This is a genomic window from Ramlibacter sp. GS1-15 (assembly GCF_057785015.1).
The window spans coordinates 731,886-843,893 of record NZ_JBYNTU010000001.1 but is presented as its reverse complement, the minus strand read 5'-3'; the positions used below and the strand labels follow the sequence as shown (position 1 = coordinate 843,893).

General features: G+C 68.4%; 106 protein-coding genes, 3 tRNA genes and 1 pseudogene (1 of these 110 cut by a window edge). 58 read left to right on the top strand and 52 right to left on the bottom strand.

Going from position 1 to position 112,008, the window contains the following annotated elements; all coding sequences use genetic code 11:
* The first annotated feature begins 39 nt into the window (after window positions 1–39).
* The gene (locus AC3EF3_RS04150; protein ID WP_488530887.1) at window positions 40–1,008 is read left to right on the top strand and encodes a LysR family transcriptional regulator; all 969 of its coding nucleotides are present in this window, start codon (window positions 40–42) and stop codon (window positions 1,006–1,008) included.
* On the opposite strand, the gene AC3EF3_RS04145 is transcribed toward AC3EF3_RS04150, so the two are convergent.
* Together AC3EF3_RS04145 and AC3EF3_RS04140 are read right to left on the bottom strand one after the other, a co-directional pair.
* The gene (locus AC3EF3_RS04145) at window positions 959–1,627 is read right to left on the bottom strand and encodes a gamma-glutamylcyclotransferase (RefSeq protein ID WP_488530886.1); all 669 of its coding nucleotides are present in this window, start codon (window positions 1,625–1,627) and stop codon (window positions 959–961) included. The genes AC3EF3_RS04150 and AC3EF3_RS04145 overlap by 50 nt on opposite strands.
* A 10-nt stretch (window positions 1,628–1,637) precedes the next feature.
* Window positions 1,638–3,035, bottom strand: a complete 1,398-nt coding sequence (locus tag AC3EF3_RS04140) for an MATE family efflux transporter (RefSeq protein WP_488530885.1) — start codon at window positions 3,033–3,035, stop codon at window positions 1,638–1,640.
* 239 nt (window positions 3,036–3,274) lie between these two features.
* On the opposite strand from AC3EF3_RS04140, the gene AC3EF3_RS04135 reads away from it, so the two are divergent.
* Window positions 3,275–4,210, top strand: a complete 936-nt coding sequence (locus AC3EF3_RS04135; protein ID WP_488530884.1) for an alpha/beta fold hydrolase — start codon at window positions 3,275–3,277, stop codon at window positions 4,208–4,210.
* Window positions 4,211–4,308: 98 nt separating this feature from the next.
* Here the strand turns inward: AC3EF3_RS04135 and AC3EF3_RS04130 are convergent.
* The 10 genes and pseudogenes from AC3EF3_RS04130 to AC3EF3_RS04085 form a co-directional block, all read right to left on the bottom strand.
* A pseudogene (locus AC3EF3_RS04130) lies at window positions 4,309–5,374 on the bottom strand (IS630 family transposase).
* Window positions 5,375–5,445: 71 nt separating this feature from the next.
* Window positions 5,446–6,867 carry a pyruvate kinase gene (gene pyk, locus AC3EF3_RS04125; RefSeq protein WP_488530883.1) on the bottom strand — a complete coding sequence of 474 codons (1,422 nt, stop codon included), beginning with the start codon at window positions 6,865–6,867 and terminating at the stop codon, window positions 5,446–5,448.
* Window positions 6,868–6,869: 2 nt separating this feature from the next.
* Complete coding sequence (locus AC3EF3_RS04120) at window positions 6,870–8,135, bottom strand: glycerate kinase type-2 family protein (protein ID WP_488530882.1); 1,266 nt, start codon at window positions 8,133–8,135, stop codon at window positions 6,870–6,872.
* Window positions 8,132–9,034 (bottom strand): 2-hydroxy-3-oxopropionate reductase, encoded by a 903-nt coding sequence (gene glxR, locus AC3EF3_RS04115; protein WP_488530881.1) that lies wholly within the window; start codon window positions 9,032–9,034, stop codon window positions 8,132–8,134. Before glxR ends, AC3EF3_RS04120 begins: the two co-directional genes overlap by 4 nt.
* Before the next feature lies 1 nt (window position 9,035).
* Entirely contained in the window at window positions 9,036–9,842 is an 807-nt protein-coding gene (gene hyi / locus AC3EF3_RS04110; RefSeq protein WP_488530880.1) for a hydroxypyruvate isomerase, read from the bottom strand.
* 14 nt (window positions 9,843–9,856) lie between these two features.
* Entirely contained in the window at window positions 9,857–11,626 is a 1,770-nt protein-coding gene (gene gcl, locus AC3EF3_RS04105; RefSeq protein WP_488530879.1) for a glyoxylate carboligase, read from the bottom strand.
* A gap of 76 nt (window positions 11,627–11,702) precedes the next feature.
* A complete protein-coding gene (locus AC3EF3_RS04100; RefSeq protein WP_488530878.1) occupies window positions 11,703–12,617 on the bottom strand; it encodes a LysR family transcriptional regulator in 915 nt (304 codons plus the stop codon).
* A gap of 4 nt (window positions 12,618–12,621) precedes the next feature.
* Window positions 12,622–13,845 (bottom strand): pyridoxal-phosphate-dependent aminotransferase family protein, encoded by a 1,224-nt coding sequence (locus tag AC3EF3_RS04095; RefSeq protein ID WP_488530877.1) that lies wholly within the window; start codon window positions 13,843–13,845, stop codon window positions 12,622–12,624.
* Window positions 13,846–13,923: 78 nt separating this feature from the next.
* The gene (locus AC3EF3_RS04090) at window positions 13,924–14,631 is read right to left on the bottom strand and encodes a GntR family transcriptional regulator (protein ID WP_488533733.1); all 708 of its coding nucleotides are present in this window, start codon (window positions 14,629–14,631) and stop codon (window positions 13,924–13,926) included.
* A 77-nt stretch (window positions 14,632–14,708) separates the two neighbouring features.
* Entirely contained in the window at window positions 14,709–15,443 is a 735-nt protein-coding gene (locus AC3EF3_RS04085; protein ID WP_488530876.1) for a maleate cis-trans isomerase family protein, read from the bottom strand.
* A 278-nt stretch (window positions 15,444–15,721) separates the two neighbouring features.
* On the opposite strand from AC3EF3_RS04085, the gene hydA reads away from it, so the two are divergent.
* The 11 genes from hydA to AC3EF3_RS04030 all read left to right on the top strand — a co-directional run bounded on the left by hydA (window position 15,722) and on the right by AC3EF3_RS04030 (window position 27,591).
* The gene (gene hydA, locus AC3EF3_RS04080; protein ID WP_488530875.1) at window positions 15,722–17,155 is read left to right on the top strand and encodes a dihydropyrimidinase; all 1,434 of its coding nucleotides are present in this window, start codon (window positions 15,722–15,724) and stop codon (window positions 17,153–17,155) included.
* Window positions 17,152–17,907 (top strand): aspartate/glutamate racemase family protein, encoded by a 756-nt coding sequence (locus tag AC3EF3_RS04075; protein WP_488530874.1) that lies wholly within the window; start codon window positions 17,152–17,154, stop codon window positions 17,905–17,907. The genes hydA and AC3EF3_RS04075 overlap by 4 nt, the downstream gene beginning before the upstream one ends.
* Window positions 17,908–18,010: 103 nt before the next feature.
* A complete protein-coding gene (locus tag AC3EF3_RS04070; RefSeq protein WP_488533732.1) occupies window positions 18,011–19,243 on the top strand; it encodes an MFS transporter in 1,233 nt (410 codons plus the stop codon).
* A 44-nt stretch (window positions 19,244–19,287) separates the two neighbouring features.
* The gene (locus AC3EF3_RS04065) at window positions 19,288–20,334 is read left to right on the top strand and encodes a TRAP transporter substrate-binding protein (protein ID WP_488530873.1); all 1,047 of its coding nucleotides are present in this window, start codon (window positions 19,288–19,290) and stop codon (window positions 20,332–20,334) included.
* Entirely contained in the window at window positions 20,331–20,981 is a 651-nt protein-coding gene (locus AC3EF3_RS04060; RefSeq protein ID WP_488530872.1) for a TRAP transporter small permease subunit, read from the top strand. The genes AC3EF3_RS04065 and AC3EF3_RS04060 overlap by 4 nt, the downstream gene beginning before the upstream one ends.
* Window positions 20,978–22,270, top strand: coding sequence for a TRAP transporter large permease (locus tag AC3EF3_RS04055; protein WP_488530871.1), 1,293 nt, complete (start codon window positions 20,978–20,980; stop codon window positions 22,268–22,270). The genes AC3EF3_RS04060 and AC3EF3_RS04055 overlap by 4 nt, the downstream gene beginning before the upstream one ends.
* A complete protein-coding gene (locus AC3EF3_RS04050) occupies window positions 22,270–23,682 on the top strand; it encodes an amidase (RefSeq protein ID WP_488530870.1) in 1,413 nt (470 codons plus the stop codon). The genes AC3EF3_RS04055 and AC3EF3_RS04050 overlap by 1 nt, the downstream gene beginning before the upstream one ends.
* Window positions 23,679–24,875 (top strand): citrate transporter, encoded by a 1,197-nt coding sequence (locus tag AC3EF3_RS04045; protein WP_488530869.1) that lies wholly within the window; start codon window positions 23,679–23,681, stop codon window positions 24,873–24,875. The genes AC3EF3_RS04050 and AC3EF3_RS04045 overlap by 4 nt, the downstream gene beginning before the upstream one ends.
* A gap of 11 nt (window positions 24,876–24,886) precedes the next feature.
* Window positions 24,887–25,867, top strand: coding sequence for a TRAP transporter substrate-binding protein (locus AC3EF3_RS04040; RefSeq protein ID WP_488530868.1), 981 nt, complete (start codon window positions 24,887–24,889; stop codon window positions 25,865–25,867).
* 27 nt (window positions 25,868–25,894) lie between these two features.
* Window positions 25,895–26,665, top strand: coding sequence for a fumarylacetoacetate hydrolase family protein (locus tag AC3EF3_RS04035; protein WP_488530867.1), 771 nt, complete (start codon window positions 25,895–25,897; stop codon window positions 26,663–26,665).
* Window positions 26,666–26,685: 20 nt separating this feature from the next.
* A complete protein-coding gene (locus AC3EF3_RS04030; protein ID WP_488530866.1) occupies window positions 26,686–27,591 on the top strand; it encodes a DUF5996 family protein in 906 nt (301 codons plus the stop codon).
* A gap of 4 nt (window positions 27,592–27,595) precedes the next feature.
* On the opposite strand, the gene AC3EF3_RS04025 is transcribed toward AC3EF3_RS04030, so the two are convergent.
* The 3 genes from AC3EF3_RS04025 to AC3EF3_RS04015 all read right to left on the bottom strand — a co-directional run bounded on the left by AC3EF3_RS04025 (window position 27,596) and on the right by AC3EF3_RS04015 (window position 30,147).
* A complete protein-coding gene (locus AC3EF3_RS04025; RefSeq protein ID WP_488530865.1) occupies window positions 27,596–28,030 on the bottom strand; it encodes a hypothetical protein in 435 nt (144 codons plus the stop codon).
* Between the two features lie 28 nt (window positions 28,031–28,058).
* Window positions 28,059–29,135, bottom strand: a complete 1,077-nt coding sequence (locus AC3EF3_RS04020) for an acyltransferase family protein (RefSeq protein WP_488530864.1) — start codon at window positions 29,133–29,135, stop codon at window positions 28,059–28,061.
* Between the two features lie 115 nt (window positions 29,136–29,250).
* Window positions 29,251–30,147, bottom strand: coding sequence for a LysR substrate-binding domain-containing protein (locus tag AC3EF3_RS04015; protein ID WP_488530863.1), 897 nt, complete (start codon window positions 30,145–30,147; stop codon window positions 29,251–29,253).
* Window positions 30,148–30,233: 86 nt separating this feature from the next.
* Between AC3EF3_RS04015 and AC3EF3_RS04010 the strand changes: the two genes are divergently transcribed.
* The 23 genes from AC3EF3_RS04010 (at window position 30,234) to AC3EF3_RS03900 (ending at window position 53,632) form a co-directional block, all read left to right on the top strand.
* A complete protein-coding gene (locus tag AC3EF3_RS04010; protein WP_488530862.1) occupies window positions 30,234–31,091 on the top strand; it encodes an HTD2 family dehydratase in 858 nt (285 codons plus the stop codon).
* On the top strand, window positions 31,088–32,248 hold the full coding sequence (locus tag AC3EF3_RS04005) for an acyl-CoA dehydrogenase family protein (RefSeq protein WP_488530861.1): 1,161 nt from the start codon (window positions 31,088–31,090) through the stop codon (window positions 32,246–32,248). Before AC3EF3_RS04010 ends, AC3EF3_RS04005 begins: the two co-directional genes overlap by 4 nt.
* Before the next feature lie 2 nt (window positions 32,249–32,250).
* Window positions 32,251–33,384, top strand: coding sequence for a CaiB/BaiF CoA transferase family protein (locus AC3EF3_RS04000; RefSeq protein WP_488530860.1), 1,134 nt, complete (start codon window positions 32,251–32,253; stop codon window positions 33,382–33,384).
* The gene (locus AC3EF3_RS03995) at window positions 33,381–34,733 is read left to right on the top strand and encodes an MmgE/PrpD family protein (RefSeq protein WP_488530859.1); all 1,353 of its coding nucleotides are present in this window, start codon (window positions 33,381–33,383) and stop codon (window positions 34,731–34,733) included. Before AC3EF3_RS04000 ends, AC3EF3_RS03995 begins: the two co-directional genes overlap by 4 nt.
* The gene (locus AC3EF3_RS03990) at window positions 34,730–35,545 is read left to right on the top strand and encodes an HpcH/HpaI aldolase/citrate lyase family protein (RefSeq protein ID WP_488530858.1); all 816 of its coding nucleotides are present in this window, start codon (window positions 34,730–34,732) and stop codon (window positions 35,543–35,545) included. Before AC3EF3_RS03995 ends, AC3EF3_RS03990 begins: the two co-directional genes overlap by 4 nt.
* Window positions 35,542–36,630: a CaiB/BaiF CoA transferase family protein gene (locus AC3EF3_RS03985; RefSeq protein ID WP_488530857.1), complete on the top strand. Its 1,089-nt coding sequence runs from the start codon at window positions 35,542–35,544 to the stop codon at window positions 36,628–36,630. The genes AC3EF3_RS03990 and AC3EF3_RS03985 overlap by 4 nt, the downstream gene beginning before the upstream one ends.
* A 4-nt stretch (window positions 36,631–36,634) precedes the next feature.
* Window positions 36,635–37,657 (top strand): AraC family transcriptional regulator, encoded by a 1,023-nt coding sequence (locus tag AC3EF3_RS03980; RefSeq protein ID WP_488530856.1) that lies wholly within the window; start codon window positions 36,635–36,637, stop codon window positions 37,655–37,657.
* 48 nt (window positions 37,658–37,705) lie between these two features.
* Window positions 37,706–39,229 (top strand): class I adenylate-forming enzyme family protein, encoded by a 1,524-nt coding sequence (locus AC3EF3_RS03975; RefSeq protein WP_488530855.1) that lies wholly within the window; start codon window positions 37,706–37,708, stop codon window positions 39,227–39,229.
* 5 nt (window positions 39,230–39,234) lie between these two features.
* Window positions 39,235–40,050, top strand: coding sequence for an SDR family oxidoreductase (locus tag AC3EF3_RS03970; RefSeq protein WP_488530854.1), 816 nt, complete (start codon window positions 39,235–39,237; stop codon window positions 40,048–40,050).
* A 109-nt stretch (window positions 40,051–40,159) separates the two neighbouring features.
* Window positions 40,160–41,347, top strand: a complete 1,188-nt coding sequence (locus AC3EF3_RS03965; protein WP_488533731.1) for a lipid-transfer protein — start codon at window positions 40,160–40,162, stop codon at window positions 41,345–41,347.
* Window positions 41,344–41,745, top strand: coding sequence for a MaoC family dehydratase N-terminal domain-containing protein (locus tag AC3EF3_RS03960; protein ID WP_488530853.1), 402 nt, complete (start codon window positions 41,344–41,346; stop codon window positions 41,743–41,745). The genes AC3EF3_RS03965 and AC3EF3_RS03960 overlap by 4 nt, the downstream gene beginning before the upstream one ends.
* On the top strand, window positions 41,738–42,157 hold the full coding sequence (locus AC3EF3_RS03955; protein WP_488530852.1) for a MaoC family dehydratase: 420 nt from the start codon (window positions 41,738–41,740) through the stop codon (window positions 42,155–42,157). Before AC3EF3_RS03960 ends, AC3EF3_RS03955 begins: the two co-directional genes overlap by 8 nt.
* The gene (locus tag AC3EF3_RS03950; protein ID WP_488530851.1) at window positions 42,154–42,975 is read left to right on the top strand and encodes an SDR family NAD(P)-dependent oxidoreductase; all 822 of its coding nucleotides are present in this window, start codon (window positions 42,154–42,156) and stop codon (window positions 42,973–42,975) included. Before AC3EF3_RS03955 ends, AC3EF3_RS03950 begins: the two co-directional genes overlap by 4 nt.
* Window positions 42,972–44,102 carry an acyl-CoA dehydrogenase family protein gene (locus AC3EF3_RS03945; protein WP_488530850.1) on the top strand — a complete coding sequence of 377 codons (1,131 nt, stop codon included), beginning with the start codon at window positions 42,972–42,974 and terminating at the stop codon, window positions 44,100–44,102. Before AC3EF3_RS03950 ends, AC3EF3_RS03945 begins: the two co-directional genes overlap by 4 nt.
* The gene (locus AC3EF3_RS03940; protein ID WP_488530849.1) at window positions 44,099–45,751 is read left to right on the top strand and encodes a long-chain-fatty-acid--CoA ligase; all 1,653 of its coding nucleotides are present in this window, start codon (window positions 44,099–44,101) and stop codon (window positions 45,749–45,751) included. The genes AC3EF3_RS03945 and AC3EF3_RS03940 overlap by 4 nt, the downstream gene beginning before the upstream one ends.
* Window positions 45,744–46,541, top strand: a complete 798-nt coding sequence (locus tag AC3EF3_RS03935; protein ID WP_488530848.1) for an enoyl-CoA hydratase/isomerase family protein — start codon at window positions 45,744–45,746, stop codon at window positions 46,539–46,541. Before AC3EF3_RS03940 ends, AC3EF3_RS03935 begins: the two co-directional genes overlap by 8 nt.
* 8 nt (window positions 46,542–46,549) lie before the next feature.
* Complete coding sequence (locus AC3EF3_RS03930; protein WP_488533730.1) at window positions 46,550–47,455, top strand: SDR family NAD(P)-dependent oxidoreductase; 906 nt, start codon at window positions 46,550–46,552, stop codon at window positions 47,453–47,455.
* Window positions 47,455–47,847: a Zn-ribbon domain-containing OB-fold protein gene (locus AC3EF3_RS03925; RefSeq protein ID WP_488530847.1), complete on the top strand. Its 393-nt coding sequence runs from the start codon at window positions 47,455–47,457 to the stop codon at window positions 47,845–47,847. The genes AC3EF3_RS03930 and AC3EF3_RS03925 overlap by 1 nt, the downstream gene beginning before the upstream one ends.
* Complete coding sequence (locus AC3EF3_RS03920; protein ID WP_488530846.1) at window positions 47,844–49,019, top strand: thiolase; 1,176 nt, start codon at window positions 47,844–47,846, stop codon at window positions 49,017–49,019. The genes AC3EF3_RS03925 and AC3EF3_RS03920 overlap by 4 nt, the downstream gene beginning before the upstream one ends.
* Window positions 49,016–50,170 carry an acyl-CoA dehydrogenase family protein gene (locus tag AC3EF3_RS03915; RefSeq protein WP_488530845.1) on the top strand — a complete coding sequence of 385 codons (1,155 nt, stop codon included), beginning with the start codon at window positions 49,016–49,018 and terminating at the stop codon, window positions 50,168–50,170. The genes AC3EF3_RS03920 and AC3EF3_RS03915 overlap by 4 nt, the downstream gene beginning before the upstream one ends.
* Window positions 50,171–50,172: 2 nt before the next feature.
* Window positions 50,173–51,696, top strand: coding sequence for a class I adenylate-forming enzyme family protein (locus AC3EF3_RS03910; RefSeq protein ID WP_488530844.1), 1,524 nt, complete (start codon window positions 50,173–50,175; stop codon window positions 51,694–51,696).
* Window positions 51,693–52,673 carry a Bug family tripartite tricarboxylate transporter substrate binding protein gene (locus AC3EF3_RS03905; protein WP_488530843.1) on the top strand — a complete coding sequence of 327 codons (981 nt, stop codon included), beginning with the start codon at window positions 51,693–51,695 and terminating at the stop codon, window positions 52,671–52,673. The genes AC3EF3_RS03910 and AC3EF3_RS03905 overlap by 4 nt, the downstream gene beginning before the upstream one ends.
* Window positions 52,670–53,632 carry a Bug family tripartite tricarboxylate transporter substrate binding protein gene (locus AC3EF3_RS03900; protein ID WP_488530842.1) on the top strand — a complete coding sequence of 321 codons (963 nt, stop codon included), beginning with the start codon at window positions 52,670–52,672 and terminating at the stop codon, window positions 53,630–53,632. Before AC3EF3_RS03905 ends, AC3EF3_RS03900 begins: the two co-directional genes overlap by 4 nt.
* Before the next feature lie 411 nt (window positions 53,633–54,043).
* Here the strand turns inward: AC3EF3_RS03900 and AC3EF3_RS03895 are convergent, their stop codons facing one another.
* The 3 genes from AC3EF3_RS03895 to AC3EF3_RS03885 form a co-directional block, all read right to left on the bottom strand.
* On the bottom strand, window positions 54,044–55,231 hold the full coding sequence (locus tag AC3EF3_RS03895; protein WP_488530841.1) for a TIR domain-containing protein: 1,188 nt from the start codon (window positions 55,229–55,231) through the stop codon (window positions 54,044–54,046).
* A gap of 114 nt (window positions 55,232–55,345) precedes the next feature.
* Complete coding sequence (locus tag AC3EF3_RS03890; protein ID WP_488530840.1) at window positions 55,346–55,708, bottom strand: hypothetical protein; 363 nt, start codon at window positions 55,706–55,708, stop codon at window positions 55,346–55,348.
* A 668-nt stretch (window positions 55,709–56,376) separates the two neighbouring features.
* Entirely contained in the window at window positions 56,377–57,357 is a 981-nt protein-coding gene (locus tag AC3EF3_RS03885) for a Bug family tripartite tricarboxylate transporter substrate binding protein (protein WP_488530839.1), read from the bottom strand.
* 142 nt (window positions 57,358–57,499) lie between these two features.
* Between AC3EF3_RS03885 and AC3EF3_RS03880 the strand changes: the two genes are divergently transcribed.
* The 3 genes from AC3EF3_RS03880 to AC3EF3_RS03870 are packed head-to-tail and all read left to right on the top strand — an operon-like array spanning window position 57,500 to window position 61,214.
* Window positions 57,500–58,372 carry an SDR family oxidoreductase gene (locus AC3EF3_RS03880; protein ID WP_488530838.1) on the top strand — a complete coding sequence of 291 codons (873 nt, stop codon included), beginning with the start codon at window positions 57,500–57,502 and terminating at the stop codon, window positions 58,370–58,372.
* Window positions 58,369–59,835: a class I adenylate-forming enzyme family protein gene (locus AC3EF3_RS03875; RefSeq protein ID WP_488530837.1), complete on the top strand. Its 1,467-nt coding sequence runs from the start codon at window positions 58,369–58,371 to the stop codon at window positions 59,833–59,835. Before AC3EF3_RS03880 ends, AC3EF3_RS03875 begins: the two co-directional genes overlap by 4 nt.
* A complete protein-coding gene (locus AC3EF3_RS03870; protein ID WP_488530836.1) occupies window positions 59,832–61,214 on the top strand; it encodes a CoA-binding protein in 1,383 nt (460 codons plus the stop codon). The genes AC3EF3_RS03875 and AC3EF3_RS03870 overlap by 4 nt, the downstream gene beginning before the upstream one ends.
* A 1-nt stretch (window position 61,215) precedes the next feature.
* Here AC3EF3_RS03870 and AC3EF3_RS03865 read toward each other — a convergent pair whose 3' ends face one another.
* The 5 genes from AC3EF3_RS03865 to AC3EF3_RS03845 form a co-directional block, all read right to left on the bottom strand.
* Complete coding sequence (locus tag AC3EF3_RS03865; protein ID WP_488530835.1) at window positions 61,216–61,839, bottom strand: TetR/AcrR family transcriptional regulator; 624 nt, start codon at window positions 61,837–61,839, stop codon at window positions 61,216–61,218.
* 68 nt (window positions 61,840–61,907) lie between these two features.
* Window positions 61,908–63,308 carry an efflux transporter outer membrane subunit gene (locus AC3EF3_RS03860; RefSeq protein WP_488530834.1) on the bottom strand — a complete coding sequence of 467 codons (1,401 nt, stop codon included), beginning with the start codon at window positions 63,306–63,308 and terminating at the stop codon, window positions 61,908–61,910.
* A complete protein-coding gene (locus AC3EF3_RS03855) occupies window positions 63,305–66,547 on the bottom strand; it encodes an efflux RND transporter permease subunit (protein ID WP_488530833.1) in 3,243 nt (1,080 codons plus the stop codon). The genes AC3EF3_RS03860 and AC3EF3_RS03855 overlap by 4 nt, the downstream gene beginning before the upstream one ends.
* Window positions 66,544–67,767 carry an efflux RND transporter periplasmic adaptor subunit gene (locus tag AC3EF3_RS03850; RefSeq protein WP_488530832.1) on the bottom strand — a complete coding sequence of 408 codons (1,224 nt, stop codon included), beginning with the start codon at window positions 67,765–67,767 and terminating at the stop codon, window positions 66,544–66,546. The genes AC3EF3_RS03855 and AC3EF3_RS03850 overlap by 4 nt, the downstream gene beginning before the upstream one ends.
* Before the next feature lie 125 nt (window positions 67,768–67,892).
* Window positions 67,893–68,717: an alpha/beta hydrolase gene (locus tag AC3EF3_RS03845; protein WP_488530831.1), complete on the bottom strand. Its 825-nt coding sequence runs from the start codon at window positions 68,715–68,717 to the stop codon at window positions 67,893–67,895.
* A gap of 83 nt (window positions 68,718–68,800) precedes the next feature.
* Between AC3EF3_RS03845 and AC3EF3_RS03840 the strand changes: the two genes are divergently transcribed.
* From AC3EF3_RS03840 to panC, 7 genes are all read left to right on the top strand, one after another.
* The gene (locus AC3EF3_RS03840) at window positions 68,801–69,706 is read left to right on the top strand and encodes a LysR family transcriptional regulator (protein ID WP_488530830.1); all 906 of its coding nucleotides are present in this window, start codon (window positions 68,801–68,803) and stop codon (window positions 69,704–69,706) included.
* Between the two features lie 125 nt (window positions 69,707–69,831).
* Window positions 69,832–70,260: a DoxX family protein gene (locus AC3EF3_RS03835; protein WP_488530829.1), complete on the top strand. Its 429-nt coding sequence runs from the start codon at window positions 69,832–69,834 to the stop codon at window positions 70,258–70,260.
* Window positions 70,261–70,273: 13 nt separating this feature from the next.
* Entirely contained in the window at window positions 70,274–71,134 is an 861-nt protein-coding gene (locus AC3EF3_RS03830) for a pirin family protein (RefSeq protein WP_488530828.1), read from the top strand.
* 145 nt (window positions 71,135–71,279) lie between these two features.
* Complete coding sequence (locus AC3EF3_RS03825; protein ID WP_488530827.1) at window positions 71,280–73,646, top strand: hypothetical protein; 2,367 nt, start codon at window positions 71,280–71,282, stop codon at window positions 73,644–73,646.
* 145 nt (window positions 73,647–73,791) lie between these two features.
* On the top strand, window positions 73,792–74,178 hold the full coding sequence (gene panD / locus AC3EF3_RS03820) for an aspartate 1-decarboxylase (RefSeq protein WP_488530826.1): 387 nt from the start codon (window positions 73,792–73,794) through the stop codon (window positions 74,176–74,178).
* The gene (gene panB, locus AC3EF3_RS03815) at window positions 74,175–74,978 is read left to right on the top strand and encodes a 3-methyl-2-oxobutanoate hydroxymethyltransferase (RefSeq protein ID WP_488530825.1); all 804 of its coding nucleotides are present in this window, start codon (window positions 74,175–74,177) and stop codon (window positions 74,976–74,978) included. Before panD ends, panB begins: the two co-directional genes overlap by 4 nt.
* Window positions 74,979–74,981: 3 nt before the next feature.
* Window positions 74,982–75,803, top strand: coding sequence for a pantoate--beta-alanine ligase (panC, locus tag AC3EF3_RS03810; RefSeq protein ID WP_488530824.1), 822 nt, complete (start codon window positions 74,982–74,984; stop codon window positions 75,801–75,803).
* A gap of 7 nt (window positions 75,804–75,810) precedes the next feature.
* Here panC and AC3EF3_RS03805 read toward each other — a convergent pair whose 3' ends face one another.
* From AC3EF3_RS03805 to gltX, 5 genes are all read right to left on the bottom strand, one after another.
* Window positions 75,811–76,260, bottom strand: coding sequence for an HAD domain-containing protein (locus AC3EF3_RS03805; protein ID WP_488530823.1), 450 nt, complete (start codon window positions 76,258–76,260; stop codon window positions 75,811–75,813).
* A 58-nt stretch (window positions 76,261–76,318) separates the two neighbouring features.
* A tRNA-Asp gene (locus AC3EF3_RS03800) sits at window positions 76,319–76,395 on the bottom strand.
* A 46-nt stretch (window positions 76,396–76,441) separates the two neighbouring features.
* Window positions 76,442–76,517 (bottom strand) — tRNA-Glu (locus AC3EF3_RS03795).
* A 40-nt stretch (window positions 76,518–76,557) separates the two neighbouring features.
* Window positions 76,558–76,633 (bottom strand) — tRNA-Ala (locus AC3EF3_RS03790).
* Window positions 76,634–76,670: 37 nt separating this feature from the next.
* Window positions 76,671–78,059 (bottom strand): glutamate--tRNA ligase, encoded by a 1,389-nt coding sequence (gene gltX / locus AC3EF3_RS03785; RefSeq protein ID WP_488530822.1) that lies wholly within the window; start codon window positions 78,057–78,059, stop codon window positions 76,671–76,673.
* Between the two features lie 105 nt (window positions 78,060–78,164).
* Here gltX and AC3EF3_RS03780 point away from each other — a divergent pair, with 105 nt between their 5' ends.
* The 3 genes from AC3EF3_RS03780 to AC3EF3_RS03770 all read left to right on the top strand — a co-directional run bounded on the left by AC3EF3_RS03780 (window position 78,165) and on the right by AC3EF3_RS03770 (window position 80,951).
* Window positions 78,165–78,776, top strand: coding sequence for a TetR/AcrR family transcriptional regulator (locus AC3EF3_RS03780; protein ID WP_488530821.1), 612 nt, complete (start codon window positions 78,165–78,167; stop codon window positions 78,774–78,776).
* A gap of 76 nt (window positions 78,777–78,852) precedes the next feature.
* On the top strand, window positions 78,853–79,554 hold the full coding sequence (locus tag AC3EF3_RS03775; protein WP_488530820.1) for an SDR family oxidoreductase: 702 nt from the start codon (window positions 78,853–78,855) through the stop codon (window positions 79,552–79,554).
* Entirely contained in the window at window positions 79,551–80,951 is a 1,401-nt protein-coding gene (locus tag AC3EF3_RS03770; protein WP_488530819.1) for an MATE family efflux transporter, read from the top strand. Before AC3EF3_RS03775 ends, AC3EF3_RS03770 begins: the two co-directional genes overlap by 4 nt.
* A gap of 4 nt (window positions 80,952–80,955) precedes the next feature.
* On the opposite strand, the gene AC3EF3_RS03765 is transcribed toward AC3EF3_RS03770, so the two are convergent.
* The 3 genes from AC3EF3_RS03765 to AC3EF3_RS03755 are packed head-to-tail and all read right to left on the bottom strand — an operon-like array spanning window position 80,956 to window position 83,560.
* Window positions 80,956–81,909 carry a Bug family tripartite tricarboxylate transporter substrate binding protein gene (locus AC3EF3_RS03765; RefSeq protein ID WP_488530818.1) on the bottom strand — a complete coding sequence of 318 codons (954 nt, stop codon included), beginning with the start codon at window positions 81,907–81,909 and terminating at the stop codon, window positions 80,956–80,958.
* Complete coding sequence (locus AC3EF3_RS03760) at window positions 81,906–82,232, bottom strand: AtuA-related protein (protein WP_488530817.1); 327 nt, start codon at window positions 82,230–82,232, stop codon at window positions 81,906–81,908. The genes AC3EF3_RS03765 and AC3EF3_RS03760 overlap by 4 nt, the downstream gene beginning before the upstream one ends.
* Window positions 82,229–83,560 carry an acyclic terpene utilization AtuA family protein gene (locus AC3EF3_RS03755; protein ID WP_488530816.1) on the bottom strand — a complete coding sequence of 444 codons (1,332 nt, stop codon included), beginning with the start codon at window positions 83,558–83,560 and terminating at the stop codon, window positions 82,229–82,231. The genes AC3EF3_RS03760 and AC3EF3_RS03755 overlap by 4 nt, the downstream gene beginning before the upstream one ends.
* 62 nt (window positions 83,561–83,622) lie before the next feature.
* Here AC3EF3_RS03755 and AC3EF3_RS03750 point away from each other — a divergent pair, with 62 nt between their 5' ends.
* Window positions 83,623–84,513 (top strand): LysR family transcriptional regulator, encoded by an 891-nt coding sequence (locus AC3EF3_RS03750; RefSeq protein ID WP_488530815.1) that lies wholly within the window; start codon window positions 83,623–83,625, stop codon window positions 84,511–84,513.
* Here the strand turns inward: AC3EF3_RS03750 and AC3EF3_RS03745 are convergent.
* Window positions 84,488–86,311, bottom strand: a complete 1,824-nt coding sequence (locus tag AC3EF3_RS03745; RefSeq protein WP_488530814.1) for a CocE/NonD family hydrolase — start codon at window positions 86,309–86,311, stop codon at window positions 84,488–84,490. The two genes, AC3EF3_RS03750 and AC3EF3_RS03745, sit on opposite strands and share 26 nt — an antisense overlap.
* A gap of 79 nt (window positions 86,312–86,390) precedes the next feature.
* On the opposite strand from AC3EF3_RS03745, the gene AC3EF3_RS03740 reads away from it, so the two are divergent.
* A complete protein-coding gene (locus AC3EF3_RS03740) occupies window positions 86,391–87,380 on the top strand; it encodes a Bug family tripartite tricarboxylate transporter substrate binding protein (RefSeq protein WP_488530813.1) in 990 nt (329 codons plus the stop codon).
* 18 nt (window positions 87,381–87,398) lie between these two features.
* Here AC3EF3_RS03740 and AC3EF3_RS03735 read toward each other — a convergent pair whose 3' ends face one another.
* From AC3EF3_RS03735 to folC, 5 genes are read right to left on the bottom strand one after another with little or no spacing between them, the layout of a single operon-like run.
* Window positions 87,399–88,610 (bottom strand): O-succinylhomoserine sulfhydrylase, encoded by a 1,212-nt coding sequence (locus AC3EF3_RS03735; RefSeq protein WP_488530812.1) that lies wholly within the window; start codon window positions 88,608–88,610, stop codon window positions 87,399–87,401.
* Complete coding sequence (gene purF, locus AC3EF3_RS03730) at window positions 88,607–90,115, bottom strand: amidophosphoribosyltransferase (RefSeq protein ID WP_488530811.1); 1,509 nt, start codon at window positions 90,113–90,115, stop codon at window positions 88,607–88,609. The genes AC3EF3_RS03735 and purF overlap by 4 nt, the downstream gene beginning before the upstream one ends.
* A gap of 10 nt (window positions 90,116–90,125) precedes the next feature.
* Window positions 90,126–90,614: a CvpA family protein gene (locus AC3EF3_RS03725; protein WP_488530810.1), complete on the bottom strand. Its 489-nt coding sequence runs from the start codon at window positions 90,612–90,614 to the stop codon at window positions 90,126–90,128.
* A gap of 5 nt (window positions 90,615–90,619) precedes the next feature.
* Window positions 90,620–91,297, bottom strand: coding sequence for an SPOR domain-containing protein (locus tag AC3EF3_RS03720; protein WP_488530809.1), 678 nt, complete (start codon window positions 91,295–91,297; stop codon window positions 90,620–90,622).
* 17 nt (window positions 91,298–91,314) lie between these two features.
* On the bottom strand, window positions 91,315–92,598 hold the full coding sequence (folC, locus tag AC3EF3_RS03715; RefSeq protein ID WP_488530808.1) for a bifunctional tetrahydrofolate synthase/dihydrofolate synthase: 1,284 nt from the start codon (window positions 92,596–92,598) through the stop codon (window positions 91,315–91,317).
* 24 nt (window positions 92,599–92,622) lie between these two features.
* On the opposite strand from folC, the gene AC3EF3_RS03710 reads away from it, so the two are divergent.
* The 3 genes from AC3EF3_RS03710 (at window position 92,623) to argG (ending at window position 95,164) form a co-directional block, all read left to right on the top strand.
* Window positions 92,623–92,979, top strand: coding sequence for an ArsC family reductase (locus AC3EF3_RS03710; protein WP_488530807.1), 357 nt, complete (start codon window positions 92,623–92,625; stop codon window positions 92,977–92,979).
* A 92-nt stretch (window positions 92,980–93,071) separates the two neighbouring features.
* On the top strand, window positions 93,072–93,737 hold the full coding sequence (locus AC3EF3_RS03705) for a glycine zipper 2TM domain-containing protein (protein WP_488530806.1): 666 nt from the start codon (window positions 93,072–93,074) through the stop codon (window positions 93,735–93,737).
* An 89-nt stretch (window positions 93,738–93,826) separates the two neighbouring features.
* Window positions 93,827–95,164: an argininosuccinate synthase gene (argG, locus tag AC3EF3_RS03700; protein ID WP_488530805.1), complete on the top strand. Its 1,338-nt coding sequence runs from the start codon at window positions 93,827–93,829 to the stop codon at window positions 95,162–95,164.
* 3 nt (window positions 95,165–95,167) lie between these two features.
* On the opposite strand, the gene AC3EF3_RS03695 is transcribed toward argG, so the two are convergent.
* Complete coding sequence (locus AC3EF3_RS03695; RefSeq protein WP_488530804.1) at window positions 95,168–95,998, bottom strand: class I SAM-dependent methyltransferase; 831 nt, start codon at window positions 95,996–95,998, stop codon at window positions 95,168–95,170.
* A 340-nt stretch (window positions 95,999–96,338) separates the two neighbouring features.
* Between AC3EF3_RS03695 and rsgA the strand changes: the two genes are divergently transcribed.
* The gene (gene rsgA / locus AC3EF3_RS03690; RefSeq protein ID WP_488530803.1) at window positions 96,339–97,415 is read left to right on the top strand and encodes a ribosome small subunit-dependent GTPase A; all 1,077 of its coding nucleotides are present in this window, start codon (window positions 96,339–96,341) and stop codon (window positions 97,413–97,415) included.
* On the opposite strand, the gene AC3EF3_RS03685 is transcribed toward rsgA, so the two are convergent.
* The 14 genes from AC3EF3_RS03685 to murB form a co-directional block, all read right to left on the bottom strand.
* Window positions 97,412–97,873, bottom strand: a complete 462-nt coding sequence (locus AC3EF3_RS03685; protein WP_488530802.1) for a metallophosphoesterase family protein — start codon at window positions 97,871–97,873, stop codon at window positions 97,412–97,414. The genes rsgA and AC3EF3_RS03685 overlap by 4 nt on opposite strands.
* Before the next feature lie 8 nt (window positions 97,874–97,881).
* Entirely contained in the window at window positions 97,882–98,145 is a 264-nt protein-coding gene (locus tag AC3EF3_RS03680; protein WP_488530801.1) for a DUF3297 family protein, read from the bottom strand.
* Between the two features lie 22 nt (window positions 98,146–98,167).
* The gene (locus AC3EF3_RS03675) at window positions 98,168–98,563 is read right to left on the bottom strand and encodes a nuclear transport factor 2 family protein (RefSeq protein ID WP_488530800.1); all 396 of its coding nucleotides are present in this window, start codon (window positions 98,561–98,563) and stop codon (window positions 98,168–98,170) included.
* 9 nt (window positions 98,564–98,572) lie between these two features.
* Window positions 98,573–99,250 carry a hypothetical protein gene (locus AC3EF3_RS03670; RefSeq protein WP_488530799.1) on the bottom strand — a complete coding sequence of 226 codons (678 nt, stop codon included), beginning with the start codon at window positions 99,248–99,250 and terminating at the stop codon, window positions 98,573–98,575.
* Between the two features lie 607 nt (window positions 99,251–99,857).
* Window positions 99,858–100,238: a GFA family protein gene (locus AC3EF3_RS03665; RefSeq protein ID WP_488530798.1), complete on the bottom strand. Its 381-nt coding sequence runs from the start codon at window positions 100,236–100,238 to the stop codon at window positions 99,858–99,860.
* A 129-nt stretch (window positions 100,239–100,367) separates the two neighbouring features.
* Window positions 100,368–100,724: a DUF1304 domain-containing protein gene (locus tag AC3EF3_RS03660; protein WP_488530797.1), complete on the bottom strand. Its 357-nt coding sequence runs from the start codon at window positions 100,722–100,724 to the stop codon at window positions 100,368–100,370.
* Between the two features lie 39 nt (window positions 100,725–100,763).
* Complete coding sequence (locus AC3EF3_RS03655; protein ID WP_488530796.1) at window positions 100,764–101,147, bottom strand: 2OG-Fe(II) oxygenase family protein; 384 nt, start codon at window positions 101,145–101,147, stop codon at window positions 100,764–100,766.
* Between the two features lie 87 nt (window positions 101,148–101,234).
* A complete protein-coding gene (locus AC3EF3_RS03650; protein ID WP_488533722.1) occupies window positions 101,235–102,092 on the bottom strand; it encodes an IS3 family transposase in 858 nt (285 codons plus the stop codon).
* Window positions 102,056–102,421 (bottom strand): transposase, encoded by a 366-nt coding sequence (locus AC3EF3_RS03645; RefSeq protein ID WP_488530630.1) that lies wholly within the window; start codon window positions 102,419–102,421, stop codon window positions 102,056–102,058. The genes AC3EF3_RS03650 and AC3EF3_RS03645 overlap by 37 nt, the downstream gene beginning before the upstream one ends.
* Window positions 102,422–102,493: 72 nt before the next feature.
* Complete coding sequence (locus tag AC3EF3_RS03640) at window positions 102,494–103,018, bottom strand: hypothetical protein (protein ID WP_488530795.1); 525 nt, start codon at window positions 103,016–103,018, stop codon at window positions 102,494–102,496.
* A 275-nt stretch (window positions 103,019–103,293) separates the two neighbouring features.
* Complete coding sequence (locus AC3EF3_RS03635) at window positions 103,294–103,833, bottom strand: hypothetical protein (protein ID WP_488530794.1); 540 nt, start codon at window positions 103,831–103,833, stop codon at window positions 103,294–103,296.
* A gap of 21 nt (window positions 103,834–103,854) precedes the next feature.
* On the bottom strand, window positions 103,855–107,541 hold the full coding sequence (locus AC3EF3_RS03630; protein ID WP_488530793.1) for a translocation/assembly module TamB domain-containing protein: 3,687 nt from the start codon (window positions 107,539–107,541) through the stop codon (window positions 103,855–103,857).
* Window positions 107,541–109,328 carry an autotransporter assembly complex protein TamA gene (locus tag AC3EF3_RS03625; RefSeq protein ID WP_488530792.1) on the bottom strand — a complete coding sequence of 596 codons (1,788 nt, stop codon included), beginning with the start codon at window positions 109,326–109,328 and terminating at the stop codon, window positions 107,541–107,543. The genes AC3EF3_RS03630 and AC3EF3_RS03625 overlap by 1 nt, the downstream gene beginning before the upstream one ends.
* 155 nt (window positions 109,329–109,483) lie before the next feature.
* A complete protein-coding gene (gene murB / locus AC3EF3_RS03620; protein WP_488530791.1) occupies window positions 109,484–110,524 on the bottom strand; it encodes a UDP-N-acetylmuramate dehydrogenase in 1,041 nt (346 codons plus the stop codon).
* Window positions 110,525–110,567: 43 nt separating this feature from the next.
* Between murB and AC3EF3_RS03615 the strand changes: the two genes are divergently transcribed.
* The 3 genes in view from AC3EF3_RS03615 to AC3EF3_RS03605 are tightly spaced (each overlapping or abutting the next) and all read left to right on the top strand, a layout consistent with a single transcriptional unit that may run on beyond the window.
* The gene (locus AC3EF3_RS03615) at window positions 110,568–111,053 is read left to right on the top strand and encodes a YajQ family cyclic di-GMP-binding protein (protein WP_488530790.1); all 486 of its coding nucleotides are present in this window, start codon (window positions 110,568–110,570) and stop codon (window positions 111,051–111,053) included.
* Entirely contained in the window at window positions 111,053–111,694 is a 642-nt protein-coding gene (locus tag AC3EF3_RS03610; protein ID WP_488530789.1) for a retropepsin-like aspartic protease family protein, read from the top strand. Before AC3EF3_RS03615 ends, AC3EF3_RS03610 begins: the two co-directional genes overlap by 1 nt.
* Window positions 111,694–112,008, top strand: the beginning of a protein-coding gene (locus AC3EF3_RS03605) for an MFS transporter (RefSeq protein WP_488530788.1). Its footprint extends 1,248 nt past the window's final position; only the first 315 of its 1,563 coding nucleotides appear in the window; it begins with the start codon at window positions 111,694–111,696; its stop codon lies off the right edge, out of view. Before AC3EF3_RS03610 ends, AC3EF3_RS03605 begins: the two co-directional genes overlap by 1 nt.

The following is a 112,008-nucleotide window of genomic DNA, read 5'->3' as shown; positions in this document are numbered from 1 at the left end:
TCCGGCGGCTGGGAAGGACCTCACGATCTCGGCTATCGCATGGACCGCTTTGCCGCAATGAACGCCTTTGTCCGCGTTGTGGAGGCGGGAAGCTTCACCAAGGCGGCGGACACCCTCAATTCGACGAAGGCGTCCGTCACGCGCTTGGTCCAGGGGCTGGAAACCCAGCTCAGGGTCCGCCTCCTTCATCGTTCCACGCGCGCGGTCACCATGACCGCCGAGGGAGCGGCGTACTACGAACGTGCGGTGCGTCTGCTGGCAGAACTCGCCGACATCGAATCGAGCGCCGCGGGTTCGTCCAGCAAGCCAACGGGCCGGCTCCGGGTGGATGCGGGCGTATCGATCGGCACGATGATCCTGGTTCCTGCGCTGCCCGACTTCCACGCGAAATATCCCGAAATCCACCTCGAGCTGAGTCTGGCCAACCGCGACATCGACCTCGTGAAGGAAAACGTCGACTGCGCCATCCGCATCGGGGAGGTCGCCGAGCAGGACCTGATTGCGCGCCAAATCGGGGAGTTCGCGTTCGTGGCTTGTGCTTCGCCCTCCTATCTCAGGCAGTTCGGCAAGCCTGCCGCTCCTGAGGATCTCAAGAACGGCCATCGGACGGTCGGCATGATCTCGGCGCGCTCGGGGCGTGCGATCCCGTTCGGGTTCTCCAGGGAAGTCCACGCGCCGCCTCACACCGGGCCGCACGTGCTGGTACTGGATGACACGAACGCCTATGTGGCGGCGGGTCTCGCCGGTCTGGGCATCATCCAGGCTCCAGCATTCACCGTGCAGGAGGCGCTGAATGCCGGAACACTGGTGCAAGTCCTGGAGGAGTGGCGAACGGCCGTGATCCCGGTTCAGATCGTCTATCCGCCCAACCGTTACCTCAGCTCGAAGGTGAGGGCCTTCATCGAGTGGACGTCGGAACTTTTCGCGCGCACGCCTGGACTAGGCCGGCAGGCGCAGGTCAGTCCCGCTGCATCAAACGACGGATCCGGTCGAGCCCGGCGTCAGTGACCCGCAGCTGCTTGAGCGCATCGCACGTTGCGTCGAAGTAGACCCGACAGGTTCCCAATTCGCCCACGCCGGTCGTCACGAAATCGGCTACCTGTCTGTCGGTCAGCGTGCCGGCATATCGCGGGTGCTTTCGATTTGCGACGAACGTCAAGGCGCGTCGGGGGCCGTCGGAGGTGTGCGCCATGACCCACCGGGCATCGTAGGCGCCGGTCAGCATCTCGCGCTGCCACAGCACCTTCAGTTCCGTCATCGCCGAAGCTGCCGGAATGTGCAGGACGCCGCCACTGCATGCGCCGCCTCGGTCGAGTGCCAGCATCAGTCCGGGCCGCTCGGCACTCCCGCGACCGAAGCACAGTCGCAGACAAAGTCGACGATGCCATCCATGCACGACGGCTGCGCTCATCCTGCTGTGCTCGATGGCGGGGTTCCACATCAGCGACCCATAGGCGAATACCAGGACCTCGTCGTGCGCCGGATGCTTCGCCATCGTTTCGCGCAGCGACTGTTCGAGCTCGTCGTCGCTGCGCACCGCGCCTGCGGCGGGCGAGAGGCGCCGAACGTGGGCCGCGAACGACCCATCCCTGAAGACATGGCGCCCGGCGCCTGACGAGGCTTTCATCGAAGTGCCTTCAGGCGATGGCTGCAGAATGAGCTGGCCGCTGCACGCGCCAGGACAGGCCTGTGCTGAAAGCCACGAGGTTGATCGCGCCGAACGCGAGATAACTGCTGCCGAGCAGCAGAAACAGCCCATCGATGGAGCCATGCACGTGCGTCACCCACCAGGAGCCGGCGACGAACACGATGACGAGCCGGACGATACTCGCGATGATCGGCCAACGCATCTGCGCGGCGCCCTGGCTGGCGAAGTAAAGCGCCATGCCCACGCCGAACAGCACATAAAAGGGTGCCACGCGGAGCAGGTATTCGCCGGCGATCTGCTGGACCTCCGCTTCATGCGTGAAGAGGTTGGTCCACAGCGAAGGGGCGATCGTTACCACGGCGCCGATGACGCCTGTCGCGAGTGCCGATGCAAGGACGGCGAGCCAGGCTGCGCGGCGCGCGCGCTCGATCTGCCCGGCGCCGAAATTGGCTCCCACCATCGTCACGGAGGCCGTGCCGATCGAGAAGAGCAGCGGAATGAGCACGTAGTCCAATCGCGAGCCGATGCCGTACGACGCGATCGCCGCTGAGCCAAACGTGCCCACCAGCCCCGCAGTCATCAGTACCGTCAGGTTCGCCGTCAGCGCTCCGAACGATGACTGCAGGCCGACGCCCAGAATTTGCCTGAACAGGCGCCATTCGAGGCGCACCCACGCCAGGCGCAAGGGGCTGCGGGCGGAGCGCAGATAGACGATGAAGACGGCAACCGCGGCGGTGTAGTAGATCACCACGGCCCAGCCGGCCCCGGCCACGCCGAAACTTGGAATCGGTCCCCAGCCGAAGATGAGCAGGGGCGACAGCGCCAGGGTCAGCAGTGCGCCGCTTGCCGTCAGCGTTGCCGGAAACCTGACATTGTTCGCCCCCCGCAGCGCGGCGGCGAACAGGTTGACGATCCAGGTCGGTACCGCTGCAAGAAACACCAGGTCGGAGAACGCCAGCGCATTGCGCAGCACGTCGCCTTCCGCCCCGAGCTTGCCGTAGATGATCGTCCCGGCGCCAACCACGACCGTGCTGAACACGATCCCGCCCGCGATCGCGATCACAAGTGCGTGCGTCAGCAGCGAATCGGCATCCTCCATCCGCCCCGCGCCAATCGCCCGTGCGATCGCGGACGCCACGCCACCGCCGAAGCCGCCGTTGGACAGCATTGTCATCAGCATGGAAACGGGAAAGACCAGCGCGACGCCAGCGAGCGCCGCAGTGCCGAGGGAGCTGACGAAGTACGTCTCTGCAACACCCACCAGCGTCTGCACCGACAGGACGATGAGGATCGGCAGTGCCAACTTGATCAGCTGCGGCAGCAGGGGCCCGCTGAGCAGCAAGTGCCGCGCATCCGCTGCGGAAGGGGACGTATTTGCGGAGCTCATTTGAATGCCTCGTTGATTCAGGTGCCTGCACTCTAGGGACAGGTCCTCGAGGCATCTACAGCGATTTGGACAACAGCCCGTTGCAGGGCGAGATCGCAACGACGTGTTGTCGAAATCGGTGTAGATAGTTTGTGCGCGCGCTTCTACATTGAGCGCAGTCGAATCCCGGGCCGGCCGGACCTCATCCCGCCAGGCCGGACGCACGGCTGATCTCAACCTCACTCATGAAGGCGCAACGTATGAATCTTCCCAAGTCCGCCCTGCTGGCGCTCGGCCTCGCCACTGCGCTCGGTTCAATCAGTGCCAATGCGGAAGACGCGAAAGAACTTCGCATCGACCGTGCCGGTCATCAACTCTTCGTGAAGGACTATCCGGGAGCCGAACCGGCCATGGTCATGGTCCACGGCTTCCCGGACAACCATCACATCTACGACGACCTGGCGCCGCTCCTGTCCGGACGCGGCCAGCGCGTAATCACGTTCGATTTCCTCGGGTTCGGTGACTCCGAAAAATCGGAGACATTCAAGTACTCGTTCGACCAGCAGGAGTCCGACCTGGGGGCCGTCGCCGATGCGCTCAAGCTGAAGACGTTCATTCCCGTCGCCCACGATGCCGGTGGACCGGCGGTGATCAACTATTCAAGACATCATCAGGAAAGGATCAGCTCGATCGTCCTGCTGAACACGTACTACACCAGGACGCCGACGCTGAAGCTTCCCCAGCTGATCGCACTCAGTTCGGAGCCCCTCCTCAAACCCGTGGCGGTCGCCATCATGAACAACACGCCAATCAGGAACTGGCTCTTGACCTACCAGGCCAACCAATTCGTGAAGAATGCGCCGGACGACGTCCACACGAAACTCAATCCCACTCTTCTTCCGATAATCTTGGCCAACTTCGAGCAGCAGGGTTCGGCGCGCGCATTCAACGCGATGACCGGCGATCTCAATCACAACGTGGAAGAGAACACCAAGGTGGTGGGGCAGCTCGGGCAGCTCGACGTTCCCGTCAAGATGGTCTGGGGCGGGGGCGATCCGTACCTGAATGTGGGGGTTGCCAAGGACCTGGCGAAGCAGTTCAAGCACGCTGAACTGCATGTCCTGCCTCTGGGCCACTGGCCGCAGATCGACGACCCGAAAGCTGTGGCGGATCTGTTGGTGCCAATCAAGCAATAGATTTCGTCCGCGCCCAAGCTTGTGGAGCCGGCCGTCAGCACACGCTGAGCCGGCTCTGCCATTTCTGCCCGGCCCCCTTTCTTGCTCGCGGTGCCGGGCTAGCGTCTTGTCCCGCTGATACGTGAGCAAAGTCGATGCAGCTTCTCGAGGATCGAATCGGCGGTGGCGTCCACTTGAACGGTTGGCAGTTCTGGTTGTAGCTCGCGACGAAGTGCTCGATGCGCTGCACGAGCTGTTTGACGCTGGTGAAAGAGCCGCGGCGGATGGCCTTGTCGGTGATGATCGCGAAGAAGCGCTCGACTTGATTGAGCCAGGAGCTGTAGGTTGGAATGAAGTGCATGTGCCAGCGAGGGCGTGCCGCCAGCCAAGCCTTGATCTTCGGATGACTGTGCGTGGCGTAGTTGTCAGCGATGCAATGAATGTCCAGCACCGCGGGCACGGCCTTGTCGATCTCGCGCAGGAACGACAGGAACTCCTGATGACGATGGCGCGGCTTGCATGTGGCCAGCACCGCGCCGTTGAGCACGTTCAGTGCCGCAAAGAGCGTCGTAGTGCCATGGCGCTTGTAATCGTGCGTGACGCCTTCGACGTAGCTGTGCGCTCCAGCGCTTGGCACTGGCTCTTCTCGTCAACGCAAATCACCAGCGCTTTGTCCGGCGGGCTGAGGTACAGCCCCACGACATCGCGCAGCTTCTCGATGAAGAACGGGTCATTGGACAGCTTGAAGCCTTCGCTGCGACGCGGCTGCAGCCCGAACATCTGGAAGTAGCGCGCAACGCTGGTCTTGGAGATGCCAGTCTCGGCCGCCACCGAGCGCACGCTCCAGTGCGTCGATCCGTCGGCCGGCTTGGTATGCAAAGTGGTTTTGACCAAGTGGGCCACCCGCTCATCATCGATCGTGCGCGGCTTGCCGGGACGAACATCGTCATACAGCCCGGCGATGCGCCGCTCGATGAAACGCGCTCGCCACTTGCCAACGGTCTGCTTCGTGAGCTTCAGGCGCTGCGCGATCGACTTATTGTCCTCACCATGGGCGCTGCTCAGAACGATGCGCGCTCGCGTGCTCAGCGCAGCCGGCAGCGAGCGGCTGCGGGCGAACGACGCAAGCTGCGATCGCTCCTCGTCCAACAGAATCAATTCGGCCTTGGGCCTGCCTGTTCTCATCGCGGTATCTCTATTCCAAAGATACCGCACAGGCATGCACAATTAATGCCAGTTATTAACGGGACAGGACACTAGCGCGAGACCTTTCCGACGCCCATGAAATTCGTGCTGCCGACCTGCCCGAACGGCGCGCCGGCGATGGTGACGATGCTGTCGCCCGCCGTGCCGAACCGCTCGCGAGCGGCGATCTGCGCCGCACTCGCGACCAGCCCCTGCTCGCCCGGTGCATCGCCCATGGGCAAGGCGTGGATGCCCCAGCCGAGCGACAGCCGCCGCGCCACGGCCTGTGAAGGCGTGAGCGCCAGGATCGGCGCCACCGGCCGCTCGCGCGCGACGCGCAGGCCGGTGCTGCCCGACGTGGTGTAGCAGACGATGGCTGCCGCGGGCAGCAACGCCGCCGAGCGCGCGGCGGCCGCACAGATCACCTCGCTGACGCCTTCGCCCCTGGCATGCGGCACCGCCTCGTCCAGCGCCTGGCGGCACGCCGGGTCCTGCTCGACGCGCGCGATCACGCGGTCCATCACCGCCACCGCTTCGAGCGGGTAGCGGCCGGCCGCCGTCTCGGCCGAGAGCATCACCGCGTCGGCGCCTTCGTACACGGCGCCCGCGACATCCGACGTCTCGGCGCGCGTGGGCACGGGCGAGTGGATCATCGACTCCAGCATCTGCGTGGCGACGATCACCGGCTTGCCCAGCGCGCGGCAGGCCCGCACGATGCGCTTCTGGATCGCGGGAACCTCCTCGGCCGCGAGTTCGACCCCGAGGTCCCCGCGCGCCACCATCGCGGCGTCGCTGAGCGCGAGGATCTCGCCGAGCTGCGCGATCGCCGACGGCTTCTCCAGCTTGGTGACGATGCCGGCCTTGTCGCCGATCAGCGTGCGCGCCTGCAGCAGGTCCTCGGGCCGCTGCACGAACGACAGCGCGATCCAGTCGGCGCCCAGCTCCAGGGCCAGCTGCAGGTCGCGCAGGTCCTTGGCCGTGAGCGCGGGCAGCGGCAGGATCACGCCGGGCACGTTCACGCCCTTGCGCTCGGACAGGCGTCCGCCCGTGATCACCTGGGTCGCCGCGTGGTCGGCCGCGCAGCTTTGCACGCGCACGCGCAGCTTGCCGTCGTCCAGCAGCAGGTCCTCGCCGGGGCGCAACGCCGCGAAGATCTCCGGGTGCGGCAGGCCCACGCGTGTCGCGTCGCCCGGCGTCTCGTCGAGATCGAAGCGGAACGCCGCGCCCGCCGCGAGCTGCACGGCCCCGTCGCGGAAGGTGCCCACGCGCAGCTTCGGGCCCTGCAGGTCCGCCAGGATGGCGATCGGGCGGCCCGCCTCGGCCTCCACCTGCCGCACGGCATCGAAGGTGCGCCGGTGCTCGGCCGCGGTGCCATGGCTGAAGTTGATCCGGAACACGTCCACGCCGCGCGCGAACAGCTCGCCGATGACGGCCGGCTCGTTGCTGGCCGGCCCCAGGGTCGCCACGATCTTGGCATTGCGTTGTCGCCGCATGTCTAGTGCTCCGTCCGCGTGACGAGGATCGCGCGGAAATCATTGACGTTGGTGCGCGTCGGTCCGGTCACGACCGAATCGCCCAGCGCTTCGAAGAAGGAATGCGCGTCGTTGGCGGCGAGCGCCCGTTCGGCCGACACGCCCAGCGCCTGGGCACGCCGCAAGGTGAGCGGGCCGGCATAGGCGCCCGCGATCTCCTCGATGCCGTCGACACCGTCGGTGTCGGCCGCCAGTGCATGGATGCGCGCATCGCCGTGCAAGGCGAGAGCGAGCGACAGCAGGAATTCGACGTTGCGCCCGCCCCGCCCCGGGCCGCGCACGGTCACCGTCGTCTCGCCGCCGGACAGCAGCACGCACGGCAAGTCGAACGGCGCCTGGCCGCGCGCCGCGTGCAGCGCGATGCCCGCCATCGCCTTGGCGACTTCGCGCGCCTCGCCCTCGATCGCATCGCCGAGGATCACCGGCGTGATGCCTGCACGGCGTGCGTGATCGGCTGCGGCTTCCAGCGCGGCGAGCGGCGTGGCGAGCATGCGCAGCTCGCTGCGCGCCAGCCGCGGGTCGCCCGGCTTCACCGATTCGCCTTCGCCGGATTCGAGCAGCGCCAGCACCTCGCGCGGCGCCTCGATGCGATAGCGCGCGAGCACCGCGAGGGCGTCGGCACAGGTGGTCGGATCGGCGACGGTCGGACCCGAGCCGATGTCGGCCGGCACGTCGCCCGGCACATCGGAGATGAGGAGCGTGACCACGCGCGCCGGATGGCAGGCCGCGGCCAGCCGCCCGCCCTTGATCGCGGAGAGGTGCCGGCGCACGCAGTTGATCTCGGCGATGCTCGCGCCGCTGCGCAGCAGCGCCCGGCCGAGCTCCTGCTTCTGCGTCAGCGTCACGGGCGCCAGCGGCAGGGGCAGCAGCGACGATGCGCCGCCGGAAAGCAGGCAGATCACCAGGTCTTCGGACGTGAGGCCTTTCACGAGGTCGAGCATGCGCGCGGCGGCGCGCGCGCCCGCTTCGTCCGGCACGGGATGCGCGGCCTCGACGATTTCGATGCGCTCGCAGGGTTCGCCGTAGCCGTAGCGCGTGACGACCAGGCCCGTGAGCGGCGATGGCCAGTGCGCCTCGAACTCGCGCGCCATCGCGGCCGAGGCCTTGCCGGCGCCGATCACGATGGTGCGCCCGCGCCGCGGCGGCTCGGGCAGCGCGCCCGCGATCAGGCGCTGCGGCTGTGCGGCCGCCACCGCCGCCTCGAACAACCCGGTGAGCAGCTGCTTCACGCCTTCGCGCCGATCTCGAAGTTGGAGAGCTTTTCCAGCGCGCGCACCACCGCCGAATGGTCCCAGCCCGACCCGCCATGGGCCGCGCAGGCGTTGAACAGTTCCTGCGTGGTCGCGGTGTTGGGCAGCGCGACGCCGAGCTGGCGCGCGGCACCGAGCGCGAGGTTCAGGTCCTTCTGGTGCAGCTGGATGCGAAAGCCCGGCTCGAACGTGCGCTTGACCATGCGCTCGCCGTGCACCTCGAGCACGCGCGACGCGGCGAAGCCGCCCATCAGCGCTTCACGCACGCGGGCCGGGTCGGCGCCCGCGCGGGCCGCGAAGAGCAGCGCCTCGGCCACGGCTTCGATGTTCAGCGCCACGATGATCTGGTTGGCCACCTTCGCGGTCTGCCCGTCGCCGTTGCCGCCGACCAGGCTGATGTTGCGACCCATCTTCTCGAACAGCGGCTTGACGCGCTCGAACACGGCCGCGTCCCCGCCGACCATGATCGACAGCGTGGCGTTGCGCGCGCCCACTTCGCCACCGGAGACCGGTGCGTCGAGGTAGGCGCAGCCCAGCTCGCCGATGCGGCGCGCGAACTCCTTGGTGGCGACGGGCGAGATGGAGCTCATGTCCACCACCACCTTGCCGCGCGAAAGGCCGGCCGCGACGCCCTGCTCGGCGAACAGCACCTGCTCCACGTCGGGCGTGTCGGGCACCATCACGATGACGATGTCCGCGCTCTCGGCCACCGCCCGGCCGGAGGTGCATTGTTTGGCCGAGGTCGAGGCGATCTGCTCGGGCATAGCCCCGTGCGTGTGCACGAAGAGCTGGTGCCCGGCGTCGATCAGGTGGCGGCACATGGGCGCGCCCATGATGCCCAGGCCGATGAAGCCGATCTTCTGCGGCTCGTGTGTCATGTCATTGCTCCACTTCTTCGAGGTCGTGTTCCACCATCGCCGAAAGCCACAGGAACGATTCCTCCGTGGACAGCGTGGTGGGCTTGTATTCGCATCCCACCCAGCCCTCGTAGCCGATGCGGTCGAGGTGCCGGAACAGGAAGGCGTAATTGATCTCGCCGGTGCCGGGCTCGCCGCGGCCCGGGTTGTCGGCGATCTGCACGTGCGCGATGCGCGGCAGGTGCTTCGCGAGCCGGTTGGCGATCTCGCCTTCCATGCGCTGCGCGTGGTAGATGTCGTACTGCAGGTAGATGTTGCGCGATCCCGCGTCGTCGATCAGCGCGAGCGCATCGTCGGTGGTGCTCACCACGAAGCCCGGGATGTCGAAGGTGTTGATCGGCTCGACCAGCAGCCGCAGGCCCGCGCCTTCGAGCCGGTCGGCGGCGTAGCGCAGGTTGGCGATCAGCGTGGCGCGCAGCTCGCCGCCGCCCACGCCCGCCGGCGCCTTGCCGCACAGGCAATTGAGCTGGTGCACGCCCAACCTGGTGGCGTATTGCACGGCGCGCTCGACGCCGGCGCGGAACTCCTGCACTCGCGCCGGATGGCAGGCGATGCCCCGCTCACCCGCGGCCCAGTCGCCGGCGGGCAGGTTGTGCAGCACGAGCTGCAGGCCGTTGTCCTCCAGGCGCGCGCGGATGTCTTCCGGGGCGTGGTCGTAGGGGAAGAGGAACTCCACCGCGCGGAAGCCCGCGCGTGCGGCGCGCTCGAAGCGCTCGAGGAACGGCACCTCCGTGAACAGCATGGAGAGGTTGGCGGCGAATTTCGGCATGACGGTCCTTGCGTTCAGGCGGCGAGGGAATCGACTTCAGGCACCGGCTCGAATTCGGCGACGGCATCGATCTCCGCGCCCATCGAGATGTTGGTGACGCGCTCGAGCACGACCTCGATCACCACCGGCACCTCGTGTTCCGCCATCCAGGCCTGCGCCTGGCGGATGGCCGGGGCAAGCTCCTCCGGCCGGTGCACGCGCACGGCCTTGCAGCCCAGGCCTTCAACCACCTTCACGTGGTCCACGCCGTAGCCGCGCGCGGGCTCGTCGTCTGGCATGTTGAGGTTGTCGAACGACAGCTGCACGCAGTAGTCCATCGAGAAGCCGCGCTGCGCCTGGCGGATGAGGCCCAGGTAGCTGTTGTTCACCACGATGTGCAGGTAAGGCAGGCGGAACTGCGCGCCCACGGCCAGCTCCTCCAGCATGAACTGGAAGTCGTAGTCACCCGAGATCGCGACGATGGGCCGCTGCGGGTCGGCGGCGCGCACGCCCAGCGCGGCGGGGATGGTCCATCCGAGCGGCCCGGCCTGGCCGCAGTTGATCCACTGCCGCGGGCCGTACACGTGCAGGAACTGCGCGGCCGCGATCTGCGACAGGCCGATCGTGGTCACATAGGTCACGTCGCGCCCGAACGCCTCGTTCATCTGCTGGTACACGCGCTGCGGCTTCATCGGCACGTTGTCCAGGTCGCTGCGGCGGCCGAAGCGCGGATCGCGCTTGCGCTGCGCGCACTCGGCGGCCCAGGCCGACCGGTCGCGCAACTTGCCGGCCGCCTTCCATTCGCGCGCGACCTCGACGAACAGGTCGAGCGCGGCCTTCGCATCGGAGACGATGCCGTAGTCCGGCGCAAACACGCGGCCGATCTGCGTCGGCTCGATGTCCACGTGCACGAACTTGCGGCCCTTGCAGTACACCTCGGGCGAGCCGGTGTGGCGGTTCGCCCAGCGGTTGCCGATGCCCAGCACGAAGTCGCTCGCGAGCATGGTCGCATTGCCGTAACGGTGCGAGGTCTGCAGGCCGCACATGCCGGCCATCAGCGCGTGGTCGTCGGGGATCGCGCCCCACCCCATCAGCGTCGGGATCACCGGGATGCCGCAGGTTTCGGCGAAGGCGACCAGCTGATCCGACGCGTCGGCGTTGATGATGCCGCCGCCCGCGACGATGAGCGGGCGCTCGGCGGTGTTCATCATCGCCAGCGCGTGCTCGACCTGCGCCCGCGTGGCGGCCGGCTTGTAGATCGGCAGCGGCTCGTAGGTCTCGATGTCGAATTCGATCTCCGCCATCTGCACGTCGATCGGCAGGTCGATCAGCACCGGGCCCGGGCGGCCCGAGCGCATCAGGTGGAAGGCCTGCTGGAACACGCGCGGCACCAGCGCCGGCTCCATCACGGTGACGGCCATCTTGGTCACGGGCTTGGCGATGGACGCGATGTCCACCGCCTGGAAATCTTCCTTGTTCAGGCGCGCGCGCGGCGCCTGGCCGGTGATGCACAGGATGGGAATGGAATCGGCGCTGGCCGAGTACAGCCCGGTGATCATGTCCGTGCCAGCCGGGCCCGACGTGCCGATGCACACCCCGATGTTGCCGGCCCTGGCGCGCGTGTAGCCCTCGGCCATGTGCGAGGCGCCTTCGACGTGCCGCGCGAGCACGTGCGAGATCGTCGCGCGCTCGCGCAGTTGCGCGTACAGCGGGTTGATGGCCGCGCCCGGCACACCGAAGGCCTGCGTGATGCCTTCGCGTTCCATGACCAGCACGGCGGCCATCGCTGCTTTCATTCGTGCCATTCGTTTCGCTCCTTGTGTTGGGAGCGATTCTTCCGGCGCAGCGCGCGCAAGGGAACGCCAGTCGCGGCGATATGAACTATTCGCGCGCGGAATGGCGCCACCACTCGCCTTCGAAGCGGCCGCTCAGGAAGGCGATGAAGGCCTGCACTTTCGCGGGCACGAGCTTCGGCGAGGGATAGACGGCGTGGATTTCCTGCTCGGGCAGGCTGTGGCCCGGCAGCACGGGCACCAGCGATCCGTCCGCGAGCGAATCGGAGGCGATGTACCAGGGCAGCGCGGCGATGCCCATGTGCTGGCGCGCGGCTGCGTGCACCGCGGCGAGGTTGTTCGAGCGCAGCTTGGCATGCACGAGCACGCTTTCGATGGTGGCGCCGGGCGTGTGCACGCGCCACAGGTCGTGGCCCTGCACGCTGCTGTAGATGAGCGTCGGGTGCTGGGACAGTTCCGCCGCGGTTTGCGGCGCGCCGTGTTCGCGCAGGTACTGGGGCGACGCGACGATCAGCCAGCTGTTCACGCCGAGGAAGCGCGCCCCCAGGCTGGAATCGGCGAGCTTGCCGAGCCGCACCGCGACGTCGATGCCTTGCGCGACGAGGTCGGTGTAGCGGTCCTCGAACGAGAGGTCCACCTGCACCTGCGGGTGCTGCGCCATGAACTCCAGCGCCAGCGGCACGACGACGCGGCGGCCGAAGGCGACCGAGCTGCCGATGCGCAGCAGTCCCTGCGCCTGCGTCTGGCGCTGCTGCACGACGCCGTCGGCTTCCTCGACATCGCGCAGGATCGCCTTGCACCTTTCGTAGAAGAGCGCACCGGCTTCGGTGAGGCTCGCACCGCGCGTGTTGCGGTTGAGCAGCCGCGCCTTCAGCCGGTCTTCGAGCAGCGCCACCTGCTTGGTAGCCGTCGATTGCGTGATCGAGAACTCGCGCGCGGCCTGCGAGAAGCTGCCCGTCTCGACGACGCGCACGAACACCTCCATGGCCTGCAGGCGGTCCACGGCGTCACCGTTCTCGCGGGGCGCGGTCGCGCGGCTGGCTCGACGAGCGCAGGTAGTCCATCGCGGCCACCGTGCCGCTTTCGCGCAGGCGCACGCCCGCGAGCTGCAGGCCCATCTCGCAGCCCGACAAGGTGGCCATCAGCGAGAGGTCGCTGCATTCGCCCAGGTGCCCGATGCGGAACATGCGGCCCTTCATCTTGCCCAGGCCCATGCCCAGCGACATGTCGAAATGGCGGTACACCAGCTGGCGCACTTCATCGGCATTCACGCCCTCCGGCGTCATCACGCCCGTGAGCACCGGCGAGTGCACGGCCGGGTCCACGCACTGGATCTCCAGGCCCCACGCGCGCACCGCGCGGCGGCACGCCTCGGCCAGGCGCGCGTGGCGTGCGAACACGTTGGGCAGCCCTTCCTCCAGCAGCATCTCGACGGCTTCGTGCAGCGCGTACAGCAGGTTGGTGTTGGGCGTGTACGGCCAGTAGCCGGTGCGGTTGGACTCGGTGATCTCGTCCCAGGCCCAGAAGGCCTTCGGCAGTTTCGCGGCCTTGCTCGCTTCGATGGCCTTGGGCGACACGGCGTTGAAGCTGATCCCCGGCGGCAGCATCAGGCCCTTCTGCGATCCGCTGACGGTGACGTCCACACCCCATTCGTCGTGGCGGTAGTCGGCGCAGGCCAGGCCCGAGATGGTGTCGACCATGAAGAGGGCCGGATGCCCCGCGGCGTCGATCGCGCGGCGCACGGCGGCGATGTCCGACGTGACGCCGGTGGACGTCTCGTTGTGCACCACGCACACGGCCTTGATCTCGCGCTTCGTGTCGGCCTTCAGGCGCTGCTCGATCATGTCCGCCTGCACGCCGCGGCGCCAGCCCTCGATGCCCGGCAGGCCCAGGAACTCCGGCTGCAGCCCGAGGCGCAGGGCCATCTTGTTCCACAGCGTCGCGAAGTGGCCGGTCTCGTACATCAGCACCTTGTCGCCGGGGCTCAAGGTGTTGGCCAGCGCCGCCTCCCACGCACCGGTGCCCGAGGCCGGATAGATCACGACGGGGTGCCTGGTCTGGAAGATCTTCGCGATGCCCTGCAGCACCGAGCGGCCGAGCGCGCCGAACTCCGGCCCGCGGTGGTCGATGGTCGGATACGACATCGCGCGCAGCAGGCGGTCGGGCACGGGGCTGGGGCCGGGGATCTGCAGGAAGTGGCGGCCCGCGGGATGGAAGTCGAGTTGCAGCATGGTGGTTGTCTCCTCCGGTGAAGGGCGGTATATGAATGGGCGCCGCATGCCGCGGCGCGGAGGCAGGGGTGGCCCGGATCAGGCCTTGAAGATCGCTTCGAGGTCGGCTTCGCCGTTGCTGTTGTCCAGCTTCAGGCTGCCTTCGATGTGGTCCAGGTGGTCCAGCATCAATTTCTCGGCGCGCGCGCGGTCCTTCTTGGCCACCGCCTCCGCGATCTTCTGGTGCTCGTCGTTGCGGCAGCTCTGCGCCGTGGGCGCGTCGTACAGGAAGATCGTCAGGCACGTGAGCATGCACAGCTCGCGCATGCTGCGCGCCAGCGCCGAATTGCCTGCGAGTTCCGCCACCAGCGTGTGGAACTCGCCCGACAGGCGGATCACCGCGCGCTTGTCGTTGCGGCGATGCGCGTCCGCTTCCAGCTCGTTGTGCTGGCGCAGGCGGCTCACCTTCTCGGGCGTGAGCGTGTCGATCAGGCGGCCCAGCACCGCCGGCTCGATCAGGCGCCGCGCCTCGAACACGTCACGCGCCTGCTCGATGGTGGGTTTGGCGACGTACGCGCCGCGCTGCGGGAACAGCTCCACGATCTGCTCGTGCGCCAGGCGGGCCAGCACCTCGCGGATGCGCGCGCGGCTCACGCCGAAGATGTCGGCCATGCGCTCCTCGCCCAGCTTGGTGCCGGGCTGCAGGCGGTGCTCGAGGATGGCGACGTAGATCCGCTCGTAGATCTCGTCGACGCTCTTCTCGCGTTCGTTGCGGGGGGCTGCGTTCTTGCGCGATGCGGCGGGCATGGATGGGGGGTGACTGCGGTCGCGGTCGATTGTATCGACCGGGTGCGCATGCGAATGCGCGTGGTCGCGATGGCCTTTCAATTCCATTGGAACATCTCCCCCCAGCCTTCGACGGCGGCTGGCGATGCGCCCGCGGCGCGCAACAGGCCCCACACCGTGGTGCTCACGGTGTCCAGCAGCGGCACGTTGAGCGAGCGCTCGATCTCGCCCGCGAGCGGCGCCGCGCGCAGGTTGGTGCAGAAGGTGGTGATCGCCTGCGGCGAGGCCTGCGCCACTTCGCCGATCAATTCGCGCAGGCGGGGCGGCGGCACCAAGGCGAATTCGTGGTTGACGCTGATGTCCAGGTGGCGCTCCGCCACGACCTCGATGCCCTGCTGCGCATAGTTGCGCACGATGCGCTCCTGCACGTCGGCCGTGTAGGGCGTGACGAGGCCGAGCCGGCGGACGTCGCGCAGCGCCAGCAATTCATTGAGCGCGAGCACCGCGGTGGTCGCGGGAATGCCGGTGCGCTCTCGGATGCGCTCGCACAGCCGCCAATCGGCGTCGAACCCCAGCCAGCCCGACGAGGTGCCGCTCCAGCCGATCGCATCGACCTTGGCATCGGCCAGCAGGTCGGCGGCGGCCAGGATGTGGGTGTCGTCGAACTGGCCGAGCGCGCGGGCGCTGAGCGAGATCTCCGTCACCTTGAAGCGCGAGAAGTGCGCGCTGGCGCCGGGCACGGTGGCAACGATAGCGCTGGTCAGAGGCTCCAGCGCAGTGTTGGACGAGGGGGTCAGGACCCCCAGCCGGATCGGGCGGGTCGTGGTCTGCATGGAGCGGAGTATGGACCAGAAACGATCGTTGTGTTCGACAATTTACACGCTTGTTTGTCGACATTGGTGTAAACACTGACGGAATTCTGTCGCCGATCGCCGATAGTGAGCCCCGAGGTCCGGTCCGGCCGGCGTCCGCCGAGCTGGTCCGGTTGTTGCAGGACCGAAGGAAGTAGACCGAATGAAGCGCGATTCGCACCGAACACGATTGTCGACAATGATGTATGCACAAAGGCAGGTAATTTGCCGCACCGGGAGAGTGCGGCGGGGGGCGGCCGGTGGCTGAGCCGCAGTTCGACCTGGTGGTCCGCAACGCCCTGGTCGCCACCGCTGCCGACACCTTCCACGCCGACATCGGCGTGCGCGGCGGCCGCGTCACCCAGCTGGGCGAGGCCCTGCCCGCCGGCGCGCGCGAGATCGACGCGGCGGGCCGCGTCGTGACGCCGGGCGGGGTCGATGCGCATTGCCACCTGGACCAGCCGATGGAGCCGCCGGTGCGCATGGCCGACGACTTCACCACGGGCACGCGCTCGGCCGCCTGCGGCGGCACGACGACGGTGATCCCTTTCGCCGCGCAGGCCAAGGGCCAGTCGCTGCGCGCCGCCGTGCTCGATTACCACCACCGCTCCGAGGGCCGCGCACACGTCGACTACGCGTTCCACCTGATCGTGAGCGATCCCACGCCGCAGGTGCTGCGCGAGGAGCTGCCGGCGCTCATCGCCGAGGGCTACACGTCGTTCAAGATCTACATGACCTACGACGACCTCAAGCTGGGCGACGGCGAGATCCTCGACGTGCTGGATGTCGCGCGCAGCCACGGCGCGATGGCCATGGTGCATGCCGAGAACGCCGACTGCATCGAATGGCTCACGCGCCGGCTGGAAGCCGCGGGCCGCACCGCGCCGCGCTTTCACGCGCACGCGCGGCCGATGCTGGTCGAGCGCGAGGCGACGCACCGCGCCATCGCGCTGTCGCAGCTGGTCGACGTGCCCATCCTCATCGTGCACGTCTCGGGCCGCGAAGCCGTGGAGCAGATCCGCTGGGCGCGCGGCCACGGCCTGCAGGTCTATGCGGAGACCTGTCCGCAGTACCTGTTCCTCACCGCCGAGGACCTCGGCATCGACGACAGCTACCACGGCGCACGCTGCGTGTGCAGCCCGCCGCCGCGCGACGCTTCCAACCAGGAAGTGATCTGGGACGGCCTGGCCGACGGCCTCTTCACCGTGTTCTCGTCGGACCACGCGCCCTTCAAGTACGACGCACCCGAAGGCAAGAAGCCCGGCGGCGAGGAAGTCGCGTTCCGCCACATCCCCAACGGCATCCCGGGCCTGGAGACGCGCATGCCGCTGCTCTATTCGGAAGGCGTGCTGGGCGGGCGCATCTCGCTGAACAAGTTCGTCGAGCTCACCGCCACCAATCCGGCCAAGGCCTACGGCCTGCACCCGCGCAAGGGAACGATCGCCGTCGGCGCCGACGCCGACCTCGTGATCTGGCAGGAAGGCGAGCGCACGATCCGCAACGCCGACCTGCATCACGCGGTCGACTACACGCCCTACGAAGGCCGCACCCTGCGCGCCTGGCCGGCACTCACGCTGTCGCGCGGCGAGGTGGTGTGGGACGGCCGCGAGTTCACCGGGCGCGCGGGCCACGGCCGCTTCCTGCGCTGCGGCGCGCCCACCTTGCAGCCGCGCCGCGGCGGGAGCACGCGATGAAGCTGCTGCTGATCAATCCCAACATCTCCGAGAGCGTGTCCGAGCTGATCCGGCAGGAAGCGATGCGCAGCGCCTCGGCCGACACGCAGGTGCAGGTCGTGACGGCGCGCTTCGGCGTCGCCTACATCGAGACGCGCTTCGAGTCGCTGGTCGGCGCTTACGCCACGGCCGAACTGGCGGCCGAGCATTGCGCGAATGCCGACGCCGTGGTGGTCGCCGCCTTCGGCGACCCGGGCCTCGCGGGCCTGCGCGAAGTGCTGCCGGTGCCCGTCACGGGCCTGACCGAAGCGGCGCTCGCCAGCGCGCACCTGCTCGGCCACCGCTTCTCGATCATCGCGATCTCGCAACGCATCCAGGCGTGGTACCGCGAAGTCGTCGACAGCTACGGCTTCGGCGCGCGCCTGGCGAGCATTCGTGCGCTGGACCGCCCGCTCTCGAGCATCGGCGGCATCCAGCAGGAACACGCCGATGCGTTGAAGGCGCTGGCCGAACGCGCGGTGCGCGAGGACGGCGCCGAGGCGATCGTGCTCGCCGGCGCGCCGCTCGCCGGCCTGGCGCGCGCGATCAAGGGCGAATTGCCCGTGCCCGTGGTCGACGGCGTTTCCAGCGCCGTGCGCCATGCCGAGAGCCTCGTGGCGCTGCAACCGGGGCGAGCGCGCCTCGGAAGCTTCGCGCCGCCCCCCCTCAAACCCAACCAGGGCCTGTCGCCCGCGCTGCAGAAGCTGCTCGCGGCCGGCCACCCATCCCACTGAACCGAATACCGGAGATATCCCCTTGAGCTCGATCCCCCTGAACCCGGCCGCCGCGGCCACAGCCTCCCCAGCGCAGACCAAGGTGCGCTGGAAGATCTTCCTGATGATGCTGCTGCTCATCTCGATCAACTACATCGACCGCGCGTCGCTGTCGGTGGCGATGCCGCTGATCGCGAAGGAGTTCGACATCGGCCCCGCCGTGCAAGGGCTGCTGCTCTCGTCCTTCTTCTGGACCTATGCCTTCATGCAGATTCCCGGCGGCATGCTGGCCGACAAGTACGGTCCGCGCTCGGTGATCGCCGGCGCGACGCTCGGCTGGGGCTTCTTCCAGGCGATCGCCGCCGTCTGCACCGGCTGGATGAGCCTGCTGGTCACGCGGCTGGGCCTGGGCGCCGCCGAAGCGCCGATCTACCCGGCCGGCGGCAAGCTCAATGGCATCTGGATGACGCAGAACGAGCGCGGCCGCGGCGCCACCCTGCTCGATGGCGGCGCACCGCTGGGCGCGGCGCTCGGCGCGCTGATCATCGCGGGCCTCATCGCCCACTTCGACTCCTGGCGCACGTCCTTCGTGGTGGCCGGCGTCGGCACCATGGTCGCGGGCTTCTTCGCCTGGTGGTACATCCGCAACCACCCGCGCCAGCACCCGGGCGTGAACGAGGCGGAGGCCTCCTACATCGAGGCATCGCACGCAGCCGACCACGCGGCCGAACCGGCCAACGCGAGCGGCAAGGTGCTGGACTTCTTCAAGTACCGCTCGGTGTGGGGCATGTTCTTCGGCTGGATGTGCTTCAACGCGCTGTTCTACGGCCTGCTGACCTGGATGCCGACCTACCTGTCCAAGGTGCACGGCCTGGACATCAAGCAGATGGGCGGCGCCGTGTTCATCATGTTCTTCTCCGGCTTCGTCGGCGAGATGGTGGGCGGCTGGATCGCCGACAAGTGGAAGGCCGCCGGCGCCTCGCAGTCGCGCGTGCTGCGCACCCTGTTCGGCATCGCCTCGGTGATCGCCACCATCGCCATCTACAACGTGGCGCGCTTCAAGGACCCGGTCACCGTGGTCGTGCTGCTGTCGGTCACGCTGTTCTTCCTGCGCTGGTGCGGCCTGTTCTGGTGCATCCCCTCGATCCTGGGCACGCGCAACCGCGTCGGCTTCCTGGGCGGCACGATGAACCTGGGCGGCAACTGCGCCGGCATCGGCGTGCCGATCCTGGTCGGCGTGATCGTGCAGGCCACCGGCTCCTATGACCTCGCCCTGATGCTGTTCGCTGCCGCGGGCGCGGGCCTGTTCGTGTGTTCCACCCTGCTGATCGACTACAGCCGCAAGCTGCCGGTCTGAGGCGCCATCCCTTTCCACCCACCTCGCTCGAAAGGAGCTTCTCCATGAAGTTGCAACACCTGATCGCCGCCGCCCTTGCGGCAGCGGCGCTGGCCGGCGCACCCGCGCATGCGCAGGACCGCATCAAGTTCAAGGCCATCGGCCAGCCGTTGGCCACGGGCCTGATCCAGAAGAACAAGGAGCAGCCCTTCTTCGAGCACTTCGCCGAGAAGACGGGCCTGCCGATCGACGTCGACTACAAACCGATCGACACGCTGGGCCTGAAGGACACCGAGCAGTTGCGCGTGATGAAGGCGGGCCTGTTCGACATCGTGTCGCTGCGTGTCTCGCAGAACTCGCGCGACGAGCCGACCATCCTGGGGCTGGACCTGGTGGGTGCCTCGCCCGATTACGCCACGGGCCGCAAGGTGGCGAAGGCCTACTTCGACACGATCGACGCGCGCCTGCAGCAGCAGTTCCAGGTCAAGCTGCTGGGCGTGTGGCCCTTCGGCCCGCAGATCCTGTTCTGCAACAAGCCCATCGCCAAGCTCGCCGACATCAAGGGCATGAAGGTGCGCGTATACGACCAGAACCTCGCCAAGTTCATCGAGCTGGTGGGCGGCACGCCGGTGCCGATCTCCTTCGCCGACACGCACCAGTCGCTGTCGCTGGGGATGGTCGATTGCGCGATCACCGGTCCCAGCTCGGCGAACTCGGCGGGCTGGCCTGAAGTGACGACGCACCAGATGCCGATCGCGTTCCAGATGGCGCTGAACGGTTACGGCATCTCGCTGAAGGCGTGGAACCGCCTCAAGCCCGACCAGCAGGCGAAGCTGAAGGCCGCGTTCGACGGCCTGACCGAGGAGATCTGGAAGTATTCGGAAGAACTGTTCCAGGACGCGCTGAACTGCAACGCCGGCAAGGAACCCTGCACGACGGGCAAGAAGTTCAAGCTCACGACCGTGGCGCCGGCCGCCTCCGACATGGAGCTGGTGCATGGCGCGGTGAAGAAGGTGTCGCTGCCGGCCTGGACCGAGGTGTGCGACAAGTCCAACCCCGAGTGCTCGAAGAAGTGGATGGCCACGGTCGGACCCGTGCTGGGGGTCAAATGAGCTCAGTCGTCGGGCACGACAACCTGATGGCGCGCGCCGCGAGCGCCGATTCGCGCAAGCTCTCTGCGAAGGAGCGGATCGAATCGGCCCTGGCCACCGTCTTCGGCGTCATCTTCCTCGGGCTGGCCGCCTGGGTGACGGTCGAAACCCTTTCGCGCAAGCTGTTCAACTTCTCGCTGCAGGGCGCGGATGAACTCGGCGGCTACGCACTGGCGGTGGGCTCCACCATCGCCTTCAGCCTGGCGCTGATGGGCCGCAACCACATCCGCGTGGACGTGTTCCACGAGAAGCTGTCCCCGCGCGCGCAGGCCGTGATCAACTGGATCTCGATCATGTCGCTCGCGGTGTTCGCCGTCTTCATCGCCTGGGTGGCCGAGAAGGTGATCGCCGACACGATGCAGTACCACAGCACGGCGCAGACGCCCTGGGCCACGCCGCTGATCTGGCCGCAAGGCGTCTGGTACGCGGGCCTCGTGATCTTCGCGCTGCTCTGTTGTGCCTACGCCCTGCGCGGCACGAGCCTGCTGTTCGGGGGGCAGATCGACACCATCAACCGCGACTTCCATCCCAAGAGCGCGAAAGAAGAACTCAAGGAAGAACTGGACGACCTGGCGCAGCGCCAGGCCGCCGAAGGAGCACAACGATGAACATCGGCATGATCTCGCTCGCGTTCTTCGCGATGCTGGGCATGATGTTGCTGGGCATGCCCATCGCCACCTCGATGGCGGCGATCGGCGTGATCGGCGGCATCGCCGCCTACGGGACGCCCTTCCTCGATTCGATCGCGCCGGTGGTGTGGGGCGTGCAGAACGACAGCCTGCTCACCTCGGTGCCGCTGTTCGTGCTGCTGGGCGAGCTGCTGCTGCGCTCGGGCATCGCGGACCGGATGTACGTCGCGCTGTCGGCGTGGCTGGGGCGCCTGCCCGGCGGCCTGCTGCACACCAACATCGGCAGCTGCGCGCTGTTCGCGGCGACCTCGGGATCGTCGGTGGCCACGGCGGCGACCATCGGCACGGTGGCCCTGCCCTCGCTGCAGAAACGCGGCTACCCGATGCGTGCCTCGCTCGGGTCGCTCGCGGCCGGCGGCACGCTGGGCATCCTGATCCCGCCCTCGGTCAACATGATCGTGTACGGCTCGCTCACGAACAACTCGATCGGCAAGCTGTTCATCGCCGGCATCATCCCGGGCCTGCTGCTCACCGGCTGCTTCATGCTGTACATCTACCTGTCGAACGTGCTGGGCGGCAAGCCCATCCGCGAACCGGTGGTGCCGCTTGACGAGCGCATTCGCACGCTGTCGTACCTCGTGCCGCCGCTGATCGTCTTCGGCATCGTGATGGGCAGCCTGTACTTCGGCATCGCAACGGCGACCGAAAGCGCGGCACTGGGCGTGATGGCGGCCCTCTTCTTCGTGTGGCAGTCGGGCAAGATGTCGTGGGAGGTGATGCGCACCTGCTTCATCTCCACGGCGCGCGTGAGCGGGATGATCCTGCTGATCATCACGGCGGCCTTCATCCTGAACCTCACCATCAGCCTGACCGGCGTGGCCGAGGCGATGACGAAGTGGGTGGCGGGCCTGGGCCTGTCGGCAACGGGGTTGATCCTCGCGTTGATCGTCTTTTATCTGATCCTGGGCATGTTCATGGACGTGCTTTCGATGCAGGTCGCCACGATCCCGATCACCTACCCGATCGCCACCGCGCTGGGCGTGGACCCGATCTGGTACGGCATCTTCATCGTGCTGATGTGCGAGCTGGGCCTGATCACGCCGCCGGTGGGCATGAACCTGTTCGTCGTCCATGGCATCCGCCCCGACAAGGGCGGCATCGAGGACGCGATCTGGGGTGCACTGCCTTATGCCGTGATCATGATCCTGTTCACGCTGTTGCTGATGGCCGTCCCGGCGCTGGTGACCTGGTTGCCGGCGCACATGTGATGACGGAAATCTGGCGACTTTCCGCTTCGCAGCTCGCGCGCCGTTATCGCGACGGCAGCGTGAGCCCGGTCGAGGCCGTGCGGGCGGGCCTCGCGCGCCTCGAAGCGGTGAACCCGAAGCTCAACGCGGTGATCGCGCGGCGCGACGACGCGGCGCTGGCCGAGGCGCGCGCCTCGCAGCAGCGCCACGCGAGCGGCCGCGCGCTGTCGCCGCTCGACGGCGTTCCGTTCACCGTGAAGGACAGCCTGTACACGCGTGACCTGCCCACGACCTGGGGCACGCGTGCGCTGCGCGACTGGTGCACCGGCGAGGACGAATTCTCGGTGGCGCGTGCGCGCGCCGCCGGCGCCATCGTCCTCGGCAAGACCAACGTGCCGGAGTTCGCGCTCGAGGGCTACACGGCGAACCCGATCTTCGGCGTCACGGGCAACCCGTGGAACCCGGCGCTCACGCCCGGCGGCTCCAGCGGCGGCGCCGTTGCCTGCGTCGCGTCGGGCATCGCGCCGCTCGCGATCGCGCAGGACGGCGGCGGCTCGATCCGGCGGCCCGCGTCGCACGCGGGCGTCGTCGGGCTCAAGCCGTCGCTCGCCATCGTGCCGCGCGAGCATGTGCTGCCCAGCCTGCTGCTGGACTTCGAAGTGATCGGGCCGCTCGCGCGCACGGTCGCCGATGCGCGCCTGCTGTTCGAGGTGATGCGCGGCCCGCACCCGGTGGACCGGCTTTCACTCGCGGCGGCGTATGCAGCATCGCAGCCGCAGCGGAACACGCCGCTCAACATCCTGTACGTGGAGCGCTTCGGCGATGCGCCGCTCGATCCGCAGATCGCCGCGAGCGTGCGGGCCGCGGTGGAAAAGCTCGCCGCGCTCGGCCATCGCGTCGAGGAGGGCCCGCTGCCGCTGGACCTGGGCTTCTATACGGAAGCCTGGCCGCAGATCGGGCAGATCGGACTGGCCCGCCTGTTCGACGCGCATCCCGACTGGGCCGCGCAGGCCTCGCCGAAATACCTGGAGATGGCCGAACAGGGGCGCAAACTGCCCGCTGCGCGCCTGTGGCAGATCGTGGAACAGGTGCGGCAATTGCGCCGTGCCAGCGCGAGGCTGTTCGAGGGCATCGACGCGATCGTCACGCCCTCCGCCGCGGCCCTGCCCTGGCCCGCCGCCGAGGCCTATCCGCCGGTGATCGACGGCAAGGCTGTCGATCCCCGCGGCCACGCCGTGTACACCGGCTGGGTGAATGCCGCGGGCCTGCCGGGTCTGGCGCTGCCCTGTGCGCCGTCGAGGGAAGGGCTGCCGATCGGCATGCAGGTCGTCGGCCCCTTTGGCGCCGACGATCTCCTGCTGCGTCTCGGTGAAGAGTTCGAGGCGATCCAACCCTGGGCCGATCGCTGGCCCGAGTTCCGGACGACGCCATGATCGGCGGGATCCCCATCGACTTCGTCCTCTTCGCGCTCACGCTGCTGGGCGTGGCGGTGTTCCATCACCACACGCTCTACGTGGCCGTGACGGGGATGATCGTCATCGGCCTGTACAAGATCCTGTTCGGCGACTTCGCCGGCGTGCCGGGAGTCTCCGGGCTCGCCGCCCTCTTCGCGCACGAGTGGGTCACGCTCGCCAACCTGCTGGGCCTGCTGCTCGGGTTCGCGCTGCTGGCCGATCATTTCGAGCGCAGCCGCATCACCGACCTGCTGCCGCGCGTGCTGCCCGACGACTGGAAAGGCGGCTTCGTGCTGCTGGGCCTGATCGCGGTCATCTCCAGCTTCCTCGACAACATCGCGGCCGCCATGATCGGCGGCGCGATGGCGCACACGCTGTACCGCGGCCGGCTCCACGTCGGCTTCCTCGCCGCGATCGTCGCGGCCAGCAACGCGGGCGGCGCGGGCAGCGTCGTGGGCGACACGACGACGACCATGATGTGGATCGCCGGCGTGCGGCCGGGGCAGGTCGCCGAAGCGATGATCGGCGCGGTGGTCGCGCTCTCGTTCTTCGGCATCGTCGCCGCGCGCCAGCAGCAGGCGTATCAACCGATCGCTCGCGACAACCCGCCGAACGTGGTGCTGGATTTCCGTCGCCTGGCCATCGTCGCTCTCATGCTGGCCGCGGCGATCGCGGCGAACGTGTACTTCAACCTGCGGCATCCGCAGGTGCTCACCGAATGGCCCGTCATCGGGCTGGCGGTCTGGGCCGCGCTGTTGCTCACCGCCGGCTGGCGCGCGCCGACGTGGAGCCTCATGCCCGGCGCGCTGCGCGGATCGCTGTTCCTGCTGTCGCTGGTGTTCTGCGCCGCGATGATGCCGGTGAAGGCGCTCCCCGCGGCGTCGTGGCCCGCGTCCTTCGGCCTCGGATTCGTGAGCGCGGTGTTCGACAACATCCCGCTCACGGCGCTGGCGCTGCGCCAGGGCGGCTACGACTGGGGCTTCCTGGCCTTCTCGGTCGGCTTCGGCGGCTCGATGATCTGGTTCGGCTCGTCGGCGGGTGTCGCGCTGTGCACCATGTACCCGCAGGGCCGTTCCGTCGCCGCCTGGCTCAAATGCGGCTGGCATGTGGCCATCGCCTACGTGCTCGGCTTCACGGCGATGCTGCTCGCCCTCGGATGGGCACCCGACTGATGAAACACTCCATGAACCTTCTTTCCCGCCGCTGGCTGGCGCGATTTGCCGTGCTGGCGCTGGCCTGGGCCGGCGCGCAGGCCGAGCCCCTGCGCATCGCGGGCAACTTTCCCGCAGCTCACTCCAGCAGCGTCGCCATGGCGCAATTCAAGGCCGACGTGGACAAGGGCTCGCAGGGCCAGCTGTCCGTCGAACTGTTTCCGGGCATGCAGATGGGCGGCGCCCAGGACAACGTGGAGCAGGTGCGCAAGGGCGAGCTGTTCATGACCTGGGTGTCCACCGCCTACCTGTCGCGCACCGTGCCCGAGCTGGCCGTGCTGGGCATCCCCTTTCTCTTCTCGGATCGCGCCCATGCGTTCAAGGTGGTGGACGGCGAGCTGGGGGGCCTGCTGGCTGACCGCATGGCCGGCCAGGGGCTGCAGCTGCTGGGCTTCATGGAGCTCGGGCCGCGCCAGCTCACCAGCCGCAGGCCGGTGCGCAGCCTGGCCGACCTGAAGGGGCTGAAGATCCGGCTGCAGCCCGACCCGATCCACCTGGCGACCTTCCGGGCCCTGGGGGCCGAGCCCGTGACCCTGGACATCAAGGAGGTCTACGGCGCCCTGCAAGGCGGCCAGCTCGATGCCCAGGAAAACCCGTTCGCCGTGATCCGCGACCGCAACTTCGACCAGGTGCAGCGGCACCTGGCCAACACGTCGCACTTCTTCGACTTCGTCGTGCTGGTGGCCAACAAGCGCCGCTACGACGCCCTCGCGGCATCGCAGCGCCAATTGATCAAGGCCGCCGCCGACAAGGCCGTCCTCGCCCAACGCACCGCGGCGGCGGGCGAGGACATGGGCGCCATCGTCGAACTGGGCAAGCGCGGCATGCAGTTCGAACCGGTACGCCCCTCGTTCCGCAACGACATGCTCAAGGCCACCGAAGGGGTGGTGGACCTGGTCCGCCAGAAGGTCGGCAAGGAGCTGGTGGATGCCACGCTTCGCGCGGCCCATTGAGCCGACTGCCCTCAGAATACGATCCCTATGACACCTTCTGCAGCCAAACTTTCCGAGGCGCTCGCCAGCGCCCGCCAGCACGGCGCCGTGCTCGACGCGCGCGAATTCGCCACCGCGCTCGACGATGCGGCGCAGGCCTACGACGTGCAAGCCGAGGTCTTCGCGCGCACCCACGAGCTGCCGCCGGGCGTGCCGCTGTACTGGAAATCCGGCGGCCCCTCGCGCTCGCAGCCCCTGACCCACGCGCCCCTGCCCCCGCGCGGCGTGCGCGAAGCTCCCGCCGCCTATGCGGCCCGCACGCTGCGCACGCCACTGTGGATCGAGGCGGAGGTCGCGTTGCGCCTGCGCGGCCCGATCACGCCGCAGCAGTGCGCGCGACTCGGCAACGAGGAAGCGCTCGCGTACGTGGAGGCCATGGCCGTGTCGATCGAGCTCGTGGCCTCGCGCTGGGTGCAGGCCCTGGAAGCGCCGGCGTTGCTCAAGCTCGCGGACCTGCAGTCGCACGAGGGGCTGGTACTCGGCCACTTCATTCCCTTCCAGGCGCGCGACTGGGCGAAGCAGTCGTGCCTGGTGGAAGTGAACGGGCAGGAGGTGCACCGCTCCACCGGCTCGCACCTGCTGGGCGAGCCGACCTGGGTGCTGCCGACGTGGCTGCGTCACGTCACGCGGTCCGGCGATTCCCTGCCCGCGGGCACGATCGTCACGACGGGCACCTGGTGCGGCGCGCTGCCCGTGAAGGCAGGCGACCGGCTGCGGGTGGCGTTCGACGGCATCGGCGAAGCAACTGTGCAGTTCTGACGCGCGGTACAGTGAGGGCCATGTCCGCATCAGGCGACTGGCCCGCGTTGCCGCTCGAGGCGTGGGAGCCCACCTACCTCACCGTCCACCGTTTCACGCAGGTGCTGGGCAAGCTCTGCCTCGCGTTCGCGCCGTCGCAGAACCACTGGTGGCACACCACGCTCGCCGTCACCTCGCGCGGGCTCGCGACGCCGGCGCTCGCGCAAGGGTCGCGCGTGTTCAGCCTCACGCTGGACTTCTGCGCGCATCGCCTGAACGTGCACTGCGCCGACGGTACGGAGACGGGCTTCGCCTTGCGGCCGATGGCCGTGGCCGACTTCCATGCAGGGACGCTCGAGTGCCTGGCCTCCATCGGTGTGCAGGCGAAGTTCAATCCGGTGCCGTCCGAAGTCAGCGATCGCACACCGCTCGATGAAGACCGGCATCACGCGTCCTACGACCGCGACGCCGTCACGCGCCTGCATCGCATCCTCATGCAGGTGGACCGCGTGTTCCGCATCCATCGCGGCCGCTTCGTCGGCAAGAGCAGCCCGTCGCATTTCTTCTGGGGCGCATTCGACCTCGCGGTATCGCGCTTCTGCGGGCGTCCCAACCCGAATCCGCCGCAGGACGCGGTACTGGCCGAGGCGTATTCGCACGAAGTGATTTCGCACGGCTTCTGGCCGGGCGGCGACTGGCCGGGCGGACCGCGCGTGCCGCAGGCGATCTTCTATGCCTACGTCGTGCCCGCGGCGCAGGGGCTGGCAGACAAGCGCATCGAGCCTGCCGCCGCACGCTTCGACGCGACGCTGGGCGAGTTCGTGCTGCCTTACGAGGCCGTGCGCACCAGCGCCGACCCGCAGGCCACCTTGCTCGCGTTCATGGAGAGTACCTACCGCGCCGCTGCGACATTGCGCGAATGGGACGCCGCGCAGCTCGAGCGATAGCCCGTCAGTCGATCACCAGGTCCACCGTGGCCACTTCCGCCAGGTCGATGGTCGAGGTGGCGGTGAGCGTCACGAAGATGGGCAGCTGGGTCGGGCCGGTGAAGGTCGTGTCCAGCACCACGCGCGAGGGACTCAGGTCCAGCTGCGTGATGGTCACGCCTTGCACGATGACGGTCGTGCCGGACGCGAACAAGGGACTTCCGTTGACGCTGAAGGCCCATTGCACGGGCTCGTTCGCATCCAGCTCGAGCGACTGGCCGGCCAGGATCGACAGGCTGACCGCCTGGCCCGGCACGATCGCGGGCCGCGGTTGGCCCTCCACCAGCACGCCGAGCTGCAGGGAAGACCTGACTTCGCCGTCGCCGCCTCCGCATCCGGCCAGGACGGCCGCCAGTGAGGCGATGGCAAGCAGCCTGAAGGCCGCGATCCGGGATGGCATGACGGGCTCCTAGAGGACATTCGTATGTTCATGGAGCGGGCTGCCCGCCGGGGTGCGCCACGGTTGCAGACGCTACGGCGCGTAACGATACGGCGTCGCGCCGGGGCCGCGACAGCCGCCGCAACAGCGGCTGCTCGACGAACGCATAGGCCGCGCACCCGAGCACGATCGTGGCCGCCAGCACGATGAGGTAGATCGCTTCGCGCGGCAGCGCCGAGTACACGCCGGCCTTCATCGCGGCCTTGAGCAGCAGTCCCGAGAACGATTCGTGCACCAGGTAGATCGTGTACGAGGCGTTGCCGACATAGACCAGCCACGCGGGGCAGTGCAGCCATCCGCGTGCCTCGATGCGCCCGACCCCGGCGACCACCAGTGCCAGTCCCGCGACCAGCAGGAAGGGCCACAGCACGTGGTCCAGGTTGTCGAAGGTGGCCGACACGAGCAGGATCGCCGCGCCGATCACCAGGGCCGCGACACCGGTGCGCATCCGCTTGTAGAGCAGGTACGCGCCCATGCCGAAGAAGAACCACAGGTTACACAACGCGGTGTAGGCGCTCAGCGGGGTCGGCGGCGCGGCGTTGATGTGGTGGAACAGGGCCAGGCACAACGCGGCCCACGCCACGAACGCGACCAACCCGATCCGCCGGTTCAGGATCAGCAGCATGAACAGCGCGTAGAACGCGACCTCGTGGAAGAGCGACCACGCCACGGGCAGGGGCGGCTCGACGGCGGAGAAGCGGACCAGCGAAATCGTGCCGGCGATGTCGGCGAGGCCCGTGGGCACCTTCGCCACGGTTCCGCCGAAGAGCACGAAGGCCGCCGCAAAGAGCGCGGTGTACAGCCAGTAGACCGGGTAGAGCCGCACGAAGCGCCGCCTGGCGAATTCGCGCCAGCGCGCGGGGCGCCCGATGTCCTTCTCGTGCGCGAACAGGATGATGAACCCGGACAGGACGAAGAAGAAATCCACGCCCAGGTTGCCGCGCGAGATGTACGCGTCGAAAACGGCGTTGCCGCCATAGCGCGGCTCGCCCATCATGCCGGAAAGATGGAACGCGACGACCGCCGTGGCGGCGATCGCACGTCCCGCCTGCAAGGAATTCAGCAATTGAGGCTCCTGATTCTCGAGAGCCCCCTCCCATCGACCAGGCGCCATTCTGTCCGAGTGGCTCAACGCGACCGGGCAACCGCTTGCAAGCTAGCGTGACCGCGTGCAAGGCCGATCACTTGCCGCCGTAGTGGGCGCACAAGCGCTCGACCAGGTCCTTCGCATACGCGGGCAGCGCCTCGCGGTCGCGCATGAGGATGTAGCGCTCACGCACGCGCCAGGCATCGGTGAGCTCGATCTGCGCGAGTTTCATCGCCTGCAGGTTGCGGCGCGCCGCGCTCTCCGGGACGATCGCCACGCCGACGCCGCCGCCCACCATGCGGCACATCGCATCGAAACTGCCCAACTGGATGCGCAGGCGCATCGGCTTGCCCGCCTTGTCGGCCTGGCGCTCGAGAAAGCTCTGCAAGGTGCTGCCGTGATGCATGCCGACCATGTCCTCGCCCAGGGTCTCGGCAAACGCGATGCGCTTGCGTTTCGCGAACCGGTGGTCGCGCGCCGTCACGAGCACGAGCCGGTCGGTGCTGAAGTGAAGGGACTGCAGGCCCAGCGTGTCGATCTCGCCGGCAACGATGCCGATGTCGGCGCGGCCGTCGTGCACGCCCCGCGCGATCTCCGCGTTCGGTTTTTCCTGAAGGTCCACGTTCACGCGCGGATTGGCCGCGAGGAACCCCGGCAGGATCTCGGGCAGGAAATCCGTGACGGCCGTGGTGTTGGCGAAGACCCGCACGTGCCCGCGCAGGCCGCCGCCATACTCGTGCAGGTCGCGCCTGAGCTTCTCGGTTTCACGCAGCACCTCGCGGGCGTGGTGCAGGAAGGCTTCTCCCGGGGGCGTGAGCCGCACGCCCCGGGCTTCGCGGAAGAGCAGCGGCAGCCCGGCCTGCGCCTCCAGCGACTTGATGCGCGCGCTGGCCGCGGCCAGCGACAGGTGCTGGCGCGTCGCCGCGCGCGTGAGGTTGCCCTCCTCGGCCACGAGCAGGAACAGGCGCAGGTCCGTCAGGTCGAATTGCATGAAGCCGCAAGCCTTCGGAATCTCCGAAGGCTGGTTTCCGGATTCGCGCATTGTGCCTTGGCGTGAATCGCGCGACCATCGCGCCCATGCCCGACACCCCCCCTTCCCTGCAGGCCTGGGTCGGCCGCACCGAGACCCTGCACGACGACATCACGGCCGCGCCGCTGCGCGCGCTCGCGGCCACGCTGGACCGCAAGGATCCGCTTCCCGCGAAGGCAACGCCGGTCCCGCCGCTGGCGCACTGGCTGTACTTCCTGCCCGCCGCCCGCGCCAGCGAGATCGGCCCGGACGGCCATCCGAAGCGCGGCGGCTTCCTGCCGCCGGTGCCGCTGCCGCGCCGCATGTGGGCGGGCGGACGGCTCGAATGGAACAGCGCGAACCCGCTGCGCGTCGGCGAGGCGGCCACGCGCACGTCGCGCATCGCATCGGTCTCGCACAAGAGCGGGCGCAGCGGCGAGCTGGTGTTCGTCACGGTCGTTCACGAATTGCGCAATGCGCAGGGCGTGGCGCTGACCGAGGAACACGACATCGTCTACCGCGACGCGCCCCGGCCGGGCGAGGCGCCGGCCGCCCCCGTGGCCGCGCCGAAAGACGCGCAGTGGCAGCGCGAGCTCGTGCCCGACGACGTGCTGCTGTTCCGCTATTCCGCGCTCACCTTCAACGGCCACCGCATCCACTACGACCGCCGGTACGTGACCGAAGTCGAAGGCTACCCGGGCCTCATCGTGCACGGGCCATTGATCGCGACCTTGCTCGTGGACCTGGTGCGGCGCGAATTGCCGGATGCGCGGATCAAGCGCTTCGAGTTCAAGGCGATCCGCCCGACGTTCGACGGCCACCCGATGCGCGTGCGCGGCAGGCGGGACGGCCACACCATCGCCCTGTGGGCGCAAGACCATGAAGGCTGGCTGACGATGAAGGCCAGCGCGGAGATCGAGGCATGAAACACGAGACGGACAAATACCAGGACATCCGCGATGCGGTGCGCGACCTGTGCGCGCAGTTCCCCGACGAATACCACCGCAAGATCGACGAGCAGCGCGCCTATCCCGAGGCGTTCGTCGACGCGCTGACGAAGGCCGGCTGGATGGCCGCGATGATCCCGCAGGAATACGGCGGCTCGGGCCTGGGCCTTTCGGAAGCGACGGTGATCATGGAAGAGATCAACCGCGCCGGCGGCAACTCGGGCGCGTGCCACGGCCAGATGTACAACATGGGCACGCTGCTGCGCCACGGCTCGGAGGCGCAGAAGAAGAAGTACCTGCCCAGGATCGCGTCGGGCGAGTGGCGGCTGCAGTCCATGGGCGTGACCGAGCCCACCACCGGCACGGACACCACCAAGATCAAGACCACCGCCGTGAAGAAGGGCGACCGCTACGTCGTCAACGGCCAGAAGGTGTGGATCTCGCGCATCCAGCACTCGGACTTCATGATCCTGCTCGCGCGCACGACGCCGCTGGCCGAGGTGAAGAAAAAGAGCGAAGGCATGTCGATCTTCATGGTCGACCTGCGCGAATCCATCGGCCACGGCATGACCGTGCGGCCGATCCCGAACATGGTCAACCACGAGACCAACGAGCTGTTCTTCGAGAACCTGGAAATCCCCGCGGAGAACCTGATCGGCCAGGAAGGCCAGGGCTTCAAGTACATCCTCGACGGGCTGAACGCCGAGCGCACGCTGATCGCCGCCGAGTGCATCGGCGACGGCTACTGGTTCATCGACCGCGTGACGCGTTACGTGAAGGACCGCGTCGTGTTCGGCCGCCCCATCGGGCAGAACCAGGGCGTGCAGTTCCCGATCGCGGAAAGCTACGTCGAGGTCGAAGCCGCCAACCTGATGCGCTGGGAAGCCTGCCGCCGGTTCGATGCGCACGAGCCCTGCGGCACGCAGGCCAACATGGCGAAGTACCTGGCCGCCAAGGCGAGCTGGGAAGCGGCCAATGCCTGCCTGCAGTTCCACGGCGGCTTCGGCTTCGCGGCCGAATACGACGTGGAGCGCAAGTTCCGCGAGACGCGGCTGTATCAGGTGGCGCCTATCTCGACCAACCTGATCCTGTCGTACGTGGCGGAACACGTGCTCGGCCTGCCCCGCTCTTTCTAGCCATGACCCGACCTCTCGACGGCATCACGGTCGTTTCGCTGGAACACGCGATCGCGGCCCCCTTCTGCACGCGCCAGCTCGCCGACCTGGGCGCGCGCGTGATCAAGGTCGAGCGGCCCGGCGCCGGCGACTTCGCGCGCGCCTACGACACACGCGTGAAAGGCCAGTCCTCGCACTTCGTGTGGACCAACCGCAGCAAGGAGAGCCTCGCGCTCGACCTGAAGGACCCCCAATCACTGGCCGCCCTGAAGGCGCTGATCGCGAAAGCCGACGTGCTGGTGCAGAACCTCGCGCCGGGTGCGGCGGCGCGCATGGGCCTGTTGTGGGACGCGCTGCACGCGGATCACCCCAAGCTGATCGTGTGCGACATCTCCGGCTATGGCGACGACGGCCCCTACCGCGACAAGAAGGCCTACGACCTCTTGATCCAGGCGGAGGCGGGCCTGCTCTCGGTGACCGGCACGCCCGAGGCGCCCAGCAAGGCCGGCAACTCGATGGCCGACATCGCCGCCGGCATGTACGCGTACAGCTCGATCCTCGCGGCGCTTCTGCAGCGCCAGCGCACGGGCGAAGGCAGCCACATCGACGTCTCGATGCTGGAGTCGCTGACCGAGTGGATGTCCTACCCGATGTACTACGCGTTCGAAGGCGCTCCTCCGCCCCCGCGCACCGGCGCCGCGCACGCCAGCATCTACCCCTACGGCCCCTTCGCGACAAAGGACGGCGCGGTGATCCTGGGCATCCAGAACGAGCGCGAATGGGCGGTGTTCTGCGACAAGGTGCTGGGCGATGCGAACATCGCGACGGACCCGCGCTTCGACGCGAACGCGAAGCGCAACGAGCATCGCGCGGCGCTGCAGGCGATCATCCTCGGCGTGTTCGCCGACCTCGGCACCGAGGAGGTGGAGCGTCGCCTGGACCAAGCGCAGATCGCCAACGGCCGCATGAACGACATGAAGGGCCTGTGGGCGCACCCGCAGCTCAAGGCCCGCGAGCGCTGGCGCACGGTGGGCTCGCCCGCCGGCGACATCCCCGCGCTGCTGCCGCCGGGCCGCAACAATTCTTTCGAGTACCGCATGGACGCTATCCCTGCCGTGGGCCAGCACACGGAAGAAATTTTGAAGGAGCTGAAATGAACCCAGGCGCCGAACTCGCCGGCTTCGCGGCCGGGCTGCGCTTCGAGCACATTCCGGCGGACGTGGTCCGCAAGACCGAGGACCTGCTGGTCGACTGGTTCGCCTCGGCGGTCGCCGGCCATGGTTCGCGGCCGGTGGAGACGATCGCGAGGTTCGCACAGGCGATGGGGCCGCAATCGGGCCCCGCCGAAGTGGTCGTGTCGCGCAGGACGACCAGCCCTTACCTTGCCGCGCTGGCGAACGCCGCGGCCTCGCACGTCGCCGAGCAGGACGACGTGCACAACGGCTCGGTGTTCCATCCGGCCACCGTGGTCTTCCCGCCTGCGCTGGCGACGGCGCAGGCGATCGGTGCGAGCGGAAAGCAGTTCCTCGCAGCCTGCATCGCAGGGTATGAAGTCGGCATCCGGGTCGGCGAATTCCTCGGCCGCTCGCATTACAAGGTCTTCCACACGACGGGCACGGCGGGCACGCTCGCGGCCGCCGCGGCCGTCGGGAACCTGCTGGGGCTCGACGCGCAGCAGATGCGCCACGCGTTCGGCTCGGCCGGCACGCAGTCCGCGGGCCTGTGGGAGTTCCTGCGCACCGCCGCGGACTCGAAGCAGCTGCACACGGCGCATGCGTCGGCCGCCGGGCTGATGGCCGCGTACCTCGCGAAGGACGGCTTCACCGGCGCCGACCGGATCTTCGACGGCCCGCAGGGCCTGGCCGCGGGCATGTCCAGCGACGCCGATGCGCGCAAGCTCACGGACGGCCTGGGCGCGCGCTGGGCGACCGCGGAGACCTCGTTCAAGTACCACGCATCGTGCCGGCACACGCACCCGGCCGCCGACGCGCTGGCCCAGGTCATGCGCGAGCACAGCCTGAAGCCCGCTGACATCGCGCGCGTGGTCACGCACGTGCACCAGGGCGCGATCGACGTGCTCGGGCCCGTGGTCGACCCGAAGACCGTGCACCAGAGCAAGTTCTCCATGGGTACGGTGCTGGCGCTGGTGGCGCAGTACAAGCACGCGGGCCTGCCCGAGTTCGAACGGCACTTCCGCGACGACGAGATCGTGAAGCTGCGCGACAAGGTCGAGATGGCGCTCGATCCCGAGGTGGACGGCGCCTACCCGCGCCGCTGGATCGGCAAGGTGACCGTGCACACCACCGATGGCCGCGTGCTGCAGGGCCGCGTCGACGAGCCCAAGGGCGACCCGGGCAACACGCTCACGCGCGAGGAGATCACGGCAAAGGCGCTGCAGCTCGCGGCCTTCAGCGGCGGCGCGAAGGAAGGCGAGATGCGCGCGGCCGTCGAGCGGCTGTGGCAAGTCGCCACGTGGCCTCGCGTCGGCGCGCTATTGCTCGCATGAACGACGTGATCGCCCGCGCCCGCTCGTTCCTGTTCGTGCCGGGCGACCGGCCGGACCGGCTGCCGAAGGCGCTCGCCAGTGCGGCGCAGGCCGTGATCGTCGACCTCGAGGACGCGGTCGCGCCGGCGGACAAGCAGCGTGCGCGCGGTGCACTGGCCGAAGCGCTCGGGGCCATCGGGGACCGCGCGCGCGTGCTGGTGCGCATCAACGGCGCCGGGACCGAGTGGCACGACGACGACGTCGCCCTGCTCGCGCGGCTGCGGATCGCGGGCGTGGTGCTGCCGAAGGTCGAAGAAGCGCTGACGATCGAGCGCGTGGCGCAGCGCGCGGCGACACCCGTCGTGCCGCTGGTCGAATCGGCGCAAGGGCTGTACGCGATCGACATGATCGCCAAGGCCCGCGGTGTCGCCCGCCTCGCCTTCGGGCACCTGGACTTCCAGCTCGACGCCGGCATGCAGGCCGGCGAGGACGAACGCGAGCTCGATCCCGTGCGCGTCGGCATCGTGCTGGCCTCGCGCCGCGCCGGACTGCCCGCGCCGATCGACGGCGTGACGACCGCGCTCGACGATGAAACGCGTTTGCAGGCCGATGCGCAGCGCGCGTTGCGGCTGGGCTTCCGGGCCAAGCTTTGCATCCATCCGAAGCAGGCGGCCATCGTCAACGCCGCCTTCGCGCCGAGCCAGGCGCAACTCGACTGGGCGCGGCGCGTGCTCGATGCGGCGAGATCGGAGAACGGCGCCTTCCGGCTCGACGGCCAGATGATCGACGCCCCGGTGATCGCGCGGGCGCGGGCCCTGCTGGAGACCGCATGACGCGACATCGACCCTTGCAAAGCGTGCGCGTGCTCGACCTCACGCGCCTTCTGCCCGGCCCCTTCGCGACGCAGCAGCTCGCGGACCTGGGCGCCGACGTGATCAAGGTCGAGGACACCGGCGCGGGCGACTACGCCAACGAGAGCGTGCGAGCGCTCATCAACCGCGGCAAGCGCGCGATCCGCATCGACCTGAAGCAGCCGCAGGGGCTCGCGGCCTTCCTGCGCCTGGCGCGCGAGGCCGACGTGATCGTCGAAGGTTTCCGGCCCGGCGTGATGAAGCGCCTGGGCGCCGATTACGACGCGGTCGCGGCGATCAATCCGCGCATCGTCTACTGCAGCATCAGCGGCTTCGGCCAGGACGGCCCGCTCGCGCAGATGCCGGCCCACGACATCAACTACATCGCGCTGGCGGGTGTGGCCGACCAGGTCGGCAACGCGCACGGCCCCGCGCTGTCGAACCTGCCGCTGGGCGACCTGCTCGGCGGCACGATGACGGCGGCGATGCAAATCTGCGCCGCGCTCCATGGCGCCTCGCGCAGCGGACGCGGCGCCTACCTGGACATCGCGATCGCCGACGCGGTGCTCGCGCAGGCCGTGCTGCCGCGCGCGATGCTGCGCGAACAGGGCCGCGTGCCGCCGCTGGGCGAGGGCCGCCTGACCGGCGCGCTGGCGTGCTACGGCTTCTACCGCACGTCGGACGGCCGCCACCTCGCCGTCGGGGCGCTCGAGCGCAACTTCTGGCAAGCGCTGTGCGAGAAGATCGGCCGTCCCGACTTCGCCGCGCTGCACGACACCGGCGATCCGGCGGTCGAGCAGCGCCTGCGCAGCGAACTGCAGACGATCTTCGGCGCCCAGCCGCTCGCGCACTGGACGCAGCTGTTCGAAGGCAGCGAGGCCTGCGTCGCGCCGGTGCTGCGCCTCGATGAGACGGTCGCCCATCCGCACTTCATCGCGCGCGGCACGGCGGCCGACCCGCCCGGCGACGCCCCGCAGCCGGGCGAGCACACGCGCGATCTGCTCGAGGAGGCCGGCTTCAGCGCCGCGGAGATCGACGCCTTGTTCACCGCCCGCGTCATCGCCTGACACCATGTCCGCGACGACCAGCCAGCACACCGTCGCGATCGCCCAGGTGCACAGCATCCTGCTCGGGGCGCGCCACCAGGGCGTGGCCGTCGGCCCCATGCTGGCCCGCGCCGGGATCGCGCCGGCGCTGCTCGAATCGCCGATCGCACGCGTCTCGCAGCAGCAGTACGCGCTGCTGATCCGCGCGCTGCGCCGCGCCATGCGCGACGAGCTGTGGGGCCTCACCCGCCGCAAGCTGCGTCCCGGCAGCTTTGCCCTGTGCATGCAGAACCTGGTGCGCTGCGCCACGCTTGGCGAAGCGCTGCGAGCGGGCTTCGCGTACTACGACCTGCTGATCGACGACTTCATCGCCCGCCTCTCGGTGCCGGACGAACTCGCGCGCATCCAGTTCATTGCGCGCGGCGAGCGCGACGCGCGGCTCGATTACGCGATCAAGGCCTTCATGCTGTTCATGCTGGGCTCGGCGTCGTGGCTGGTGGCCCGCCGCATCCCGCTGGTGGAAATCGACTACACGCCGGGCATGCAGTCCACCGAGACCTCGCGCGTGTACCAGTGCCCGATCCGACAGGGCCAGCCACACGTGGGCATGTCGTTCGAGGCGCACTGGCTTCAGCTGCCGATCGTGCAGACGCCGCAAAGCCTGCACGAGTTCCTCGCCGCCGCGCCCGCCAACCTGATCATCAAGTACCGCGACACGAGCAGCGTCACCGACCGCATCCGGCGCCTGCTGCGCAAGCGGCTGGGCGGCGAGCTGCCGTCGCTGGAGGAGGTGAGCGACGCGCTCGCCGTCGCGCCGCAGACGCTGCGCCGGCGCCTGCGCGACGAGGGCCGCGGTTTCCAGCAGATCAAGGATGAGCTGCGCCGCGACGTCGCGATCGAATACCTGTGCCAGACCCGCCTGCCGCTGATCGAGATCGCCAACCGCGTCGGGTTTTCCGAGGCGAGCACCTTCCATCGGGCCTTCAAGAACTGGACCGGTGTCGCGCCGGGCGAGTACCGCGAGGAGCAAATCCGCCAATCGGTTTGACCGATCCCGCCATTCCTCGCGGCGGGCGCGCGCACGACACTGCGCTGCATGTACCTCACGCAAGGTCTGCACCGCTCGCTGCAACGCCATCCGGACAAGACGGCGCTCACGCACCTCATGGAAGCCGGCGCACGGACGCTGAGCTTCGCGCGACTGGCCGACAACGTGGCTCGCCAGGCCGCGCTGCTCGCCCGTCGCGGTGTCGGTTGCCGTGACCGCGTCGCCATCCTCGCGCCCAACACCGACCAGCTCGTCCAGGCGATCTTCGCGTGCTGGTGGATCGGTGCGATCGCCTGCCCCCTGAACGTGCGCTGGAGCGCCGGGGAGCTCGCTTATGCCCTGGACGACAGCGAAGCCTCGCTGCTGCTGGTCGATCCTTCGCTCGCGGCGGCGGTGCCCGCGGCGACCACACCGCGCATGACGCTGGATGCGTTCGCCGCCGAAGCAGCCGCATTGCCGCCGATTCCCGACAAGCGCGCGGGCGGCAACGCGCTCGCGGCGATCCTCTACACCGGCGGGACGACGGGACGCTCCAAGGGCGTGATGCTCAGTCACGCGAACTTCTGGTCGGCGTCGATGACGCGGGGCGCGGAGCTGAACAACTCGCCCGATTCGGTCTCGTTCCTGGTCGCGCCGATGTTCCACGTCGCCGGTCTCGGGCGCCTGGTGGGCCAGACGATCGTCGGCGGCGCGTGCGTCACGATGGCGCAGTACCGCACGCCGGCCGTGCTCCAGGCAATCGAAGCCCACGGCATCACCGACATCCTGGTGGTGCCCAGCATGCTGCAGTCGCTGCTGGACGACCCGGGCTTCACGCCGCAGCGCGTGAAGAGCCTGGACCGCGTCGCCTTCGGCGCGGCACCGATGCCGCCCGACCTGCTCGATCGTGCGCTCGCCGCCTGGCCGCATGCGGAGTTCTTCCAGGCGTACGGCCTCACCGAAACCGCGGGCGCCGTGTGCATCAACCTGCCGGCCAACCATCGCCCCGAAGCGCGCGCCCAAGGCCTGCTCACGTCGGTGGGACGCGCCGGACTCGGTGCCGAGATCATGGTGGCGGACGAATCCGGCCGCGAAGTGCCGCGCGGCGAGGTCGGCGAGATCGTCGTGCGCGGGCCCATGGTGATGGAAGGCTACTGGCACCAGCCCGAGGCGACGGAGGCGGCCTTTCGCGACGGGTGGTTTCGCACCGGCGACGCCGGCCGCATGCTGGCCGACGGGCACCTCTTCATCGTCGACCGCCTGAAGGACATGATTATCAGCGGCGGCGAGAACGTCTATTGCGCCGAGGTCGAAGCCGCGCTGCGCACGCATCCCGCCGTCGCCCAGGCCGCCGTCGTCGGCGTGCCCGATGCGCTGTGGGGCGAGGCGGTGCACGCGGTGATCGTGCTGCGCGAAGGCACGGCCTGCAGCGCCGAACGCATGACCGACGACCTGCGTGCCTGGTGCCGTGCGCGCCTGGCCGGCTACAAATGCCCGCGCGCGATCACATTCAGGCAGCAGCTGCCGCTGTCCGCCGCCGGCAAGGTGCTGAAAACCCAATTGCGCGACGAGGTTCGCGCAGCAACGGAGTGAACGCCATGGACACCACACAATTCAAGGGCCGCCACGTCTTCGTCGCCGGCGGATCGACCGGCATCAACTTCGGCATCGCGCAGGCCTTCGCACGCGCGGGTGCCCACCTGAGCATCGTCAGCCGCTCGCAGGACAAGGTCGATGCGGCCGTGCAGCAGCTGCGCGCCTCGGGCGCGCAGGCGCTCGGCGTCGCCGCCGACGTGCGCCAAGCCGAAGCGCTGCAGCAGGCCTTCGCGCGCGCGGCCGAGAAGTTCGGCGCGATCGACGTGCTGGTGTCCGGCGCGGCCGGCAACTTCCTCGCGAGCGCGCTCGACATGTCGCCCAACGCGTTCAAGACCGTGGTGGACATCGACCTGCTGGGCAGCTTCAACGTCGCGCGGCTGGCGCACCCGCACCTGCGCCAACCCGGCGCCTGCGTGATCCAGATCTCGGCCGGGCAGGCCTCCATCGCGACGCCGTTCCAGGCGCACGTGTGCGCGGCCAAGGCGGGCGTGGACATGCTCACGCGCGTCCTCGCGCTCGAGTGGGGCCCGCAGGGCATCCGCATCAATTCCATCGTGCCCGGCCCCATCGCCGACACCGAAGGCCTGAAGCGCCTCGCGCCCGGCGCGGACAACCTGCAGGCCATGGCCGAGCGCGTGCCGCTCAAGCGCCTGGGCCGCATCGAGGACATCGCGCGCATGGCGATGCTGCTGGCGAGCGACTGGGGCTCGTACATCACGGGCGCGGTGATCCCCGTGGACGGCGGCCTTGCACTCACCGGCCCGCGCGACTTCAGCGCGGCGGCCGAGGCGTCCAGGCGCCAACATGCCCAGCAATAACGCGCGCTGATCGTTTCTGCCAATCGAATTTGGCCCGTTTGGCGATTGAGGCCGCGGCCCCTCGCGGCGAGACTTGCCTCCAATGACCCGAGGAACTCCCATGAACAAGATGCAGCGGCCCGTCCACGTCGTCGGCGTTGGCATGATCCCCTTCACCAAGCCCGGCGCCAGCGACCCGTACCCCGTGATGGGCGCGCGCGCGGCGAAGCTCGCGCTCGACGACGCGGGCGTCGATTACGCCAAGGTGCAGCAGGCCTACGTCGGTTACGTCTATGGCGACTCCACCGCCGGCCAGGCCGCGATCTACGGCGTGGGACTGACCGGCATCCCCGTCTTCAACGTCAACAACAACTGCTCCACCGGATCGAGCGCCCTCTTCCTCGCGCGCCAGGCTGTGGAAAGCGGCATGGTCGAATGCGCGATCGCCGTGGGCTTCGAGCAGATGCAGCCCGGTGCGCTCAAGGGCGCGTGGGAGGACCGGCCCTCGCCGATGGCGCGCTTCGTCGAGGCGATGTCCGACAAGCAGGGCTACGACCCGCAGGCGCCGCGCGCGGCCCAGTTCTTCGGCGGCGCCGGCCGCGACTACATCGCGCAGTACGGCATCCGCAAGGACACCTTCGGGCGCATTTCGGTGAAGGCGCGCCAGCACGCCGCGCGCAACCCCTATGCCGTCTTCCGCCAGCCGCTGACGCTGGACGAAGTGATGGCCTCGTCCCCGGTGTTCGACCCGCTCACGCGCTTCCAGTGCTGCCCGCCGACCTGCGGTGCCGCGGCGGCCGTGGTGTGCTCGGCCGATTTCGCGAAGAAGCACGGCCTGGACATGGGCGTGGTGATCGCCGCGCAGGCGATGACGACCGACACGGCTTCGACCTTCGACAGCGGCGACATGCGCAAGGTGGTCGGCTACGACATGAGCGTCGCCGCGGCGAAGCAGGTGTACGAGAGCGCCGGCATCGGCCCCGACGACATCGACGTGGTGGAGCTGCACGACTGCTTCACGGCCAACGAGCTGATCACGTACGAGGCGCTGGGCCTCACGCCCGAAGGCACGGCCGAGCGCTTCATCGTCGAGGGCGACAACACCTACGGCGGCCGGGTCGTGACGAATCCTTCGGGCGGCCTGCTGTCGAAGGGCCACCCGCTCGGCGCCACCGGCCTGGCGCAATGCACCGAGCTCGTGTGGCAACTGCGCGGCCAGGCCGAGCAGCGCCAGGTGGAAGGTGCGCGGCTGGCGCTGCAGCACAACCTGGGCCTGGGCGGCGCCTGCGTCGTGACGCTCTACCAGGCGACGGCATGATCGATCGCAAGTGGATCGGGCACACGGTGCCGCCCTTCAGCGTCGAGGTGGAAAAGGGGCGGCTGCGCTTCTTCGCGAAGGCGATCGGCGAGGAGCACCCGACCGATGCGGTTCCGCCCACGTTCCTTTTCTGCCTCGAATCGGAATCGCCCCACGCCGCCACGCTGCGCGACACGCTGGGCCTGGACTACCGGCGCCTGCTGCACGGCGAGCAGGGCTTCACGTATCACGCGATGGCCTACGCGGGCGACACGCTGACGTTCGAGCAGCGGATCGAGGACATCTACGACAAGAAAAACGGCGCACTGGAGTTCGTCGTGCGCAAGACGCGCGTGACGAACCAGCGCCATGAACTCGTGGCGGAATTGCGCTGCGTGACGGTTATACGCAATGGTTGATTACGAATCTCTCTATGTCGGCACGCAGCTGCCGCCGCTCGAGCTGCCGCCGATCACGCGGCACCAGCTCGCGCTGTACTGCGGCGCCTCGGGCGACCACAACCCGATCCACGTCGACATCGACTTCGCGAAGTCCGCCGGCGTACCCGACGTCTTCGCGCACGGGATGCTCTCGGCCGCGTGGCTGGGCCGGCTGCTGACGAACTGGGTGCCGCAATCGGCGATCCGCTCGCTGGACGTGCGCTTCGTCGCGATCACGCAGGTGCACGAGCGCATCACCTGCACCGGCGAAGTGACCGAGACCTTCGAGCAGGACGGCAAGAAGCTGGCGCGCGTGAAGCTCGCGACGCGCAACGAGCGCGGCGAAACCAGATTGACGGGGGACGCCCTCGTCGCATGGGAGTCGAAATGAAGCTGAAGGACAAAGTGGCCCTGGTCTCCGGCTCCGGCCGCGGCATCGGGCGCGAGATCGCGCGCAAGCTCGCCGCCGAAGGCGCGCGGGTGGTCATCAACGACCTCGACGCGGAACCCGCGCAGCAGACGGTGGCCGACATCGTCGCGGCGGGCGGCCAGGCCGTCGCCTGCATCGGCAGCGTGACCGAAAGCAGCTTCGCCGAGCACTTCGTCGGCACGGCGCTCGAGACCTACGGCGGCCTGGACATCATCGTCAACAACGCCGGCTACACCTGGGATTCGGTCGTGCAGAAGATGAGCGACGAGCAGTGGGAAGCGATGCTCGCCGTGCACCTCACCGCGCCCTTCCGCATCCTGCGCGCCGCGTCGTCCTTCATCCGCGAAGCCGCCAAGCGCGAGGCCGAGGAAGGCCGCGAGGTCTTCCGCAAGGTGGTGAACATCTCCTCGACCTCGGGCGTGTACGGCAACGCGGGCCAGGCGAACTACGCTGCCGCCAAGGCTGGCATCAACGGCCTGACGCGCGCGATGGCCAAGGAATGGGGCCGCTACAAGGTCAACGTCAACAGCGTCGCCTTCGGCCTGATCAGGACGCGCCTGACGGAAGCCGACGCGAACGCCGGCGCGACCATCAACGTGCAGGGCAACGCGATCCGTGTCGGCGTGAACCCGCAGATCCTGAAGAACGCCGAGGCGATGATCCCGCTGGGCCGCGGCGGCACGCCCGAGGAAGCCGCCGGCGCGGTGTACCTGTTCTGCATCCCCGAATCGAACTACGTCAGCGGCCAGGTGCTGGTGTGCGGGGGCGGCCGGCCATGAATGAGGAGCTCGCGCTCCTGCGCGAAACGGCGCGGCGCTTCTTCGCGCGCGAGTGCGTGCCCAACGAGATGCGCTGGCGCGAGCAGCACCACGCCGACCGCGAGATCTGGAACAAGGCCGGCGCGGCGGGCCTGCTGTGCGCGAGCATCCCCGAGCAGTACGGCGGCGGCGGCGGCAGCTTCCTGCACGAGGCCGTGATCTGCGAGGAGCAGTGGTACGCGATGGCACAGGCCTTCAGCAACAACGTGCACAGCGGCATCGTCGCGCACTACCTGCTGGCCTACGGCACCGAGGCACAGAAGAAGCGCTGGCTGCCGAAGATGGCCAGCGGCGAGATCGTGGCGGCGATCGCGATGACCGAGCCCGGCGCCGGCACCGACCTGCAGCGGATCAAGACGCAGGCCGTGCTGGAAGGCGATTTCTGGCGCATCCGCGGCGCCAAGACCTTCATCACCAACGGCCTGCACGCCAACCTGGTCTGCGTCGCCGTGAAGACCGACGCCGGCGCCGGCGCCAAGGGCGTGTCGCTGGTCATGGTCGAGACCGACAGCTGCGAGGGCTTTCGCCGCGGGCCGCTGCTCGACAAGCTCGGGCAGAAGACGCTGGACACCTGCGAACTCTTCTTCGACGACGTGAAGGTGCCGGCGACGAACCTGCTGGGCGAGGAAGGCAAGGGCTTCGTGCAACTGATGCAACAGCTGCCGCGCGAGCGCATGCTGATCGCCGTCGGCGCCGTGGCCACGATGCGCCGCGCCGTCGACGACACCGTCGCCTACGTGCGCGAGCGCCAGGTGTTCGGCGCGCCGCTGATGGCGATGCAGAACACGCGCTTCAGGCTGGCCGAATGCGAGACGCAGGTGCGCGTGGCACGGGCCTTCGTCGACGACTGCATCGCCCGCCTGATGCGCGGCGAGCTGGACGTGCCCACGGCCGCGATGGCCAAGTGGTGGACCACCGACGTGTGCAACAAGGTCATCGACGAGTGCCTGCAGCTGTACGGCGGCTACGGCTTCATGAACGAGTATCCGATCGCGCGGCTCTATGCCGATGCGCGGGTGGGCAAGATCTACGGCGGCGCCAACGAGGTGATGAAGGAGATCATCGCCCGCCAGTTGGAGAAGCAATGATCCGTCCGGACGCGCCCCACTTCCGCCACTGGCCCAAAGGCGTGGCGCGGGAGCTCGTCGTCCCGCGCGCCACGCTGATCGATTACCTGGCCACCGACGCAGCGCGCTATCCCGACAAGCCGGCGATCGTCTATGGCGGCGCGACGACCACGTATGCGCAGCTGCAGGCCCGCGTCGACGCGCTCGCGGCTTTCCTGCAGCACCGGCTGGGCGTGCAGCCGGGCGACCGCGTGCTGCTGGCCAGCCAGAACTGCCCGCAGTTCGTCGTCGCGTTCTACGCCGTCCTGCGCGTGCGCGGCGTGGTCGTGCCGGTCAACCCGATGAGCAAGGCGCAGGAGATCCGCTACTACGTCGAGGACAGCGGCGCGCGCGTGGCCTGCATCGCGCAGGACCTGCTCGGCGAAACGCCGCTGGACCTCCTGGATGCGGTGATCGTGCATGCTTATTCGGACGCTGTGGCCGTCGCGGACGGGCTGCCGGACTGGGTGACGGCGCCACGCCAGCCGCTGCAAGGGCCGAAGCTGCACGCGTTCCACGAAGCCACGCACGACGACCGCGACCTGCCGCTCCCGAAACCCGACGACCTGGCGGTGCTGCCCTACACCTCGGGCACCACCGGCCATCCGAAGGGCTGCATGCACACGCATGCCACCGTCGTGGTGTCGCTCGCGTCCTCGGCCGTGTGGAAAGGCCTGAACGTCGAATCGGTGGTGCTCGCCGTGGCGCCCCTCTTCCACATGCTCGGCATGCAGAACGGCATGAACATGCCGATCTTCCTCGGCGGCACCGCGATCATGATGCCGCGCTGGAACGCGGCGATGGCGCTGCGGCTGATCGAGCAGCACCGCGTCACCGCGTGGACCGCGCCGCCGGCGATGGTGCTGGACCTCTTCGCCCAACCGGACGCGGCCACGCGCGACCTCTCCAGCCTGGCCATGCTGTCCGGCGGCGGCGCGGCGATGCCCGAGGCCGTGTCGGCCATGCTGACCGAACGCTACGGCCTGACCTACAACGAAGGCTACGGCCTGTCGGAGACGGCGTCCTTCCTGCACGGCAACCCGCTCGCGCGCGGCAAGCGCCAGTGCCTGGGCATGCCCACGCAGGGCGTGGACTCGCGCATCGTCGATCCGCTGACGCTGAAGGAACTGCCCATCGGCGAAGTCGGCGAGATCGTCACCCATGCGCCGCAGGTGATGAAAGGCTACTGGAGACGGCCCGACGCCGACCGCGAGTCTTTCGTCGAGATCGACGGCAAGCGGTTCTTTCGCACCGGCGACCTCGCCGCGATGAACGAGGAAGGCTACTTCTTCATGCGCGATCGCCTGAAGCGCATGATCAACGCGTCGGGCTACAAGGTCTGGCCGGCCGAAGTGGAAAGCGCGATGTACGAGCATCCCGCCGTCCACGAGGCCTGTGTGATCGCCGTGCCCGACGGCAAGCGCGGCGAGACGGTGAAGGCGCTGGTCGTGCTCAAGCCGGGCTTTCGCGGCGAGATCACCGAGCAGCAGCTCGCCGACTGGGCGCGCGAACGCATGGCCGTGTACAAGGCGCCGCGCCTCGTCGAATTCGTCGAGCACCTGCCCAAGTCGGGCACGGGCAAGATCCTCTGGCGCGAGCTGCAGGAGCAACACAGGAGCCGGCATGAGTGATTCCTCCGTTCGCCTCGAGCGGCGCGGCACCACCGCCGTCGTGACGATCGACAGCCCCGCCACGCGCAACGCCTTCACGCCCGAAGTGAAAGACGGGCTGGCCAAGGCGATCGCCGAAGTGCGCGGCGACCGTGCGCTGCGTGCTGTCGTCCTCACCGGCGCCGGCGGGCACTTCTCGGCCGGCGGCGACGTGCGCGGCATGGCCGCGGCGACGAACCGCAGCACCGCCGAGTGGCGCGAACGCATGCACGACGTCAACCGCATGATGCGCGACCTGATCCTGCTCGACCGGCCGGTGATCGCCGCCGTGGACGGTGCGGCCTATGGCGGCGGTTTCAGCGTCGCGCTCGCGGCCGACATGGTGATCGCCACGCCGCGCGCGCGCTTCTGCATGCCCTTCATGAAGATCGGCCTGGTGCCCGACTGCGGCGCGACCTTCACGCTGCCGCGCGCGGTCGGGGCGCAGAAGGCGCGCGAGCTGATGCTTTCGGCGCGCGAAGTGTCCGCGCAGGAAGCACGCGAGCTGGGCATCGTGATGGAACTGCACGAGCCCGATCGCCTGCTGCCCCGTGCGCTGCAGATCGCCGACAGCTTCGCGCGGGCTTCGCCGCTGGCGCTGGGGCTGGTCAAGCGCAATCTCGTCGACGCCGGTGCGCTCGACGCGATCCTGGAGGCCGAAGCGGACGCGCAGGCGCTGTGCTTCGGCACCGATGAACATCGTGAGGCGGTGAAACGCTTCGTGGACAAGCAGCCGCCGGCGTTCGCCTGGCCGGCGCACAAGGAGAACTGAAGATGGGTATGGTGGAAGGCAAGGTCGTCGTCGTCACGGGCGCAGGCGGCGGCATCGGGCGCGACATCGCGCTGGCCATGGCACGCGAGGGCGCGAAGGTCGTCGTCAACGACATCGGCGCGTCGGTTGCCGGCGAGGGCAAGGACGCGGGGCCGGCGCAGTCGGTGGTCAACGAGATCAAGGCGCTCGGCGGCCAGGCGGTCGCCAACACCGACAGCGTGTCGGAGCAGGCGAGTGCCGCGCGCATCGTCGGCACGGCGCTGGAGGCGTTCGGCCGCATCGACGTGATCGTCAACAACGCCGGCATCCTGCGCGACCGCTTCTTCCACAAGATGAGCCCGGAAGAGTGGGATGCCGTGATCAAGGTGCACCTGTACGGCAGCTTCTACGTGAGCCGCGCCGCCGCGCCGCACTTCAAGGAACAGGAAAGCGGCTGCTACGTGCACATGACCTCGACCTCGGGCCTGGTCGGCAACTACGGCCAGGCGAACTACGCCGCCGCCAAACTGGGCATCGCGGCGCTGTCGAAGTCCATCGCGCTGGACATGCAGAAGTTCAACGTGCGCTCCAACTGCATCTCGCCGTTCGCGTGGAGCCGCATGATCGGCTCGATCCCGACCGAGACCGACGCCGAGAAGGCGCGCGTCGAACGCATGAAGCAGATGACGCCCGCCAAGATCGCGCCATTGGCCGTCTGCCTGGCGAGCGACGCCGCGAAAGACGTCAACGGCCAGATCTTCGCCGTGCGCAACAACGAGATCTTCCTGATGAGCCAGCCGCGCCCGGTGCGCTCGGTGCATCGCAGCGAAGGCTGGACGCCGGAAACGGTGGCCGCGCAGGCCCTGCCGGCGCTGAAGGCAAGCTTCTTCGGCCTGGAGCGCAGCGGCGACGTGTTTTCCTGGGACCCGATCTGATGACCACGACCGAACCCCAAGGCGTCGAGGCCTTCCACCAGCTCGAGCTCGCGGCCGGGCGCTTCCTGATCCAGCGCTGCACTGGCTGCGGCAAGCACCTGTACTACCCGCGCGAAGTCTGCCCCCATTGCGGCAGCGCCGCCCTCGAATGGACCGCGCCCAAGGGCACGGGGACCGTGTACGCCGTGACCACCGTGCGGCGCAAGCCCGCCGACGGCGGCGACATCAATGTCTCGCTCGTCGACCTGGACGAAGGCGTGCGCCTCATGAGCCGCGTCGAGCAGCTCGCGCCCGATGCCGTGAAGATCGGCCGGCGCGTGAAGGCGCGCGTGCAGGTCAAGGACGGCAAGGGCCTGGTGCTGTTCGACCCGATCGAAGGAGCCGCCCCATGACTTCCCTGAAAGACCTGCGCGGCAGCGCCGCCATCGTCGGCGTCGGCACCTTCGGAAACGGCGAGTCGCCCGGCTTCACCGACATGGAGCTGCTGGCGCGCTCGGCGCACGCCGCGGTCGCCGATGCGGGGCTGAAGATGAGCGACATCGACGGCCTCTGCACCGCCAGTGCCGGCGCCTCGATGTGGACCATGCCGGTGATCGAGTACCTGGGCCTGAACCCGCGCTACATCGACGGCACCATGGTCGGCGGCTCCAGTTTCATCGCGCACCTGCTGCCGGCGATGCAGGCGATCCGCTCGGGCCGGTGCAGCGCCGTGCTGGTCTGCTACGGCAGCGCGCAGCGCACCAGCACGCTGGGCCGCCGCGAGATCGGCCAGCTGCGCAAGTTCGTCGACCCGCAGCCCTACGAGCATCCGTACGAGCCGATGCTGCCGCCGTCGGCCTACGCGCTCGCCGCCTCGCGCCACATGCACGAGTTCGGCACGACGCGCGAGCAGCTGGCCGACGTCGCCGTCGCGGCGCGCGCCTGGGCGCGGCTCAATCCCGAAGCCTTCATGCGCGATCCGCTCACGCGCGAGGACGTGCTGAAGTCGCGCATGGTGTCGGACCCGCTCACCGTGCGCGACTGCTGCCTGGTGACCGATGGCGGCGGCGCTTATGTGCTGGTGAGCGCGGAGCGCGCGAAGTCGCTGCCGAAGAAGCCGGTGTACGTGCTGGGCAATGCGACTGCCGTGTGGAACCGCCAGATCTCCGCGATGCGCGACCTCACCGTGACCTGCGCGAAGCAATCGGGCGCCGAGGCGTTCGCGATGGCGGGCTTGAAGCCCTCCGACATCGACGTGCTGGAGCTGTACGACGCCTTCACCATCAACACCATCCTGTTCCTCGAGGACCTCGGCTTCTGCCCCAAGGGCGAAGGCGGCCGCTTCGTCGAGAACGGGACGATCGCGCCCGGCGGCAAGCTGCCGGTGAACACCAACGGCGGGGGCCTGTCGTGCACGCACCCCGGCATGTACGGCATCTTCGCGCTGATCGAGGCCGTGCGGCAGCTGCGCGGCGAAGGCGGCGACCGGCAGATCAAGGGCGCGCGGACCGCGCTCGCCCACGGCAACGGCGGCACGCTGTCGAGCCAGTCGACGGCGATTTTGGGAACGGAGGAGACACTGTGATCAGAGACCCCGAAACCCTGCAGGCCCTGCTCGACTCGGTCGAGCGCTTCGTGCGCGAGCGGCTCGTGCCGGCCGAGCCCGTCGTCGCCGAGACCGACGAGATCCCCGACGACATCGTTCGCGAGATGAAGGACCTGGGCCTGTTCGGCCTGACGATTCCCGAGGAGTACGGCGGCCTGGGCCTGACGATGGAGGAGGAGTCGCGGGTGATCATGGCCATGGGCCGGACCTCGCCGGCGTTCCGCTCGCTCTTCGGCACCACGGTGGGCATCGGCTCGCAAGGCATCCTGCTGGACGGCACCGAGGCGCAGAAGAAGAAATACCTGCCGAAGCTCGCGACCGGCGAGCTGATCGCCTCCTTCGCGCTGACCGAACCCGGGGCCGGCTCCGACGCCGCGTCGCTGCGCACGACGGCGATCCGCGACGGCGACTTCTACGTCGTCAACGGCACCAAGCGCTTCATCACCAACGCGCCGCACGCCGGCATCTTCACGCTGATGGCGCGCACGAACCCCGAGGACAAGGGCCCGGGCGGCGTGACGGCGTTCATCGTCGAGCGCGGCACGCCGGGCATCACCATCGGCAAGCGCGACAGGAAGATGGGCCAGAAAGGCGCGCACACCGCCGACGTGATCTTCGAGAACTGCAAGGTGCCGGCCTCGCAGGTGATCGGGCTGAAGGAAGGCCAGGGCTTCAAGACCGCGATGAAGGTGCTCGAGAAGGGCCGCATCCACATCGCGGCGCTGGCCGTCGGCGCGGCCGAGCGCATGCTGGGCGACGCGCTGAACTACGCCATCGAGCGCAAGCAGTTCGGCCAGCCGATCGCGGAATTCCAGCTGGTGCAGGCGATGCTCGCCGACAGCCAGGCCGAGATCTACGCCGCGAAATCGATGGTGATCGACGCCGCCCGCAAGCGCGACGACGGCCAGAACGTCTCGACCGAAGCCTCGTGCTGCAAATTGTTCGCCACCGAGATGTGCGGCCGCGTGGCCGACCGCGCGGTGCAGATCTTCGGCGGCGCCGGCTACATCGCCGACTACGGCATCGAGCGCTTCTACCGCGACGTGCGCCTGTTCCGCCTGTACGAAGGCACCAGCCAGATCCAGCAGATCGTGATCGCGCGCAACATGATCAGGCAGGCGCAGCGCTGACCATGGCCTCGCGCATCCACACACTGTTCGATGCCTGGCTCGCGCGCGAGCCGGACCGCGTCTTCATCCGCGAGAAGGACGCGAACTGGACCTTCGGCGGGCTCGGCTTCCTGGTCGACACTGCCGAGCGCGAGCTGCGCGAACAAGGCGTGCGCCCCGGCGACCGCGTGCTGATCGTGGCGGAGAACTGCCCGCAGCACGTCGCACTGATCATCGCCTGCAGCCGCGTCGGCGCCTGGTCGTGCGGCGTCAACGCGCGCATGGCGCCCGGCGAGATCGACGCGTTCGATGCCAAGGCCGACGCGCGGCTGTGCTACTTCACGTCGGCCGTGTCGCCCGCCGCGCGCACGCACGCCTTGCGCCTGCACGCGCGCGAGTCCGCCGTCGCCGGCCTGATGCGCACCGACACGCGCGTGCACGCCACCGTGGAACCCGAGCCGCTCGCCAGCCGCGTCGGCGCGATCATCTTCACCTCGGGCACCACCGGCACGCCCAAGGGCGTGATGATGACGCACGACGGCGTCACGCATTTCGGCCGCGTCTCCGCACAGTCGCGCGAGCTCGGCCCGGCCGACCGCTCCTACGCCTGCCTGCCGATGACGCACATCTTCGGGCTGGGCACGGTGCTGATGGCCAGCCTGTACGCGGGCGCGAGCCTGGTGATGCGCAGCCGCTTCGATGCGGCCGACGTGCTGGACGCGCTGGCCAATCACGGCGTCTCGCAGCTGCAGGGGCCGCCGACGATCTTCTCGCGCCTGCTTGCGCACATGGACGAACTGGGCATCGCGCATCCGCCCGCGCGGCAGCTGCGCTACCTCTACACCGGCGCCGGCCCGCTCGACGCGACCATGAAGCGCCGCATCGAAGCGGCCTTCGGCCTGCCGCTGCACCACGGCTACGGCCTGTCGGAGTACGCCGGCTCGGTGTGCGTGACGCGCCTGAACGAACAGCGCGGCGACACGGCCGCCGGCCACCTGCTCGAAGGCGCCGAGTACCGCATCGTCGATCCGGCCACGGGCGCCGACCAGCCCGCGGGCCGGCGCGGCGAGATCTGGCTGCGCGGCCGCGGCCTGATGCCGGGCTACTTCCGCGACGAGGCGGCCACGCACGCGGTGATCAAGGAGGGCGGCTGGTACGCGAGCGGCGACATCGGCGAGGTGACGGCCGACGGCGCGCTGCGCGTGGTCGATCGGCTGAAGGAGATGATCATCCGCTCGGGCTTCAACGTGTACCCGGGCGAAGTCGAGGCCGCGATCAACGCCTTCGCCGGCGTGCAGCGCAGCGCCGTGGTCGGCCGGCCCGAGGCCGACGGCAACGAGGAAGTGATCGCCTTCATCGAACTGCGCCCGGGCGCGGCGCTCGACCGGCCCGCGCTGCAGTCGCACCTGCGCCGGCAGCTCGCGCCCTACAAGCAGCCCGCGCGCATCGAGGTCGTGCCGGCCATGCCGATGACGGCCAGCGGCAAGGTCCTCAAGCGCGAGCTGCTGCGCGAACTCTCACCCACCCCCGAGGAGACAAGCCCATGACCTTTTACCCGATCCGCCGCGCGGCCCTCGCGCTGGCGTCGGCGGCGCTGCTGCTGCCGGCCGCCTTCGCGCAGAACGCCGCGTACCCCAGCCAGCAGATCAAGTTCGTCGTGCCTTACCCCGCGGGCGGGGCCACCGACGTGCTCGCGCGCACCGTCGGCCAGAAGCTGGGCGAGGCGTGGAACCAGACGGTGATCGTCGAGAACAAGGCGGGGGCGGCCGGCACCATCGGCAACGGCCTGGTCGCGAAGGCCGCACCCGACGGCTACACGGTGCTGGTCGGCATCACGGCGCTGATCCAGCAGCCCGCGATGATGGACAAGCTCAGCTACGACCCGCTGAAGGACTTCGCGCCGGTGACGATGATCGCGCGCAGCCCCAGCATGTTCGCGGTGCCGCTCGATTCGCCCGCCAGGAGTCTGAAGGACTACATCGCGCTGGCGAAGTCGAACCCCACCAAGTACGGCAGCTTCGGCACCTACGGCGCGGGCACGTCGGCGCACATTCAGGGCGCGCTGCTCAATTCGCAGGCCGGCCTGGACATGACCATGGTGCCCTTCGCCGGATCGGCGCCGCTCATCACCAACCTGGTCGGCAGCCAAGTGCCCTCGGCCTTCATCGACAGCGCGTCGGCGCGCCCGCACCTCAAGAGCATCCGCCCGCTCGCGGTGACGGGCACTCAGCGCATGCCGGGCCTGCCCGACGTGCCGACCTTCCAGGAGCTGGGCTACAAGCAGTTCGAGCCCTACGGCTGGTTCGGCGTGTTCCTGCCGGCCGCGACGCCCGACCCGATCGTGCAGAAGATGTCGACCGAGATCAACCGCATCCTGCGCCTGCCGGACGTGACCGCCAAGATCGAATCGCTCGGCCTGCAGGTGGCCGGCGGCAAGCCCGACGAGATGCAGAAGATCCTCAAGAGCGACGCTGCCATCTACGCCCGGATCGCCAAGGAAGCCAACATCAAGCTCACGCCATGAAACGCACCACCTTCATTCGCACCCTGGCGCTGAGCGCCGCCCTCTTCTCCTGCGGCGCGACGGTGTTCGCGCAATCGCAGCCCGTGCACCTGGTCGTCGGCTACGCCGCCGGCGGGCCGGTGGACATGGCCGCGCGCCTGTTCGCGCCGGTGTTCGCGCGCGAGCTGGGCACCACCGTGATCGTCGAAAACAAGCCCGGCGCCTCGGGCGCCATCGCCGGCGCCGCCGTCGCGAAAGGCCCGAACGACGGGCTCACGCTCTTCTTCGCCGCAAGCCCGACGATCACGATCGCGCCGAACGTCATGAAGAAGATGGCGTTCGACCCGGCGACCGAGCTCACGCCCATCATGCCGCTGGTGAGCTACGCCAACGCGCTGGTGGTGAACAAGGAGCTGCCGTTCAAGACCATGCAGGAGCTCATCGCCTATGCGAAAGCGCATCCGGGCAAACTGAGTTACGGCTCGGCCGGCGTCGGCGCCTCGAACCACCTGAGCGGCGAGCTGCTCGCGGCGCAGACGCAGACGCAGCTGGTGCACGTGCCGTACAAGGGCAATGCTCCCGCGATGACCGACGTGATCGGCGGCCAGATCCAGATGATGTTCGACATCGTCAGCACCGCGCGCAACTACATCACCAGCGGCCGCGTGCGCGCCCTCGCCGTGACGAGCAAGGAGCGCAACCCTTCCCTCCCCGACGTGCCGACGATGCGCGAATCGGGCCTGCCCAATTACGAGGTGGTCGGCTGGTTCGGCCTGTACGGCCCGCCGAAGATGTCGCCGCAGCTCGCGCAACGCTACGCCGAGGCGACGAAGAAGGCGCTGGCCAGCGACGACCTCAAGGTGCTGTTCACCGAACATGGCTTCGACCGCTGGCCCGGCGACGCGCAGACGCTCGCCGCGCAGGCGGCGAAGGAACGCGCGATGTGGGCAACGGTGACGAAGGGGATCACGATCGACTAGCGGATGTCACCCCGGCGCAGGCCGGGGTCGGTGGCTTTTCCTCTCCGCTACTCGTTGATTTCGCCTCCGGGGTAGCTCGCGTCAGGCGGCACCCGGCAGCCGTCCTGGTGTGACGATCCGCGCTGATCGCGCGGATTTCGCAGCCCCCTTGCGCCGCCGCGTCTAACGCGGCCGAACTCGCTGCGCGATGGGCGGGGCCCCACAGCCCCACCCATCGCTGCGCTCAAACAACGGCCGCGAGTCAGATTGGAAACGCTTGCGCGCTTCGCGCTACCGGCGCTTGCGCCGCGGCGGCTCGGGGTCTGCCGTCACAAGGCGCGTCTGCCGGGTGCCGCCTGACGCGAGCGGGAGCATCGTCGGAATGCATTACGACGACGCCCACGTCGCCGGGCGTCCCCGTCGATTGGCATGCTAGCTTTCAGCTGCCGCTTCGGTAGGCAGCGAGTAATTCTTGATGTCCTTTATCGCTTCAAGAAGCTTGATTGTGGCGTGCGCGTCCAGGTTGTCTCCCGAGTACCGAACCTCATACAAACCTTGAAGGTTTGAGGGCAACTTAACGCCATCGCGCACCAGAAGAATGAAGCGCCGACCATAAAAGGCCATCGCGGCACCAATCTCAATCAGAACGTTCGGATTGAGCAGGACGTGCTCGGTCCCATCCTTATCAACGATCGTCTTGTCCGCGTCGACATGGATGATTGCCGCACCCGAGCCCCGCATGTCGTCCATCACCTTCTCAGGCACGGGCTTCGATACGGACTGGCGTTCCACCGAGATCACGGGTTCAAGCTCGCCGTACTCCAACAATTTGCGAATAGGGTCAACGAGATCGCGGTTCTTGCCGTGAGTTATGAAGACCCGGCGGCGGCGTTGGTCATCTGCGATGGCGGCAGTAAGAGTTGCACTTCGCGGTTCAATTGCGGGAGATGGAGTCGCAGTGCGGGTCTGGACAGTTGCTACTGGAGCGGCTGGCGGTGCTGCCTCCTCGCCGTCGGCTTCTTCTCCGCCATTGCTTTCAGCACTTTCCTCCTTGCTCGGAACGGCTGCACCTTGCAGGGTGACATACGTCTTTCCCTTGATTTCTTCGATGAAACCGACAGACTTCGCGCTTGCCTCTATCCTTTCGAGCACTTCTGCGGCCTTCGCGCGAGGCACCCCCATGTCCTCCAGAACATTGAGAGCGATGTCGTGCCGGGGAAACGCATTGCCGTCATATTGACGCAGGAAGTCTCCAAAAACGCGCGGGCGAAGTACTGCCTCGCGCTTAGCCTGCGCATCTTCGCCCTCTTGACGCGGGCGCAATATCCGTCGGGCAAGATCGGTCACTGATATAGAACTCGCCTGAGCGCCGCCCTCGACAAGTCCGAAAGCAATCGCAGCGCCCGAAAGCACCCGTATTTGTGAACCCTTGGGGTCCATCTCAACAGCTTTCGCGACCTGCAAAGGTGTCGCAGGCTTACCTGCATAGTGATCGAAGATCGCCTGCGGCATTCGCAACGCGTAGTCAAGCGACGTAAGCGGAACATCTGACTGCTTGACGTAAACCCGTTTTGCGGCGGGCGCTTTCGCAGACTTCTTCTTTGGCGCAACTCGTGCCATGGAGATCCCCCTCGGAAAGCTAACGTCGGAGTTGACCGGCGGCCAAAGAACAAGAGCGCCACTGGCGCGGACAGCTTTGGCTGTCCGCGTCGAACAATCTGTTAGGCAGAGCGTTCATCGGCGATTCGAGTTGGCGATGATCATTGCACCAATGATGATGGCAACGCTGACTGGAAGTGCGGCGATCGCAGCGCCAACAGCCCAGAGCACGCCACCGACGATAACAGCCAGGACGATGCCGAGGAATAGCTCGCGCAGAAGACCGAGACCGATGATGGACAGGAGTAGACCGAAGACCCAGCCCGCCTTGCGCTCCGACGTGAAGCCAAATTCAAAGGCAGCGTAAAACACGGCAACGCCGCCAGGATAACGAAGCCACCATGGAGCGCTGTACGGGAAGTTGTCATCCTCCCACCAGCGCTTCGGCTGCGGAGCACTCGGACTAGCGGACTGTGCAACCTGCGGGGACTCGTCCATGGCGGCCTCTCTGCACTCAGCTGGTTTTCGCGCTGCCTAACTTGGATATAAGCCACAACCGGCCAGTGCGGAATAACACTGCGGAATAAACACGGAAGCCTCGCTTCAATTTCGCGTGCAAGCCGCTGAGTTATATCAGCCGTCGATCTCGCACACCATCCTTCGATGTTGTTAGCCCGCAGTGTTATGCCGCACGGAAGTGCGGCATAACACCTGGACTTTGGTGTTATCCGTGACTCTAGAGGCGTGGCAGGCCGTGCCGACCGCGATGGTCCTCCGACCCCCGCCGGAGTGACGAATCGGGCCAGTTCGGACACGATACCTCCGCTCGCGTCAGGCGGCACCCGGCAGACGCGCCTTGTGACGGCAGACCCCGAGCCGCCGCGGCGCAAGCGCCGGTAGCGCGAAGCGCGCAAGCGTTTCCAATCTGACTCGCGGCCGTTGTTTGAGCGCAGCGATGGGTGGGGCTGTGGGGCCCCGCCCATCGCGCAGCGAGTTCGGCCGCGTTAGACGCGGCGGCGCAAGGGGGCTGCGAAATCCGCGCGATCAGCGCGGATCGTCACACCAGGACGGCTGCCGGGTGCCGCCTGACGCGAGCTGACCCGGAGGCGAAATCAGCACGAAAGAAAACTAAACGCCAGCGACCCCGGCCTGCGCCGGGGTGACAGTCAGTCCCAGGTGACGCCCGTCTTCGCGACGATCGGCGCCCACTTGCGCGATTCGAGGTAGATGAGCGCGGTGGCGGCCTCGACCGACGAGCCCGCCGCGTCGATTCCGAACTGGGCGAGCTTCTTGCGCACGTCGGCGTTGTTGATCGCTCGCACGAATTCGCGATTGAGCGCCGCGACTACGTCGGCGGGCACGCCGCGCGCCGTGAAGAGCGCGAAGAACGCCTTCACGTCGAACCCCGGCACGCCGGACTCGGCGATGGTGGGGACATCCGGCAGCAGCGCCGCGCGTTTTGCCGACGTGACGGCAACGGCGCGCAGCTTGCCCGCCCGGACGTGCTCGATCGCGCCCGGCAGGTTGGCCATCATCACGGGCACGCGCCCGCCCAGCACGTCCTGCAGCGCGGGCGCGTCGCCGCGGTACGGGATGTGGCGAATCTTGATCCCGAGGGCGTCGGCCATCATCTCGGCCGCCAGGTGCACCGAGGTGCCCGCGCCCGGCGAGGCGTAGGTCACGTCGTGCGACTTGGCGTACGCGACCAGTTCGCGCACGTTGTGCACCGGCACATCCGGGTGGACGGCGACGATGTTCGGCATGCTGCCGACCAGCGTGATCGGCTGCACGTCGCGTGCCACGTCGTAAGGCAGCTTCTTCGTGAGCAGCGGGTTGATGGCGAACGAGTTCATCGCCGTGATGCCCACGGTCGTGCCGTCGCGCGGCGCCTTGAGCACGAGGTCGACGCCGATGTTGCCGCCCGCGCCGGCACGGTTGTCCACCACGACGGACACGCCGCTCTGCTCCTGCAGCTTCTGCGCGATCAGGCGTCCCTGCACGTCGGTGGTGCCGCCCGGCGGGTACGGCACGACGAGGCGGATCGGCTTCCTGGGAAACGCGTCCTGCGCGAATGCCGGCAACGCGGCGGCGAGCGCGGCGGCGCCGAGCAGGTGGCGGCGGCGAAGCGGAAACTGCACGGAGCTCATGGGCTGCCTCGACTGGCGGGATGGAATGGCTTGCATCTTAACGGTGATCAGTTATGATGCCAATCGCGCCGCCTCGGTATTTACCCGAACCGATCCGACGCTCATCTTTACACCGATCAGATAAGTTCCTGGAGACACGACCATGTTCCAAAACGGCCTGCTGGCCGGCAAGCGCATCCTGGTGACGGGCGGCGGCTCGGGCCTGGGGCGCGAGATTGCCGCCCGCTATCTGGCGCTGGGCGCCCAGCTCTACATCTGCGGGCGCCGCGCTGTCGTGCTCGAGGAAACCGCGGCGCAACTGATGGCGGAGCACGGCGGCTCGGTCAAGACGCACGCCCTGGACATCCGCGATGCGGGCGCGGTGCAGCGCATGGTCGACGCCATCTGGGACGACGGCGGCCCGATCGACGGCCTGGTGAACAACGCGGCGGGCAACTTCATCAGCCGCACGCAGGATCTGTCGCCGCGCGGCTTCGACGCGGTCGCCAACATCGTGCTGCACGGCACGTTCTACGTCACGCAGGCCGTCGGCAAGCGCTGGATCGCGGACGGGCACCGCGGCTCGGTGGTCTCTATCGTGGTCACCTGGGTGCGCACCGGCGCGCCCTTCGTGGTGCCTTCGGCGATGTCGAAGGCCGGCATCGACGTGATGACGAAGTCGCTCGCCGTCGAGTGGGGGCGCTACGGCATCCGCCTGAACGCGATCGCGCCGGGCATCTTCCCCACCGAGGGCGCGAACAAGCGGCTCTCGCCCGCCGAGGAATGGAAGGACGGCGTGGTGCGCAACCCGATGAACCGGGTCGGCCGCATGAGCGAGCTGCAGAACCTGGCCGTGTTCCTGATGGCCGACGGCGTGGAGTGGCTCACGGGCGAGACGATCGCGATCGACGGCGCCGGCCACTACCAGAACGGCGCATCGTTCACCGAGCTCGCCGAACTCAGCGACGAACAGTGGGCCGCCATGCGCGAGGCGATCCGCCGGCACGACGGCGCCGACCGGGAGCAGCGGGCATGACCTTGCGCGTGGACGAATACGTTCGCGCGATCGCGCCCGGCGTCATCGCGCTGGTGGCGGAAGGCGGCGAGACGCTGACGTATGGCGAGCTCGACGCACGCATCAGCGATGAAGCGCGGCGCTTCGGCCAGCTCGGCGTCGGCGCGGGCGAACGCATCGTGCTCGTCGGCGAGAACACGATCGACATGGCGGTGGCCTTGCTCGGCGCGATCCGTGCCGGCGCGTGGGCCGTGCCGCTCAACGCACGCATGGCGCCCGGCGAGATCGATGCGATCTGCGCCCACTGCGAACCTCGCCTGAAGTACTTTTCGCCGGCCTCGCCCGACGCGCTCGCGCATGCCCGGCGCCACGACGCGCAGGGCGGCGGCAACGTCGCGCCCGAGCCCGACGCCGGAGATGTGGCACTCATGCTCTACACGTCGGGCAGCACCGGAACACCCAAGGGCGTGATGCTGACGCACGCGAACATGGAGTTCGTCACCGGCGCGTCGCTCGCGCAGCGCGTGCTCCTGCCCGGCGACCGCATCTTCCATGCGCTGCCCCTCTCGCATTCCTTCGGCCTGATCTCTGCGCTGCTGTGCGGGCTGCGCGCAGGCGCGACCTTCCATCTTGCGACGCGCTTCAGCGCGGGGAAGCTCGCGCACGCCATCCTGCACGAGGGCATCACCGTGTTCCAGGGCGTGCCCGCCATGTATGCACGGCTGGTCGAGTGGTCCGCTCAGCACGCCGTCGTGCTCACGCCGAACCGCTTGCGCATGGCGTATATCGGCGGCTCGCAGATCGACGCGACCAAGAAGGCGCAGACCGAGGCCCTGTTGGGCATTCGCCTGCACCATGGCTACGGCCTGACCGAATCGGCCCCGGCCGCGACCCGCACCTTCGGCCACCCGCCCCCATCCGACGTGACGGCCGGCTGGCCGATTCCCGGCATCGAGGTCGTGCTGCGCGATGAGGCGGGCCGGGACGTCGCGTCCGGCACCCGCGGCGAAGTCTGCATCCGCGGACCGAACGTGATGAAGGGCTACTTCCGCGATCCCGGGCAGACCCGCGCGGCCATCGACGCGCAAGGCTGGCTGCACACGGGCGATATCGGCGTGTTCAGCCCGGAGGGCGACCTGTCCATCGTCGGGCGCATCAAGGACATGATCATCCGCGGCGGCTTCAACGTGTACCCGGCGGAAGTCGAGGCCGCCATCGGCGCTTGGCCGGGTGTGGGCCAGTGCGCCGTGCTCGGGCGCGCGGTGGACGGCGACGAGGAAGTCGTCGCCTTCATCGAGCCGCAAGCCGCTGCGAAGATCGACCTGGCCGCCCTCGAACAGTTCCTGCGTGGCCGGCTCGCGCCGTACAAGATCCCCCATCGCTGGCACGTGATGGAGCACCTTCCGGCTTCGAGCACCGGCAAGCTGCTCAAGCCCGCGCTCAGGCAGTTGCTGGCCGCCGCGGGCGCCGAGGTCATCCGATGAGCGCCATCGATTGCCTGTTGCGCCCGCGCAGCGTCGCCATCGTCGGCGCCTCGAACGACATCAACAAGGTCGGCGGCCGCCCGCTGCACTACCTGCGCAAGCACGGCTTCGCCGGCGCGATTTTTCCGGTCAACCAGCGCGGCGGCCTGGTGCAAGGCGTCGAATCCTACGACTCCCTGCGCGCCTTGCCGCAGGCGCCCGACTGCGTGATCCTGTCGATGCCGGCCGCCGCGGCGCTCGAGCAGGTGCGCGAATGCGTGCGCGCCGGCGCGAAAGGCGCGGTGCTCTTTCCCTCCGGCTTCGCCGAGCTGGGCGCCGAGGGCCGCCAGGTGGAGCAGCATCTGGTCGACGAAGCGCGCGCGGCCGGCCTGCGCCTGCTCGGCCCCAACACGATAGGCTGCGCCAACTTCGCGTGCGGCGCGGTGCTGTCGTTCGCATCGATCTACCAGGACTTCGCGCCCCGGGACGGGCCGGTGGCGATCGTCTCGCAAAGCGGCGCCCTGGGCGCGTCGGCCTACGCCCTCCTGCGCGACAACGGCATCGGCGTGCGCTACGTCTGCGCCACCGGCAACCAGGCCGATATCGAGACCAGCGATCTGCTCGCCGCCGTCGTGGATGACGCCGAGGTGTGCGTCGTCCTGCTGTATCTCGAGGAAGTGCGCGACTTCGCCGCCCTGTCGGCAGCGCTCGCGCTGGCGAAGGCGCGCGGGGTGCACGTGCTCGTGCTCGCGGCGGCGCGCAGCGCGAGCGGCGCGCGCATGGCCGGCTGGCACACCGGTTCGGCGGGCATCGGCGACCCGCTCGCGCGCGTGTTCGAATCGCACGGATGCCGTCTCGTCTCCACCCTGCCGGAGCTGGCGGCCAGCGTGCCGCTGTACCTGGCCGAGGCGCCGCTGCGCACCGGCGCAACGCCCAATGTGGCCGTGGTCAGCAACAGCGGGGCATCCTGTGTGCTCGCCGCCGACGCCTGCGACGCGCACGGCCTGCCGCTGGCCCGCCTCGGCGAAGAAACTCGCGCGCAGCTCGACGCGCTGCTGCCTCCGTTCTCGCGCAGCCGCAACCCGGTCGACCTCACGGCGATGCTGCTCGCCGACAGCGCCCTCTTCGGGCGCAGCGTGTCGGCGGTGCTGGGCGATGCGGCGTGCGACGCCGTCGCGCTCAGCCTGCTCGCCATCGCGGGCACGGGTTACGACGTCGCCCGCTTCGCCTCCGACACCGCGCAGGCGCTGCGCGCGCAGCCGAAGCCGGCCGTCTTCAGCTCGCCGGACCCGCGCGTGCGCGCCGCCTTCGCCACGCAAGGCATCGCCGTCTTCAGCAGCGAAGCGCAGGCGATCGAGGCCCTCAAGGACCACCACGCGCATCGCGGCGCGTCGGCGTGATTCAGCGCGCGCGGCCCAACCCGCGCATGAAGATCTCGAAGATCGCCCGGGCGGTGCCGGCCGGGTCGCGGCGCAGCACGTAGGTCGGCGTGTTCTGCGGGCTGGTCATGATGTGCGCCAGGCCGTGGCACGCGGTCCACGCCGCCAGCGTCGCCTCGCGGCGGCGCTCCATCGATCCTTCGCTGGCCAGCAGGTAGTCGGCCACCGCGGTCTCCAGCACGCTGTACGAACGGATCGCCGCGTCATTGAGCTCGGGGAATGCCGACTTGTCCGGGATCTCCGGGCCGTGCATCAGCTGGAACAGCGCAGGGTGCGCCCGCGCGAACTCGACGTAGGCCAGCAGCACTGCCATCAGGCGCTCGGCGGGATCGCGCTGGCCTTTCAGTGCCTCCATGCGCACGTCGAACAGCATCCGGAACCCGAGCGCCGCGATCGCCGCCAGCAGGCCCGTCTTGCCCTCGAAGTGGTGCAGCGGCGCGGTCTGCGTCACGCCGATGCGCCGGGCAATCTCGCGCATCGTGAGCGCCGGCAGGCCTTCGGTCTCGAGAATGCGCAGGCCCTGCGACACGAGTTCCTCGCGCAGGTTGCCGTGGTGGTAGGAGTGCTTGGCGGGCGGGGCGGCCATCGGGGCATGTTAACAGTGGAAAGATGGCTGCCTCCCGTCAGGCGGTGCCCGGCAGCCACCCCCAACCGTCAAGAGCCCCAGCCGCCACCCAGCGCGCGGATCAGACCCACGGTCGCCTGATACTGGCTCGCCTTCACCTGCAAGGCCTGCCGCCGATTGCGCAACTCGCTGCGGCGCGCGTCGAGCAACTCGAGCTGGCTGTCCAGCCCGTTGCGGTAGCGCGATTCGGAAAGCTGCGTCGCACGCGCGGCGAAGTTCACGGCGCGGGTTTGCGCTTCCGATTGCTCGTCGAGCAGGCGCAGGGCCGAGAGCTGGTCCTCCACTTCCTTGAAGGCGACGAGCACCTGGCCGCGGTACGCGGCGGCGGCGCCCTCGAGTTGCGCTTGCGCGCTTTGCACGCCGGCCTCGCGCCGGCCGCCGTCGAAGATCGGCAGTGAGAGCAGCGCGCCGACGCTCCAGGCACGGGCGGACCACTTGAACAGGTCGCCTAGCTCGGGCGAGGCATAGCCGCCGTTCGCGGTGAGCGCGATGTTGGGGAACCACGCCGCCTTGGCGGAGCCCACGCGCGCCTGCGCGGCGAGGATCTCCGATTGCGCGGCCGAGACGTCGGGCCGGCGCGCCAGCACCGTCGCCGGAATGCCGGCGGGAATGCGCGGCAAGGCCGTGGTCCATTCGCGCTCGTCGAGCTTGAAGTTGGACGCGGGTTCACCGACCAATACCGCGAGCTCGTGTTCGAGCTCCGCGCGACGGCGGTCGAGCGCCAGCGCCTCCGATTGCGTGGCCGCGAGTTCCGTCTCCACGCGCGCGACGTCGAGCTCGGCGATGTCGCCGGCCTGGTGGCGGCGCTGCGTGAGGTTCAACGTGCCTTCGTAGGCGGCGACGGTGTCGCGCATGATCGCGCGCTCGGCGTCGGTGGCACGCAGCGCCAGATAGGTCTGCGCCGTCTCAGCCTGCACCAGCAGGCGCGTGCTTTGCAAGAGCGCCGCGCTCGCCTGCGCATCGAGCGAGGCGGCGGAGCTGGCCTTCGCGAGTCGCCCGAACAGGTCGACCTCGTAGGAGAGGCTGGCGCCCGCCTGCGTCATCGTGGCGGGCGTCATGCCGTTGGCCGTGTTCAGCCCCGCCTGGCGTGCGGCGCCGGCGCCGACGCCGAGCTGCGGATAACGGTCGGCGTCGACGCTGCGCGCGATCGCGCGCGCCCGCACCAGGCGTGCGGCGGCCTCGCGGATCGTCGTGTTGGAGGCGCCGGCGCGCTCCACCAGCGCGTCGAGCTCGGCGTCGTTGAACGACTTCCACCAGGTGCCGCGGTCCTGCACTTCCGCGGGCCTGGACGCGACCCAGCGCTCGGCCTGCTCGTGGAACTTCTCCGGCACGGGCGGCTGTTCGGGCGCATCCGGGACGGACGCGCAGCCCGCCAGCACCAGCGCCGCCAGCAGCACCGAAGGGGCAAAGGGAATCTTCTTGTTCATCATTCGTGATCTTTCAGGGGCGCGGCGGGCACGACGCGCGCGTTGGCGCCGCCGCCGAAATCGGCGTGGGCAAAGCCTTCGAGGTGCGGCACCTGGCCGTGCAGCTTGAGCGGGCGGTTGCCGGTGAGCTTGCGCAGCGCGACGTAGAAGACGGGCGTGAGGAACAGGCCGAAGGCCGTCACGCCGATCATCCCGGCGAACACCGCCACGCCCATGGCACGGCGCATCTCCGAGCCGGCGCCCGTGCTCAGCACCAGCGGCAGCACGCCCATCACGAAGGCCATCGACGTCATCAGGATCGGGCGCAGCCGCAGCCGGGCGGCTTCCACCGCGGCCTGCAGCGGCGCGCGGCCGGCGAACTCGAGCTCGCGCGCGAACTCCACGATCAGGATCGCGTTCTTCGCCGAGAGCCCGACCAGCACCATCAGGCCGATCTGCGTGAAGACGTTGTCGTCGCCGCGCGAGACCCACACGCCCAGCATCGCGGCGAAGATGCCCATGGGCACGATCAGGATGATCGACAGCGGCAGCGCCAGGCTCTCGTACTGCGCGGCGAGCACCAGGAACACCAGCAGGATCGCCAGCGGGAACACCCACACCGCGGAGTTGCCCGCCAGGATCTCCTGGTAGGTGAGCTCGGTCCACTCGTAGCTGATGCCGGCGGGCAGCGTCTCGGCGGCGATGCGCTTGACGGCGTCCTGCGCCTGGCCCGACGAGTAGCCGGGTGCCGGGCCGCCGTTGATGTCGGCCGAGAGATAGCCGTTGTAACGCATGGCGCGTTCCGGACCGAAGCTCGGGTTCACCTTCATCAGCGCCGACAGCGGCACCATCTCGCCCGAAGCCGAGCGCACCTTCAGCTGCCCGATGTCCCCGGGGCGCGCGCGGTACTGCGCATCCGCCTGCACCCGCACGGAGTACGTGCGGCCGAACTTGTTGAAGTCGTTGACGTACACGCTGCCGAGATACGTCTGCATCGTGTCGAACACGTCCGTGACGGACACGCCGAGCTGGCGGGCCTTCGTGCGATCGATGTCGGCATAGAGCTGCGGCACGTTCAGCTGGAAGCTGGAGAACAGGCCCGCGAGTTCCGGCGTCTGGTAGGCCTTGGTCATGAAGGCCTTCAGCGCGCCGTCCAGGGCCTCGTAGCCGAGCGAGCCGCGGTCTTCCAGCTGCAGCTTGAAGCCGCCGGTCGTGCCCAGGCCTTGCACCGGCGGGGGCGGGAACATGATCACGAAGGCGTCCTGGATCTGGCCGTACTTCGCGTTGAGCTGGCCGGCGATCGCGCCCGCGCTCAGGTCGGCACTGCGCCGCTCCTCGAAAGGCTTCAAGGTCGCGAACACGATGCCCGCGTTCGAGCTGTTGGTGAAGCCGTTGATCGACAGGCCCGGGAAGGCCACCGCGTGCTCGATGCCCGGCTGCTTCAGCGTGATGTCGCTCATGCGGCGGATCACGTCTTCCGTGCGGTCGAGCGTGGCGCCGTCGGGCAGCTGCGCGAAGCCGATCAGGTACTGCTTGTCTTGCGCCGGCACGAAGCCGTGCGGCACCAGCTTGAACAGGCCCAGGGTCGCCAGCGCCACGGCGGCGTACACGCCCAGCATCATGCCCTTGCGCGAGACCGCGCGCGTGACGCCCTGCGTGTAGCGCACGCCGGCGCGCCCGAAGCGGTCGTTGAACCAGGCGAAGAAGCCGCCGAACCAGCGGTCCATCCAGCGCGTGAGCGCGTCCTTGGGCTCGTCGTGGCCCTTGAGCAGCAGCGCGGCCAGCGCGGGCGACAGCGTGAGCGAATTGATCGCCGAGATGACCGTGGACATCGCGATCGTCAGCGCGAACTGGCGGTAGAACTGGCCCGTCAGGCCGCTGATGAAGGCCAGCGGCACGAACACGGCGATCAGCACCAGCGCGATCGCGATGATCGGCCCGGACACCTCGCGCATGGCGCGGTAGGTGGCGTCGCGCGGACTCAGGCCCCCTTCGATGTTGCGCTCGACGTTCTCCACCACCACGATGGCGTCGTCCACCACGATGCCGATGGCCAGCACCAGGCCGAACAGGCTCAGCGCGTTGATCGAGAAGCCGAAGACGTGCATCACCCCGAAGGTGCCCACCACCGAGATCGGCACGGCCAGCAGCGGGATGATGGACGCACGCCAGGTCTGCAGGAACAGGATCACCACCAGCACCACCAGCGCGATGGCTTCCAGCAGCGTGTGGACCACCGACTCGATCGACGAGCGCACGAACTGCGTCGGGTCGTAGACGATGTCGTACTGCACGCCTTCGGGCATGGAGGCGTTCAGGTCCTTCATCGCCGCGCGCACGCCGTCGGAGATGGCCAGGGCGTTCGATCCGGGCGCGGCGAAGACGCCGATGCCCACCGCTTCCTTGTTGTCCAGCAGGGAGCGCAGCGAATAGCCCGCCGCCCCGAGCTCGATGCGCGCCACGTCGCGCAGGCGCGTGACGGCGCCGTCGGGCGCGGTCTTGACGATGATGTCGCCGAACTCCTCTTCGTTCTGCAGGCGGCCCTGCGCGTTGATCGACAGCTGCAGGTCGACGTCCTTGGCGTTCGGCGATGCGCCCACCACACCGGCGGCGGCCTGCACGTTCTGCTCGCGGATCGCACGGGTCACGTCGCCGGCCGAGAGGCCGCGCTGCGCGACCTTCTGCGGGTCGAGCCACACGCGCATGGCGTAGTCGCCGGCGCCGAAGATCTGCACGTCGCCCACGCCTTGCACGCGCGTCAAGCGGTCCTTGACGTTCAGCAGCGCGTAGTTGCGCAGGTACGTCATGTCGTAGCGGTTGTTGGGCGACAGCAGGTGCACCACGATCGTGATGTCGCTGGACGCCTTCACCGTGGACAGGCCCAGCCGCCGCACTTCCTCGGGCAGGCGCGCCTCGGCCTGCGCCACGCGGTTCTGCACCAGCTGCTGCGCCTTGTCCGGGTCGGTGCCGAGCTTGAAGGTGACGTTGAGCGTCATCAGGCCGTCGGTAGTGGCCTGGCTGCTCATGTAGAGCATGCCTTCGACGCCGTTGATCGCTTCTTCCAGCGGCGTGGCCACGGTTTCGGCGATCACCTTGGGGTTCGCGCCCGGGTAGTTGGCGCGCACGACGATGGACGGCGGCACCACCTCGGGGTATTCCGAGATCGGCAGCCCACGCACCGCGATCAGGCCCGCGATGAAGATGAGCAGCGAGATCACGCCGGCGAAGATCGGCCGGTCGATGAAGAATTTCGAGAGATTCATTGTTGTGCGACCTTGGTCGAAGGCGAGGTCCTGGCGTTCATTTCCACGAGCTGCGGGATCACGGGCACGCCGGGGCGCACGCGCTGCAGGCCGTTGACGACGATGCGGTCGCCGCTCTTCAGGCCCGACTTCACGACGCGCATCCCGTCGGCGCTGGCGCCCAGCTGGATCTCGCGGTACTCGGTCTTGTTGTCGGGCCCCACCACCCAGACGAACTTCTTGTTCTGGTCGGTGCCGATGGCGCGCTCGTTCACCAGCAGCGCGCGCGTGGCTTGCGGCTGGCCCATGCGGATGCGCGCGAACTGGCCGGGGATCAGGGTGCCGTCCTTGTTGTCGAAGGCCGCGCGCACGCGGATCGTGCCGCTCTTGACGTCGACCTGGTTGTCGATCAACTGCAGCTGGCCCTGAAAGGGCGTCTCGTCGCTGGCGGACGTGCCCATGCGCACGGGGATGCGGCCGATCAGCGTGCGGGCGCTGGAGCCGCCGGGCAGGTTGCCGAGGGCGCGCACGACCACCTGTTCGTCGGTGTCGAAGCTGGCGTAGATCGGGCTCACGGAAACGAGCGTCGTCAGCACCGGCGCGCCGGGGCCGGCGGCCACCAGGTTGCCCGTGGTGATCTCGAGCTTGCCCACGCGTCCGTTGATCGGCGCGCGCACCTGCGTGTAGCCCAGGTTCAACTTCGCCTGCTCGAGCTGCGCCTGCGCGGCGCGCAGGTTGGCGTCGGCCTCGCGCATGCCGTTCAGGCGGTCGTCGTACTCGCGCTGCGAGATGGCCTTGTCGTCCAGCAGCCGCTGGGCGCGCGCGTGGTCGCTTTGCGCGTGCGTGGCGCGCGCCTGCGCGGCGGCCACCTGCGCCTCGGCCCGCGCGACTTCCGCGGCATACGGCGCCGGGTCGATCGTGATCAGCAGGTCGCCCTTCTTCACCAGCATGCCTTCGCGGAAATGCGCCGCCTGCACCTGGCCGGCCACGCGCGAGCGCACCTCGACGCGCTCGACGGCTTCGAGGCGCCCGGAGAACTCGTCCCACAGCGTCACCTCCCGCTCCTGCACGGCCGCGACGGAGACGGGCACGGCCTGCGGCTGCTGGTTGGCCGTGGCCTGCGCCTTCGGCCCCGCGAGGCCGACGACGGCCGCAGCGATCGCGCCGATCGTGGTGAGCACGCCGACCGAGGCCCACAGGCGCCGGTCGCGGGGAAGCTTCTTGTTGTTGTCGGTGGTCATGGTTTCTTCCTTTTCGAGAAAAACGGGTCCTCCCCGATGCGGTCACCGGGTGCGAAGGTGGGTGGAGCGGCTCGTGGCCGCCTACGGACAATGACGGTCGAAGCGCCGCGTTTTCGACAGGAGCCTCAAGTCGGCGGTGGTGTCGCGGGGTAAAAGAACGAGCGCAGGTGTTCGCGCACCGCCGTGGCGCACGGACATTCCGCGGGCGGCGGCTCGGTCAGCGATTCAGGCCAGCCGGTGGTGTCGGGCAGCACGTCGGTGGTGACGGGGATGCCGGCGTCGCGCAGTCGTGCGGCGTAAGCGACCGCTTCGTCGCGCATCGGGTCGTCGTGGCCGCTGAGCACCAGCGCGGGCGGCAGGCCCACCAGACGCGTCGCCTTGCCGGGCACGGCGTAGGGATGCTCGGCATCCATGGGGCCGCGCAGGTACTGCTGCCAGCCTTCGGCCCATTTGCAGCCGGTGGCGCATTCCATCGATTCGCGCAGCGACGCCGTGCCCACGCACGGATCGAGCATGGGCGCGACGAGGATCTGGCCCGCGAGCGGCGGATGCGCACGGTCGCGGGCGATCAGCGCGATCGCCGCCGCGAGATTGCCGCCGGCCTCGTCACCCGCGAGGTAAACGCGCGCGCCCTGCCCCGCGAGCTTGGTGCGCTGCTTGTAGGTCCACTCCAGTGCGGCATAACCGGCCTCCACCGCTTCGGGGAAGCGATGCTCGGGCGCGAGCGGATACGCGACCGACACCACGACGGCGCCCGCCTCGACCAAAAGCCTTGCCATGCATTCGCCGCTGTCGAGATCGCCACTCACGAAGGCGCCGCCGTGGAAATGCACCACCAGCGGCGTGGCCGCACCAGCGCGGCGCTTGCCGTGGATGCGCGCACGCACCGGCGCGCCACCCTTGAATTCGATCAGGGTGTCGGCAATGGAGGGCTCTGCGCGGACTGGCATGCGTGGAATATAGGCACGCGTCGCATGCGGATAAAGGGCCCAGCTGCCAGTTCTCTGTTTCCATTCCGGGAACAATCGCGCCCATGGACCAGATTCAGTCGATGCGCGTGTTCGCCCGCGTGGTCGAAGCCGGCAGCTTCACGAAAGCCGCGGCTTCGCTCGCGTTGCCCAAGGGCACGGTGACCAAGCTCGTGCAGCGCCTGGAGGAGCGCCTGCGCGTGAAGCTGCTCAACCGGACCACGCGGCGCGTGACGGTCACGCCCGAAGGCGCCGCCTATTACGAGCGCACCTCGCGCGTGCTGAACGACCTGGACGACATCGAGGCCAGCATGACCAACGCGCAAGCCAGCCCGAGCGGGCAGCTGCGCATCGACATCGGCTCGAGCATCGCGCGCCTCATCGTCATCCCGGCCCTGCCCGATTTCTTCGCGCGCTATCCGGACATCCAGCTGGCGCTGGGCGTGGGCGACCGGCCGGTGGACCTGGTCGGCGAGAACGTCGATTGCGTGATCCGCGGCGGCACCATCACCGAGCAGACGCTGGTCGCGCGCCGCATCGCCAACATCGAACTCGTCACCGTGGCCACGCCCGCCTACCTCGCACGTCATGGCACGCCCGCGCACCCGCAGGAGATCGAGGACAAGCACACGATGATCGCCTTCGTGTCGCCCCGCACCGGCCAGCTGTTCCCCGAGATCTTCGAGAACGGCGGCGAGCGCGTCGAGTTCATGGCGGCCCGGCGCGTGACGGTGAACGACGGCAACGCGCACCTCGCCGCGACGCTGGCGGGCCTGGGCATCGCGCAGACGGCGCGCTTCGCCGCGCAGCCGCACCTCGAAAGCGGCGAGCTCGTGCAACTGCTGCCCGGGTGGAAGCACCCGCCCGTGCCGCTGCACGTGGTCTACCCGCCCAACCGGCACCTGAGCGCCAAGACGCGCGCCTTCGTGGACTGGGCGGCCGAGCTGTTCGGCAAGCACCCGCATATCTGACTGAGCGTTGAGCGTGGGCGATTGTCCCGCGCGGCGGGACGGCATGTCGCGCGCAGACGGCTTTTTCCCGCTCGGTGTCCTGCGTAGAGTGACGGTGATCGTTCAACCCTCCTGATCACCACACCATGAATACGACCGCGACCCGCTCTTTTCCCGCATGGCTGCCCCTGGCCAGCCGCCTCCTTCTTGCCGCGATCTTCATCGCCAGCGGCTTGGGCAAGCTGGCCGAGCCCGCCGCGACGCAGGCCTACATCGCCTCCGTCGGCGCGCCGCTGCCGCTGGCCGCCTATGCGGTCGCCGTCCTCGTCGAGCTGGGCGGCGGCGTGATGCTGCTCCTGGGCTATCGCACGCGCCTGGCGGCGCTGGTGCTCGCCGCCTTCACGGTCGTGGCCGGCGTCCTCTTCCACAACAACTTCGCCGACCAGATCCAGATGATCATGTTCATGAAGAACCTGGCGATCGCTGGCGGCCTGCTGCACGTGGTGGCCTTCGGCGCGGGTGGATTCAGCGTCGACCAGCGCCGGACCGTGCCCACGCGGGTGCGTACCGCATGAGAGGTCGCGCATCATGAACGCCGTATTGCGCACACGCGAAGAGCGGCAGGCCCTCGAGGATGTCGAGCGCGCCGTCGTCCACGCCACCCGCGGGCGGCAGCACGGGCCGATCGTGCGGCTCGTGAGCCCCTCGGACCTGGGCGAAGCGCTCAAGCCCTTCGTGTTCCTCGACCGCTTCGAGATCGAGCCGTCCGCCGCGCCGATGTTCGGCCTGCATCCGCACTCGGGCATCGCCACGCTCACGCTGTTGCTCCAGGGGCAGCTCGCCTACGAGGACACGATCGGCCAGGCGGGCGTGCTGGAGGCCGGCGGCCTCGAATGGATGCGCGCCTCCGGCGGCGCCTGGCACACCGGCCACCTGGTCGGCACGCAGCCGGGCCGAGGCCTGCAGCTGTGGATGGCGATGCCGCCGCGCTTCGAGAATGCACCGCCCGAAGCGCAATACGTCGCTTCCGCCGATGTGCCGCGCGTGGGGCCGGCACGCGTGCTGCTTGGCCGCTACGGCGGCGCATTCAGCCCGATCGCATCGCCGGGTTCGGCCGTGTACCTGTACGTCGAACTGAAGAAGGGCCAGCGCTGGACGTTCACCCCGACGCCCGGCCACACGGTGGCGTGGGCCTACGGCTTCGACGGATCGGTGCGCGCCTCGGGCCACGCGCTCGCGCGGACGCTGGCCGTCTTCCAGGAATGCGATGCGCCGATCGATTTCGTCGCCGAGTCCGACACCGGCTTCGTCGTCGGCTCCGCCGTGAAACACCCTTACCCGCTGGTGCTCGGTGCGTATTCCGTGCACACCAGTCCCGAGGCGCTGGCCACCGGCGAGGCCGGGATCGCGCGCATCGGCGAGCAGCTGCGGGCCGAAGGCCGCATCTGATCCGGTAGCACGATTTCCTGGAGGTGTCCATCACGCGGACTCGCGATAGCATCTTGTTACTTGTGTAACTACGCTTGCCCCGCCGATGCAGTATCGGTTTCCAAACCGGAGAGAGGGATCCATGCGAGTACACAAGGTCTTTGCAATGGGAGCGCTTGCCAGCGCCCTGTTGCTCAACGTCACGGGCTGCGGGGGCGGCGGGGACGCGGCTCCCGGCCTCACCGGCGGCACGCCTTCCACGCCCAGCACACCGGGCACACCGGCGGGCCCGACGACGGTCAGCGTGCCCGTCACGGTGGTCGACGGCCCGATCGCCAACGCGATCGTCTGCCTGGACAAGAACCTGAACGGCGCCTGCGACAGCAGTGAGCCTTCCGGCAAGACCAATGCCAGCGGCAACGTCAGCCTGCAGGTGGACCCCGCCGATGCGGGCAAATACCCGATCGTGGCGGTGGTCGGCACCGATGCGGTCGACCAGGTCAATGGCCCGGTCACGACGCCCTTCACGCTCAAGGCGCCAGCCGACAAGACCGCCGTCGTCAGCCCGCTCACGACGCTGGTGCAGTCCATGGTGGAAACCACCGGCAGCACCAGCACGGACGCCGAGACCGCGCTGAAGACGCAGATCGGCGTGAACGTCTCGCTCTTCGACGACTTCACCAAGAGCACCACCACCGACAGCCAGCTGGCGTCGACCGTAGCCCGCATGGTGGTCGTGGCCACGCAGCAGCAGGCGACCACGCTCGCCGGCGCCGTCGGCACGACGGCCATCGATGGCAGCCTCATCACCCAGACGGCACTGAACACGGCGATCCAGCAGAAGATGGTGGAGATCCTGCCCGCGCTGGTGGCCGCCGTGACCGATTCGACCGTGCAGGCGGCGACGAGCCCCTCGGCGACGACCACCGCGATGACCACCCTGGCCACTTCGCTGCTGGGCACCTCGGGCATCACCACCAGCACCGTCACGACGGTCGTCGCGATCAACAACCAGGCGACGTCGGGCTCGACGACCTCCAGCACGCCGGCCTCGAGCGCCAGCCTGCGCTCGCTGACATTCAACAGCGCGACCGACTGGATCGTGCGCATCTTCACGCAGACGGCGGCACAGAACACGCCCGATTCGTCGGGCAACCTGCGCTACGTGGACCGCCGCGCCAGGACCGTGGACGGCAACGCCGCCAACTACCAGAAGTGGAACACCGGCTCGCTGCCCAACCGGCAGTCGGACCTGCACTGGAACGGCTCCGCCTGGGTGAACTGCGGCTTCAACGGCGAGAACGTTTCCTCGGTGCCTGATGCGCAGGGCAACTCCACCTACGATTACTGCGACAAGTTGGAGACCGGCCGCAGCAACCGCGCCGCCTTCGACGTTTCGGGCAAGTCGATGATCGACGTGTACAACCAGGCCACCACCGCCGGCTACGCCAACCTGTTCATCGCGAATGCGAGCACCGTGCTGGGCAGCGCCACGTTCCCGGCCAACTCGAAGCTGATCTACCAGACGTCCACGCCGCTGACCAACGCGGTGGCGTACTACCCGGGTATCGGCAACACGGACGTGTCGGTCACCGCCCTCGTTGCGGCCGGCGACTCCACGGCTTGCGCGTCGATCACGCCCAGCACGCCTCTGGCCAGCTACACCACGCCCACCACCACGCTGGAACAGCTGATCGCCGTCAATGGCGGAACGCCCTGCGTCTACGGCGCGAACAGCATGACGGTCTACTCGGCACCGGGCACCCAGATCTCGGTGAACAGCGGCACTCCCAACGAATGGTGGGGCAACTCGGTGGTGGAACTCGGCGTCGTGGGCACGGCGCCCGTCGGTAACGGCGCGACCGGCCCGTACCAGACGTCTTACTACACGACCAACACGTCGATCGGGGTGTCCTTCGCCGCCAACAACGCCGTCAAGTACTACAGCTGCCGCCAGCGCTCCACCGACGGCTCGACGCGCAACTGCACCCCGATCGGCACCGGCACCTACACCATCGCCTCCCTGGGTGACACGCGCACCTTGAGCTTCACGTCGCTGCCCGCGCAGCTCGCGGCCCAGCCCTGGGAGCGCGTGTTCGTCGAACGTGGCGGCCGGGTGTACTACGGCTACAAGAACAAGCCCACGGTCGCCAACCAGGCCCGCCTGAACCGGCCGGCGATGGATGCCCTGCTGGCGAAGCTGGGCGTTCTCAGCCAGGACCCCGACGTGCCGCTGGCGCTCACGCAGTCTTCCTACGCGGGCAACTGGTCGGTGTCCGACACCTCCGACATCATCTCCAGCGGGACGACGATCGCCATCAACGCCCGGGGCCTGATCACCTGCCGGGACAACGCGACCAACACGACCTTCGCCTGCACGGTGACGCTGAATCCGGCGACCGGCGCGTTCACGTACGCCGACGTCGACGGCACCGCGACCGGCACGCTCAACTTCCTCACCGGCGCGGCCAGCGGAACGTTCACGCCGGCCGCCGGCGGAGCTGCGGTCGCCATCGCCGGGATGCGCCGCTGACCTGGCGCCCACGCGCAACCGATGAAAAGGATGGCCCGCAAGGGCCATCTTTTTTTTTCGGGCCTCAACCGAACGGTCGGTAGTACGGGCAAGTACCGGCAGCTTGCGCCGCCACAATGCGCGGTCCTTTTTCTGGGAGAAGGCCGTGTTCCGAACCTTGCTGAAATCCAAGATCCACCGCGTGACGGTGACCCAGTGCGAACTGCACTACGAAGGCTCGTGCGCCATCGACGAGGACCTGCTCGATGCCGCGGGCATCGCCGAGAACGAGCAGGTCCACATCTGGAACATCGACAACGGCGAGCGCTTCGTCACCTACGCGATCAAGGGACAGCGCGGCACCGGCATGATCTCGGTGAACGGCTCCGCCGCGCGGCGCGCCGCCGTGGGTGATCTCATCATCATCGCCGCCTTCGCGCAGGTGCACGAAGACCAGGTGGGGAAATTCAAGCCGAAGCTGGTGTTCGTCGATGAGGCGAACCGCGAGATCGACGCACGCAATTTCGTGCCGGTGCAGCAGCTCTCGTCATGAACGCGCGCAAGCCGGTCACGCTGCAGCGCCTGCGTGCCATGCATGCGGAGGGCGAGCCGATCACGATGCTCACGGCCTACGACGCGACCTTCGCGCGCGTGCTCGACGAGGCCGGGGTCGATTGCATCCTGGTCGGCGACTCGCTCGGCATGGTGCTGCAGGGCCACGCCAGCACGGTGCCCGTCACGCTCGAGGAAATGGTTTATCACGTGCGCTGCGTCGCGCGCGGCAACCGCACGGCCTGGATCATCGGCGATCTGCCTTTCGCGAGCTACCAGGAGTCCAGGGAGCAGGCGCTGCGCAGTTCGGCGGCGCTGATGCAGGCGGGCGCCCACATGGTCAAGCTCGAAGGCGGCGGCTGGACGGCCGACACCGTGCGCTTCCTCGCCGAACGCGGCATCCCGGTGTGCGGGCACCTGGGCCTCACGCCGCAGTCGGTGCACGCACTGGGCGGCTGGCGCGTGCAGGGGCGCGGCGACGAAGCGGCGGCGGTGTTGAAGGAACACGCGCGGGCGCTGGCCGATGCGGGCGCCGCGATGCTGGTGCTCGAGCTGATGCCCTCCGCGCCGGCGGCCTCGATCACGAAGGAATTGCCGGTCCCCGTGATCGGGATCGGCGCCGGGCCCGGCTGCAGCGGCCAGGTGCTGGTGCTGCACGACGCACTCGGCCTCGTCGAGAAGCCCGCCCGTTTCGTGCGCGACTTCATGCAGGACGCAGGCAGCATTCCCCAGGCCGTCCGCCGCTTCGTCGAAGCGGTGAAGGACCGGACCTTTCCCGACCCCGCACTCCACACGTATTGAGTCATGCGCATCGTCCACACCCTGCCCGAACTTCGCGAGGCCCTCGCGCCGCACCGTGCCCCCGCGTTCGTGCCCACGATGGGCAACCTGCACGAGGGCCACATCGCCCTGGTGACGAAGGCGAAGCCGCTGGGCGACGTCACGGTCGCCAGCATCTTCGTCAACCGCCTGCAGTTTCTGCCGCACGAGGACTTCGACCAGTACCCGCGCACGCTCCAGTCCGACGCGGCGAAGCTCGAGGCGGCGGGCTGCGACCTGCTGTTCGCACCGGGCGAAGCGGATCTCTATCCCGAGCCGCAGGCGTACAAGGTGCAGCCCGATCCGGCGCTGGCCGACATCCTGGAAGGCCAGTTCCGCCCGGGCTTCTTCACCGGCGTCTGCACGGTCGTGATGAAGCTCTTCCAGTGCGTGCAGCCGCGCGTCGCCGTCTTCGGCAAGAAGGACTACCAGCAGCTGATGGTGATCCGCCGCATGGTCCGGCAGTTCGCGATGCCTATCGAGATCGTGGCGGGCGAGACGACGCGCGCCGACGACGGGCTCGCGCTGTCGTCACGCAACGGCTATCTCACGCGGGAGGAACGCGAGGAAGCCGTGGCGCTGTCGCGCGCCCTGAAGCGCATGGGCGAAGAAGTGCGCGCGGGCACGCCGATCGCGGACGTCGAGCATCACGCCATGCAGTCGCTGGCCGCGCGCGGCTGGTCGCCCGACTACATGGTGGTGCGCCGGCGCGCCGACCTGCAGCCGCCCGCGCCGCGCGATGCGCTCGTCGCCCTGGGTGCCGCCCGGCTCGGAGCGACGCGGCTGATCGACAACCTGGAGTTCTGAAACGGCTTCAATCTTGCGGACCCGGGCGTGACTCATTCAGCCACTCGCGCAGGTGCCGCCTGATCTCCGGATCGGACAGGCCGGTGCTCGGGTCGCACATCAACACCGAGCCGGGAAACCCGGGACCGAACCGGGTGGGGTCGTCATCGATCACCAACCAGGGCAGATTCGGGCACTCGTGCACGAACGAAAGGACCGCCGGCGACTTCTCGCCGGGACCTACCTTTCCGATGAGCCGCGGTCCCAGGGGCCCGAGGAGCTCGCGCATGTCCTCGACCGTGTGCGCGTCGATCCACGAGGAGTGGATCACCAGGCCGACATCGAGGTGGGACGCCAGTTCGTCGGCGAGTTGGGGGACCCAGCAGAACGGCAGTACCTCTCCCGCCTCGCCCCCCGCAGGATGAAGAACGCCATCAAAGTCGAGGAAGAGAAGCCTGGTGAAACCGCTTTCGTCCACTTCTTCGCTCCGAAAAGAAAAGGGCTGGCCCTTGCGGACCAGCCCCTTCGATATCCTCTGGCGGAGTGGACGGGACTCGAACCCGCGACCCCCGGCGTGACAGGCCGGTATTCTAACCGACTGAACTACCACTCCGCGTCGGTGCAACTTTTCGCTCTTGCGAGCCAAGTGCTGCAAAACTTGGCGACCCTACGGGGATTCGAACCCCGGTACTCACCGTGAAAGGGTGATGTCCTAGGCCTCTAGACGATAGGGTCAAAACCTGGACGAGATTGTTACTTCTCTGCTCGACTTCCTTGGTGGAGGTAAGCGGGATCGAACCGCTGACCTCTTGCATGCCATGCAAGCGCTCTCCCAGCTGAGCTATACCCCCTCTCGGGTGTCGAGCCCGTGATTATAGCCAGAAAAATTCAGGCGCTTGCCGCGCGCAGGCGATCGATCACCAGATCGCGCTCGCACAGCGCCAGCACGGCGTCCAGCGACGGGGTCTGCGCCGTGCCCATGACGAGCACCCGCACCGGCATCGCGAGCTGCGGCATCTTCAGGCCGGTCGCCCGCAGCACCTCCTTGATCGCCTGCGAGATGTCGTCCTTGGTCCAGGGGCAATCGACCAGCATGCGCGCGAGCATGTCGAGCGCGGGCTTGACCGCATCGGTCACGTGCCTGGCGCGTTCCTGGGCATCGGGCTGGACCGGCTGATAGAACTTCTGCGCCCAGTCGGCCAGCGCCACGGTCGTGTCGCAGCGGTCCTTGAACAGGCCGCAGATGCCCGCGAGGCGCGCGTCGGGCTTCACGCCGCGCCTTTTCAGCTGCTGCTCGACGAAGACCGCGAGCTGCGCATCGCTCGTCATCTTCATGTGCTGCGCGTTCACCCAGCGCAGCTTCGCCTCGTCGAACTGCGCCGCGCTCTTGCCCAGGTGGTCCAGGTTGAACCACTGCAGGAACTGCGTGCGCGTGAAGATCTCGTCGTCGCCGTGCGACCAGCCCAGGCGCGCGAGGTAGTTCACCATCGCGTCGGCCAGGTAGCCTTCGTCGCGGTACCACGTCACCGGCCGGGCACCGTGGCGCTTGCTCATCTTCTCGCCCTGCTCGTTCAGCACCGTCGGCAGGTGCGCGTACACCGGCGGCTCCTGGCCGAGCGCGCGGAAGATGTTGATCTGCCGCGGCGTGTTGTTCACGTGGTCGTCGCCGCGGATCACGTGCGTGATCTGCATGTCGATGTCATCCACCACCACGCAGAAGTTGTACGTCGGCGTGCCGTCCGGCCGCGCAATCACCAGGTCGTCGAGCTCCTCGTTGCTGATCTCGATGCGGCCCTTCACCTTGTCGTCCCAGGCCACCGAGCCCGAGGTCGGGTTCCTGAAACGCAGCACCGGCTGCACGCCTTCAGGGATCGCGGGCAAGGTCTTGCCGGGTTCGGGCCGCCAGGTGCCGTCGTAGCGCGGCTTCTCCCTGGCGGCCATCTGCCGCTCGCGCAAGGCATCGAGTTCCTCGACGCTCATGTAGCACGGGTACACCAGGCCCTGCTCGCGCATCTGCGCGAGGACCGCCTTGTAGCGGTCCATCCGCTGCATCTGGTAGTACGGGCCCTCGTCGTGGTCGAGCCCGAGCCACGCCATGCTCTCGAGGATCACGTCCACGGCCGCCTGCGTCGAACGTTCGAGATCGGTGTCCTCGATGCGCAGGATGAACTGGCCTCCCGTGGAGCGCGCGAAGGCCCACGGGTACAGCGCCGAGCGGATATTGCCGAGGTGGATGAAGCCCGTGGGGGACGGGGCGAAGCGGGTGCGGGTGGTCATGTGCCGCGTATTTTCGCAGGCGGCGGAGGGAGAAGCCGCTCATCCGCCTGCGGCGCTTGTCCCCACGAATATGATGGTCATCATATTGGCGTATTCTTCCGGCCCATGGCGACCCTGGACATCCCCGCCTCCACCGCGCGCAAGCAAGCGACGCACGAGCGCATCGTCGACACGGCGGCGCGCGTGCTGCGCGAAACCGGCTTCGCAGGCGTGGGCGTTGCCGACATCATGAAGCGCGCGGGCCTGACGCACGGCGGCTTCTACGCCCATTTCGAGTCGCGCGACGCGTTGCTGGCCGAGGCGCTGCAGCGCGCCGGCGAGGACAGCGGTGCGCGCATGCGCCAGGCGATCGAGTCCGCGCACGTGAAGGGCTGGAGCCCCTTGCGCGCGCTGGTGGAGAGCTATCTCGGCGAGTCGCACCTGAAGGCGCCCGACACCGGCTGCCCGGTGGCGGCGCTGTCGTCGGAAATGCCGCGGCAGGCCGACGCGGTCCGTGAGCAGGCCAGCGCGCGCGTGCGTGGACTGGTCGCCGGCGTCGAGTCCGTGCTGCCCGCGGGCAGCGCGAAGGAAGACGCGGCCATCATCGCGTCGCAGCTGGTCGGCGCCCTGCAGATCGCACGGGCGCAGGGCGACACCGCCGCCGGCCGCCGGCACCTCGCCCAGTCGCGGCGCTTCCTCCTCGAGCAGTTCGATACCCCCCGGCGGCGCGGCCGCTGAGCTCTTCCGGTCACCGCCTCGCCGCTTGTTCACCGACCCGAAATATGACGTTCATCATATCCCCAAGGAGCCCCGAATGAAGATTGCCAACGCCACCCTCCTCGTGACCGGCGCGAACCGCGGCATCGGCCTCGCGTTCGCGCGCGAAGCCCTGGCCCGCGGCGCCCGCCGCGTCTATGCGGCCGCGCGCGACCCCGCGAGCGTGAAGCTCGCCGGTGTCGTGCCTGTCCAGCTCGACGTCACCGATCCCGTACAGGTCGCGCGCGCCGCCCGCGAATGCGCGGACGTGGACGTCCTGATCAATAACGCGGGCGTGGCGGAACTGGGCGGGTTCCTGCAGGACACCACACTCGAAGCCACGCGCCGCCAGTTCGAGGTGAACTTCTTCGGGATGCAGCGCATGGCGCAGGCCTTCGCGCCCGTGCTCGCCGCGCGGGGCGGCGGCGCGATGCTGAACGTGCTGTCGATCGCGAGCTGGATCAACCGGCCCCTGCTGGGCAGCTACGGTGCGACGAAGTCCGCGGCCTGGGCGCTCACCAACGGCCTGCGCCACGAGCTGCGCGCGCAAGGCACGCAGGTCACCGCGCTGCACATGGGTTTCGTCGACACCGACCTGACGCGCGGGATCGACATGCCCAAGGCCACGCCCGAGGCCATCGTGCGCATCGCACTCGACGGCCTCGAAGCGGGCCTGGACGAGGTGCTGGCCGACGACGGCACGCGCGGCGTGAAGCAGTCCTTGTCGACGCCGGCGCCGGCCTACCTGGCGGCGGCATGAGCGCCACCGCCGCCGCTGCGCCGATGGCTGCGCCGATCGCGCAGCTGTCACCCGCCACGCAGCGCATGCTGCAGGGGCCGGTGCTGCCCACCTTGCTGCGGCTCGCGACGCCCAACGTGCTGGGCCTGTTCGCGAACACGATCGTGATCGGCTTCGACGGCTACATCGTGGGCCGGCTCGGATCCGATGCGCTGGCGGGCGTGGCGCTGGTGCTGCCGCTCGCCATGCTGATGCTGCAGATGTCGGCGGGCGCGCTGGGCGGCAGCACGACGGCGGCCGTCGCGCGTGCGCTCGGCGCGGGCGATGCGCGCCACGCGACGCGGCTGGCGCAGCACGCCGTGCTGCTGGGGCTTGGCGCTTCCCTGGTGTTCACGCTGTTCGCGTCGGGCCCTGCGCTCTATGCCTCGATGGGCGCGCGCGGCGGCGTGCTCGCGCAGGCGACTTCCTATGCCGCCGTGATGTTCGCCGGCGCATCCGCGATCTGGTCGGTCAACGTGCTCACCGGCATCGTGCGCGGCACCGGCGGCATGGTCGCGGCGGCACTGGCATTGGCAGGAACCACCACGATGCACCTGCTCCTGTGCCCGCTGCTGGTGTTCGGCGCCGGGCCCGTGCCCGCCCTGGGCGTCGCCGGCGCGGCCACCAGCACCGTGACCTGCAACGCCATCACGTCCGTCGCGCTGCTCGCCTGGCTGTCGCGCCGCGCAGCACCCGTGCGCCTGGTCGGCCCGTCGTGGCAGGTGCACCCTGCGGCGTTTCGCAGCCTGCTCGGCGTGGCGCTGCCTTCGGCGCTCGGCACTGTCCTGAGCAACGGCTCCATCCTGGTCGCGACCGCGTATGTGGGGGCGTTCGGCAGCGTGGCGGTTGCCGCCTACGGCATCGCCGCGCGGCTCGAATACATCCTGGTGCCCATCGCCTTCGGCATCGGCGGTGCGCTGACGGCGATGGTCGCAGCGAACCTCGGTGCCCACCAGGCCAGGCGCGCCAAGCAGGTGACCTGGGCGGGAGCAGGCCTCGTCTGGCTGGTGACCGGGACCATCGGCGTGACCGCGGCCGTGCAGCCCTCGGTCTGGATGGACCTGTTCACAACCGATGCCGGGGTGCGAGCCGCGGGCGCCACCTACCTGCGCATCGTCGCCGGAGCCTATGGCTTCTTCGGGCTGGGACTCGCGCTCTTCTTCGCATCGCAAGGCGCGGGGCGCATGCGCTGGCCGCTGCTGGCCAGCACGTCCCGGCTGCTCGTCGTCGCCGTGGGCGGCTGGGTGGCGCTCCACGTGGCGCACGCGGGTTCTGGGGCGCTCTTCGCGGTCATTGCGTTCAGCCTGGTCGTGTTCGGCGCGACGGTTTCCGCAGCGACGCACCTCTCCAGCTGGGAAACCAGGAAAGTGCGCGGCTAGCCGGTCACTCCTTTTCGATGCCCGCCGCCGTAATGATCCTGCGCCACTTCTCCGATTCGGCCAGCTGGAACTTGTGCAGTTCCTCGGGCGTGCTCGTGAGCGTCTCGAAGCCGTTCTGCGCGTAGAAGTTGGCGACGCTGGCGCTCCTGTTCGCCTTCACGAGGATGGCGTTGAGCTTCTCGACGACCGGCGCGGGCGTGCCGGCCGGCACGTAGGCCGCGAACCAGAAGCTCATCTCGTAACCCTTCACGCCGGCTTCGCTGATGGTCGGCAGCTCCGGCGCAAGTGCGACCCGCTGGGTCGTCGACACGCCGAGCGCCTTCACCTTGCCGGCCTTGACCTGCGGCAGGCCCGTCGCCATGTCGGTGATCATCATGTCGATCTGGCCGCCGATCAGGTCGGTCACCGCCGGCGGATTGCTGCGGTAGGGGATGCTGACGATGTAGGTGCCCGTCATCTGCTTGAACAACTCGCCGGCGACACGGCTGGACGAGCTGCCCCACCCGAACGTGAGCTTGCCGGGCTTGGACTTGGCGAGCTTCACCAGATCGGCCACACTGTTCACCGGCAGCGCGTTGTTCACGACCAGGATCTGGCCGCCCTTGGACAGCAGCGTGACGGGCTCGAAGTCCTTCACCGGGTCGTAGGGCAGCTTCTTGAACAGGTGCTCGTTGGCGGCATGCGTCGTGTTCGTCGTGATGAAGACGGTGTAGCCGTCCTTCGGCGCCCGCGCGGCCATCTGCGCCCCGATGAAGGCATTGGCCCCCGGCTTGTTGTCCACGACCACCGGCTGCTTCGTCTCCGCCGTGACCGCCTGCCCCAGCGCGCGCGCCAGCTGGTCGGTGGCGCTGCCGGCCGCGAAGGGCACGATGAAGGTGACGGGCTTGTCGGGATAGTCCGCAAAGGCGAGCAGCGGCACCGTGGCAATCAGCGCGGCGAGGGCATGGCGTCGGATCATGGTGATGTCTCCAGTGTGATGGTTATAGAGAGCAGCAGGCCGGACAGGGCCTTGCCGTGGCTGTCGAGATTGAGCGAGCCGTTGACGCCGCCGTCCAGCGCGTCGTCGATCACGAAATTCATCGCGTGCAGTTTGGGCAACAGGTAGCGCTTCACCGCCGTGGGCCGCCGGTAGGCGAACAGTTGCGCGACGCGTTCCTCGGTGACCTGGTCCACCAGCAGCGGCCAGTGCTTCGGGTCGTACGCGATGAGGCTGATGGACGAGCGATTGCCCTTGTCGCCGGTACGCGCGTGCGCGAGAGAATGCAGCAGCGCCGTGGTCATCGCGCGAAGCTCCAGCGCGGCGCCAGCCATTCGCGCGGGACGTAGCAGGAGTCGCTCGCCAGCCGCGACGTCACGTGCGTGCGCACGCCGCCGCCGCCGGCAGGCCCGCAGGTGTAGAGCGCGAGCACTTCGCGCGTCACGGCCTCGGCTTCTTCCCTGCTGGCCGACGCCGCGGCGATGCGCAGGCGGACGTCGTCGCGCGGGCAGACCTCGTGATCGGACCACCAGCGACCGGCGTCGTCGGCGAAGACGCTCGTCACGCCGATCAGGTCGGCCCGCACCGGACGGCCGATCCGCTGTCGCACGATGTCGGCCGCGAGTCGCGCGCGCGCGGCCGCGTTCGGCCCGGCGTACGAGATCTCGCCTTCCGCCAGCCACCCGCCTTCGTGGCAGAGCGTGGCCTTGAGCGTCGGCGGCCGGGGATGTCCGCGCACGCCCGTCACGCGGATGCGATCGGGACCATCGTCATGCAGCTCGGCTTCGCCGATGTCGGCGACGACGTCGGGCGTCAAGTACGCGGCCGGGTCGTGGATCTCGTAGAGCAATTGCTCGGTGACCGTGCGGCGGTCGACGCAGCCGCCCGTGCCCGCCGCCTTCGTGACGACGAAGCTGCCGTCGGCGTGCATCTCGACGATGGGGAACCCGGCGTTCGCGACATCGGGCACGTCCTTCACGCCCGGGTCGGCGAAGTAGCCGCCCGTCACCTGGGCCCCGCATTCGAGCAGGTGGCCGGCCATGGTGCCGCAGGCGAGGCGGTCCCAGTCGTCCAGCGCCCAGCCGAAGTGGGCCAGCATCGGCCCGAGCGCGAGCGCCGGGTCGGCGACGCGCCCGGTGACGACCACCTGCGCACCCGCGCGCAGCGCCTGCGCGATCTCGTTCGCGCCCAGGTAGGCATTGGCGCTCACGAGTTCACGCCCGCCCGAGAGCTCGCGCACGCGCGCCTCGGGCAACGCGGCGAGCAGGTCGTCGCCTTCGATCACGGCGATCTTCAGGGGCGGCAGCCCGAGCGACGCGGCCAGCTGCTGGATCCGCCGCGCCGCACCCGCCGGGTTCGCCGCACCGAAGTTGCCGACGATCGGGATGTTGCCGTCCACGCAATCGCGCAGCACCGGCGCGACGAAGCGCTCGAGCGAAGGCTCCCAGCCCGAATCCGGATCGCGGCGGCGCTGCAACTGCGCCAGCGCGAGCGTGCGCTCGGCGAGCGTCTCGAACATCAGCACGGCCGGGCCGCCGGCCGCCCGCAGCGTCTTCACGACCGGCACGGCCGCGTCCCACCGGTCGCCGGAGAAGCCGGCGCCGCAGCCGATGCGCAGGAGGGAAGCTGTCATGGACGCCAAAGTTACCGCGGCCCCGGCGATCCGTAAAATGGGAAGATCGGATCGTTTCATCCATGGTGTCGATCAATCTTTCGTCCCGCGACCTCGAAGCCTTCCTGGCGCTGGCGCACACGCAGCACTTCACCCGTGCGGCCGAACGCTGCCATCTCTCGCAAAGCGCCTTCAGCCAGAAGATCGCGCGGATCGAGCAAGTGGCCGGCGTGGCGCTGTTCGAGCGGTCCACGCGCCACGTCGCGCTCACGCCGGAGGGCGAGGTGTTCGCCGACGAGGTACGGCGGATCCAGCAGGACCTGCAGCACGCGCTGGGCCACGTGCACGAGCTCGCGACGCGCAAGGTGGGCAAGGTCGCCGTCGCGGCGCTGCCCTCGGTGGCCGCCGTGTGGATGCCGCAGGTGATCGCGCGCTACCGTGCGGCGCACCCGAACATCCGCATCGAACTGTTCGACGCGCTCGCCGGCGGCGGGCTGGCCCTGCTGCGCGAAGGCCGCGTCGACATCGCGATCACCGCGGGCGGCGACCTGCGCGAATTCGACGTCGCCGAGCTCAAGAGCGAGCGGTTCTACGTCGTGTGCCCCGGCTCGCATCCGTTCGCCGCGAAGCGCGGCATCGCCCTTTCGCAACTGCGGGGCGAGGAGATCGTCCACCTGGCCCTCGGCAGCAGCGTGCGCCAGCATCTCGAGGCGGCGGGCGTCGAAGCGCGCACGGGCGCACTGCAAGTGGAGCACCTGGCGACCGTCGCCGCACTCGTGTCCGAAGGGCTGGGCATCAGCGTCGTGCCGGAGCTGACGCTTTTCCATTTCGAGCGCGCAGGCCTGGCCTGCGTGCCGGTGCGCGACGCGCGGCTGCGCCGTCCGATCCTGCTCGCGCGCCGCAAGGGCAAGGCCTTGTCCGTGGCGGCGCGAGCGATGGTCGAGGAGATCAGCCGCGCAGTGGCAGGTCGATGAACGAAGCGTGCTCGCCGCCGAGCGAGAACTTCAGAAGCGGGGGCCTGCCCGGCGTCACCTGCGCGAAATGGTCGGCGTCGGCGCCGGCGATCGCCAGCCGCAGGCGGCTGCCGGCTTTCAATGTCCAGGAGACGGGCAGCAGCGCGAAACGCACGGTCTCGGGCACGCCGGGCCGCATGTGCTTCGCGTGCTCGCGGCGAAACGTACGCCATGGCCAGGTCGCGCGGTAGCTCGCCGGCGGATCGGCTTCGGCGCGATGCAGCAGCCGCAGCAGCCCTTCGGTGATGTACCACGAGCGGCCGTCGGCATCGACCTCGGACAGGTACACGAACAATCCCGCGTCGTGTTCGGAGGTGGAGACGTGAAGCTGCACGGTCGCATGCCCGGTCAGCTCGGTGGGCTCGTCGAACGGGGCGGTGGCGAAGGTGAGCATGCCCTCCTCGCGTCCGCTCCAGTCCTTGTAGTAGTCGATCACTGCCAGCGCGCCGAGCCGCTCGAAGCGGCTGTTCGCGCCCGTTCCGGTCGTGAAGCTGGCCTGGTACGACGCCTCGGAAGATTCGCTCGATGCCACTGCCGAAAGACGTCCTTGCGCGGCCAGGTGCAGGCGCGTGCTTGCGGCATGCGGCGGCCAGGTCGGCGCGGCCTGCCACTTCTCGTCGCGCACGGTGTGGAAGTGCACCGGAGCTTCGTCGCGCAGGCCCGTGTCCATTCCCGCGAGATGCTCGTCGAAGAAGCGCAGCACTTCCGCTAGCACGGGGAACTGCGGCTGCGATGGGCCGTCGCGCCACGGCGAGCCATTGGTCCGCGCGCCGTGATCCCAGGGGCCCAGCAGCAAGCGGTTGTCCGCGCCCGGGTTGCTCAGTAAACGCGCGATCGATCCGTTCGCGAACGCGCTGCCGTCGTACCAGCCGGACACCGAATAGATGTTCACCGGGCCGGGCACCTGGCCCAGGTACCAGTAGGGGCTGAACGCCCCGCTGTGCAGCTGCGGATCGTGCGATGCCGCTTCCTCGCGGAACGCGAACTCGGGCGCAAGGTCCCGCATCTTGAAGCTGTCGCGATGACCTTCGATCGCCGCGGCAACGAGCGCCCCGTCGGCGTCCTCGTCCACCGGCTGCGGACCCGCGTAGCGCTTGTCGTTGAAATATGGATACGGCGCCAGCTGCTCGCGCTGGTCCAGGTCCAGCGCCTGCACGAGCGCGTCGTAGTTCTCCGTGACGGTCGTGCACTTGATGCCACCCGGGAACACGTGATCGGCGTAGGTGTCTTGCACGGCGAACAGCGGCGCGATCGCCTTCACCGCCGGATGGCCGGTGCTCGCGAGAAAGCACGCGGCCGCGCCGAGATAGGAGATGCCGGTCGACCCGATGACGCCGCTCGACCAGGGCTGCGCCACGATCCAGTCGGCGATCTCCCGATGATCCTCGCGCTCGCGCGGCGAGCGGAAGCAGTCGCGCGTGCCGAAGCTCGCGCCGCATCCGCGCACGTCCACGGTGACGAGCGCGTAGCCGCGTGGCACGAAGAAATCGCGGTAGATCGCGATGTTCGGCGCCGGCTCGGCGCCCGGCGCGGTCACCTTGAAGCGGCGGTAGTACGGCGTGAGCACGGCGATGGCGGGCACGCGCCGCGGCCTGGCGGCTCCTTCGGGCAGGTACACGTCCACCGCGAGGCGCACGCCGTCGCGCATCGTCACGTAGCAGGAGGCGGGCGCGCCGATCGCGAAGGTGGCGGGGCGCCGCTCGAGGTAGCGGGAGGGAGGAACGCGCCACGCGGCGCCGGCATCGTCTCTGTCAGACATTCGTTTGCATACTCACAATCGGCGTAAACTGCATCGCGGCATTGTGCCAGCCGTGCCCTCCACCTCCAGGAACATCGCCATGCAAAGCAGTACACGCCGCAACGTCCTCGGCTGCCTCGCCAGCCTCGCGCTCGCATCGCCCGGCAGCATCGCGCTGGCCGCGGGCGACGACTACCCATCGCGCCCGATCAAGCTCGTCATCCCGCAGTCGCCGGGCTCCGGCGCCGACGTGGTGGGACGCATGCTCGCGGATTTCATGGCGAAGGACCTGAAGCAATCCGTCGTCGTCGAGAACCGCGCGGGCGCCAACGGCATCATCGCCATGCAGATGGTGCGGCGTGAGCCCGCGGACGGCTACACCGTGCTGCTCACCAGCGTGTCGCTGGTGGCCTTCAACCAGTTCCTGTACAGGAACGTGCCGTACGACCCGTTCAGGGATTTCACGCTGGTCGCGCCGGTGTCGGATGCCGGCTTCGTGTTCGTGGCAAGCAACGCCAGTGGCATCAAGAGCTGGGACGACTTCGTGAAGAAGGCGAAGGCACAGCCCGGCACGCTGACCTTCGCGAGCGCGGGCCTGGGCAACTCCACGCACCTCTACACCGAGATGATCGCGCTGCGCTCGGGCCTGAAGCTGCGCCACATCCCGTACAAGAGCTCGGGTCCCGCGCTGTTGGCGGTGATGTCGGGCGAAGCGGACGTCATGACGGTGACCAGCGCCACGGGTGTGCCGCAGATCAAGGCCGGCAAGGTCGTGGGCCTCGCGCAGTCGGGCGACGAGCGCTCGCCGCAACTGGCCGAACTGCCGCTGCTCAAGGAGCTCACGCCCGATGTCCCCGCGTTGCCGGGCTGGTATGCGCTCGTCGCGCCGGCGAAGCTCGACCCGAAGATCACCCAGAAACTCGCCGGTTCCGTGAACCGCTTCCTCGCGGACCCGACGACGAAGAAGATGCTGATCGACCAGTTCCTCTTCCCCATCCCGGGCACGCCGGCCGACATCCAGAAGCGCGCCGAGAGCGAAGCCAGGACCTGGGGCGGACTGATCCGCGAGCTGAAGATCCAGGTCGACTGAACGCGAGGCGCAGCGCGCTCAGAGCGTATCCAGCCCGCGCGCGAGGTCGGCCTTCACATCGCCGACATGCTCCAGGCCCACCGCCACGCGGATCAGGCCCTGCCCGATGCCGGCGGCCTGGCGCTGCTCCTCGGTGAGGCGGCCATGCGACGTGGTCGCCGGATGCGTGACGATGGTCTTCACGTCGCCCAGGTTCGTCGCGATGCTCAGCACCCGCGTGCTGTCGATCACGTGGAAGGCGTTCTTGCGCCGCTCCTGCGGATTCGATCCGATCACGTCGAACGACACGACGGCCGCGCCGCTGCCCGATTGCTGCTTCATCGCGAGCTCGTGCTGGTCGTGCGACTGCAGTCCCGGGTAATACACGCGCGCGACGGACGGGTGCTCCTCCAGCCATTCGGCGAGGGCCAGTGCATTGGCGCTTTGCGCCTGCATGCGGATGCCCAGCGTCTCCAGCCCCTTGAGCACGACCCAGGCGTTGAACGGCGACAGCGTCATGCCCGCCGTGCGCACGATCGGCGCGAGGGCGTCCACGATGATCTTCGACGGCCCGCACACCGCGCCGGCCATCACGCGGCCCTGGCCGTCGAGGTACTTGGTTCCCGAATGCACGATCAGGTCGGCGCCGAACTCGATCGGGCGCTGCAACGCCGGCGAGCAGAAGCAGTTGTCCACGACCAGCAGCGCGCCCGCGTTGTGCGCGAGGTCGGCCAGCGCCTGGATGTCGCACACATCGGTGAGCGGGTTGGTCGGTGTTTCGGCGAACAGCAGCCTGGTGGCCGGCTTGACCGCGCGCTTCCATTCCTGCACGTCCGTCTGCGACACGAACGTGGTCTCCACGCCGAACTTCGCGAACTCCTTGCCGAACAGGTTGAGCGTGGAGCCGAACACCGAGCGCGAGCACACCACGTGGTCGCCCGACTTGAGCAGCCCCAGGCAGAGCATCAGGATCGCGCCCATGCCGGTGGCGGCGCCGATCGCCGCCTCCGTGCCTTCCAGCGCGGCGAGGCGCTGCTCGAAGCTCGTCACCGTCGGGTTCGACGTGCGGCCGTAGGTGTAGCCCTCCTGCGGGTTGGCGAAACGATGCGCCATCGTCGCGGAGTCGGGCTGGATGAAGCCGCTGGTGAGGTACAGCGCCTCGGAATTCTCGCCGTACTGGCTCGGCTCGATCGCCGCGCGCACCGCCAGCGTGTCGCGATGCAGGCCGGGCGGCAGTTCCTTCTTCTTCATGCGTCTTCAGCGTTGGGCAAAGCGAGCCGCGAGGTGTCCTCGTCCAGCGGGTCTTCCTGGCCTATGCGCGCCTCGTTGATCTTCTCGATGTCGTCGGGATTGATGTCGCCCGTGACGTACACGCCGTCGAAGCAGGACGCGTCGAAACCATCCAGCTTCGGGTTGAGCGAACCGATCGCGCGCTTCATGCCTTCCACGTCCTGGTAGATCAGCGCGTCGGCGCCGATGATCTCGCGCACTTCTTCCACGGTGCGGCCGTGGGCGACCAGCTCGGTCGAGGTCGGCATGTCGATGCCGTAGACATTGGGAAAGCGCACCGGCGGCGCGGCGCTGGCGAGGTAGACCTTGCGCGCGCCGGCGTCGCGCGCCATCTGCACGATCTCGCGGCTGGTGGTGCCGCGCACGATGGAGTCGTCCACCAGCAGCACGTTGCGGCCCTTGAATTCGCTCGCGATCACGTTGAGCTTCTGGCGCACGGACTTCTTGCGCACGCCCTGCCCCGGCATGATGAAGGTGCGGCCCACGTAGCGGTTCTTCACGAAGCCTTCCCGGTACGGGATACCCAGCAGCTGCGCGAGCTGGGTGGCGCTCGGGCGGCTCGATTCGGGGATCGGGATGACCACGTCGATCTCGTTGGGCGGCACCGTGGAGACCACGCGCTTGGCGAGCGTTTCGCCCAGGTTCAGGCGCGCCTGGTAGACCGAGATGCCGTCCAGCACCGAGTCGGGCCGCGCGAGGTACACGTATTCGAAGATGCAGGGGTAGAGCTTCGGGTTCTCCGCGCACTGCTTCGCATGCACCTTGCCCTGCAGGTCGATGAAGATCGCCTCGCCCGACTGCACGTGGCGCTCGAAGACGTGGCCCGTGCCTTCGAGCGCCACCGTCTCGCTCGCCACCATCGCGGTGCCGTCGGCGCCGCGGCCCAGCGACAGCGGCCGGATGCCGTACGGGTCGCGGAAGGCCAACACGCCGTGGCCGGCGATCAGCGCGATCACCGCATAGGAGCCGCGCACGCGCTTGTGCACGGCGCTCACGGCCTTGAAGACGTCGTCCGGCTGCAGCTTGACGCCGCGCGTGGTCTTTTCGAGCTCGTGCGCGAACACGTTGAGCAGCACTTCCGAATCGCTCTCGGTGTTGATGTGGCGGTGGTCTGTGGTGAACAGCTCCGCCTTCAGCGCCTGCGCGTTGGTCAGGTTGCCGTTGTGCACGAGCACGATGCCGAAGGGCGCATTGACGTAGAACGGCTGCGCCTCTTCCTCGCTGTAGGCGTTGCCCGCCGTCGGGTAGCGCACCTGGCCCAGGCCCACGCTGCCCGGCAGGGCGCGCATGTTGCGCGTGCGAAAGACGTCGCGCACCATGCCCTTGGCCTTGTGCATGAAGAACTTGCGTTCGAGCTGCGTGACGATGCCCGCCGCGTCCTGGCCGCGGTGCTGCAGGAGCAGCAGCGCGTCGTAAATGAGCTGGTTGACGGGCGCTTGACTGACGACGCCGACGATCCCACACATGGTCTGTTTCCTATCCCGGTAGGTACTGCCCGAACCGCTCGGGCAATACCGGCTTCAATTGCTTCACGGCCGCGGTCGACATGGCCGCGCCCCTCGATTCCATCCACCACCCGGCCTGGCGCATGGGTGTCATGTTGACCACAATCGCGATCGCCATCAACAGCACCACGCCGCGCAACAGCCCGAATCCCGCACCCAGCATGCGGTCCGCGGGCCTGAGGCCCGCCGCCTCGATCAGCTTCTTCACCAGCCAGGACAACAAGCCGCCCGCGAACACCACGGCGATGAACACCAGCAGGAACGCCGCCGCGTACCTCACCGCCTGGGGCGATTGGGCCATCGGCAACCAGCCCGCCACGTCGGGCGCGAACAGCTGGGCCAGCAGGAAGGCGGCGACCCAGCTCACGACCGACAACAGCTCGTACATCAGTCCCCGCCACGCTCCCAGCAGGAACGAGGCGGCCAGCACGCCCGAGAACACCCAGTCCAGCGCCGGCATGGCGCCTACAAGGTGAGGACGGCCGCCGGCAAATCCAGCCCCTTCACCTTTTCGGCGGCGTGCTGCGCGTCCGCCTTGCTGGCGAACGGGCCCACCCGCACGCGGATGCGCTTGCCTTCCCTGGTCTCCACGACTTGCGTGTATGTCTTCATCCCGGCGTGTTCCAGCCTGGCACGCGCCTCGCGCGCCTTGGCGACGTCCGCGAACGCGCCGACCTGCACGACGAAGCGGCCTTCGGCGATCACCGGCGTGGTGGCGAGGGGCTTGCCCTCGAGCGCCTGCGCCTTCGGTTCCGCCTTCGGCTCGGGCTTGGCTTCGGCCTTTTCTTCGACCTTGGGCGGCGGGGCCTCCGCCTTCGCGACGCCGGCCGAGGCGGGCGCGCTGGCCGGTGCGGGCGCCGGCACGGGCGGCGCCGCTTGCGTGACCGCCGGGGCCGGGGCGGGCGCAGCGGCTGGCAGCGGCTTGACCTTGTTGCGGTCGGGAATCTCGATGGGGACGTCGACGGAGATCGGGCGCGGCTGCGTGTCGAACAGCAGCGGGAAGCCGATGACGCCGATCAGGACCAGCACGGATGCACCGATGAGGCGGTGCTTCGCGCGGCGCCGCATGGCCTCGATGCTTTCGGGCTGCCTGGCGGTGGCTGCGGGCTCGTCGCCACCCTTGCGCGATTTGAAGAAGGCCATGAAACGTGCCTGAAGGGCTACACGTGTTTGGCTTGCAAACGGGGCACGCCGTCCTTCAGCACGCCCCCGACCGTGTAGAACGATCCGAAGACGACGATTCTATCAGTGGGGTTCGCTGCGGCCATCGCGGCGCGGAAGGCGTCCATCGGGTCGGCATGGGTGCTGGCCTGCACGTCGCGGCGGGTTTCGATCGCCTGCCACTTCGCGCGCAGGTTGGCCGCGGTTTCGGCACGCGCCAGGGGCAGATCGGTGAAATACCAGCGGTCCACGATCGGCGCGACCTTCGCCAGCATCGGGCCCAGGTCCTTGTCGGCCATCGCGCCGAACACGGCGTGGGTCGTGGGATAGAAACCCATGGCATCGAGGTTGGCCGCGAGCGCGGCGACCGAATGCGGGTTGTGGGCCACGTCGAACACCAGCGCGGGCTGGCCCGGCACGATCTGGAAGCGCCCGGGCAGTTCGACCATCGCCAGGCCGTTGCGCACGGCCTGCGCCGTGACCGGCAGCTTCGTGCGCAGCGATTCGAGCGCCGCGAGCACGCCCGAGGCGTTGACCAGCTGGTTCGCCCCGCGCAGCGCCGGATAACCCAGGCCCGCGTAGCGCCGCCCCCTGCCCGCCCAGGCCCACTGCTGCTTGTCGCCGGAGAAATTGAAGTCGCGCCCGAACAGCCACAGGTCCGCGCCGATTTCCTTCGCGTGGTCGATGACGCTTTGCGGCGGCATGGGGTCGCTCACCACGGCCGGCCGGCCCGTACGCATGATCCCCGCCTTCTCGCGGCCGATGCTCTCGCGGTCGGGTCCCAGGAATTCGACATGGTCGATGTCGATGCTGGTGATCACCGCGCAGTCGGCATCGACGATGTTCACCGCATCGAGCCGCCCGCCCAGGCCCACTTCGAGGATCGCGACATCGGGCGACGAGGCGGCCATCAGGCTCATGATCGCCAGCGTCGTGAATTCGAAGTACGTGAGCGGGGTGGCCTGCCGGGCCTGCTCCACCCGCTCGAAGTGCGGCACGAGCTCGCCGGCCTTCACGATCTCGCCGCGGATGCGGCAGCGCTCCTCGAAATGCACCAGGTGCGGCGAGGTGTAGACGCCCGTGCGGTAACCCGATTGCGAGAGGATCGCCTCCAGCATCGCGCAGGTGGACCCTTTGCCGTTGGTTCCCGCCACCGTGATGACGGGACACGAGAACGCCAGGCCCATGCGCTGCGCCACCGCCTTCACGCGATCCAGCCCCAGGGCGATGGTCTTGGGATGCAGGCGCTCGCAGTGCGCGAGCCACTCGTCGAGCGTCTTCATCCCGCTATTGTCTAAGATGGCCCGATGACCCTCACCGTTTACGGCATCCCGAACTGCGACACCGTCAAGAAGGCCCGGGCCTGGCTCGCCGACCACGGCGTCGACCACGTGTTCCACGACTTCAGGAAGCAAGGGGTGCCGCAGGACCGGCTCGATCGCTGGATCCAGGAACTCGGCTGGGAAAAACTGGTCAACCGGCAGGGAACGACCTGGCGCAAGCTCGCGCCGGAATTGCAGGCCAGCGTGAACAATGCCTCATCCGCGCGGAAATTGATGCTGGAGAACGTCAGCGTGATCAAGCGCCCGGTCGTTGAATGGGGCACAAAAGCCACAGTCGGTTTCGACGCGGCCGAATGGGCGTTGCGCTCGCGCGGCGGTTAACCGTACTTTTACGGCCCCTTTACCGAGAAACGGGCGCCTGGCGCGGCAGTTTTGCCTAAAATTTGAGCATGAAGAACGTGAAGGAGTCGACCATGAGGAAAGCCGTTCTGGTTTCAGCGATGGGATTGGTGGGCCTGGCGGGCTCCGGTGTGGCCAACGCGCAGGAAGTCGGCCGCGTGATCTCGAGCACGCCGGTCGTGCAGCAGGTGCCCGTGCAGCGCCAGGTCTGCAGCCAGCAGCCGGTGGCCGTGCAACCGCAGAGCTCGGGCGGCGGCGCCCTGATCGGTGCCGTGGTCGGCGGCCTGCTCGGCAATACCGTGGGGGGCGGCTTCGGCCGCGCGGCTGCCACCGGCGTGGGCGCGATCGCGGGTGCCGCGGTGGGCGACACCGTGGAGCGCCGCGGCGAATACCCGCAGACGGCGATGGCGCAGCAATGCGGCGTCCAGACCACGTACGAGAACCGCACGGTCGGCTACAACGTGCAGTACGAATACGCCGGCCGCACCTACAACGTGCAGATGCCGAACGACCCGGGCCCGACGGTGCGCCTGCAGGTCTCGCCCATGACGTCGGCGCAGCCCGGGGACGACGTGCAGGCGGCAGCGCCGGTCTATGCGCCGCAGACGCCGACGGTCGTGTACCCGGCGGCGGTCTATCCGGTCCAGCCGGTGTACTACGCCCCGCGGCCGTACTATTACCCGCCGGTCAGCCTCTCGCTGGGCTACGTGTGGAGCAGCGGCCATCACTGGCGCCACTGAGAGCCCCCGCACGCACGAAACGCCCGCCCGTCGCGGGCGTTTTCATTTGGGCGAGGGAGCGCAACCCGCCCGGTAAAATTCGCTTCTTCATGAGCACCATCCTCGAACACCTGCCCGCCGGCCAGAAGGTCGGCATCGCGTTTTCCGGCGGCCTGGACACCTCCGCCGCCCTGCACTGGATGCGCAAGAAGGGCGCGATCCCCTACGCCTACACCGCCAACCTCGGCCAGCCCGACGAGCCGGATTACGACGCGATCCCGCGCAAGGCGATGGAGTACGGCGCCGAGAAGGCGCGCCTGGTGGACTGCCGCAAGCAACTCGCCCACGAAGGCATCGCCGCGCTGCAATCGGGCGCCTTCCACATCTCCACCGCGGGCCTGACCTACTTCAACACGACGCCGCTGGGCCGCGCCGTGACGGGCACGATGCTGGTGGCCGCGATGAAGGAGGACGACGTCCACATCTGGGGCGACGGTTCCACCTTCAAGGGCAACGACATCGAGCGCTTCTACCGCTACGGGCTGCTCACGAACCCGTCGCTGAAGATCTACAAGCCCTGGCTGGACCAGCAGTTCATCGACGAACTGGGCGGCCGCGCGGAGATGTCGGCTTTCATGCAGGCCTCGGGCTTCGCCTACAAGATGTCGGCGGAGAAGGCGTATTCGACCGACTCCAACATGCTCGGTGCCACGCACGAGGCGAAGGACCTGGAGCACCTGAACTCCGGCATCAAGATCGTCAACCCGATCATGGGCGTGGCGTTCTGGAAGCCCGAAGTGGACGTGAAGCCCGAGGAAGTGCGCGTGCGCTTCGAGGAAGGCCAGCCGGTCGCGATCAACGGCAAGGCCTTCGCCGACCCGGTCGACCTGATCCTGGAAGCGAACCGCATCGGCGGGCGCCATGGCTTGGGCATGAGCGACCAGATCGAGAACCGCATCATCGAGGCCAAGAGCCGCGGCATCTACGAGGCGCCCGGTCTGGCGCTGCTGTTCATCGCCTACGAGCGCCTGGTGACCGGCATCCACAACGAGGACACGATCGAGCAGTACCGCGACAACGGCCGCAAGCTGGGCCGCCTGCTCTACCAGGGCCGCTGGTTCGACCCGCAGGCCATCATGCTGCGCGAGACGGCGCAGCGCTGGGTGGCGCGCGCGATCACCGGCGAAGTGACGCTGGAGCTGCGCCGCGGCAACGACTACTCGCTGCTGGACACCGCCAGCCCCAACCTCACCTACGCGCCGGAGCGCCTCTCGATGGAGAAGGTGGAGAACGCGCCGTTCTCGCCGAAGGACCGCATCGGCCAGCTGACGATGCGCAACCTGGACATCACCGACACGCGCGACAAGCTCGCCGTGTATTCGAAGGCCGGCCTGCTGTCGTCGGGCGGCGATGCGCCGCTGCCTTCGCTGGGCAACGACAAGAAGTAGGCGTCACGCCTTGCGCGCGACATAGTGGAACCACCACATGTCGTGCGTGTCCGCGCCGTCGGGCACGGGCTGCCCGCGCGCGTTGTCGAACACCATCTCGCACTCGAAGCCGGCCTCGCCCAGCTGCCGCTTCTGGCTGGCGAGCGTGGTGTACATCACCATGATGCCGAAGTCGTGCGCGCCGGCGTTCATCACCGACCAGTCCTCGTGCGTCTCGTTGAAGGCACTGAGGCGCCGATGGTTCATCAGCGAGCGCGGCAAGGCCCGGATCGTCCTCAGGCTGCGCCAGCCCAGCTTGATCGGGTTCCACGTGAACGGGATCTGCACCTGCGGCTGCTCGCCGCGCCCGGGCCCCTCGTGGTTGTGCGCCGAGAACAGGAACAGGCCGCCCGGCGCCAGCACGCGGTGCACTTCCCGCAACACGCGCGCACGGCCTTCGCGATCGATGGAATCGATGCCGTTGAACGAGAAGACGACGAGCGAGAAGCGGCCGTCCTCGAACGCGCCCAGGTCGCGCGCGTCCATCTGCTCGATCCGCACGCCGGGGTGGCGCTTGCGGCAGGCCTGCACCATTTCCGCGGTGTAGTCGATTCCCACATAGTCCCGGCTCACCGGCAGCAGCAGCTGCGTCGTGCGCCCCGCGCCCACGCCGATATCGAGGATCGGGCGGCCTTGCACGCGCTGCGCAACGTAATTCACGGCCGCCCGCTCGCCGGGATCCGTGAATCCCTGCAGGCGTTCGTAGATGCGCACGGTGTCGCGCCGGGCCCAGGTGGGGCGGTTGACCGCGTCGAGATCGGTGCGCGATGCACGCGCGTGCGGATGCGTGTCCATGGCGGACCATGATGCGCCGAGCTCGCTGCGCGTGAGGGCCCGCGCGCGAAATCGCGGCGCGTTCCTACATGCGTGTGGCTGATCCGTTGCCTTTTTCCGCAACCGGATGGCATACTTCAAGGCTTCCATCCACAACGACAGGAGAAAGCCATGCACAAGATTGCCCTCGCCCTCCTGCCGGCTGCCTGACCCCCGCGACCAAGCGCCCGCGCCTGCCCTCCAGGCCCCGTTGATTCGCCGCGTCCTCACGCGGCCGGCTTCATCCCCCAGGTTCCGCGCCCACCGGTGCGGTATCCGTTCGCGCCTCGCGCGGACTTCGAAGCCATGAATCAACGAAGCCATGATCGAAATCGATTTCGAGAAGCTGCGGCCGATCGGCCTCACGCCCCCTGTCGTGAACCGCCTCGCCGCTTTGGAAGAACAGCCCGCCGCGTCCGCCCGCGTGATGCGCGTGACCGAGACTCAGCGCGACGCCTGCACGCTGCATGACGGCGCCGGCGAGCATCGCGCACGCCTGCTGCCGCGTGTGCTGCACGAGCTGCAGTCGCAAGCCGACGTCCTCACCATCGGCGACTGGGTGGTCGCCGAACCCGACGCCGCGGGCGACTGGTGGATCGCGCAGCGCGTCGCACCGGTCACGCAGATCGCCCGGCGCGCGAACGACGGGCGGCGCCAGCCCCTGGCGAGCAACGTCGACACCGCCCTGCTCGTGATGGGCCTGGACGCGGACTTCAATCCGCGCCGCATGGAGCGCTACATCGCGATGGTGCGCGCCTGCGACGTCGTGCCCATCGTCGTGCTCACGAAGGCCGACCTTGCGCCGAACGCGCGCGGGCACATCGCCGAGATGTACCGCCGCCTGCCGGCGACCACGCCCGTGCTCGCGGTCAACGGCTTGACGGCGCAGGCCCGCAAGGAGCTCGGGCCGTGGCTGCACGCCGGACAGACGCTCGTGCTGCTGGGCTCCTCGGGGGCGGGCAAGTCGACGCTGACCAACACCCTGGCCGGCGCGGACCAGCTCACGGGCCGCGTGCGCCACGGCGACGGGCGCGGGTGCCACACCACGACGGCGCGGTCGATGCACCTGTGCGCGCAGGGCGCGTGCATCATCGACACGCCGGGCCTGCGCACCTGGCGGCCCGATGCGGACGAGGAAGCGCTCGCCGCGGCGTTCGAGGACGTGCAGGCACTGGCCGCCCAATGCCAGTTCCGCGACTGCCGGCACGAGAACGAGCCGGGCTGCGCGGTGCGCGCGGGGGTCGATGCCGATCGGCTGCTCAACTACCAGAAGCTGTTGCGCGATGCCCAGCGCGGCGATCGCACGCCGCTGGAGCGCATCGCGCTGGGGCGCAAGTGGCGGGCGATCGGCAAGGCCGGGCGGCAGCGCGCCAGGGACAAGCGCGAGTGGTCAGGCTAGAGCAGCGTTTCGATGTGGACGTCGATGCCGCCGCGCGCGTTCACGCGCAAGTCCGCCGCCGTCACCGGCAGCTTGAACCGGCGCGGGCCGGCGCTGCCCGGGTTCACGAGCAGGAAGCCCGCCGGATGCTGCTCCACGAGCGGCTTGTGCGAATGGCCGCACACGACGACCTGCGTTCCCGGTGGCACGGGGTAGCGCCGCACCGTATGAAAGTCGTGCAGCACGAACAGCTTCACGCCGCCCAGCTCGATCGCCAGGGTATCGCCCAGGTGCCGGGCCCAGTCGGCCGCGTCGTTGTTGCCGCGGATCGCGTGCAGCGGCGCCATCGCAGCCAGTGCATCGAGCACCTCGGGCTTGCCGATGTCGCCCGCATGCACGATCGCATCGCTGCCTGCGAGGAAGCGCAGCGCCTCGGGCCGCATGAGGCCATGCGTGTCCGAGATCAGGCCGATGCGCATGGGCGCACCTACTTGTAGAACGCTTCGACCCGGCCCTTGAGCTTGATCATGAGCGGCTGGCCCTTGCGGTCCAGCGTCTTGCCGGCCGGCACGCGGATCCAGCCTTCGCTGATGCAGTACTCCTCCACGTCGTGGCGCTCGTGGCCATTGAAGAGGATGCCCACCTCGTGCTCGAACACGGCGGGCAGGTGGTGCGGGCTGCGGGGGTCGACCGACAGGCGGTCGGGCAAGGCGGGCTTGTCGCTCGCGGGCGGGGCGCTCGATGTCTCCATGGCCCGCATTGTGCCGCGAGAGCTACTGCTGCGACTGCAGCATGGCGGCCATCTTCTGGTGGATCAGGTTGATGGCCTTGAGCGGCCGGATCATCACCTTGAAGTCCGTCACCTGCCCAGCGTCGTTCCAGCGGATCATGTCCACGCCATTGACGAACACGCCCTCGATCGTCAGCTCGAACTCCAGCACCGCGTCGTGTTCGCCCACGACTTCGCGCACGTAGCGGAAGGTCGGATTGAAGAACACGTGGAAGGCCGCGGCCAGGTACTGGAAGCTCGCCGCCTTGCCCGCCTGTGGCGTGTGGACCACGGGCGAGTGGAAGACGCAATCGTCGGCCAGCAGCTCGTTCAGCCCGCGCGCGTTGCGCGTGCGGACCAGTTCGTGCCAGCGGGCCAGGGCGGGTGGGTTCGGCCGCATCGCTTTCTCCTAGGTTGCGTTTCGCCAGCGTACGACAACTGCCAGGATCATCGCTGTCGCCGCCGTATGCACGAGGACCAGCGCCGGCGAGCCGCCGACGACCGGTGCGGCCAGGTACCCGGACGACAGCACCCCGTTCAGCAACAGGCGCACATACAGCCCGTGCGCGAACATCGGCAGCAGGCACAGGCCCGCCACCCGATACAGCCGACCGCGGCCGGCGAGCCGGCGCCAGGTCAGGACAAGGGGAGGAACGCAGAACAGAAGGACCACGCCCGCGCCGACTGCGGCCGTCCAGGCGCCGCCGGCGTCACCGGCCAGCGCCCGCACGAACGCCGTTTCGTCGCCGCGCCCCATCAGGGCCGTGACGATGCGCGCGAAGGGAAGCGGCGCGTAGATCAATGCGATTCCGGCGGTGGCCCGCGGGAGAGTCTGCGCCGATACGAGCAGCCACACGCCCGACCACATCACGGCATAGCTGAACAGCGGTCCCGCCAATGTGGCCAGTGGCGCGCACCCCGGCATCGCGCACGCATCACAGGTCGACCAGACATTGAAATCGCGAGGGCCGTAGCAGCCGCAGAGAAGCCGGCCAACCTGTATGTGAACCTGCTCGTGGAGTTCGCCGATGAGCAGCGTCAGGAGGAACAGGACGAGGGCGAAGCGCCATCCGATCGGTAGTTTCATGCGTGGTCGGAAGCCGCTCCGCTTGTCAGTCCCATTCGTTTCTCCATGGATCGCTCTCTCTGTCAGGTGAAAGTTTCCATGAACACGATGCTAGCTCCGTGTCCGTCCCGACTGCCTTGTTAGACCGCATCAAGCGCGCCACGCAAGTACCCCCACTATGACAATCCAACCGACCAAGAGCATGGGAGAACTCCACGTTGCCCACCTGCTGTCAGATTTTTCGCATGCCCCGGGAATGGCACCAGTTTCTGCCAGTGCGACGCCACCGACAGCGGCAATTGCCTCACCGGTAAGGTCAGCGGCCTGAGCGCCCCGAACGGCCCCAACCACGAAGAAGTAAACCGCCGACGCAAAAACGATCCATCGAACTGGTGGACCTCCGTGAAACGCGAAGAACAGACAAAGAGAGGCGGCCAGGCCAAGCACTATTCCGAACAAGGTGGCCAGAGCCCCGTACACCATGCGATCCTAAATGGAGAGCGGCTTCTCCATGCGGTCTAATGTTGGAGTTGACCGGTGCACAAGGTCCCGAAGCGCGGCTTGCCGCGCGGACGCACTTGCGCGTCCGCGTCGAACAACCTGTCAGGCAGCACCATCACTTGGCTTCTCAGTCTAGAAACGTCCACGTGTCCGCTCCGTCGAAACGACGAATGCGCACGGACTCGAGAAGTTTCGGCTCGAAATTATTGAGGTTGACGCCGTGCCTTGCGCCGGGTTGCGGTGGCAGCGGCTCCCAATGCGTGACGACGCCGCACGTCTTGCAGCGGATCGTACGGAGGGTTCTGTCTCCCTGGATGTACTCGACGGTCTGGTCAGGATGACCTTCCACCGAGACCGTGCCGAACTCGAAGTACGCCCATACTGTCCCGAGGCGACGACAGAGCGAGCAGTTGCAGCGTGTGGCCGTCTCGGGCATGAAGGGCAGTGTCAGCCTGACTGCGCCACAGTGACAAGAACCCTGAAGGGAAATTGATGACTGGTGTTGCATGGCGATCGACCTCTCAACGGTGTCTTGTGCGGCCTAACGAAGACCGGCGGCCGACAGGAGCGATTGAAGGGAGCATACGAGTCAGGCGTCCGTGTCGATCGACATGTTGGAGGCCAGCACGCGCCGCCCCTACGACAGGGCGACCAACACCAACGCTGCCGCAGCGGGAAGAGCTTGAACAAACAAGATCTTTCGGCTGGCCGTGGCTGCTCCAAAAATGCCCGCGACGACTACGCAACACAGGAAGAACACTTTGACGCCAGTGCCGCTAGCCCCCAGGGCCAGGCCCCAGACTAGACCTGCAGCCAAAAAACCGTTGTACAGGCCCTGATTGGCTGCGAGAACCTTGGACGCCTTGGCGGCTTCCAGCGTCTGCCCAAAGGCTCTTAAGCCTGTCGGTTTGTCCCACAAGAACATTTCCAGCACGAGGAAGTACAGATGGAGCAGCGCGACCGCCGCGATAAGGATGTTTGCTGCTATGGACAAGGCATCTCTCCTCGATTCTGACTTCTAACGATGGAAGGGTTAGGTCGCATTCTTGCCCAGCACCCAACCCACCGACAACACATAGCGACTGCCACCAACGACCCGCGTGACACTGTGTTCACAGGCATCCGGCCTGAACAGCTTGATGCGCTTGGTGGAGAACAGCGGCTTGGCACAAACGAACTCGCCGCCCGATTCGGGCGACTTGAGGATGATGTTGAGCCTGTAGTGACGCCCGACTTGCACTGGATCCGTGTGCGGAGGAATCTCCGACCCTTCCGGATACCGAATGAGGTAGCTATCGAATGGCAGCGGCCAACGTGCCGTGAGCAAGAGCATCTTGTCGTAGCCAGTGCCTTGGCGGCCCCTCTGCCAGCGAAATGCTGATGCAGCATAGGTTCGCAGCGACTCAGCGATGCGCATGTTGCGGCCTAACGTAGAAATGACCGGCGACCAAGCATAGAAGCGCGCTTTGCGCGCGGACGCCCTTGGGCGGGAACTTGCTTCGGTTTAGTTGACACTGGACGCCCCCTGCGTTTGGCTCTCGTAGGCCGCTGGCGGCAAGTATCGCAGCGATGAATGCAGCCGTCGATGGTTGTAGAACCGGATGTAGCTGTCTAGCGCGCTACGTAGCTGCGGCTCCGTCTCGAACTTCTTGCCATAGAGCTCTTCGCACTTCATCGAGTGGAAGAACGATTCCATGTGTGCGTTGTCGTTCATCCGGCCGGGCCGGTTCATGCTTTGCACCATGCCCAGCTCGCTCAGTTGCTTGCGGAACTCGAAGTTGGCGAACTCGATGCCGCGGTCGCTGTGGAACACTACCCCAGGGCTAACGCAGCGGCTCCAGGCTGATTGCACGAGAGCCTCTCGCGTCAGCGCCGCATCGCGCCGCGGGCCCAGGCTCCAGCCGACAATTCTTCGGGTGTGCTTGTCCATCACGGCTGCCATGTAGCGCCATTGGCCAGCGACCTTCAAATACGTCACGTCGCCGACCCAGACCTGGTCCTGGCGCTGCGTGGTCGCCGACTCGGGCAGGTACGGCACCCCGGCGTAAAAGGCCCGCTGAAGCACCTTGGAATGGCGGTACAGGCGAGCGCTTCGGCCCTGCAGGCCGGCCTCGCGCATCAGCCTGGCGACGCGGCGCTTGCCCACGCTGCGGCCGTCCAGGCGCAGTTGCCCCACCACCCGTGGACTGCCATAGAACCCGCGGCTGTCCGCGTGAATCTGGCAGACGCGCTCCCTCAACGCCTGATCGTCCTGGGCTCGCCGGCTAGGCTGCCGTTTGCGCCACGCATAGAAGCCCGAGCGGGTGACCCCGTGCAACTCGCACATCACTTGGACCGGAAAGGCTTGCCGGTTTGCCTCGATGAAGGCGAAGACTTCATCTTTCGTTCGGAGGCAAACCGGATAGCTTTTTTTAGCAGATCGTGCTCCATCTGAAGGCGCTTGAACTGCCTTTCCACATCGCGCAGCCGTTGCAGTTCCGCGGTCTCCTGAGGTGCGAGCGGCGGTGGATCTCCCTTCAGCTCGCCGTCCCTGACCTGCTTGCGCCACTTGGAGAGCATGAAAGGATGAATGCACAGCGACTCCGCCACATCCTTGACCAGCACCCCCGGCTGCGAACTCAATTGGACTGCCTTGAGCTTGAACTCCAGGCTGTACTGCTTGATCTTTGCTGGCCCTATTCTCTTTGCCATTGACCACTCTCTCCGTTAGGTAAGAGTGTCAACGAAAGCGAGGCAAGCTCCGCGTCCGCGTCGATTGCCTTGTTAGAGGTCACCAGCGCTGCTCTCCGAAATTGGCGTTGACATGACCGCTCCCGCAAGCACGCGCGACTTGAATACGAAGAAGAGCGCGAGCACAACCTCAAACGCCGCCTCCGCCAATTGAAGTTTGGTTTCGGGGGGCAGGGACGCGAAGGTCCAGCGAGTGTCCACGAACAGGAGGGCACTGAATATCAGCCATACGAGGGTGGGCAAGGATTTGGCGAGCAACCACAGGCCTAGAAGACCCACGCCAGCGCGAGCGAGGTCCAAGCCAGGAACCTGCAAAGTATTTGTATGACTCGTACGAGGCACCAGTTTGTGCGCGACTGTCATCGGAAACAACCACAGTAGCACGGCCACTACGACGTAGATAGATCCGACGACGTAGACGGCGACCTTGGTGTTTCCTCCCAGGAGTTCTTGACCAGCGAGTGCGGTAGGAATCGCGGTGAAATACGCAATGCTGGATAGAACAAGCCAGATTGCGAAGAGGCGCACTCCGGTGCCAATGATTTGTTGTGGTGTCATGTGAGCTCTAACGTGATATAGCCCGCAGCACTGCGGCATAACAACTCTGACGAGTCATGTCGATTTCCTCCATTTGTTTTCTAAGTGGTTGTTTTATATCAGTGCCTTGTGCATTCGACACGTGCGCGCCTCCCCCTAAATTGACGACGTAAGCGGCAGTCGTGCGGGATAACAACGCCGTTTGCGGCACAACAACTCACGCAAGTGCTCGTGCCGGTTGAAGTTTCGCCTTTTCTGGGCGAATAACAAAACGCCAAAACCCGCAAGAGCACGCCTCAGGCGAGGCGGCCACGTCCAAGGTAATCCAGCACCGGCCGCAGTGCATCGATCTCCGGAGCAGGCCGGGCCACGTCGGCGGGCGACGACCACGGGTAATCCAGTCGCCGCGGCCACGCGAGCACCGCCTCGCCCTGCCCCGGTGCAAGCACCTGCATGACTTCGATGGTGATGACGAGGCAGCTGGCCAGGTGGGGCGGCTTCGCCTGGAACGCCCAGTCGTAGCGCCCGCAACCGACGCGCACGTTCCGGCTGTCCTTCTCGGTCATGCCGACCAGCCAGTCGCAGGAAAAACGTACCGCTTCCTCCCGCGGACTGTCCATGTAGAAGGAGTAGATGTTCTCGTGGGCCTGGTTGAAGCGCCGCACCATCACCTCGCCGATCGACTCGCGTCCATGGATCGCGGTGGGGAATGAAATGGTGGATGTCTTGTTGACGGTCTCCAGTTCAGCATCCTCGGCGAACACGTCGCGCAGCAGGTGCGGCCGGTTCTCGTCCTTCGCGTGGAAGTAGCCGCGCAGGATGCTTCGGGGATCCATCGCGGCGTTATACAGCTGCGCCTAGTCGAACGCCAGCGTGTAGATCAGGTCCAGCGCCTGCCGCTCGCCGGCCTGCGCGCGCACGGTGAGCTTGCGCGTGACGTCGTAGAAGATGAAGAGCGTGCCGACGGCGCCCGAGAGGCCCCGCTCGTACGCGGCATAGAACTTGCGCCCGAAGCGCTTGCCCAGGGTGAGCGACGGCCCCTCGCTGCCTTCGCGGCGGAACGAGAGTTCGTCCAGGCCGAGCGTCGCCGCGATGCCGCCGCCCTTGCCGACACCGGTGCGGCTGGCGAGCAGCGCCAGTGCGGCCTGCTGCACGAGCGCGGATTCGGCGCCGGTCGCGGGCGCGGCGCGGCCCGTCACCAGCCACGCGAGCTTCTCGGCATCGGGCAGGTCCGGCTCGGAGTACAGGCGCACGAAAGGGTTGAGTGCGGTGCCCGAGATCAGCACGCCCACGCGCTGCGTGATGTTCGGGCGGATCGCGAGCACGTCCAGCGCCGGGTTCTCCACCGGGCCGGTGAAGCGGACCAGGCCGCGCTCGATCTCCAGGTGCTGCCCATAGGCGCGGTATTCGCCGCCGCGCGTGCGGATCGTGCCGACGATGCGCGGCTGGGCGACCGACTGGCCCGACAGCGCGAGCGTGCCGCGCAGGTGCGTGTCGATGCCGACGCCTTGCACCCGGAAATCGTCGCCCAGGTCGATGTCGACGGCCACCTGCAGCTTGTCGACCTGTGCCTTGCCCGCGTCCTCCGCGGCCTTGGCCTGCTTGGTCGTCACCGGTGCGGCCGCATTGCGCACGACGACGTCGTCGCCGAGCTTGGGCACGCCTTCGTCGGGCAGCACGATCAGCGCCTGGTCGATCTGCAGGCTGCCGTTCACGACGGTGCCGCTCGCGTCGCGCTTCGCGTCGATCCTGCCCGAGAGCGTCAGTTGCCGGTCCGAGCGGATGCTCGCGCGCAGCCTGGCGATGTCCGCCGTCATGCTCGCCTGCGGTCCCGACGATGTCCAGGCGCCCTCGCCCCTGGCGCTCACGGTGCCCCCGTTCTCGCCCGGCCCGTGCAGGATGAATTCGTCGAGCAGCACGCGCCGCCCCGCGAGCCGCGCCCGCAAGCGCCCGCCCTGCATCTCGATGCCATCGACCACCGAGCGCATCGCCAGGTCGTCGGCCGCGAGCGTGCCGTTCAATTGCGGATCGGCCTTCGTGCCCGCGACGTTCACGTCGGCCACCAGCGAGCCGCGCAGGCGCCAGCCCGGTGGCGCCAGCAGCGACCACACCCCGATGCGAGGCAGCTTGGCATGCACCGAGCCATTGATCGGCGCGTTGTCGGCCCATTGCCAGCCCGCCGATCCACCGCGACTCAGGCGGGTCGCGATGCGGCCGTCGGCGCTGCCGCCTTGTTCGCTGTCCCAGCGCAGCGTCGCCGTCACCGCTTCACCGCTGCTCTCGATCGCAAGCCGCGCCTCGCGCACGCCGGCCGGCACGCGCACGCTGTGGCCCTGCCCGCTTTCGGCGAGCACCATCACGTCGCCGCGGCTGCGCGCGACCGACGCGCGGATGCGCGGCGAGGCGCCGAGCTGCGCGTCCCATTGGGCGTCGAACACCATGTCGCCGCTCACGGCCGAGCCCGCGAACTGCGCGCCGCCCACCAGCTCGATCCAGGCGAGCGGCAGGCCGGTCAGGCGACCGGACGTGCGCAGCTCGCCGCCACCCCAGCGCACCTGCTCCCAGGCGAGTTGTGCCGGTGCATCGTTCGCGCGCGGGGACTTCAGCAATGCGGACCCCGCGCCCGCCTCGAAGCGGCTGCCGGACCAGCGCCAGTCGAAGGCGCGCTGCAGCGCGAGTGTCCACGCGTCCTTGCCGAGCGATGGGTCGCTGACGCTGGCGCCCAGGGACACGAGCTGGCCTTGCCACACCGCGCCCTTGCGACCGCCGCGGCCCGCGACGTCGAGCACGGCCTTGCGCTGCTCCTGCTCGGCCCGCGCGTGCACCTGCAGCTGCGCGTCGGCGAGACGCCCGTTCAGCGTCGCGCTCGCCTCACGGATCGTCCACGGCGGCGCGCCTTTCACGGTGAGCAACGGCGCATCCACACGCGCCTGCACCGCCGGGTCGCGCCAGCCGCCTTGCCACGCGACCTGGGCGTCCATGCGTCCGCCGGTCACGGTCTCGCCGAGATTGCGCGGCACACCGGGCCAGCGTGCGATCCACTTCACGGCTTGCGCGACATCGGTCGCCCGCAAGTCCAGTTTGCCCGCGCCGCTGCGCTCGGCGATCTTTCCGTCCACGCGCAACCGCAGGCCCGGTGCATCGACCGACGCGCGGCCGCTGCCGCGCCTAGCCTGCGGCTGTGCCTCGATCGAGGCCTGCACGCTCGCATCGCTCATGCGCACGTCGAGCGTGGGCAGCGAGAGCGTGCCTTCGTGCCAGCGGCCTTTCGCCTTCGCCGAGCGCAGTTCGAGCGCGGCGACGGCCGATTTCGGCGGCGCGCCGGAGCTCTTCACGTCGACGTCGAAATCGACCGCACCGCCCTTGCCGTCGACGCGCACTGCACCGCCCAGCGGCAAGGCGGCGAAGCTCGTGTGGATGGCCGCCGGATCCACATGCGCGAGCCGGGTCTGAAGCGTCCACGCGTCGGGGCCGCGCATCTCGCCGGTGGCGTCCACCGTGCCGCCCGCGGCACGCGCGTGCAGCTCGCGCACGATGGCCGCGCCGCCGCCGCGCCATTCACCGGTTGCGACGACGTGCTCGACAGGCAACTGCCGCTTGTCCCACGGACCGGGCGTGGCATTGGTCACGTCAAGGCTGATCGCCCACGCCTGGGCGCCCGTGGGCTTCAACTGCACCTGGCCATCGAGCCTCGTGTGCGGCGCCTGCGGCACGAGCGCGCCCACGTCGAGCTGGTGGAACCGGGCCTGCGCCTGCGGCACGGGCTGCGCTTCCCACGGCTTCAGTTGCGCCGTGGCGGTGGCGCTCGCGCCCGCGGTCGGCGAAGCGGGCGTGCCTTGCAGTTCGGCGCGCGCCTGCATGTCGGTGATCTTGCCGTTCAGCGTCGCGGTGAACGTGAGCGGCGCGCTGGTGTTCGGGGCAGGCAAGGGCGCCGCGAACCGGCCCTGCAATTTCGCTTCCACCGGCAAGGGACCGCCCGCGCCCAGCGAGGCCTCGCCCGAGTAGGTGCCTTGCAGCCACGTCACGCTTTCGAGCTTCACGATGTGCTTCAGGCTGTCGAAGATGTAGCTGCCCGCGAGCTGTGAAAACTGGATGTCCTGCGTGGCCGTCACCCATTGCACCTGGCCCAGGCGCAGGTCGCCGACTTCCACGCGCATCGGCAGCGTGAGCGACGTGGGCACGACGCTCGGCTTGGGCGGCCGGCGGTCCTCGATGCGCAGGCGTGCCGCGTGCAGGTGGTCGATGCGGATCGTGTCGCGGGCGATCGCCAGCGGCTCCCAGGCGAAGTCGGCGTCGAAGGCCTCGATCTTCAGGCCCTCGTGCTCCCACAGGAGGTGCTGCGCTTTCAGGCCCGAACGCAGCGACCCCTGCACGCCTTCCGCGCGCATGGATTGCGACTTCGCCACCTCCGCCAAGGCCCAGTCGAGGGAGTGCTGCGTGCCGGCCCAGAACCACAGCCCGACGGCCGCGAGCACGAGGACGAGTCCGACCGCCGCGATCGCGATGCCGGCGATCTTGAGCACGCGCGCCACGGGCCGGGCCATCAGAACGTCCATCCGATGTTGAAATGCAGCCGCATCTTCTTGGGCTTGAAGCCATAGGCCAGGTCGACCTCGATCGGCCCCAGCGGGCTCTTGTAGCGCGCGCCCACCCCCGCACCGTAGACCGGCTTGAGGTTGGACACGCGGTCGGCCACCGCGCCGGCATCGACGAACACGGCACTCTCGAAGTTCGTCTCGACACCCGCCCACTTCACCGGACGTTGCCATTCGACGCTGCCGACCGTCTCGTAGCGGCCCGGGGAGACCACGCCGTTGCGGTCCACGCCGATGTCCCGGTAGCCGTAGCCGCGCACCGTGGTGTCGCCGCCCGTGCGGAACAGCTGTTGCGAAGGGACTCGCGCCTGGCTGCCGGCGAACACGGCGCCGGCTTCGGCACGCAGCTGCAACCGGCCCTCCTGCAGCGGCTGGATCCCCAGCCAGCGCACCACGGAGCGCTCGAAGGGACTCTTGGTGCCCGAGAGCGTGAAGCCGCCGCCGACCTCCAAGCCCAGGCCGAAGCCGCGGTTCGGATAAGGCGTGCGGTCGAAATAGCGGCCGGTCCACACGTAGTTGACGCTCAGCGCCTCGCCGTCGCCGATATCGGGGATCGAGGCGGTCACCACGCCCGGCGAGGCCTGCACGCGCGCGCGGTCGTACTGCATGTACACGTTGCGCTCGATGTGCGAGCCGAGCCAGGTGCGGCCGACACGCAGCTTCTGGTCGTGCGTGAGCAGCGTGCCATCGTCCACGCGTTCGGCGCGCGCCAGCACGCCCCAGCGCCAGCCGTCCTCCTCGGGGATCGCCGTCCATTCGGTCTGAATGAACGGCGACTTGCGTTCGGCCTGCAGTTTCGTCACCGCCTGCCAGCCGATGCCCGGCACCCGGTTGTTGCGGTATTCGAGCGACAGGCGCGGCCCGCTGTCGGTGGAGATGCCGGGGCCGAACACGACGCGATGCAGCGGCGCCTCGCGCACGGTCACGTCGACCGGCGCCGCGTCCGGATCGCTCTTCGGGTCGACGTAGATGAAGGCCGTGTCGAAATACCCGCTGCCCGCCAGCCGCAGCTGCGCCTGCACGATCTCGTCCTGATCGTAGATGCTGCCGGGACGCAGGCGCGCCAGCCGCGGGATCAGCACGGGGTCGTAGCGCTGGATGCCGTTGACATGCATGGCGCCCAGGCGGAACAGCGGGCCCGAATCGAGCTTGAGCCCCAGGTTCACGGCCGCCGATTGCGCATCGACGTCCGCCAGCGAATAGCTGATGCGCCCCGCCGGGTAGCGCCGCTGGATCAACTGGCGCGTCGCGTGCGTCTTGGCGCCGTTCCAGGATTCCTGCGTGAAGCGATGGCCGCGCGGCAGGCGCCACCCCTCCGTGATCTCCGTGCGCTGCGCGGAATCGGCCGGGTCGCTGCCTTCGGCGATCGCGCCCTCGAAGTCGATCTTCACGTCGTCCACCTGTGCCGGCCGGCCCGGGTCGACCTCCACCACGATCACCGGCTTGCCGCCCTCGCCCTGTTCGCGCCGCACCGAGATCTTCGGGTCGAAGTAACCCTGGGTCGCCACCAGTTCGCGCACATTGCGTTCGGCCGCCGTGATCAGCCGCGCGAGCTCCGCGTCGTCGAGGTCGCTGACTTCGCGGTAGCGGCGCAGTTCCATGTCACGCGACAGGACGTCCCTGATCGGTTTGGGCGCGCGGATGTCGATGTTGAAGGACGGCCCGGCGCCTTCCTGGGCGAGTGCAGCCGCCAGGAGCGATAACGAGAGCAGGATAAAGGCGAGGAGCGAACGCATGAGCTGTGCGGGCCGCAACTTCAGACTATCGCCGAGGTGCGAGCTCAGCGGAGTAGGAGAAGGTCGCGGACACTGATGAGCGCGGGCCCCCGGACGCAAGCACACCGCGCGAACGATCAAACGCCAACGACCCCGGCCTGCGCCGGGGTGACAAGCTAGACGACGACGGGCTCGGGCTCGAGCCGAATCCCGAAGCGTTCGTACACGCTCGTCTGGATGGCGCGGGCCAAGGTCACCACTTCGCCCCCGGTGGCACCGCCACGGTTCACCAGCACCAGGGCCTGCTTCTCGTACACGCCGGCATTGCCCACGGACTTGCCTTTCCAGCCGCAGGCGTCGATCAACCAGCCGGCGGCCAGTTTCACGGTGCCGTCGGGCATCGGGTAGTGCACGATGTTCGGCTCGCGGGCGATGATGTCCTGGCACTGCTCGGGCGTGACCGTGGGGTTCTTGAAGAAGCTGCCGGCATTGCCGATCACGCGCGGGTCGGGCAGCTTGTTGCTGCGGATCGCGCAGATCCAGTCGTAGATCTGCCGCGGCGTCGGGTCCGTGATGCCGGTCTCGTGCATCTTGCGCTCGAGATCCAGGTAGCCCAGTACCGGCTTCCAGGGCTTGGGCAGGCGAAAGCGCACGCGCAGGATCAGCGCCCGGCCGGCCAGGCCGAAGCCGCCGTCCTTCGCCGGCACGTGCTTGAACACCGAATCGCGGTAGCGGAAGGCGCATTGCTCGGCCGTCAGCGTGAACATCTGGCCGGTCTGCAGGTCGATCGCATCGAGCGATTCGAAGCGGTCCTGCAACTCGACCCCGTAGGCGCCGACGTTCTGCACCGGCGATGCGCCCACGGTGCCGGGGATCAGCGCGAGGTTCTCCAGGCCGGGAAAGCCCTGCTCCAGCGTCCAGGTGACGAATTCGTGCCAGTTCTCGCCGGCGCCCGCCTCGATGATCGTTGCCCTGGCGTCGTCGGACACGACGCGCCGTCCCATCGCCTCGACTTTCAGCACCAGCGGCCGCACGTCGCCCGTCAGGACGATGTTGCTGCCGCCGCCCAGGACGAACTTGGGCTCGTGCGCCCATTGCGGGTCGGCAAGCAGCGCCTGCACGTCGGCTTCGGAGCGCACCCGCACCAGCGCACGCGCCTTGGCGACGATGCCGAAGCTGTTGTGCGATTGCAGGGGAACGTTGTGCTCCACGATCATGGGACAATTGTCGCATCAGGAAAATGCACGTTACGGGGGAGCCATGCCGTCATTCGACACTGTCTGCGAGCCCAACATGGTCGAGGTTCGCAATGCCGTGGACAACGCGGCGAAAGAGATCGCCACGCGCTTCGACTTCAAGGGAACGTCAGCGGGCATCGAGCTGAAGGAAAAGGAGATCACCCTCTTCGGCGACGCCGACTTCCAGCTGAACCAGGTGATGGACATCCTGGTGGCCAAGATGGCCAAGCGCAACGTGGACGTGCGCTTCCTCGACAAGGGCGAGGTGCAGAAGGTCGGGGGCGACAAGGTGAAGCAGCCGCTCAAGGTGCGCAGCGGCATCGAGTCGGACCTGGCGAAGAAGATCCAGAAGCTCGTGAAGGACAGCAAGCTGAAGGTGCAGCCGCAGATCCAGGGCGACGCGGTGCGCATCCAGGGCGCCAAGCGCGACGACCTGCAGGCCGCGATGGCGTTGATCCGCAAGGAAGTGACGGACGTTCCGCTGACGTTCAACAATTTCCGCGACTGATGAAATATTTCGCAGCCCTCGTGGCCGTCCTTGCCGCGACCGGCGCGGGGGCGCAGTCGGTCGCCCTGCAAGGCATGCTGGGCAAGAAGGCCTTGCTGATCGTCGACGGCGCGCCGCCCAGGACGGTGGCACCGGGCGAGACGTACAAGGGCGTGAAGGTGCTTTCCACGTCGGGCGACCTGGCCGTGATCGAGGTCGCGGGCCGGCGCGAGACCCTGCGCGTGGGCGAATCGCCGGCCAGCGTGGGGGCGGGCGGAACAGCGCCGGGCGGCGGCAGCCGCATCGTCCTGCAGGCCGGCGCGGGCGGGCACTTCATCACGGAAGGCCGCATCAACAATCAGCAGGTCCGCTTCATGGTGGACACCGGCGCCACGGCGGTCGGCATACCGGAGCAGGAGGCCAGGCGCCTCGGGCTGGCCTACAAGGAAGGCCAGCTGGGGATGGCCAACACCGCCAACGGCACCGTGACGATGTGGCTGGTCAAGCTCGCGGCGGTGCGCATCGGCGACGTGGAGGTGCGCGACGTCGAGGCCTCGGTGGTGCCGGGCAACATGCCCTACATCCTGCTGGGCAACAGCTTTCTCAACCGCTTCCAGATGAAGCGCGAGAACGAACAGATGGTGCTGGAGCGCAGGTACTGATGTCGGGGGCGCTGGCGCCGCTGCGGTTTCCCGTCTTTCGCATGCTGTGGGCCACCTGGCTCGCGGCGAACACGACGATGTGGATGAACGACGTGGCCGCCGCCTGGCTGATGACGTCGATCGCGCCCTCGCCGCTGTGGGTGGCGCTGGTGCAGTCCGCGTCGACGCTGCCGGTCTTCCTGCTCGGCCTGCCCAGCGGCGCCTTCGCCGACATCCTCGATCGCCGCCGCTATTTCATGTGGACCCAGTTCTGGGTCGCGGGCATCGCGGTGGTCACCGCCTCCATCGTGTTCCTGGGCTGGATGGTGGCGCCG

Coding starts and splice junctions, on each gene's coding strand:
- AC3EF3_RS04150 (WP_488530887.1), top strand. CDS start 40: ATGGACCGCTTTGCCGCAATGAACGCCTTTGTCCGCGTTGTGGAGGCG.
- AC3EF3_RS04145 (WP_488530886.1), bottom strand. CDS start 1,627: ATGAAAGCCTCGTCAGGCGCCGGGCGCCATGTCTTCAGGGATGGGTCG.
- AC3EF3_RS04140 (WP_488530885.1), bottom strand. CDS start 3,035: ATGAGCTCCGCAAATACGTCCCCTTCCGCAGCGGATGCGCGGCACTTG.
- AC3EF3_RS04135 (WP_488530884.1), top strand. CDS start 3,275: ATGAATCTTCCCAAGTCCGCCCTGCTGGCGCTCGGCCTCGCCACTGCG.
- pyk (WP_488530883.1), bottom strand. CDS start 6,867: ATGCGGCGACAACGCAATGCCAAGATCGTGGCGACCCTGGGGCCGGCC.
- glxR (WP_488530881.1), bottom strand. CDS start 9,034: ATGACACACGAGCCGCAGAAGATCGGCTTCATCGGCCTGGGCATCATG.
- hyi (WP_488530880.1), bottom strand. CDS start 9,842: ATGCCGAAATTCGCCGCCAACCTCTCCATGCTGTTCACGGAGGTGCCG.
- gcl (WP_488530879.1), bottom strand. CDS start 11,626: ATGGCACGAATGAAAGCAGCGATGGCCGCCGTGCTGGTCATGGAACGC.
- AC3EF3_RS04095 (WP_488530877.1), bottom strand. CDS start 13,845: ATGCTGCAACTCGACTTCCATCCCGCGGGCCGCCACTTCCTGCAGATC.
- AC3EF3_RS04090 (WP_488533733.1), bottom strand. CDS start 14,631: ATGCCCGCCGCATCGCGCAAGAACGCAGCCCCCCGCAACGAACGCGAG.
- AC3EF3_RS04085 (WP_488530876.1), bottom strand. CDS start 15,443: ATGCAGACCACGACCCGCCCGATCCGGCTGGGGGTCCTGACCCCCTCG.
- AC3EF3_RS04075 (WP_488530874.1), top strand. CDS start 17,152: ATGAAGCTGCTGCTGATCAATCCCAACATCTCCGAGAGCGTGTCCGAG.
- AC3EF3_RS04070 (WP_488533732.1), top strand. CDS start 18,011: ATGATGCTGCTGCTCATCTCGATCAACTACATCGACCGCGCGTCGCTG.
- AC3EF3_RS04065 (WP_488530873.1), top strand. CDS start 19,288: ATGAAGTTGCAACACCTGATCGCCGCCGCCCTTGCGGCAGCGGCGCTG.
- AC3EF3_RS04060 (WP_488530872.1), top strand. CDS start 20,331: ATGAGCTCAGTCGTCGGGCACGACAACCTGATGGCGCGCGCCGCGAGC.
- AC3EF3_RS04055 (WP_488530871.1), top strand. CDS start 20,978: ATGAACATCGGCATGATCTCGCTCGCGTTCTTCGCGATGCTGGGCATG.
- AC3EF3_RS04050 (WP_488530870.1), top strand. CDS start 22,270: ATGACGGAAATCTGGCGACTTTCCGCTTCGCAGCTCGCGCGCCGTTAT.
- AC3EF3_RS04045 (WP_488530869.1), top strand. CDS start 23,679: ATGATCGGCGGGATCCCCATCGACTTCGTCCTCTTCGCGCTCACGCTG.
- AC3EF3_RS04040 (WP_488530868.1), top strand. CDS start 24,887: ATGAACCTTCTTTCCCGCCGCTGGCTGGCGCGATTTGCCGTGCTGGCG.
- AC3EF3_RS04035 (WP_488530867.1), top strand. CDS start 25,895: ATGACACCTTCTGCAGCCAAACTTTCCGAGGCGCTCGCCAGCGCCCGC.
- AC3EF3_RS04030 (WP_488530866.1), top strand. CDS start 26,686: ATGTCCGCATCAGGCGACTGGCCCGCGTTGCCGCTCGAGGCGTGGGAG.
- AC3EF3_RS04025 (WP_488530865.1), bottom strand. CDS start 28,030: ATGCCATCCCGGATCGCGGCCTTCAGGCTGCTTGCCATCGCCTCACTG.
- AC3EF3_RS04015 (WP_488530863.1), bottom strand. CDS start 30,147: ATGCAATTCGACCTGACGGACCTGCGCCTGTTCCTGCTCGTGGCCGAG.
- AC3EF3_RS04010 (WP_488530862.1), top strand. CDS start 30,234: ATGCCCGACACCCCCCCTTCCCTGCAGGCCTGGGTCGGCCGCACCGAG.
- AC3EF3_RS04005 (WP_488530861.1), top strand. CDS start 31,088: ATGAAACACGAGACGGACAAATACCAGGACATCCGCGATGCGGTGCGC.
- AC3EF3_RS04000 (WP_488530860.1), top strand. CDS start 32,251: ATGACCCGACCTCTCGACGGCATCACGGTCGTTTCGCTGGAACACGCG.
- AC3EF3_RS03995 (WP_488530859.1), top strand. CDS start 33,381: ATGAACCCAGGCGCCGAACTCGCCGGCTTCGCGGCCGGGCTGCGCTTC.
- AC3EF3_RS03990 (WP_488530858.1), top strand. CDS start 34,730: ATGAACGACGTGATCGCCCGCGCCCGCTCGTTCCTGTTCGTGCCGGGC.
- AC3EF3_RS03985 (WP_488530857.1), top strand. CDS start 35,542: ATGACGCGACATCGACCCTTGCAAAGCGTGCGCGTGCTCGACCTCACG.
- AC3EF3_RS03980 (WP_488530856.1), top strand. CDS start 36,635: ATGTCCGCGACGACCAGCCAGCACACCGTCGCGATCGCCCAGGTGCAC.
- AC3EF3_RS03975 (WP_488530855.1), top strand. CDS start 37,706: ATGTACCTCACGCAAGGTCTGCACCGCTCGCTGCAACGCCATCCGGAC.
- AC3EF3_RS03970 (WP_488530854.1), top strand. CDS start 39,235: ATGGACACCACACAATTCAAGGGCCGCCACGTCTTCGTCGCCGGCGGA.
- AC3EF3_RS03965 (WP_488533731.1), top strand. CDS start 40,160: ATGCAGCGGCCCGTCCACGTCGTCGGCGTTGGCATGATCCCCTTCACC.
- AC3EF3_RS03960 (WP_488530853.1), top strand. CDS start 41,344: ATGATCGATCGCAAGTGGATCGGGCACACGGTGCCGCCCTTCAGCGTC.
- AC3EF3_RS03955 (WP_488530852.1), top strand. CDS start 41,738: ATGGTTGATTACGAATCTCTCTATGTCGGCACGCAGCTGCCGCCGCTC.
- AC3EF3_RS03950 (WP_488530851.1), top strand. CDS start 42,154: ATGAAGCTGAAGGACAAAGTGGCCCTGGTCTCCGGCTCCGGCCGCGGC.
- AC3EF3_RS03945 (WP_488530850.1), top strand. CDS start 42,972: ATGAATGAGGAGCTCGCGCTCCTGCGCGAAACGGCGCGGCGCTTCTTC.
- AC3EF3_RS03940 (WP_488530849.1), top strand. CDS start 44,099: ATGATCCGTCCGGACGCGCCCCACTTCCGCCACTGGCCCAAAGGCGTG.
- AC3EF3_RS03935 (WP_488530848.1), top strand. CDS start 45,744: ATGAGTGATTCCTCCGTTCGCCTCGAGCGGCGCGGCACCACCGCCGTC.
- AC3EF3_RS03930 (WP_488533730.1), top strand. CDS start 46,550: ATGGTGGAAGGCAAGGTCGTCGTCGTCACGGGCGCAGGCGGCGGCATC.
- AC3EF3_RS03925 (WP_488530847.1), top strand. CDS start 47,455: ATGACCACGACCGAACCCCAAGGCGTCGAGGCCTTCCACCAGCTCGAG.
- AC3EF3_RS03920 (WP_488530846.1), top strand. CDS start 47,844: ATGACTTCCCTGAAAGACCTGCGCGGCAGCGCCGCCATCGTCGGCGTC.
- AC3EF3_RS03910 (WP_488530844.1), top strand. CDS start 50,173: ATGGCCTCGCGCATCCACACACTGTTCGATGCCTGGCTCGCGCGCGAG.
- AC3EF3_RS03905 (WP_488530843.1), top strand. CDS start 51,693: ATGACCTTTTACCCGATCCGCCGCGCGGCCCTCGCGCTGGCGTCGGCG.
- AC3EF3_RS03900 (WP_488530842.1), top strand. CDS start 52,670: ATGAAACGCACCACCTTCATTCGCACCCTGGCGCTGAGCGCCGCCCTC.
- AC3EF3_RS03895 (WP_488530841.1), bottom strand. CDS start 55,231: ATGGCACGAGTTGCGCCAAAGAAGAAGTCTGCGAAAGCGCCCGCCGCA.
- AC3EF3_RS03890 (WP_488530840.1), bottom strand. CDS start 55,708: ATGGACGAGTCCCCGCAGGTTGCACAGTCCGCTAGTCCGAGTGCTCCG.
- AC3EF3_RS03885 (WP_488530839.1), bottom strand. CDS start 57,357: ATGAGCTCCGTGCAGTTTCCGCTTCGCCGCCGCCACCTGCTCGGCGCC.
- AC3EF3_RS03880 (WP_488530838.1), top strand. CDS start 57,500: ATGTTCCAAAACGGCCTGCTGGCCGGCAAGCGCATCCTGGTGACGGGC.
- AC3EF3_RS03875 (WP_488530837.1), top strand. CDS start 58,369: ATGACCTTGCGCGTGGACGAATACGTTCGCGCGATCGCGCCCGGCGTC.
- AC3EF3_RS03870 (WP_488530836.1), top strand. CDS start 59,832: ATGAGCGCCATCGATTGCCTGTTGCGCCCGCGCAGCGTCGCCATCGTC.
- AC3EF3_RS03865 (WP_488530835.1), bottom strand. CDS start 61,839: ATGGCCGCCCCGCCCGCCAAGCACTCCTACCACCACGGCAACCTGCGC.
- AC3EF3_RS03860 (WP_488530834.1), bottom strand. CDS start 63,308: ATGATGAACAAGAAGATTCCCTTTGCCCCTTCGGTGCTGCTGGCGGCG.
- AC3EF3_RS03855 (WP_488530833.1), bottom strand. CDS start 66,547: ATGAATCTCTCGAAATTCTTCATCGACCGGCCGATCTTCGCCGGCGTG.
- AC3EF3_RS03850 (WP_488530832.1), bottom strand. CDS start 67,767: ATGACCACCGACAACAACAAGAAGCTTCCCCGCGACCGGCGCCTGTGG.
- AC3EF3_RS03845 (WP_488530831.1), bottom strand. CDS start 68,717: ATGCCAGTCCGCGCAGAGCCCTCCATTGCCGACACCCTGATCGAATTC.
- AC3EF3_RS03840 (WP_488530830.1), top strand. CDS start 68,801: ATGGACCAGATTCAGTCGATGCGCGTGTTCGCCCGCGTGGTCGAAGCC.
- AC3EF3_RS03835 (WP_488530829.1), top strand. CDS start 69,832: ATGAATACGACCGCGACCCGCTCTTTTCCCGCATGGCTGCCCCTGGCC.
- AC3EF3_RS03830 (WP_488530828.1), top strand. CDS start 70,274: ATGAACGCCGTATTGCGCACACGCGAAGAGCGGCAGGCCCTCGAGGAT.
- AC3EF3_RS03825 (WP_488530827.1), top strand. CDS start 71,280: ATGGGAGCGCTTGCCAGCGCCCTGTTGCTCAACGTCACGGGCTGCGGG.
- panB (WP_488530825.1), top strand. CDS start 74,175: ATGAACGCGCGCAAGCCGGTCACGCTGCAGCGCCTGCGTGCCATGCAT.
- panC (WP_488530824.1), top strand. CDS start 74,982: ATGCGCATCGTCCACACCCTGCCCGAACTTCGCGAGGCCCTCGCGCCG.
- gltX (WP_488530822.1), bottom strand. CDS start 78,059: ATGACCACCCGCACCCGCTTCGCCCCGTCCCCCACGGGCTTCATCCAC.
- AC3EF3_RS03780 (WP_488530821.1), top strand. CDS start 78,165: ATGGCGACCCTGGACATCCCCGCCTCCACCGCGCGCAAGCAAGCGACG.
- AC3EF3_RS03775 (WP_488530820.1), top strand. CDS start 78,853: ATGAAGATTGCCAACGCCACCCTCCTCGTGACCGGCGCGAACCGCGGC.
- AC3EF3_RS03770 (WP_488530819.1), top strand. CDS start 79,551: ATGAGCGCCACCGCCGCCGCTGCGCCGATGGCTGCGCCGATCGCGCAG.
- AC3EF3_RS03765 (WP_488530818.1), bottom strand. CDS start 81,909: ATGATCCGACGCCATGCCCTCGCCGCGCTGATTGCCACGGTGCCGCTG.
- AC3EF3_RS03760 (WP_488530817.1), bottom strand. CDS start 82,232: ATGACCACGGCGCTGCTGCATTCTCTCGCGCACGCGCGTACCGGCGAC.
- AC3EF3_RS03755 (WP_488530816.1), bottom strand. CDS start 83,560: ATGACAGCTTCCCTCCTGCGCATCGGCTGCGGCGCCGGCTTCTCCGGC.
- AC3EF3_RS03750 (WP_488530815.1), top strand. CDS start 83,623: ATGGTGTCGATCAATCTTTCGTCCCGCGACCTCGAAGCCTTCCTGGCG.
- AC3EF3_RS03745 (WP_488530814.1), bottom strand. CDS start 86,311: ATGTCTGACAGAGACGATGCCGGCGCCGCGTGGCGCGTTCCTCCCTCC.
- AC3EF3_RS03740 (WP_488530813.1), top strand. CDS start 86,391: ATGCAAAGCAGTACACGCCGCAACGTCCTCGGCTGCCTCGCCAGCCTC.
- AC3EF3_RS03735 (WP_488530812.1), bottom strand. CDS start 88,610: ATGAAGAAGAAGGAACTGCCGCCCGGCCTGCATCGCGACACGCTGGCG.
- purF (WP_488530811.1), bottom strand. CDS start 90,115: ATGTGTGGGATCGTCGGCGTCGTCAGTCAAGCGCCCGTCAACCAGCTC.
- AC3EF3_RS03725 (WP_488530810.1), bottom strand. CDS start 90,614: ATGCCGGCGCTGGACTGGGTGTTCTCGGGCGTGCTGGCCGCCTCGTTC.
- AC3EF3_RS03720 (WP_488530809.1), bottom strand. CDS start 91,297: ATGGCCTTCTTCAAATCGCGCAAGGGTGGCGACGAGCCCGCAGCCACC.
- folC (WP_488530808.1), bottom strand. CDS start 92,598: ATGAAGACGCTCGACGAGTGGCTCGCGCACTGCGAGCGCCTGCATCCC.
- AC3EF3_RS03710 (WP_488530807.1), top strand. CDS start 92,623: ATGACCCTCACCGTTTACGGCATCCCGAACTGCGACACCGTCAAGAAG.
- AC3EF3_RS03705 (WP_488530806.1), top strand. CDS start 93,072: ATGAGGAAAGCCGTTCTGGTTTCAGCGATGGGATTGGTGGGCCTGGCG.
- argG (WP_488530805.1), top strand. CDS start 93,827: ATGAGCACCATCCTCGAACACCTGCCCGCCGGCCAGAAGGTCGGCATC.
- AC3EF3_RS03695 (WP_488530804.1), bottom strand. CDS start 95,998: ATGGACACGCATCCGCACGCGCGTGCATCGCGCACCGATCTCGACGCG.
- rsgA (WP_488530803.1), top strand. CDS start 96,339: ATGATCGAAATCGATTTCGAGAAGCTGCGGCCGATCGGCCTCACGCCC.
- AC3EF3_RS03685 (WP_488530802.1), bottom strand. CDS start 97,873: ATGCGCATCGGCCTGATCTCGGACACGCATGGCCTCATGCGGCCCGAG.
- AC3EF3_RS03680 (WP_488530801.1), bottom strand. CDS start 98,145: ATGGAGACATCGAGCGCCCCGCCCGCGAGCGACAAGCCCGCCTTGCCC.
- AC3EF3_RS03675 (WP_488530800.1), bottom strand. CDS start 98,563: ATGCGGCCGAACCCACCCGCCCTGGCCCGCTGGCACGAACTGGTCCGC.
- AC3EF3_RS03670 (WP_488530799.1), bottom strand. CDS start 99,250: ATGAAACTACCGATCGGATGGCGCTTCGCCCTCGTCCTGTTCCTCCTG.
- AC3EF3_RS03665 (WP_488530798.1), bottom strand. CDS start 100,238: ATGCAACACCAGTCATCAATTTCCCTTCAGGGTTCTTGTCACTGTGGC.
- AC3EF3_RS03655 (WP_488530796.1), bottom strand. CDS start 101,147: ATGCGCATCGCTGAGTCGCTGCGAACCTATGCTGCATCAGCATTTCGC.
- AC3EF3_RS03645 (WP_488530630.1), bottom strand. CDS start 102,421: ATGGCAAAGAGAATAGGGCCAGCAAAGATCAAGCAGTACAGCCTGGAG.
- AC3EF3_RS03640 (WP_488530795.1), bottom strand. CDS start 103,018: ATGACACCACAACAAATCATTGGCACCGGAGTGCGCCTCTTCGCAATC.
- AC3EF3_RS03635 (WP_488530794.1), bottom strand. CDS start 103,833: ATGGATCCCCGAAGCATCCTGCGCGGCTACTTCCACGCGAAGGACGAG.
- AC3EF3_RS03630 (WP_488530793.1), bottom strand. CDS start 107,541: ATGGCCCGGCCCGTGGCGCGCGTGCTCAAGATCGCCGGCATCGCGATC.
- AC3EF3_RS03625 (WP_488530792.1), bottom strand. CDS start 109,328: ATGCGTTCGCTCCTCGCCTTTATCCTGCTCTCGTTATCGCTCCTGGCG.
- murB (WP_488530791.1), bottom strand. CDS start 110,524: ATGATCGTGGAGCACAACGTTCCCCTGCAATCGCACAACAGCTTCGGC.
- AC3EF3_RS03615 (WP_488530790.1), top strand. CDS start 110,568: ATGCCGTCATTCGACACTGTCTGCGAGCCCAACATGGTCGAGGTTCGC.
- AC3EF3_RS03610 (WP_488530789.1), top strand. CDS start 111,053: ATGAAATATTTCGCAGCCCTCGTGGCCGTCCTTGCCGCGACCGGCGCG.